The following is a 115,343-nucleotide window of genomic DNA, read 5'->3' on the forward strand; positions in this document are numbered from 1 at the left end:
GTTCTAAAAAATAAAACTGATTTTCTCTGGCGGCAGGCTTCCAGGCCAATTGCCGTTGCAAGATGAGATTTCCCGGTACCAGCGGCCCCATACAGAATTAAATTTTCGTTTTTTTCAATAAAGCTCCCTGTTTTTAGATCTTCAATTGATAGTGCAGAAGGTATTCTGATTTCATCAAACGAATAGCCTTCAAAGGTCTTAATAGTATAAAATTTAGCCTGTTTAATCAGTCTTTCTATCTTTTTGGCTTTACGGTATTCAACTTCATTTTGCAGTATTTTAAGTAGAAATTCATGTCGATTTTCAGCTTCAATACTTTCAAAATTATCAGCTATGTTCTGACTTAATTTGAGTGTTTTGCAGCAGGCTGCAATCTGCTCTTTAATCATTGGCTTCAACTCCATCTGCTACAGTATAGAAAGTATCATAAAAACTAATATCAGGTTTTAGTTCAGGTAATTCAGGTGCATTTTTAGCTGCTAAATGTCCATCAAGTTCCATAATCTTAGAGTTCTTTCTCTTAAATAGGACCTGGATGCTGTCAGTATCTCTTGCTCCATGAGAGATAGCATCTAAGAGAGCATCTACTGCTGCCTCAAAATTTGTTTCTTCTGTCAGTGTATTTAGAGTTTTGAGTGTTGCTTTTAAGTTCTCGTAATCTAAAGTATCAAAATAATCTTTAGCTGCTTGGGGAAAAAGATCATAGATTCCAGTATATTTTAAAGCTGTTGGCCTTTTGGATATCTGACCTAAATAAAGAATCCAGTTGATTGATTCCTGTTTTAAGTCACCATAAAGCCTGTCGTGAGTGACAACCTCTTTCAGATCCTGATCTAAGATTATCACTTTCTCAGCTGTAAGTTTAACAAAAACATTGCTTTTAGCAAGACTTGGTTTAGTAAAATATCTGTGTTTACCTTTATGAATAGTAATACAGGCATTAGCATCAGTTTTCTTGGAAACAACCAATGCTGGCTCAAATTCGACCTCAGGCAGCGGTAATAATGCTTTTAGATCAGCCTGAAATAATTCATGCTGAGTAGCATTTTTTCTGTAATGTTCGCGGTACTGATCATCATCAAGTTCAGTAAGTAATGATTTATTGAATTCATCTAAATTATCAAATTCTGGTGGTGGAACAAAATAGTTGCGTCTGTGATAGCCTACTTTACCCTCAATATTGCCTTTTTCATGTCCACTAGCCGGATTACAAAATACTGCTTCAAATCTAAAGTGATTCTTAAACATCATGAAGTGCTCAGTCAGCTTTCGATACTTGTTTTTACCAATATCTGAAATCATACTGGAAGCATTGTCAAATACTATTCTCGAGGGAACACCTCCAAGATGATTAAATATGTTTATCATACCCTGCTCTAAACACTGCAAATTTTCACCTTTAAAAAGCTGTGTATATCCAGTATTACTCTGGGGAAAGCTAAGATTTAGGTGACGTCCTTCATAAAAGGTTCCGTTTTCTCTGAAGTCAGTTCTCCCAAAATCAACCTGAGCTTCTCCAGGCAGGTGTTTTAGTGGTAAAAAGAATTTTGGTTCATCAGAAAATATTTCTTTCTTTTTGATCCGCACATATTCAGCTAACAGGCGATATGAGCAGTCATATTTACTGCCATAAACTTCTATTAATCTGTTATGTACTCTTTTTGCTGTATGACGCTGTTTTCTCCAGGCTTTTTTATCAGCCTCAAGCCACTTATCAATAGTTTTTTTAAATGGATCCAGTTTTGATCCCCGCTTTGATTTTTTAGGTGGTTCTAAAACTTCATTAAAATCTGTCATATCAAGGTATTTATTAACTGTTTTGCGATCATGACCTGTTTTTCTCATTATTTCAGCCACATTTAAACCTTTCTTAAAGTATAGTTTTTTGATATCATTAATATCAGTCATTGCTAATGTCATCTCCATTTTCCTCCCCTATATAAGTTGTGGTTGACTTAATATAAGGGTACGGTATTTTGGGGGTGACTGCAATGACTTTTTTATTCTGCAATAATAGGGAATTTTAGTTTGCAACTTTTGGGAATACTACTTTGCAATTCCCGGTAATTTTAGTATACAACAAATAGAGCAGGAAGAACAACATTTAACCTTTATGAAATGGGCTATAAAAATATCATAGGTTTAGATTTAACTCCGGAAATGATATCTGCAGCTAAAACAATAAATAAAGAAAAAAAGACTGATATTGAATTTATCGTTGGAGATGCAACTGACTTAAACTTTGAAGATAATTCTTTTGATCAAGCATTGTTCTCATTTAATGGATTGATGCAGATACCAGAGAGAAAAAATAGAATTAAAGCATTAAAAGAGACAAAAAGAGTCTTAAATGAAAATGGTATTTTTATTTTTACAACTCATGATCGCGAAACCAATAAAGAATATAAAGAGTTCTGGGAAAAAGAAGAAAAGATATGGAAAGCAGGTAAACAAGATAAAAGAACTTATGAATATGGAGATAAGATCCTGCCATCGGATAATGATGATAGAGATTTATTTATACATTTTCCGAATCGAGAAGAGATAATAGAATGTTTAGAAGAAACAGGCTGGAAGCTAATAGAAGATTTTTATAGAGAAGATCTATTTAAAGAAAATAAAGAAGTTAAAGAGTTTTCAACTGAATGCCGATTCTGGATAGTTAAAAAGTAAAGCTGTGCTACAGCTTATAACATGGGATTGGTGTCATACTTTCTGTCATAAAGCTTGCAGGCTAACCATCACGGATATGGAAAAGCAAGCTTTACGCCAGTTCCTGACGGAATCAGGCACGAGCGCAAATCCCAGTAACGTTATATGAAACCGTAGCTAATGCTTTAATAACTAAGAACTTATAGCATAAAAAAACAGTGCCGTAAAACTTTCAGCACTGTTAATTAAATCTAATTTCAAGTTTTTTACCAAGTGCATGAGCAACTTTATCAAGAAATTCAACACTCGGATTATAATCATCATTTTCTAGTCTGGAGATGGCAGACTGTTTAGTTCCTATTCTATCTGCTAATTCTTTCTGAGTTAAATCATTTTCTATTCTATACCTGATTATTTGTTTTTTTATTTCATACATAACATTCAGTTTTTCATATTCTTCTTTAACTTCTTTAGATTTAAAAAGTTCATTTTTAAAATCTTTATGATCTATAAATTCCATTTTGTTTCACCTCACTTGATAGAATTAAGTCTGTTAAGCGCAATATCTATTTCTCTCTGTGGAGCTTTATTAGATTTTCTCTTAAAGATATGAAAAAGAACAAAGATACCATCCTGATAATTTAAAAAGAAAATCCTAAATATATTAGAACTATTCTTTATTCGTAATTCCCAGAGATCATCATATCCCTTTAACTTTTTAAGATGTGGCATACCAAGGAATAGACCAAATTATTCTAGAAGTTCTATTTCTCTTAGAATCTTAGCTTTTTCTTTAGCTGACTGTTCTTTAATAAATTCAATTACTGGAGATTTGTTATTTTTTGCATAATACTTAATTTTATACATAATCTATTCACTCCAATTTCTAAATTTATTATATCACATATATGTTATAAAGGGGAGTGAAAATTTAAGATTAAGTTTATATAAAAACATTTACTGTATAAATGCAGGGATTTTTTTCTTTTGCATGAAGTAAGTTAATAATTGATAAATTAATAGATAAAGATACGGCATCATATAACATGTGATTGGCGTCATGACTTCTGTCACAAAACTTGCAATTTAAATAATTATTAATGCTGAAAAGCAAGTTTTTTGCTAGTTCCTGGAGGAAACAGGTACATCGCAAACCCCAGTACCGTTATGCGAAATGCCAAAAAGATTTAAAAGGGAGCTGATATTATGAATGATAAAAATAATTCAAATGAAAATCCTAAACTTTTTATATCATACAGTTGGTCTTCACCAGATCATGAAGAATGGGTTTTAAATCTTGCAGAAGAATTAGTTGCTGCAGGTGTAAATGTCATTTTAGATAAATGGGATTTGAAAGAAGGAAATGATGCATATGCCTTTATGGAGAAAATGGTGACTGATCCTGATATAAATAAAGTGATTTTAATATGTGATAAAGAATATGCAGAAAAAGCTGATGATAGAAGTGGAGGGGTTGGAACAGAAACTCAAATTATTTCACAAGAAATTTACGAAGAAGTAGATCAAAATAAATTTGTTGGAATTGTAAAAGAAAGAGATGAAGATGGTAAGGCTTATTTACCAACTTATTATAAATCAAGAATTTATATTGATTTAAGTGATGAAGAAGAATATGCTAAAAATTTTGAAAGGTTGGTGAGGTGGATATATGATAAACCACTGCACATTAAGCCTCCAATTGGTGAAAAACCTTATTTATGAGATAGTTTAGATGCAATTAAAAGTGATAAAGAATACATTTATAGAAAATGGTATCCACAAACGTTAGTATATAATCGTCATCAACGGAATTCATTTGAATTATTTGCTAGAGCGGAATCTAAACATTATTTTAATAGAATAAAAAATATATTTAATATCAATCAAACTAAAGATTTTAAATTATTATTTAAAGCTTTTGAAGAAAAAAAGTTAAAATTACCTAGTTGGGGTTATAAAACATTGCCATCTATTAGAAAATTAATGAATTATGATAAATTAGCTAGCAGATAATAAAAAAATTGGCACTTCGCATAACAGAGGGTTCCCGCTACGGCTAAAGATCAGCCTGCCTTCGGACATGCTCTTTGTCACAAAGTTTGCAATGAGTGAGATAAGTGGTTTGGAATGCAAACTTTGTGCCAGGCCTTACGGCATGAGCACGTCGGGAACCCTCGAGACGTTAGGCGAAATTAAATATTCATCTAAAAAGTGATAATTATTGGAAAAAGAGGAATAAAATAATAAAAGAATATTATTTAGATTTGAATCCGCAAAAACGTGTTTTAATACAGGAAATATTTTTAATTGCGCTAGGTATTTGTGGTAGATTTCTAAGGTGGGAAACAATACCTTTTTCACCGCTCACTAATATTATAGGAGTTTTTTTAATTGTTTTGGCATTTGTTTTACATGGATATTCTCAAAAAAACCTTAAGCAAGCTCATAATAGATCAAATGAAATTAAAAATATTGTAACTTCAGGAATATATTCAAAAGTTAGGCATCCAATATATTTGAGTTTAATTATTATGGAAATAGGAATTACATTTACGTTTGGAATAATGTGGATGTTTCTATTAGTAATACTATTTACTTATCTTCATATTTTGACATCAATTGAAGAAGAAAAACTACTAGTTAAAAAATTTAATAAAGAGTATATTAATTATATGAATAATGTTCCATGGAGAATACTACCTAAAATTTTTTAGAATTATGACAAGATAACGTCAAATAAAATATGATAGTTACCATAAAATGTAAGTAAATAGTAATAGAGCATCACTAATTTTAATTATAATAAAAATCTTAAGAATGTCAAAATCATAAGTTTGATTAGTTTCTATAATTTAGAATAACACAATAGGTAGGAAGACATATGAACGATTGGTTTACAATAGAACAAATTGACGAAGAAACTTATATTATTAGCGAATATCGCCATTGGGAGGAGACACATTGTTATCTTTTGAATGGGAATAAATACAGTTTGCTGATTGATACCGGGCTTGGAATTTGTAATATTCATGATGAAGTCATCAATCTGACTGACAATCCTATTATCGCTGTAGCAACACACATTCATTGGGATCATATTGGAGGACATAAATTTTTTCCTGATTTTTACGCTCATCAATATGAATTGAATTGGCTTAATGGAGAATTCCCTCTGACAATTAAGCAGATTAAGGATATGGTGGTTGATCGTTGTGACCTGCCAAAGGGTTATGACGTAAATGAATACAAGTTTTTTCAGTGAAATCCAACAAGAATCCTGAAGGATAATGATATAATAGATATAGGTGGTCGCTGTATTAGAGTTCAGCATACACCTGGTCATTCACCGGGACATATGTGTTTCTGGGAAAAGGATTGTGGTTATCTTTTTACCGGAGATTTAGTTTATAAAGACACGTTATTTGCTTATTATCCATCTACCGATCCAGAAGCATACCTCAACTCTCTTGAACGGATATTGGCACTACCGGTGAAGCGTGTGTTTCCAGCACATCATTCTCTAGATATTCAACCTGAGATCTTGAAGAAAATGCGTGACGCTTTTCGGCAGTTGCAAAATGATGGTAAATTGCACCATGGCAGTGGAACATTTGACTATGGTGATTGGGCTGTCTGGTTATAATCTGAAATACTAAATTAAAATACTTGTTCTTGTTGAAACTTCACGAAAAATTTATTTCCTTGGTTGAAAATATTTATGTAATATGATATTACATAAACTTCATCTAATAGCAAGATTTACGGTTCCGCTACGCTGCACCCAAGTCCATCAGACTAAGATGAGAGCTATCTAAATCTGATGGACTTTGTAAACCTGCGGGACGTTATGTGAAAGATTACCAAAATTTAAATCCTAAAGATGGAATGAGTATATCAAAGAATGTCAGATGTTCTATAGGAAAAATAAGTAGAGTTAATAATATAAAATAGTTAGAAGTAATATTTAATAAGAGAAACTAATAAGAGAAATTAAAAAAGATAGTTAAGAATTTATATTCAAGATTAACTTTAAGTAAAGTATGAAAATTATAAAACTAAAACATATAAGAGGTGAATGTAATGCTTAAAAAAATGTTATTTTTTATAATTTTTTTTGTGCTATTTGTATCAGTTAATACTTATGCAATTGGAAATGGATTAATAATTAAAGAAAAGAAAGTGGAAAATCCTAAAGGTGAATCCTTAATTTATTATCTAGGAATGAGAGAGGAAAATAGTTTAAGTAATACTTTGTTTATTGGAATTCAGGGATCACAACGTGACTCAAATAAACGATTTGATTTTTGGTCAGATTTTGCGCCTGAAAATGCTGATTTATTGTTGTTAGAAAAATATGCTTTTTACAATAAGAAGCTGTATAATAAAACGAATTGTCGACAAAGAAGAATTAAAGATATAGAATTTGTTGTAAAATATGTTTTAAATAATATTTACAATAATAACTTAAAAAATATTGTGTTGTTTGGTGGTAGTGAAGGAGGAGTAATTAGTCCTGAAATAGCAAGCAATTTAGAAGAAATAACACATATGGTTGTTATAGGAGCAGGTGGGTATTCTCAAGCGAGAGAATTAGATATTTTATTGAAACAAGAAATTAATAGTGAAGAAGAAAGACTACTCGAAAAAATAGGAATTAGAAACAAAGAAGATTTACAGAATAAATTTGATGAAATTAGAAATAATCCTTCACCTGATAAGTTTTGGTTCGGATGTACTTATAAAAAGTGGAATAGTTATCTTGACTATAGTCCAGAAGAATATATAACAGATTTAGACATTCCTTTATTATTTATAATAGGTAAAAAAGATAAAATGGTTCCTTATCAATCAGTAGAATATTTGGCTAAAAAATTAAGAGATAAAGTTAATTTTAGGTTTGAAATTCTTCCTGGACTTAATCATAGTTTTACTGACAAAGATGGAAATAATAAAATGAATTATATTATAGAACAGATAATTTTTCCTTGGTATCGTGAGAATGGGATTTAGGAATTGTTTATGCTATAAACTAAAGAAAGTGTTTAAGTATTTAGAAGATATTAATATATGAAATAAATATAGGGAACCAGGCAACCCTTCACATAGCAGTACTTTAGCGACATCTAGTTATGGGCAAGGGACATACACTGACTTATGAAATTCAAGAGGATAGGAAAAAGTAAAGGACCAACAATGATACGTCGAGAAGTTGCCGGACGTTATGCGAAATACCTAAATAGGGAGTAAGAAAAAATTTACAGACATATTTATAGTATTTTCTTAATCACAATTGTTAGAAGGACGCTTTATACTAGGAGGTATATTAAATGAGTGAAATTATAAGAAGTGATATAAATGAGAAATGGGCACATTCTGGTATTGTTGAAGCTGGTGACTTTGTTTTCATAAATTATTGTGTAGGAAACATTGGACAGTCTATTGAAAATCAAATAGATGGAGCATTTGATCATTTGAGTAGCCGATTAGAGTCAATTGGTTTGATATTAGAATCAGTAGTAAAGATTGATTGCATGTTTAGAGATATTTGGGATATACCTGTAATGGAAAAAGTAATAAAAGAAAAATTTCAAGGAAAATACCCAGCTAGAAAATCAATACAAACAGAGTTTGCTCACCGTGGTGGACAAGATGGGCTTTTATTTCAACTTGATGCTATCGCTTTTAAAGGATAAGTAATGAGTAATATCTAATTAAATAGAAAAGGTGCTAAATTATGGATAGTGAGTTTCTTAAAAAAATATTTTTAAATTAGAAAAATTTTGTTAAAATCTGAAGTACGTCTATCAGCAGAAAAGGTTGCGGAATTATTATCTGATGAATTTACTGAGTATTGTAGTTCAGGAAAAATATATAATTATAAAAAAGGTAATTTTATAGATAGTGAAGATAATAATAGTGTTCAGATTTGGGAGATTAAAGATTGTTCAATTGATATTTTAGCAGGAAATATAATTTTAGCAAAATATAAACCGATAAAACATAACAAGTTAAAAGATAAGAAAATATGTTCTATTCGTAGTTCAATATGGAAATATGTAAAAATAAATTGAAGAGAGAAAGGTATAAAAATGCATACAATTAAAAGTAATTACAGGGATAATTATATTGACTATTTGAGGTTAATTACAATTGTAGCAGTTGTTATTTTGCATACTGTTATGACATATAGTGGCATAGCTAACTGGCATTATATTGAGGAGCAAGCAATGGGTGACTTATCTAGGTTGATCTCAGCATTAGTTGTAACTTTTATAAATGGATATTCCATGGGTTTTTTGTTTCTTATTTCCGCTTATTATACAGCAAAATCATATGCTAAAAAAGGGAAAAAAGAGTATATTACTGGTAGATTATATCGATTAGGATTACCAGTCTTATTATTTGTCTTATTTATTTATCCATTAACAATGTATTTGTTATATATTGCGGGAGAGAAAAAAGTACCAAAAGATAATTTTTGGTTATATCTTAAAGAATATATAACTACGGGTGAGTTTTTAGATAGTTCTGGACCTTTGTGGTTTGCATTTGCATTGCTTATTTTTTCTATAATTTATGCTATAATGGGAAAAAAACGAGAAGTAAGTGCTAAGCATTTACCTAATACGAGTATAATAATTTTAACGATTATTTTAGTTGGAACAGGTAGTTATTTTGTTAGATTAGTCTTTCCAATAGGGTTTGAATTTTTAAATATGCCACTTAGTAACTTTGCGCAACATATTGCTTCATTCATAATTGGTATTAAGGCATATCAATATGGTTGGTTTAATCAAGTAAGATATAAAGTTGCAAAAAGATGGTTAATAGGAAGTATCGTAATAGGTATTATTAGTTGGCTAGCTCTTATTTTGATGGGTGGTGTAATTGAACATGGTGATCATATAATAAAGGGTAAACTAAATTGGCAGAGTTATGTATATGCTGTTTGGGAAAGTTTCATATGTTTCGGTATGTCTGTTGGATTAATAGGATTCTTCAGAAAGAAATTTAATACAAAAAGTAGGTTGCTGGTAATATTATCTAAAAATAGCTTTAGCGTTTATGTTTGGCACACGTTAGTTTTAGTAGCTGTGTCACTACTTATGAGAGATCTTGTTATATATCCTCTAGTGAAAATGATGCTAGTAGCTGTTACTACCTTATCATTATGTTTCTTTTTATCACACTATGTATTTAGAGCATTACCTATACTTAAGAAGATAATGTAGATTTGATTAAGGGAAATAAACTAGAAAATTCTATACATTTTTTATTATAAAGATTTAATTATTTTAATCTAAAATTTTCCGTATACCAACATCAGCTAACAAAATATTTCCGGCTCTGTTCCGGCGTTTCTGCACTCAAATCCAGAAACCTAAGTTAAGAGCTAACTAAAAGTTGCTGGAATTGGAAAATATGGATACCTTAGCTGAAATACTTTACTAGTGAATTGGAGTGATTTAAAATTATGACAAATTTTACATACAAAGTTATGGCATTTTCAGAAGATAGTAATGGTGGAAATCCTGCGGGAGTCGTTTTAAATGCAGATTCATTTATTGAGAATCAGATGTTAAGTATCGCAAAAGAAGTGGGCTTTTCAGAGACTGCTTTTGTGATGAATTCAGCCTTAGCGGATTTTAGAGTTAGGTTTTTTACGCCAGTTGATGAAGTAGATTTGTGTGGACATGCCACGGTCGCAACATTTAATTTGCTAAGAGATCTTGGGATAGTCACAACAGGTGAATATACTCAAGAAACAAAGGCAGGAATTCTTAAGCTCAAGATTTTTGAAAAACATATTTACATGGAACAGAATATGCCTAAGTTTTATGAGGTGATTGATAAGAATGAAATAGAGGGCTGCTTTGAAAGTCAGTTGTTAGGCTATATAAGTGATATGCCAATTCAAATTGCATCAACAGGTTTAAGAGACATAATATTGCCTGTAAAGGATTTGGAGACATTATTAGCACTTAATCCTAATAATGTATAGTTTTTGAAGACAACATTTCCGGAATTGTTGCTGCCAGAAAGGCAGGGATAAGAAGTATAGTTGTGTTGGTTTCTGCAGCAGAAAAATATCGCTATTTGAATCTGGCTGGAGTAGATGATGTCATTAGTAATTTTCAACAATTTAACCGTTTGCTGTTAAGAGTTTAAGCAGTTATAAGTAAAATCATAAAAAATAAATTGCAGCTTATTAATAAAGCTGAACCAAAAGTTTTTCATATGATAAAATAAAGATAATTAATCAACTGAAATCTGACTATATTTTATCAGATGCAAGCAGAGCTATGCCAAAGTTTTAATATAGCCAGAAGCCCTATTTTTATAGTGGATTTAAAAATGACTTTGGTTGTTTAATATGCGAAAGATAAAATATTATAGAAAGAGATGGGTGTTGTATTATATGAAAAGAAAAGGAATTATTTTTGATTTTAATGGAACCCTTTTATGGGATACTCAGCTACATAACAGAGCATGGGATAATTTTCTTAAGAATCATGGTTTTTCTTTGTCGGACGAAGAAAAGCATCAACGTATCCACGGTAGACTGAATAGCGATATATTGAAGGATTTATTTGAAAGCAAGTTGACCAGAGAGGAAATTGAACGTTATGCCCTTGAAAAAGAGTATGAATATCAGAGGCTGTGTAAGGAAATTGATGAATTTTCATTAGCTGAAGGTGTAATCGAATTGTTTAATAAGCTTAAGGAACAGGACATTCCCTTTGTGATTGCAACAGCATCTGGAATAGAGAATGTTGAATTTTACATCAGGGAACTTGAACTGAATAAGTGGTTTAAAAAAGAGCATATCGTGTATAATGATGGTTCCATGAGAGGTAAGCCTTTGCCGGATCTGTTTCTTAGAGCCATGGATATATTGGGAATAGAGGGAGAGGATACGATCATTTTTGAGGATTCTATTTCTGGAATAAGAGCAGCTGAAGCAGCTGGTGCGGGAAAGGTGATAATTGTAGATTCAAATAGTGGTGAGTATAATTCATGGGTAGACAAATATACAATAATTACGCATTTTCATCAAATTGACTACGAGTGGTTTAATAAATAGATAAAGGTCAGTTCAAAATAGTGACAGGGATTGATAATGGTGTGTCACCCTTTTACAGTATGGTGTTGGCAATATATATGTAGAATATTATTTAAGGATTTTCAATGGCAGATATATTAGAGGCTATAACTTTATGGGGTGCCCAATATTCGCTGACAATGTTTTCAATGCTTCAGACGTGTTCACGGGTCGTTTCTGCCCGGTCGTCAAACGCCGCTAAAGGGTTGACAATCCAAAAAGATAATTTGGTACAATCGCCTAAAATTTTTTTTGGTTTCGTTTTTTTAGTCGTTGCATCCAAATCAGTCAACCCAAAATAGTAGCTATCTAAGGGTGTCTGACTTCTGAAATAAGGATACGTCATATGAAAGCTATAAATTACTATTTGGCATAAAGATTATAAAATTGAGTTAAATAATAAGGAGATTGATCAGTATAACTGAATTTTGGAAAATAGACTTTAAAGAGAAGAGTGAAATGTGAGATTCAGAGCCCTGCTATTGATATTTCAGAACATTTTTCAAAAGATAAGTTACGCAATATTCTAATACCTGGCTTTGGTTATGGCAGAAGTGTAACGCCTTTTGATAAAGAAAAATACGATTGTATATTTTGTTATGCTTTGATTGAATTTGAAGAAATAAATGAGCCAGCAACATCTATAGAAGGCAAGCCTATTGAGAAGTTTTGGCAAATTGTGTGCAAAAAAGATAAATAGGAAAAATTCATCTTCTAGTTCTTTTATTTTTTGTTGTTCAGGTGTTAATTTATGCTTTTCATTACCAGGAAAGGCATATTCACCACTATCTCTATATTTTTTGCGCCAGCGGGTTAAATTACTGTAATTTATTCCAAGATCATCAGTAATTTCTTTAACAGATTTATCAGAGTTGAGACTGAGTTCAACAGCATCACTTTTGAATTCTTCAGTGTAATTTCTTCTTTTTTCCATTTTGGGCACCTCCTGAGTTTATTATATATCTTAACTCAGAGTCCTAGAAATGAGGGAATGTCATATAATATTTTTAACTTAAGGAGACTAAAATCATGGCAAAAAAAGATAAAATAATTTTAAAGGAAATAGAAGAATGGTACAATCAGGATATAATTGAAGAAAATTTATATATTCGTTTATCTTCAATGTATCAAAAAAATGAATGGGATCTTACTACTATCATAAAATGGACATTAGTAATTGGTGCTGTAATGGTCAGCCTGGGTTTGATTTCTTTTATTGCTTTAATAGTTCAATCTGAAATTTTTTCAGTAATAATTTTATCGGCTCTGTGTTTATCAGGTTATTATTATGGATTTAAATTAAAAAGAAGAGATTTCAAATATTATTTTCCCAAGACAGGAGATGCTTTAATTGCTATATCTTGTCTGATATTAGCAGCGGATATTTTTATGATAAATCAATTTATTTTTAATCAATTCATTCAAGGACCTACCATGATAGGTTTAATTTCTATCATATATTTATTTATTGCTTATTTTAAACAAAATAATTTAGTTTTAGTTTTTAGTTTATTAGGATTTGCAACATGGTTTGGTGCAGAAACTGGTTATATTTCTGGTTGGGGAGTATATTTTTTAGGGTTAAATTATCCAATGAGATTTGCTTTAATAAGCCCAATGATTATTTTAATTGGTTACTTTCATAAAAAGTTAAATTTTTCTATACCTGAATCATTTATAAGGATTTATTATTCTTTTGGATTATTATTTCTTAATTTATCGCTGTGGATCTTATCTATTTTTGGTAATCAAGGAAGCTTAGATAATTGGGGTAATAATACAGAACTATTATTTTTTAGTATCTTATGGGGTATAGTAAATGTAATTATATTTTTAATAGGTTCTAAATTTAAAGATAAAATGTTTGTTGGATATGCAATTACGTTTATAATATTAAATTTGTATACACGTTACTTTGAATATTTTTGGGATGAGATTTATAAATCCTTATTTTTTATAGTTCTAGGTGGTATGTCAATAATTATAGGATTATATTTTGAAAATAAATTAAGTGAGTAATTATGTAAAATATAGAAGGAACTGAAGAATTGATAGCAAAAATAAGTTTGGAAGTTTAATGTGCAGACAATTGAGGAAAGAGGGGTTTAACGAAGATAATCCTTCGCATTTATGTGAAGAAATAACTATAGATGCAGCGAAATTTACTGTTAATTATATTAAAAAAAATATGTAATTGATTTGAAAAAAGAGAGGAGTATTAAAAATGAAATATCTAAGATCATAAAAGAGAATAAAAATGAATTTTCACAGCATCTATTGCACATTTTATGCATGAAGATGAATTATTTCATAAGAATTTGCTTTATGGATTTATATTTTCAATACTGGGTGTCTTCTTGGTGATCTTTAATGGAAAGTATTTTTTAGACTTAAATCCTACAGGAGATATCTTAGCTTTCATTTGTGCAATAATATTTGCGATTTATTCTAATCTTTTGAAAAAAACTAATAATAAGTCAAAACAGTTATTTGTTATCAGAAAAATCTTCTTCTATGGTATCATAACAATGATATCAGCATATATATTTTTAGATGAAAAAATAAATATTTTTATGATTGTTGGAGGTATTTTAATATTATTTGGAGTATATTTAAGTGACAGACAAAAATTTTAATAATTTTTGAGAGGAGTATTGAGAATGAATAATATATTTTCAGATCGTATTTCAGATGTGCCTAAATCATTTATAAGAGAAATATTAAAAATAGCAGTAAATCCTGATATAATCTCATTTGCTGGAGGATTGCCCAATAAAAAGCTTTTTCCAGTTTCTGAACTTCAAGAGGTGACAAATTATGTATTTGAATCATCTGGTCAGGAGGCATTACAGTACAGCAACACAGAAGGATTTTTACCGTTAAGAAAAATTATTGCTGAAAGATACAAAGAGAAAAAAGGAATTAAGATACTTCCCAAAAATATTCTTATTACAAATGGTTCTCAACAGGGTTTAGATTTGCTTGGTAAAATATTTTTGAATAAGGGTGATGAAGTTATACTAGAAGAGCCGGGATATTTAGGAGCTATCCAAGCCTTTTCTGTATACAGACCTTTTTTTAAAACAGTTAAACTTTTAGATAGTGGTTTAAATATAAGTGAATTCAGCAAAGTATTAAGTTCTTCCAGACCTAAATTTATTTATACTGTTCCTAATTTCCAAAATCCATCAGGTATCTCATATTCTGATTCAAACAGGAAAAAGATATCTAATCTTATAAGAGAAAGAGAGTTGTTTTTAATTGAAGATGATCCATATGGTGATCTTAGATATACAGGTCAAGATAAGGTTTCATTTAAAAAGTTGATTCCAGAACAAACAATACTCTTAGGTTCTTTTTCAAAAATAGTGGCACCATCCTTTAGAATAGGTTGGGTTGTAGCATCAGATCAGATAATGGATAAACTTATCATAGCTAAACAGGCATCTGATTTACATACTAATTATATCAGTCAGAGGATATTATATCAGTATTTAATTGATAAAGATATTGAGCAACATATTAAAAAGATTAAAGATAAATATAACAGTCAACGTAAAGTTATGTTAAACAGTATTGAAAAATATTTTCCAGCTGAAGTAACCACTACAACACCAGAAGGAGGAATGTTCTTATGGGTAACTTTACCAGAAGAAATCTCAGCAATGGATCTTTTTAATATCGCAATTGAAAAAAAGGTTGCTTTTGTCCCTGGAGGCCCTTTTTATATAAATAAAGATGATATAAATACTTTAAGATTAAATTTTTCCTGCGTAGATGAAGAAAACATTGAAATTGGAATTAAAAGATTAAGTTCTGCAATAAAAATGGCAATGAATTAATTTGATAGATTACACAAGAGATAAAAAATAAAAATACAGTTGTCTAAACTTTAAAGTAAATGAGCGCTGATATTTTTTGGGATAAATATTAAAAATTTCTTGACAAAGAAAGTAGTTGTATTACACAATTTAATTGAGGTGAGAATAATATGCTAGAAGATAGAATTAAAGAAAAGGGAATAGATTGTTGTGTTAATGAAGTTGGAGTGATGATTCAAAATTTAGTTAGAACTTTAAGGATTTTTGAAAGAGAAGAGATTGTAAGTGAGGGTTTTACTATTTCTCAATGCTATATAATGATTTACTTACTAAAAAATAAATCTCTAACAATGAATGAAATAAGTGAAAAAATGAATTTAGATAAGAGTACTATCACTAGAATTGTAAGTAATTTAGTTAGAGATGGATATATTGAAAAGAAAACTTCACATGAAGACGGCAGAGTTATACTAGCCAGCTTAACAGCAGCAGGTAAACAAAAAGCTGTAGATTTACAGAGCAAAGTTAACAATTATTATAAACAAGTTATTGGACAAATTCCAGAGGGAGAAGTAATGGAAGTAGTAAGTTCAGTTAATTACTATGTAAAAAGCTGAAAGTGAATTTCTAGTTCACTAATTTTTTCAAAAAATATAATATTATTGCAGGAATTATTTTTTCTAGCTTTAAATTAACTATAATGACTTAAAAATAAAATTTTAATGGACATATAATATGAGTTTGATGATTTAGTTTTTGTTCCAATTAATTATCTTATTTTTATTATGATTAATTATATATTTGTATTTTATGAGGAGAGGAAAATATGACAGGAATTATTATTATTTTATCTTTAGTAGTAATTTTTGTTATATACTGGATTTTTACAGGAAATAGTTATAAGGTTGAGGGAAAACAGATAAAAGTTCGTAATGGACAAAGTAATTATGTGGTCAGTATTGATGATATAAATTATATTTATGATACTGATGTTGGAGGCCCTTCAAGATTAAATGATGGTAAACAGATTTTTTATCTTACATCAATAAATACACTTAGTTCTGAAATTATTTTCATAAAAACAGGAACTGATAAAAATTATGTGATATCATTTTCAAATCCAATTACAAAAGATAAAATTTTAGATAAAATACTTTCTATAAAACCAGATATTAAAGTTAATAAAGAACTATAATTTTATTACGAAGGTGAATACTATGTTTAATTTAAAAAAATAAAGGATAATGGAATTATTGCGGCCAGAGTTACCCTTTGCTGCAGGAGTATCAGTAATTATAGGAGAAATTATTTCGATTGGTAATTTGCCTTTTTTTCCAGTATTATAACTTTGCCGGGGCTGGCAGTGTCTTTTTTTATTAATAAAACAGCTTTTTTTTTATACATTTATAATAAAAAGTAGTATAAGATGGAATATATAATTAGAAAAATAAAAGCTGAAGATTGGGAAGGGGTAAGAGGGATTTATCTTGAAGGAATAAAAACAGGGAACTCAACTTTTCAGGTTCAGGCTCCAGATTGGAAAGAACGGGATGCTGGACATTACAGGCAGGTGTTTTTCCGAAAAATAATGCTAGTTTATTCTTACATAAAAAATATGCTTTTAGAGAAGTTGGGATAAGAGAAAAGATTGGAAAAACAAAAAATAGTAAGTGGCGGGATGTGGTTTTACTAGAAAGAAGGGGCAATAAAGTAGGAATTAAATAATAAATTTACATTTTATTACCTGAATATAGTTATACTATTAATCTTTGTTTCACTATGTGTTATACTAATATTGATATCTATTCTGTATCTTCTTAATGTTTTACAGTTATTAATGTGATAAAACATGCAGATATATATTTGCTTTTTATTATGCTGGGAATTAGGAGGGATTCAATATTGGATTTAACAGAAATTAGGGAGTTAATTCCTGAATGTTGTAATACTGCTGCAATAGATATTAATGAATTTTATGATCATAAAAAAGAACATCTGGAAGATTATCTTTCTTCTGTAAAGTCAATTATAGTTTTGGGTCATCACATTGAAAAATTCGAAGAATGGGTATGGAATCAGTTTAAATTTGAAACAGAAGCATGTATCGCTGATGTACATACTAAAGAGGTAATGAAAAAAATAAGTTCTTATATTGAATTGCAAGATCATAATTCTAAAATAATACCTTACTCAGGAGTTAGTGGGGTTCGATTTAAAAAAATAGCTGCAAAATCCAATCTGGGAGAAATAGGAGATAATCATTTATTTTTACACAGGGATTGGGGACCCTGGGTTCACCTGCGGGTTATAATAACTGATGCAGAGATAGAGAGCAGTCCCCAAAATAAGGTTGATCAAGTATGTATTCATTGTGATAATTGTATAGAAGCATGTCCGATAAATGCGATCAAAAGGAATGATTTTAATCGTCAGAGGTGTAAAGATAGACACGAAAAGTTAAATCTTTCTCACAGCTGTGAAATCTGTGCTAAAAATTGTCCTATTGGAGAAACACCTGAGAAAATTAATAAGTAATTTTGATTTATTAAAATTGGGAGGTAATTATGATGTCTAAATTAATGGCAGGTAAAAAAGGTATAATTATGGGAGTTGCTAATGAAAAATCATTGGCCTGGAAGATTGCAGAAAGGTTAAAAGAAGAGGGTGCAGAAACTGCATTTACATATCAAAATGAAAAAATTGGAGAAAAAGTGATCCCTTTATTTGAAGGAATAGGGGCAAAAAGTTATCATAAATTAGATATTACAGATGATCAGGAATTTGAAGCAGTTTTTAAGAAAATTGGAGAAGAGTTTGAAGGCGAATTTGATTTTATTGTTCATGCAATTGCGGGAGGACCCCGGAAAGAAGATTTAAAAGGTAAATTTGTAAATACTGCTCGAGATAGTTTTCTCCGCAGTATGGAAATAAGTGTTTATTCTTATGTTAAAGCTCTTCAGCTGGCCTACCCGTTTATGAAAAAGAGTGGTGGCTCAGCAGTTACTCTTACTTATTATGGAGGGGAGAAAGTCATTCCAAACTATAATATTATGGGGGTTGCTAAGGCTGCTCTTGAGTCTTCGGTTAAATATTTAGCTGCTGATCTTGGTCAGGATGGAATCAGAGTTAATGCTCTTTCACCCGGGCCAATTTTAACCAGAGCTGCCAGCGGTATTTCTGATTTCAGAGGTTTAATGAAGAGTTTTAAGGAGAAATCACCTTTAGGAAGATTGGTTAAACAGGAAGAAGTTGCTGCCAGTGCACTTTATTTACTCAGTGATCTTTCAACTATGGTTACCGGGGAGATTATCCATGTAGATGGTGGCTATCATGTAACAGGATAAGCTAATCTTTTTATTTTAAATAATAAGATAAATATTTTCTGTATAACATTAAAATAATCTTAGCTGCTAGAAAGCATTAAAAAATAAATATTTAGAGATAATAAAATTAAGAAGTAAATGACTATAATGATATTCTGGAGGTTTTAATATGGAAAATAAAAAGCGAGTTTTTTCTGGGGTTCAGCCCACTGGCCAAATGCATATTGGAAATTATGTAGGAGCCTTAAGTTTGTGGGTAGAAAACCAGAAAAAGTATGATAACATTTTTTGTATTGTTGATTTACACGCCCTGACAATTCCTGAGAGTATTAAGCCAGAATACCTGCGAAAAAAGGTAAAAGAAGTTGCTGCTTTGTATCTGGCCTGTGGAATTGATCCTGAAGAATCTACAATTTTCGTACAGTCTGATGTACCAGAGCACAGCGAATTGACCTGGCTTTTAAACTGTGTGACTCCTGTTGGCTGGTTAGAACGAATGACTCAGTTTAAGTCTAAATCAAAAAAGCTAGAATCAGTTGGGACAGGTTTATTTGATTATCCGGTCTTGATGGCATCAGATATTTTGTTGTATAACACAGATTTAGTGCCGGTAGGTGAAGATCAAAAACAGCATATAGAAATTACAAGAGATATTGCTCAACGCTTTAATCATTTATATGGAAATGTTCTAAAAGTTCCTGAAGAATTGATTAGAAAAAGCGGTGCCAGAATAATGGGCTTTGATGATCCGGAAGCTAAAATGAGTAAAAGCACTGGTGAAAGCAAAAAAAGACATGCTATTGGACTGCTTGATTCACCTGAGGTTATAAAAGAAACAATAATGAGTGCCACTACTGACTCCAATCGAGAAACAAGATTTGATTATGCCTCACCTGGAATTAAAAATATGTTAACTTTATATCAGGCTTTGACAAATCAAACTCAAGCAGAAATTGAAAATCATTTTTCGGATGGGAAGTATGGCAAATTAAAAAAAGAACTGGCAGAAGTGGTTATTGAAATACTAAAGCCTATCCAGCAAAAATACAAACGAATAATTAATGAAGAAACTTATTTGAATAACGTATTAAAAGAGGGAGAAGAAAAAGCAGGTGGAATTGCAGCAAAGACAATGGATGAAGTCAAAACAAGTATGGGTTTAAAATAACTAGTCTAAAGAAGTAAAAAATGGGTATCTTGTTTCAGCTTATTATTTTATTTTAATATTAAATGGTCTTCTGTTATTGTATTTATCAATAAATTTAGCAATAGAATTTCTATAGTGGGGCTATACTGAGATAATGTTTTTGATATACTTCAGCTCTTTTTAATGTACCGTGAAAGCTCTCAATATGAGGTTTTCTTCTGATGTATTTACCATTGTTCTTTCATGAGATATATCAAGTTCTCTAATCCTGGTCTGAAACTCTCGACTTCTAAATTGAACGCCATTATCAGTTCTGAGTATCCGATCATCAGTATTTCGGTTTTCTGCTGCTTTATTAAGTGCTTTAAGAGCTTCTTTTGTGCGGCAACTTAGGCCTTCGTGATGACTTATAATTTCTCTAGTGAAGACATATATCAAACATATATACCCACTGATCATTGTTACCTATATACATCTGGACCAGATCCATCTCCCAGAGCTGGTCAGGTCCAGTTAGTTCGTGTTTTTGTCTTAATTGATATTTTTTAGGTTTTGGAACTATTTTATCCTGCAGGAGATCTAAAGCCTCCATAATGCGGTAAATTCGCTTGTGATTAACTTTCAGATTTTCTGTATAGTTCAATCAGTTATCATTCTGTAGTCCAGATGCGGAGACTCATCACAGTAATCTTTAATCATTTGAACAATGTCTTCCTGGACTTTATGTTGGCCAATAATTTTTTTCATCTCTTTGAATTATTCGTCTCGGGAGGTAAATAAAATTAAAATATTAATGAAATTAGGTATCAGTTTATTATCTGGATTTTTAATAACTACATTAACTTTTGTCCCTATTATATCAATGATTGTAGGTTTAGTAGCTTTTCCAATTCTTAGTATACCTGGTTTTGAAAGTACCGGTAAACATGTTGAATATGGATTTATGTGGCTGACTTTAAAATCAGTTGAAAGTTGGATATTATTCATATTATATTTTTCAATTCTAAGTTTTATTGTTCTTTGGCTAGTAAGTTTTATTAAAAATTAAATAAGATAAATGGGGACAAAGCTAAATTATCTAAGATTTATTCGAATTTAGCTCACTTAATATGAAAGGAAGATTTAAATGAATAAATATAAAGTAATAAGAAAACCTCCAACAGTTGAAGATTATCTCAATATTAGAAATAATACTACGCTTGGTCCTCGAGATGAAGCAGGGGCTCGAAAGGGTGTTCAAAACTGTTGGTTCGGAGTGCATATTAAAGATAGTGAGAAGACAGTAGCAATGGGACGAATAATTGGAGATGGAGGATGCACGTTTCAAATTACAGATATTGCTGTATTACCTCAATGTCAAGGAAAAGGTTTAGGTAAGAAAATTATGGAAGTGCTTATGGAGTATTATCGAGAAAATGCACCAAAAGATGCATATTTGAGTTTAATAGCAGATGGAGAGGCTAAATTCTTATATCAAAAATTTGGATTTAAAGCTACAGCACCAGAATCAATCGGTATGCGCTATATTAAATAAAGTTTACTATTTCTGATAATTAAGTAATCATGGCCTATTATATAATTTGTTTATATTTTAAAGACCCAATGTTGACTTATCAGAAAATATGATCAAAAGAGCTATAAAAGAGAAGTCATCTCTTCTGTTTAAAGTAGTCTACACTACTATAAATGGGAATAATTTAAATAGATTAAAAACATGGTCTCCATTTTTAACTCCGGTAGCTGCTGGGAGAACAGTGCATATATTGCTTAAATACCTTTGAAAAATAGCTGGGGGTGTTAAAGCCTGTCCTGTAGCAAGTTTCTGTTACCGGAATACTTGTATCCTTCAGTAATCGAGCAGCAACAGAAAGTCATTATTTAAGTAGATAAACTACCAGTGAACTATTAATAGTATTTTTAAAACAGCGAAAACATTCTCGCTGACTGATACTGGCTGCTGCAGCAATTTGGTCTACCTTAACCTTGCTGGCATAATTATTGTGAATAAAATCCAGCATTTTTTTAATTCTCAGAGTATCAGTATTATTATTTTGTAACTCTTTGTCAATCACAGGCTGCATATTTTTAATTATTAGGTAAAAAGCTCGGGAAAGATTATCGCGTACTAGAAATTAAAAACCATAGGTTTGACTTTTATACTCCTGATAAGCATTTAGAATAGCCTTGATTATTTCCTACAATCTGTATAGAATGAAGTACGTTTGAATTAATAAAAGCGCCCTCACCTTTTTTTAGGGTAAATCCATTTTCTCCAAGATTAGTGTGGATCATCCCCTTAGACAAAAAATTCAGTATGGCAGTATAATTATATAATAAGGCAATTTAATTATTGTTTATCAATTTTATTGTCAATATAATTATATTCAACAGTTAAACTTCTGTCAATAAATAATTTACTCAGTTGATTGAAATTGCTGAGAATTTAACTGGTTTTTTCTCAGGGGAGTGTTATTATGAAAACTGTGATTTTTAAGTTTGAAGGGGTTTTATTTCAGAAGCAGAAAAACGGTGATTTTGCGCTTAGATGTGGAACTAGATTTTTATTAAAAGAGTTAAAAATAAGACAGATTCAGTCTTTGCTAATTCAGGAAACTAGAAGTTTAGATGTTGGTTTTTATCTTACTAAATTCAATTTAAATAATTATTTTAAATCTAAAAATATAGTTTGGGTTAAAAACCATGTTTCTGATAAAATAATTTCTAATTTTTATCAAAATATAATGGAACTGACCAAACTAGAACCAGAGAATTGTCTAGTTTTTGAAGATAATATTTCCGGGATTAGGGCGGCTAGAAAAGCTAAAATCGGTAATATAGTTGCTCTGGTTTCAGCGTCAGATAAATATAAGTATTTAAATCTAACAGAAGTTGATGATGTAATCAACAACTTTCACCAGTTTAATCGTCTACTTTTAAGAACTTGAATCTAAAAACATAAATTTTACAATCTGAATTTGTGTTTTAAAAAACCAGCCATTTTTTTACTTTAGATTATATTAAATGATAAAATGAACTATATTTAATTAATAGTTCGATAATTATCTAGAAGTAAAATAGAATTATAAAAAATAAGATACAATTACGTAAGGGCAAATACATATTGGAAATTATGTAGGAAATTTAAGTTTATGGGTAGAAAACCAGAAGAAGTATGATAACATTTTTTGTATTGTTGATTTACACGTTCTAACAATTCCTTAGAGTATTAAACCAGAATATCTGCGAAAAAGATAAAAGAAGTTGCTGCACTGTATCTGGCCTGTGGAATTGATCCTGAAGGATCTATAATTTTTGTATAGTCTGATGTAGCAGAGCACAGCGAGTTGATCTGGCTTTTAAACTGTGTGACTCCTGTTGGCTGGTTAGAGCGAATGACCCAGTTTAAGTCTAAATCAAAAAACTAGAACCTGTGGGAACCGGTTTATTTAATTATTCAGTTTGGTTTGCTTGAGGCCCCGGTGCTAATAAGAGAAACTATAATGAGTGCCACTACTGACTCCAATCGAGAAACAAGATTTGATTATGCCTCACCTGGAATTGCAGCAGAGACAATGGGTAAAGTTAAAACAAGCATGGGATTAAAATAACTAAGTTGAATTATAAAGTCGGTGATTAATATGAATAAAAAAATTAATATTGCAGTTAAAATAGTAATTATTATCTTATTAATTTATACCTGGAGATTAATTGAGGCTAATAGATCAGCTATAAACAAATTTTACATCTATCTATATTTAGTTCTAGTTAGCTGCAGTTTATTATCTGATAAATATTTTTATAAGGGACAAAAAACTGAAAATAGGAAGTCATACCTTGCAACAAGTCATTATTTATCATTAACCTGGTTTGTTGCATTAATAGTTCCGGTGATCGAATATCTGTATCTGCAGCGATATAATATTTTCTTTACAATACTTGGAAGTATATTAATTATTTCGGGGATAATAATTCGGGGGCTGGCAATTAAAAGACTGGGCAAGTTTTTTTCAAGAGATATAGAAAACTGGGAAGAACAGAAAATAATCAAATCTGGAATTTATAAATATATCAGGCACCCGGCTTATACAGGTAATATAATACAGATAACTGCCTTCCCTCTAGTTTTGAATTCATATTATAGTCTCCTTCTTTCATTAATAACGATAACTGGATTTTTATGGCGAATAAAAGTTGAAGAAAAATTTTTGGTTGATAAACTACCGGAGTATAAAGAATATATGGAGAAAACAAAAAGATTGATACCTAAAATCTGGTAGTAAAAACTTAAACGGGGTAGTTGAAGCGAAAGATCAATTACCTGAGGAAATAAGAGTATTTTTTATTAAATTCTAGTAATTTACTTATATTTTTAAATGTGGAATTATATTAGGTTTGATATATTTACAGGCATATCGTATACTATAATGGACTACTTTAGTTTTGCAGTAGTCTATTTTTTTGCAATTAAATGAGAATCGATTTCATTTTCAATTAGATTTAATTAGTATTTTATCAATCTGGGAGGTGCATTTTATTTTATTAAAAACTAAGGATTTAAATGTTGGCTATGATGATACCCTGGTGGTTAAAGGTTTGAATATAGAAATTTCTGAACATAAAATAACAGCAATTATTGGAGCCAACGGCAGTGGTAAATCAACTTTGCTCAAAGCTCTGACCAGAATAATACCCTATAATTCGGGTGAAATAATTTTAGATGGTCAAAATATAAACAGTACTGATACCAGAGAACTGGCAAAAAAAATATCAATTCTGCCCCAGACTCAGGAAATGGCTACTGGAATGACAGTAGGAGAATTAGTTTCCTATGGTCGTTTTCCTTATCAGAGTGGGTTAGGAAGATTAACTAAAAAGGATTATGAAGTGATCAACTGGGCGCTGGAGGTTACCGGAACAGATGAGTTTAAGTATCGTTCTGTAGATGCTCTTTCTGGAGGCCAGAGACAGCGGGTCTGGATTGCTATGGCCCTGGCCCAGGAGACTGACACCATATTTTTAGATGAACCTACTACCTATCTTGATCTGGCCCACCAATTAGAAGTACTAAAACTGCTGGATGATTTAAATAAAAGGCAGGGAAGAACAATTATTATGGTGCTGCATGATTTAAACCAGGCAGCTAGATTTGCAGATTATATTATTGCAATGAAAGATGGAAAAGTCGTTAAAGCTGGTGATCCGGAAGAAGTAATTTCTGCATCAGTATTAAAAGAAATATTCAATATTGATGCTTTGATTGGGAGAGATCCGATAACAGATAAACCAATGTGTGTAACCTATAATATTATAAATGGAGGAGACAAAGATGAAAAAAATTATAACAATTACGCTGATACTGCTTCTGGCTTTTAGTCTAAATTCTGCTGTGCTGGCAGAAAACAAGGGAGAAATGATTACATATCAATCAGAAAATGGACCCGTAGAAGTGCCTGCTAATCCGGAGCGGGTAATAGTACTTTCTTCTTTTACCGGTAATGTACTTGCTTTAGATGTTAATTTAGTGGGAGTAGATTCCTGGTCAAAAAGCAATCCCAATTATGATCTGGAAGCTGTTCCGGCAGTAACTGATGAGAATTTAGAAAAAATACTGGAGCTTAATCCTGATTTGATTATTGGTCTCTCTAATATCAAAAATTTAAGTAGATTAAATAAAATTGCGCCAACTGTAACTTTTACTTATGGTAAGCTTGATTATCTGGAACAGCATTTAGAGATTGCTAAACTGCTGAATAAAGAAGAAGAGGCTAGAGCCTGGATTCAAGACTTCAAAACAAGAGCTCAGGCAGCAGGAGAGGAAATTAAAGATAAGATCGGTGAAGATGCAACTGTGACTGTGATTGAGAATTTTGATAAGGAATTATATGTTTTTGGAGAAAACTGGGCCCGGGGAACAGAAATCTTATATCAGGAAATGGAACTGAAGATGCCTGAGAGAGTTAAGGAACTGGCACTGGAAGCTGGTTTTCATGCCCTTTCTTTTGAAGTGTTACCTGAAGTTGCCGGGGATTATCTAATCATTAGCAAAAATTCTGAGACAGATACATCATTCCAGGAAACAGAAACCTATAAAAATATTCCTGCAGTTGAAAATGGCAGAGTCTTTGAGGCAGATTCCAAAAAGTTTTATTTTAATGATCCAATTACTTTAGAATATCAACTGGAGTTTATAAAAGAGAGCTTTCTAAATAACTAATCTTGATAATAAAGAGGTTTTTTTATGAAATTTGATCTAAAGAAAAATAAAGTGAATAGCTTATCTTTTAGTTTTATTCTACTTGCCAGTCTGTTAATTTTAGTAGCTAGTTTTTTTCTGGCAGTAGTCTTTGGTGCAGCTGAGATTTCTGCAGCTCAGGTCTGGCAGGCCCTAACTGCTTCTGGAACTGGAGATGATATTTTAATAATTCAGGAAATCCGGCTGCCCCGGGCAGTAGCAGCTGTAGTTGTTGGAGCAGCTCTGGCAGTGGCTGGAGCCATCATGCAGGGAATGACCAGAAATCCCCTGGCTGATCCGGGTTTATTTGGACTGACTGCTGGGGCAAATGCCGCTCTGGCTCTGGCAATTGCACTTTTCCCTGCACTCAATTATTTTGGAAATATACTTGCCAGTTTTATCGGAGCTGCAGTGGGAGCTGGACTGGTATTTGGAATTTCTTCTCTGAATAAAAAAGGATTTTCTCCTTTTAGAATTGTACTTGCTGGTTCTGCAGTTTCTACATTTCTTTATGCTTTAGCAAAAGGGATTAGTCTCTATTTTCAGATTTCAAAAAATGTCTCAATGTGGACTGCAGGTGGACTGGTTGGTATCTCCTGGACACAGCTAAAACTGATAATTCCTTTTGTGTTGGTCGGTCTGGCAGCTACTTTTTTTCTGTCCAGACAGCTAACTATCCTCAGTTTAAAAGAGGAAATTGCGGTTGGTCTGGGACAAAACATCTTTAGAATTAAGGTATTTTTATTTATTATTATCATTGTTCTAACCGGAGCTTCGGTTGCCCTGGTTGGAAATATAGTCTTTTTAGGGTTAATGATTCCTCATATTGTGCGGGCAGCTGTGGGTAGAGATTACCGCTTTGTGCTGCCGCTTTCTGCACTCTCAGGTTCTGCTTTTATGCTGCTGGCTGATCTGCTGGCAAGAACCATCAATGCTCCCTATGAAACTCCAGTTGTAGCAGTTGTTGCCATGCTGGGACTTCCGTTCTTTTTAATAATTGTCAACAAAAGGAGAAGAGATTTTGCATGATCCATCCAGAGACTATTAAAAGACAACGTTTAATTATTTTTATACTAGTTTTTCTTATCCTGGCTACAGTTATCTTCAGCCTGGGACTGGGGACTTCTCAATTATCTTTCAGCAGAATAATTCCTGTTTTATTAGGCCAGGGAAACTTTAATGAAAATTTTGTCCTATTTTCTATTCGGCTGCCCCGGTTGGTTATAACTTTACTGGCGGGGATGGCACTTGCTCTTTCGGGCTCAATTCTGCAGGGATTAAGCAGAAATGATCTGGCTGATCCGGGCATTATTGGGATTAATTCTGGAGCTGGTTTTGCAGTGGCCCTATTTTTTCTTTACTTTCCCTTACAGGTAGGGTCCTTTATTTATCTGCTGCCACTGGTAGCATTTGCAGGAGCATTAATAACTGCTATCTTAATTTATTTTTTCTCCTATGATCGTAATTCTGGTTTGAAACCAATTAAATTGATTTTAGTTGGAGTTGGTTTTTCTACCGCTTTATCGGGAGCGATGATGGTTTTGATTTCATCTGCTGATCGTTCTAAAGTTGAATTTATCTCTCGCTGGCTGGCTGGTGATATCTGGGGAACAGATTGGCCTTTTGTCCTCGCACTTTTACCCTGGCTTTTAATACTGCTGCCGGCAGCCTTATATATGTCCAATCGCCTGAATATACTGGCTCTGGGCAATTCTATTGCTGTAGGAGTCGGTATGAGAGTAGAAAAAGAACAGGCGATTTTACTTGCTATTGCCGTTGGTCTGGCCGCTGCTTCTGTCTCTGTGACTGGGGGCATTGCCTTTGTCGGTTTAATGGCACCACATATAGCTAAAACTCTAATCGGGAAGAGACATCAGCTTTTTATGCCAATAGCTATCCTGATAGGTGGCTGGCTGCTGCTTCTGGCTGATACGATTGGGCGCAACATCTTTCAGCCTCAGGGTGTAGCAGCTGGAATAATGGTGGCTGTGATTGGTGCTCCTTATTTTATTTATTTGCTGACTCAGAATTAGAAATTATTATTTCACGTTGAATAAATTCAATAATAAAATATATTTCACATTATATTAATGCTCTTGGGCCAGTTTCTTCTGGTTTGAGAGTTTTTTTATTTTTCTATTGACAAAATCTAACAACATCATATACTTATATATAACCATACAAACTCAAATTATTTCAAAGGAGGATCAGAATAATGGCTGAAAATACTAAAGCAGTAGAAATTATTGATTTAGAAAAATCATATGGGTCTCTCAAAGCTGTTGCTGGAATATCATTTTACGTTAAAAAAGGCCAGATATTTACACTTTTAGGGCCAAATGGGGCTGGAAAAACTACTACAATAGAAATACTTGAAGGCCTAAAAGAAAAAGATGGTGGAGAAATAAAATTTTTTGGAGAAACAGTAGCTAAGATTTCGAAAAAAGAAAAAGAAGAGATTGGAGTTCTGCTGCAGAAAAATAACTATATAGAAAAAATAAAAGTGAAAGAGATTCTTAAAATGTTCAGTTCGTTTTACAAAAATTCACTTTCGACGAGTGATATTATCAAGAAAATTTCTCTTGAGGATAAAAAAGATTCTTTTGTAGAAAATCTTTCGGGTGGACAACAACAGCGCCTATCTATAGGACTTGCTTTAATCAATGATCCCAAAATTCTATATCTGGATGAACCAACAACCGGGCTTGACCCTCAGGCAAGACGAAAATTATGGGGTTTAATAAAAGATTTGAAAAAAGCTGGTAAAACAGTTTTTTTAACAACTCATTACATGGAGGAAGCAGAAAGACTATCAGATTATGTCTATATCATGGATCAGGGTAAAATCATTGCAGACGGCAGTCCGGAAAAATTGATTGAAGATCTGGGAAAAGAAAATGTAATCGTTTTTGCAAAAACTGGTTTTACAGATTCAGCAATTGAAGAGCTGCAGGAGACTTATCCAGAGCTAAAAATAACAGAGTCTGAAATTTCTATTTATGTTAAAGATCTTTCTTCTTCCTTGACTGAGTTGATTAAATGGGCAGGTGAAAAAGAAGTTGAAATTGATAATTTAAAAATTAGAAGACCAAATCTGGAAGATGTTTTTATTGAATTAACAGGAAAGGGGCTGCGTGACTGATGGGAGCCATAAAAAGTATTTTTTTGCAACATCTGCGGCAGCACTTACGAGATAAATATTCAATTTTTTGGAACCTGATTTTTCCATTGATTTTAATGACTATCCTGGTTCTTATTTTCGGAGGTCAGATTGAGGAAAATGTAACTTTTAGAATTAGTATAGTCAGTCCGGAAATCGAAGAAGGCATGGCTGATAATAGTTATCCAGTAATAATTAATACTGTATTTGATTCAATAGAAGATTCTGATGAAAGCCGATGGTTTAAATTTTATAGAAAAAAGAAAAATCAAAGCAGATCAAATTTTCTGCAGGAAGAAAGAAAAAAACTTGAGTCAGGTGAGAGAGAGTTAGTTTTAGTGGTTCCGGAAGTAGAATGGGGCGAAAAAGTTCAATTAGAAATTTATCGCCAGCCGGAAAGACAGCTTTCTCTTATTGCTGCCGATGTGATTACCAGTATTATTAATGAATTAAATAGAGAAATCAATATAGCAGAGGGGAATATCAGCAGAGATGAGCTGATAAATGTCAGCAGCAGAGAAATAGCGATAATGGAATCTGAAAGCAGAAGTAACTTTTCGTTTGCAGAATTTTTAGTACCCGGAATTATACTTTTTAGTTTTTTAATTTCAGGTCTTGAAATTTTTGTGGAAAAGATTTCGTCGATGAGGGCTAGAGGAATTCTTAAAAGGTATTTTGCAACTCCTTTAAGAGCAGTTGAATATTTTAGCGGGATACTTGGTTTTATTATTCTGCTTTCAAGTACCCAGGTCGTTTTAATTTATGGTTGGGCTAAAATATTTTTTGATATCAATCTGGCAATTTTCAGACCAGAATTTATATTTTATATGCTGTTTTCTCTGATTGTTTCTATTGCTCTCGGCTTTTTTCTTTTATCAATAGTTAAAAACAAGGAGTCAGTTGGTGTAGTAACTCAGGCTGTGATTTATCCGATGGCTTTTTTGGGTGGGATGTTCTTTGAAGTTTCTAATTTGTCAGGAGTTATATCTCTGGCAGCAAAAATAAATCCGATGTACTATTTGGTTAATGGAATGCGAGATGCACTGGGAATTTATCCAAGTCCAACTTCGCTTATACTTAATCTTTTTGTTCCGGCTATCTGGATGTTTGGCTCAATTATAATTTCAAGCTACAAATTCAGCTGGAATCCTGGAGGTGAATCATGATGTTAAAACAGTATTTAAATAATACCAAAATTTTAACACTGAGTTTTCTGCGCAATAAGGAGACTATATTTTTTGTGCTTTTATTACCACTTATATTTATGTTGATTTTTGGTTCGCTTTACAGTGGAGATGATCAGAGTCAGCCTGATAGATTACTTATCTATTATAGTGATCAGGCAACAATTGAACAGGATAAATTAGAAGAGGTAATAAATGAAAACCAGAGTTTAAGTTTTCAATATATTTCCAGTCTGGAAGCGGGAGAGGAGCTTTTAAGGAATTATGAAGCAGAAGCTCTACTAATTGTTGGTGATAACAGTCTGGAATTTGCCTTTAATCCTGCCAGAATTCAGGATAATCCAGCTCTGGAGCAGCAGGCTTATTCAATTGCCAGAGAAATTAATTTAAGAGAAAAAAATCTAAATGAATATTTAGAAACAGTAATTATTGATACAGAATCTTCAACTACAGCTCCGGCAGCAGGTTCAACTCAATTTTTATCATTATTTCCCGGCTTGATTGCTTTAGGACTTGCTTCTTCAGGATTATTTGTAATAGTCGAGGTTTTTATCTATTATAAAGAAAAGGGAGTTTTAAAACGGATGGCAGCAGCTCCCATCAACAAAAATGCTTTTGTTCTGGCTTTGATAACAAGCAGGATGCCGGCATCAATTTTGAGCATGTTTTTAATTTTGATCGCCAGCAGAATTGTTTTTGGAGTTAGTTTTGCTATCAACTGGCTGCTTTTTATCCCTTATATCTTTATTGGAACAGTTATCATGATGGGTTTTGGTGCTTTAATTACATTATTTTTCAAAAAAGCAGACAGTGCTTTTCAGGCTGCAAGTATATTGCTGACAATTATGATCTTTTTTTCCGGGATTTATTTTCCAATAGAATTCCTACCTTCCTATTTTCAGAGCTTAAGCCGTTTTCTGCCGCTAACCCACCTTGCCCGAGCTTTACAGCAGATTATGGGAGTCAGTCAATTAAAGCTATTCAATTTAGCTTTAGAAACCGGTGGATTATTGATCGTATCAATAATTTTGATTATTATAGTTGCAAAAAAGAGCAGCTGGACAGCTAAATGAAATCTGCTTTATATTCTCTCAAATATTTTTTAACTGCTTTGTGAGCTAAGATTCCAGAAAGAAGATAGGATAGAGCAAGAGCTCCAAAGATTCCTCCAATTCCGATTAAATTAGACCCCAGATAAGCAAGCGGTATATAAAGGATAAATGTCTGAGTAAAAATTAATAAAGCAGCATGTACAGGTTTATTTAGAACATTTAAGATGGTAGAATTAATTTTTAATATGCCCTGAAAACCATAAGTGAAAGATACAATTACTAAATATTTGACTACTGTATCTATTACCTCGGGATTAGAGTTAAAGATTCTGGCAACTGGTTCAGCAAAAACAACTAAAATTACTGTAATTGTGATACCGATCAGCAGTGAAAAAAGTTCTCCAAATTTAAAACCCTTATCTACTCTTTTAAATAATTTTGAACCAAGATTTTGACCGATAAAGGGACCCATAACTGAATTTAAGGCCATTATAAATGACATTGCAAAAAATTCAATTTTAGTTGCTACTCCAAAGCCTGCAACTATATTTACACCATAAGAAGCAAGTAACCTGGTTATAATGGCTGAACTGACCGGTAATGCCATTTGAATTAAAGCATTTGGCATACCAATGTAAAGTATTCCTTTCCACGATTCTATCGCTTTTTTAATTTCGAATTTCCCAAAATAAATTATGTTTTCTCTAAAATGTAGGACTCCAAGTGCGGTGATAGCGGTAATAGTTCTGGCAAAAACTGTTGCAATAGCAGCCCCGCTAATCCCAAGAGTAGGAAAAGGTCCATAGCCAAAAATAAGTATGGGATCAAGAATAATATTGACCGCTGCACTAATTCCCATAATTAGACCAGGCACCTTAGTATCCCCCAGAGCCCTGATTATATTATTTCCGATCATTGGTATTACCACCATAAAAGAGCCAAAATACCAGATAGACATATATTCTACAATATAATCTAAAATAATACCCTTTGCTCCCAGTAGTGAAAAGAGAGGTCGAATAGTTGATATTCCAATAAGGATAATTACAGTAGTCATTATAAGTCCCAGGGTTAAACTATCAGTGGCAGTTCTTCTAACTTTATTTTGTTCTTTACCTCCAATATATTTTGAGATAATCGAAGTAGTTCCAATTCCAATTCCTAGAATAAAACTATTAATAATTAAGACTATCGGAAAAGTAAAAGAAAGAGCTGCAAGTTGATCAGCTCCCAGCTGCCCTACAAAATATGTATCAGTTAAATTAAAAAGAACCATCCCCAGCATTCCAACAATCATCGGTAGTGTTAATTTAATTAATTGAGTTGTTATATTTCCTTCTGTTAATTTTGCTTCAGTTATTTTTTTCAAAATTATCATCTCCCTAACTAGTTTCATTTTTCAACTATTACTAATTATAACAGCTATAGTTTATAATTGCAACTATATAGTTTGTATTTGAAACTGTTTTTTAACTGTGCTAGAATTATACTATAATAAAAGAATATTTTACTAGAAGGAGGATTTAAATGAGGGAATCACTGGGTCGCTATATCACAACAATTTCAAAACATATAAAATATTATATTAATCAACGAGCAAATAAATTTAATTTAAATATTGATCAGGTTCACATTTTAAAAGTTTTGTACGATAACCAGGGTGTCAATCAGGAAGAACTGACCGAGATTTATAAATCCGATAAGGTAACTATTTCAAAACTGCTGGATAGATTGGTGGAAGAGGGATATATAGAAAAGAGAAGAAACAAAAATGATAGAAGGGTGAAGAATTTATATGTGACGGAAAAAGGAGAAGCTTTAAAGGGAGAAATAAAAGAAATTTTTAAAGATATTACAAGAGTACTGGCTTCAGACTTTAGTGAGGAAGAAGACATTATGGTCAGAAAATTATTAAGAAGAATGTCAGAAAATATTTATGAAGAAGTAAATAAAGAAAAATAATTTACTTAACAGTGTAAGAGATATCTAAAAAAATAAAGTTTAAGCTTTATTTTTGGCGAGGATTGTTCTAATAGTATAAATTAAAAAAGCCACCAATCACTATCAGTGAACGGTGGCTAGATATTTTATAGTATTTTAAGTTTTTATATTTTACCAACAAGGTTTAGCCCTGGCTTAAGAGTTCGACTTCCTTCTTTCCATTTGGCAGGACAAACTTCCTCTGGATTGTTCCTTACATATTGAGCAGCTTTAATTTTGCTGACAATGGAACTTGCATCTCGCCCGAGATTTCCAGCGTTGATTTCTATACCCTGAACTATTCCATCTGGGTCAATTATAAAGGTTGCGCGATCGGCAAGACCTTCTTCCTCAATTAAAACATCAAAGTTTTTGCAGAGGGTATGAGAGGGGTCTCCAACCATCACAAATTCAATTTCACCGATTGTTGGCGAATTATCATGCCAGGCTTTGTGAGTATAGTGGGTATCTGCAGAAACTGAATAAACTTCAGCACCCAGGTCTTTTAAAGTATCGTATTCCTCCTGTAAATCTGCTAATTCAGTCGGGCAGACAAAGGTAAAATCAGCCGGATAAAAAACAACCACACTCCACTGATCTTTAAAATCTTCCTCTGTAACTTCTAAAAATTCTCCATTTTGATATGCCTGTGCCTTAAAAGGCAGTACTTCTTTTCCTACTAATGACATCTTATGTACCTCCTATTATTTTGATTTATAATTTACTATTTGATATTGATAATTATTATCAATTAATATTATCGCATAAAATTATTTAGCTGTCAAGTTTATTTTGGGAGTGGTATAAATTAATATTATTTACAGTATATTAAGCAGGAATTAATTTTTTTTCAAAGAAATATCATAATAAGTTAATTGTTAAGGAAAATTTTTTGATTAATTAAACTAAGGAGGAAAGATTATGCAAAATAATCAAAAAAAGAATTTATGGTCGTTTAATTTCTCCACTATGGCACTGGTTTTGATACCTGTCAGTATCGGAATTAACTATGTGGGGAAATTATTTGCTCAGACTTTAAGATTACCACTCTGGCTGGACTCAATTGGTACAATCCTGGCTGGTATTCTTGCTGGACCCTGGGTGGGAGCTATTAGTGGTGGAATAAATAATGCGATTTATGGTTTGACAATCAGTCCTGTTTCTTTTGCCTATGGAATTACCAGCATTGCTATTGGTATTACTGCTGGGGTTATGGCCAGAATGGGATTTGTTAAAAGTATGAAAAGGGCTGTGATAATGGGACTTGTTATTGCAGGAATATCAACAGTTGTTTCTACGCCGATCAACATAATTTTTTGGGGAGGACAGACAGGAAATATTTGGGGAGATGCTCTCTTTGGAATTCTTCGTTCGGCAAATTGGCCAGTCTGGCTTGCTTCTGGACTGGATGAACTGGCAGTAGACTTACCTGATAAAATAGCAACTACTATTATTGCCTTTATTATTTATCAGGGTTTACCTAAGCGAATAACTGTACTTTTTGAAGAAAGCTAATAGAGGAGGACGGAAGCTTGAGATCTCTCAGTTTATATGTAAAAAGAGATAGTTTAATTCACAAGATTGATCCGTTTACAAAAATTATTTATGTTTTTGTTTCTGTAATTTCGCCATTTATTCTACCGACTTTAATTTTTTCGACAAGTTTAACTTTAATTAATTTATTATTTCTGCTGCTGGGCAGGGTAGTAAAAAAGGTGCTCCCTATAATTAGCTTTGTATTTATAATCATCCTTACTATTTTTATTATTCAGGGTATGTTTTATGATGCAAATCAGACAGAACTTTTTAGTTTATTTAATTTAAATTTTTATGTTGAAGGAATACTTTATGCGGCCAGAATTTCGGTAAGAGCAATTAATGTTTTGTTAGCTTTTTCTCTTCTAATCTTAACTACACCACCAACTGAGATGATAGAATCACTGGTGCGAAGAGGAATGCCGGCAAAACTGGGCTATATTATGCACTCAGTTCTGCAGATAATACCTATGATGTCCAGTAATGCTTCTATAATTATGGATGCCCAGAGAGCTCGCGGAATGGAAACAGAGGGTAGTCTCTGGGTTCGGATTAAAGCTTTTATACCACTGATTGGACCTCTGGTTATGAGTTCTCTGGTAAACACTCATGAGCGCTCAATAGCTCTGGAGGTTAGAGGGTTTTCTGCTGCTACTCAAAAAACATTCCTGCATCAGGAAAAAGTACCTGGAGGAATGAAACAGCTTAGAATTTTCTTCTTATTATTTTTAGCGGCAGTATTGGCCTGGAGGCTGGTTTTATGAAAAAAATTACTATTAATAATTTATCATATAAGTATTCACTTGCGGAAAATAAAGCCTTAAACAATATTTCTCTGGAAGTCGAAAAAGGTGACTTTATAGGAGTGGTTGGTCCTAATAAAGCAGGAAAATCGACTCTCTGTAAATCTCTTGTAGGACTGATTCCTCATTTCTACAAAGGAGAATTTGAAGGGGAGATCTTAATTGATAACCTGAATACTTTAAACAGCAGTATTGCTGAATTATCTTTAAAAGTTGGTCTGGTTTTTCAAAATCCCTTTAACCAGATTTCTGGGGCTAAACTGAGTGTTTATGATGAGCTGGCATTTGGTCTGGAAAATAATGGGCTAGGAAGAGAAGAAATGATCACCAGAATTGATAAATATCTTAATTTAATGGATTTAAATGAAGTAAAAGATAATAATCCCTTTGAATTATCAGGAGGTCAGATGCAGAAGCTGGCTATTGCAAGTATTATGGCTTTAAAACCAGATGTTTTCGTTTTAGATGAACCCACCTCACAGCTTGATCCACAGGGAACAGAAGAGGTTTTTAAAGCAGTTTCTCGCTTAAGAGAAGAGAATTTAACTGTTATTCTGGTCAGTCAGAAATTAAATAAGTTAGCTGACTATGCTAATAAGATTCTATTTTTAAATCAGGGAGAAATTGCAGCTTATGATAACACAGCAGCAGTTTTTTCTCGAAACGACCTGGAGCAGATGGGAATGGGAGCACCCATATATACTGAGATAGCCAGGGAATTAGGATTAAAAAATGAAAAGAATCAGTACCCTATTAGAAAATCAGAACTCAAAGAAATGTTGGTGGCCAAGTATGGCAAAAATATCGGTTAATAATCTTTCATTTCATTATAGTCAAGGAATACCAGTACTCAAAAATCTTAGTTTTTCTCTTGCTGAGAAATCTACAGCAATAATTGGTCAGAACGGGGCAGGTAAAACTACTTTAGTCAAACTGCTAAAAGGACTTTTAAAACCCCAAAAAGGGAATATTTTAATTAATGATAAGAATACAAAAGAACATACTGCTGCTGCTTTAGCCCGTGAGATTGGACTGGTTTTTCAAAATCCAAGTGACCAGATTTTTAAAAATAATGTTCTGGAAGAAGTAAAGTTTGGACCTTTAAATCTTGATATTGAAGAAAATAAAGCAGAGGAGAGGGCCAGAAAAGCTATTGAAAGACTTGGACTTTCGGAAATAGCTGCTGAAAACCCCTATGATTTAAGTCTTTCAGAACGAAAATTGGTTACTATTGCTTCTATTCTGGCCATGGAGCCTGAGATTATTATTTTTGATGAACCTGCTATCGGTCAGGACTATAGAAATATAGCTTTAATCAAAAAAATTATCAGAGAAGAGATTGAATCAGGTAAATTGGTGCTTACCATTAATCATGATATGGATTTTGTAGCAGAAGTTTTTGAAAGAATAATTGTGTTGAATCAGGGAAAGATTCTGGCTGACGGACCAACTGCTGAAGTTTTTGCCCAAAAGGAGATACTCAAAAAAGCTCATTTAGAGATACCTTCGGTTACTGCTTTAGCTCAAGAACTGGGGATTAAAAATCAAATCTTTTTAAATAAAAAAGAATTTATTCAGTATTTTAAAAATATTAATGATTAAATATTATTTTCGAGTTACATAATAAAGATTATGATACTTAGGGGTAGATACTAATGGCCTATTTAATATTTAAAACTATAATTTCAGCAGTAATAATCGTAGCTATCTCCGAAGTTTCTAAAAGGAGTTCTCTGTTAGGTGCGATTTTGGCCTCACTACCTTTAGTTTCGTACTTAGGAATTATCTGGCTTTATATAGATACTGGAAGTAAAGCTCAGGTAGCTCAGGTATCAAAGAGCATTTTCTGGATGGTTATCCCTTCCTTATCCTTTTTTATAACTTTACCAGTATTATTAAAAATGGAATTAAATTTTTATATCTCACTGGCTATTTCTACGATAGTCATGGTTACCGTATATTTTGGAATGATAGTTATACTGCAGAGATTTGGGATAAATATTTAGACGTTTTAAACTTGTAGTAATCAAAATAGCTGTGAAATATTGTGTAGCGCACGATGATATTAACCGGAGTTGAAGCTTATAAGCTGGAAAATCGAATATAATTAGCATCTCGATTGGAGATGATTTGCCTCAGAGAAACTTCATTTGTTCAGTAAATAATGGAGTTTATCTGGGGCTTTTTGTATAAGAAATAAGAAAAGCTGTTACCTTCGATTAATCCACTTTTTCAGTCTACTCCAAAAGTTTTAATAGACACATATTGGTCCACCTTATGTTGTAATTAAGAAGTAATTGTCTTCAGAGCCTGTTTAGGTAATTCATTACTGCTGCATTGATTCCCAAAATTAAGTCTAAATATTTATGTTTTTAAGAGCTTGGATGAACAGGAAAAAATTTATATAAAATAGATTTAAAAACTTATAAATTGTAGTCTAGATAACAATTCATGCTTTAAAACACTAAATAGAGAAAGTTTAGCGACTTAATCGGTTTTAATTCCTTCTGAAACGCTTACAAGTTCTATTTTTCACTTTGCACTTTTCTGCAATAACAGTTAAACTTTAATTGAGATTGATTTTCAATATCTATAAATAACATTTTGTGAAGGGGGGGTGAATTTTGAAATTAAGTCTTTTTAATAGTCGAAAGTTAAATATAATTTTGTTATTGAGTTTTATTTTAATTCTCGTGTCTAGTTTTTCAGTTAGTGCTGCTTCCAGCTGGATGGATGTAGTTGATGATATTGGAGAAAAAATTGATTTAGCCTTAGAACAATATGAAGCTGGAAATGCAAAAATTGCTAGAGAAAGTGTAACCAATGCTTATTTTGGTCCTTTTGAAGGGGAAGAAATGGAACAGGCCATTCAGCGAAATATAGGCAGTCAGGTTGCATTTAAGGTAGAATATGCATTTACTCAGATAAAAGAATTGATGAAAAATGGTGCTTCTCAAAGTGAAGTTGAAAAAAGGGCAGATAAATTGATACAGGATCTTGAACAATATGCAAATGAATTAGATGAATTAGCTCCTAGAGAAAATAACAGTCCTCTCAGTAAATTTATATATTCATTATTGATTATTGTTCGAGAAGGATTTGAAGCTATACTAGTGCTAAGTGCCATTATTGCTTATTTAATTAAATCAGGTAACCAGGATAAATTGAAGACAGTTTACAGCAGTACAGCTGTCGCAATTTTAGCCAGCATATTAACTGCTGTAGCTTTTAAATATTTATTTAATGTCAGTGCTTTTAGTCAGGAAATTCTGGAAGGCGTAACGATGCTGCTGGCAATGGTTGTACTGTTTTCCGTTAGTTTTTGGATGGTAAGTAAAATTGAAACTAAAAAATGGGAAAACTATATACAGGGAAAAGTAGAAAATTCTATATCTACTGGAACAAGTTTAACTCTAGCTTTAGCTGTTTTTCTTGCTGTATATCGTGAGGGTGCTGAAACTGTACTTTTTTATCAGGCTTTAATTATTGATACAGCAAAAAGTAATTATGGGATGATTGGATTAGGATTTTTAGTAGGTTCAATGCTGCTAGCTTTAATCTACATAGTTATTAGAAAGGGAAGTGACAAATTACCGTTAAAACCGTTCTTTGCTATCACCAGTCTTTTGATGTATTATCTGACAGTTGTCTTTGCAGGAAAAGGAATTAGAGAATTACAGGAAGCGGGAGTAGTTGGGACAAGTATAATAGAAGGATGGCCGACAGTTAATTTAATTGGCCTTTATCCAACCTGGCAGACAATTTCTCTGCAGGCGATTCTAATTATAGTCGCAGTAGCTGGTGGCTTATATTACTTTGTTGGTAGCAAGAAGAAAGAAGTTTAAGTGTTATAATTGTAGTATATTTTTAAACTTGGGATTTAAATTTAAATTATTGAATTTGCTCAAATCTAAAAGGAGGAAGTAATAAAATATGAAAAACTTTAGTAAAGTTACAGTGATCCTAGCAATGTTATTTTTTGTTTTAGCTGGAATTGGTGGTAATGCTCTAGCATTTACAGAATATCCAATTGGTGAAGAAAAAATTATTAAGCAGATGAAAATTGCAGCAGTATATTTTCAAGCTGTACCAATGAAGCCGGAAGAAAAAGCTGGGTTAAAAGCTGAAGAATCAGATCTGCATCTTGAGGCTGACATACATGCAGTTGCAAATAACCCTTATGGTTTTGGACTTGGAGCCTGGGTTCCCAATCTTACTGTAGATTATACATTAGAAAATATGGAAACAGGCGAAATTCAGGAAGGTAGTTTTATGCCAATGGCTGCCAGTGATGGTCCGCATTATGGTACTAATGTTCAAATGATGGGAATCGGAAATTACAAACTAACATATATTATTTATCCACCAACTAAGCAGGATTTTCTTCAGCATACTGATAAAGAAACTGGTGTAGAAAAAGTATTCTGGAAAAAACCTATTAAGGTAGAGTGGGATTTCAAATATACAGGAAAAGTTTAAATAAAAATTGGCAAATAACACAGCAACTAAATTCCTGAAAACCCAGGAATTTAGTTGTCTTATTAACAGGAGGTGTAAAATTTAAATGCTTAATACTTTTGTGCTCACTTTAAAAGATGGATTAGAAATGGTAATTCTCGCAGTATTTTTATTTTCATTCATTCTTAAAATGAAAAAAAGAGATTTAAATAAATATGTTTACTGGGGTTTAATAATTGCTTTACCATATAGTGCTCTACTTGTTTATTCTTTATTAAATTTAAAGATTGAAAAAGGTATAGAAAGTTTTATGGCTTTAATTGGGCTTCCGATTATAACAGTAGTTATTGTCTGGATCTGGTATCAATATTTCAATTTTAATAAAAGTAAAAACAGAAAAAGCACTTCTCTTTTTTCTAAATTAACTATTTTCCTGACATATCTATTTTTAGGTATTAACTTTGAAACAAAGCTGATGCTTTTCCCCAGCAAGATAGTTGTAGACAGTACTTTTGCTACCGGTTTAAATACTGAACTTTTACTTAAATATAGCGGTGGTTTGCTGGGGATCGTTTTTTCAATTATTTTCGCTGTTATACTACTTAAAGCCCAAAAAAAGATTTCTCTCAAACAGTGCCTTAGTATAACAACAGTTATTTATTTTGTTAACTTTTTGAAATATTCTATTTTAATTGTCTATGCTTTAATGATTTATGATCTTATACCAGTAACTACAACTTTCTTATCATTTTTTGCTCCTTTTTATAATAATCTAAAGATGATTCTATACATAATGTTTGGGATTACAGCAGTCTGGATAGTATTTGTAAATTTTAAGCCGCTTAAACTAAAGAAAGATGCCAGCTTAAATCCGGCTCAATTGAGAAAATTAAAAGCTAATATAAGAAGCAAACAGAGATGGGCTCGTTCTGCATTAATCGCAGTTATTATATTTACTTCAGTTTTTACTTTTAATTATGTTTATGCAGGTCAAACTATCACTGAAAAACCAGCAGTACCTCTACAGGTCAATAATGATAAGTTTGTTATTCAAAAAAATGAATTGAAAGATGAAAAATTACATCGTTATTCATTTACCACTGAAGATGAGTTTGTAATCGAATTTTTCTTAATTGAAAAAGCAGAAGGTGCTTATGGTGTTGTTTATGATGCCTGTAATGTCTGTGGAGATTCAGGTTATTATCAGGACAAAGATAAAATAATTTGTATTAGATGTGATGTAATAATGAATAAATTAACCCTTGGTTTTCCCGGTGGTTGTAATCCAATTCCTCTTAATTATAGTGAAAACGAAGATTCAATTGTAATTCAACTTGATGACTTACTGGCAGAAAAAGATGTGTTTGTCAACTAGGAGGTATAATAATGTTTTTTAGAATGATAAGGAGGCTTTTTAGCAGAGGGCTTAAATCAAAGCTGCTGGCTATTTTAGCGATAACTTTTGGTGCCTCTCTGATGACAGCTATGCTGAGTGTAACTCTTGATATAGGAGATAAGTTAAATAAGGAATTAAAATCTTTTGGTTCTAATATAGTTATAGTACCAGAGTCTAAATCTTTACCAGTCAAAATTGATGGAGTTGACTTTACTCCACTTGAAAAAAATAAAAAATATATTGATGAAAAAGATATAACAAATATTAAAATGATTTTTTGGAGACATAATATAGTTGATTTTGCGCCCTATCTGACTGCAACAGCAGAGATAAATAATAAGCAGGTTCCAATAGTTGGTACCTGGTTTAAAAATAATGTAAAGATACCAACAGGAGAAAGATTTGATTTTGGAGTAAAAAAATTAAAATCATGGTGGGAAGTAGAAGGTGACTGGATTACTAATGGTGGTTCAAAAGATGAAGCTTTAATTGGTTTGAAATTTGCAGAAAAGATGAATATAAAGCCTGGAGATCAGTTTGAAGTTACAATAAATAACAATGGTACATTGTTAAGCAAAAAATTAACAGCAAAGGGAATTCTAAAAACTGGTGATCAGGCAGAATCGAAAATTTATGTTCCGCTTGACACTCTACAATCAATTACCGGCCTTGAGAATAAGGTTGAAGAAATAGAAGTTAGTGCACTAACCACACCTGAAAACAAATTGGCCAGAAGAGCTAAGGCAGATCCTGATTCTCTGACTACTGCAGAATTTGATACCTGGTATTGTACTGCTTATGTTAGTTCTATTATCTATCAAATTGAGGAATCAATACCCGGTGTAGTTGGTAAAGAAGTTAGACAGATTACACAGGGAGAAGGCCAAATTTTAAATAAGATGAGTCTTTTAATGCTGCTTGTTACAATTACAGCTTTGATAAGTTCTGGTCTGGGAATTTCAAGTATAATGACTACCAGAGTTTTAGAAAGACAGCAAGAAATTGGACTACTTAAAGCAATTGGTGCAAGTAATCTGGCGGTCATTGCTTTATTTACTGTAGAAATTTCTTTAGTTGGCCTGATTGGTGGATTATTTGGCTATGGTCTGGGAAATATATTTGCCACTATTATCGGACAACAAGTATTTGGAACCGCAATTTCAGTTAAATTATTAGTTTTACCCTTAACGTTAGTGATGGCAATTATTGTAGCATTAGTCGGTAGTAGTTCTCCTTTGAGAATGGCTTTAAAATTAGATCCGGCTGAAGTTTTAAGAGGATAAGAGGTGAATTAAATGCAGAAATTAAAAATGTTTTTACGTTTAACACTTAAGTCATTTAAAGAAAGAAAATCACGAATAGCAATAGCATTTTTTGCTATAGTTGTTGGTATTGGAGTAATTACTTCACTCTTTAGTGTTTATTATGATATTAATTTAAAAATGAGTAAAGAAATGAGAGCCTATGGTGCCAATATGATATTAACACCTGATAGCTCAAATCAGCAGGATCAAAATAATAAAATGTTAAGTATGAATAAATTTAACCAGGTCGTGTCTAAATTTTCTGATCAAAATCTGATTGGAGTTCGGCCCAATCTTTATGGGATTATTGAATTGCAGCAGAATAGTGTTAAAGGGGTTTTTAGTAATATGCGCCCTGCCGTAATGGTTGGTACCTGGTTTGATCAGGTTGAGAAAGTGAACCCTTACTGGAAAATTGAAGGTGAGTTACCTGTTAATCGGGAAGTAGACGATGAGATAGTATTAGGTAAAACTGTTGCCGAAAAACTTGGTTATTCAGTTGGAGAAAAAATCAAGATGAAGTTATCGGATAGCTATCAAGTTAAGGAATTTATTGTAGCTGCAGTTATTGAAAGTGGATCTGATGCTGATAATCAGGTATTTGTTAATCTCAAAACAGCTCAGAAGTTATTAAATAAAGATAATAAAATAAGTGCTGCCTATTTAAGTGTTCTTAATTATGAAAATGATCCAGCGTTACTTAAGGGAATTGAAAATGACATTATTGGGATTAATTTAAATTCCATTAAAAAAATTGCTAGTTCCGAAAGTAAGATTCTGGATAAAATAAAATCACTGATGTATCTGGTTGTGATCATAATTCTATTATCTACTTTACTCTGTGTTTCAACGACAATGATGACAATTGTAACGGAAAGAAAAGAAGAAATTGGACTTAAAAAATCACTAGGAGCAGATAATAAAAATGTAATCATAGAGTTTTTAACTGAAGCTGCTATTTTAGGTGGTTTTGGAGGATTATTAGGTTATGGAATTGGTTATTTAGGCGCACAAATTATTGGCCAGAGTGTCTTTGGCTCTTTTATTTCTTTCAGATTACCTATTATCCCTTTTGCTTTCTTTCTCTCAGTTTTTGTTGCCTGCCTTGCTTCGATAATACCTGTAAGACTTGTAATAGATGTTGATCCGGCAGTTGTTCTTAAAGGAGAATAAAGCTAATAGATATTATTTGAGGAGGTTTATATAAAGATGGAATTAATTAAATTAGATAAAGTATCAAAGATTTATGGAGATGATCTGAGAGCTCTGGATAATGTGAGTTTTGCAATTGATAAAGGAGAATGGGCTTCAGTTATGGGTCCTTCAGGTTCTGGTAAGAGTACACTTTTAAATATGATAGGTTGTTTAGATACCCCAACTAAAGGAGAAGTTTCCATTGGTGGAATTAATATTTCCCAGTTAAATAAACAAGAACTGACAAAAGTGAGACGAGATAAAATTGGCCTGGTTTTCCAGAAATTTCACCTTGTTCCTTACCTCACAGCTATTGAAAATGTAATGGTGGCTCAGTATTATCACAGTATGGCCGATGAAGAAGAAGCTCAGCAAGCTTTAGAAAGAGTAGGCCTGGGAGAGCGCGCTAAACACCTTCCCAAAGAACTATCGGGAGGAGAACAACAACGCGTCTGTATTGCAAGGGCCCTAATAAATTATCCGGATTTAATACTTGCAGATGAACCAACTGGTAATTTAGATAAGGAAAATGAAGAGATGGTTCTTGATATTTTTAGGGAGCTCCATTCTCAGGGACATACTATTTTAATGGTAACTCATGATCCTACAGTTGGAGATTTAGCTGAGAAAATGCTTGAGTTAGAACATGGAAGATTAGTTGTTAATAGCAAAAATAGTTTAGTTTAAAATTAAGCTAATGTTTAAGTCAGGGGGAAGGATTTAATGATAAAGTTAAATAAAAATCAGAGAGGATTAATTATTTTAGTAATTATGATATTTTTCTTTTTTCCATTAAGTATTAACGCTGCAGATACTACATATCAGGATGGTCGATATTTAGGTTATACAGCAAGTAATGATGGAGATGTTTTAGTTGAATTAAATATTAATCGAGGAAAGATAGTGGATGTTAATCTTTTAAATCCATTTAAAATAGACTATAAATTTCCTCCCGGTAGAAAAATATTTTTAGAATGGCCGGCTAAAGTTTTGAAAAAACAATCAGCAGAAATTGATGTTGTTTCTGGAGCTACTGAAAGTTATAATAAATATCAAAAGGCAACCCAGATGGCCCTGGATATTGCCAGCGGGAAGTATCAAGAAAATGTTTATTATGGAGTAGCAAAAGATTATAAAGCAGGACATTTATTATTAGAAGTAACTATTGAAAATAATAAAATAACAGATTTAAGAATAATAAATGGAAACCCACAATTATTAATTAAACCAGATGGTAGAGAAAAATTGCTGCCTGCAGAGCCTGATAACTACCAGGAAGCAGAATTGAAATTTTTGAGAAATTTCCCTGCAAAAGCTATTGAAAATCAGGGAGAAGTAGAAGCTGCTCCCTCTACTAAGAAAGTGACCAAAATCTGCAATTCTGCCTTAAAAATGGCCCTTGAACAGGCTGGAATAGAGTAATATTATCTTTAAAAGGATTAAACTTGTAGTAGCTGTGTCAGTAAAATCAGTAAAATCAAAATAGAAGTCTGTAAATTTAGATCAAATATATAAATGCAACATTAGTAAAATAAAAAGAAGCAGAAACAAAGGAGCTTGGTATGAGCTATCAGGGTCGAACCTAAGCTCAAGGCTTCGGAGAGCTTTGTCGAAGATCCTTATATTAGTATTTTTCCGTATAATCCCTGTCATAACAGCAATTTATTGTTGAAAATATCCCATATAGTTGTAAAATGCTGTATATTTTACTGCGGTATTTAACGGTGGCTGAGGCTCACTGCGGTGAAATCACGGTGGAAATTAGAATAAAATTAGCATCTCATTTGGAGATGATTTACCCTCAGAGAAACTTCATTTTGTTCACTCAATGATGGAGCTTTTCTGGGGGTTTTATTTGTTAATAATATCTGTTATTGGACAATTATAACTGTCTTTTTCTTTAATACAATCAAAGACAAATGGAAGAAATATTAAGTCCACAATGCAGAACAAAGGGGAAAAAGTTAGTATAGTAACAATAAAAACTGATTGAAAAAGAAGTTGAAAGGAATAACTCTTCTCCAATCTGATATTATAAAGAAAATATTAATATTAATCCAAGTGTAATACAATAATAGGCAAAATAATGAAGTTTTTGTTCTTTTATCATTTTTAAGAAAAAGTTAATAGCAAGATAACCTGTGATCATTGATGATATAGCAGCTAAAAATAGATAGAAATAATTTAGGTCAGTTGTACCATTTAAAGTTAATTCTTTTAGTTTGAGAAGAGTTGCTCCTCCTATGACAGGTATAGAAAGAATAAACGAAAATTTGGTAGCAAGTTCTCTGTTTAAATTTTTATATAAGCCGGCAGCTATAGTAGATCCAAAGCGAGATAAACCGGGGAAAATTGCGAGTGCCTGAGCTAGTCCTATAAAAATTGAATCTAAAACCGACATATCTTTTATCTTCCGTTTATTGATTGTTATTTTATTAGTTAGCCAGAGTATTATACCGGTAATTATTAAAAAAACCCCGACAACAGTTAAAGAAGAATTCATTTTTTCAAAAAAATCTTCAAAAAATATCCCTACAACTGCAGCAGGAATTGAGCCGATTATGATATATAGATTAAAAGTCTTATATTCATCCTTAAAATAAATCATATTTAGTATATCCTGGTAATACACAAAAAATATTGCCAGTAAAGTTCCAAAATGCAAAAAGATGTCAATTGTCAGTCCAGCTTTAATATCTAAAAAATATTTAAAAAGCACAATATGCCCTGAACTGCTGATTGGTAAGAACTCAGTTATTCCCTGGATTATGCCTAAAACTAAGTACTTGATAATTTCCATAAATAACCTCCAATATATTTTTATTAAATTATTATAGCATATAGTTCTCATTTTAACAAATTGAGTTTTTACTCGATTGTGTCAAGTAGCTTTTGGAAATAATTTAAGACTCCCTTTAGATATTTTAAAATGCAAGAGATTTTATTGCTCTCTGTAAACCATTAACTTTGCCTTTGCGTAAGGCAGGAACTGTTTCTTTGGCAACAGGAAATAGTGTTTTCCTGTGGTCTATCATTTTTTCTGTTCTCATTTTGATTCTTTTCTCTTTTTCTTTATGCTCATATAGTTTGAATAGATCATCTTTTTTACCGCCATTATATTTAAATACTCTTAATCTTGCCATTCTATCTGCACCATCTTCTGACCAGGATAAAGGCCTTGAAGACATTCTTGAAGCCAGCACATGACTTACATGACCTTCAGCACTACACCCTTCTGTATTCGGATCATTTGCGTAATTTTCAATGCCTGCCCAGTTAGAATATATATAATTTCTTGCTTCTTTAATTCTTTCTTTTTGCTCCCCGTTTTCTGCTTTCTCAGAAATTGATTTAAAAGTTAATCTAACTAATTTGTAATCAGCTTGATTTAAACCTAACCAGAGATTGCTTCTTTTCTTTGGACAGTGTCCAGTTGCCATTATTACATACTTATTCAGATGGTATCTATCCAGTACATATTTTGTTTTCTGAATCTCTTTAAGACCGGTTTTAATCCAGTTTGCTCCATCTCCTGCTAAAAATATCGTCTCTATATAGTCCATATCATAAATATCATCTATATAGCTTAAAACCTCTTCCCAGAGATCTTCAGACTTATTGTAGATACCTGAAAAGAATTTAACGTTCTTTAGTTTATTCCTGGCTCCCTGACGCCCTTCATGCACATAGACCAGCTTTGTTACTTTATTCTCAGATTTATCTTTCTCATCTTCATCACGGTTTTTCTTCTGGATAGAGATATGATCTTCATCTGCTTCTATGTAGAGGTATTTAACTTTCTTTTTTTCTTCATCTTCAAGCTTTTTATCAGTAGCTCTATTGTCTATTTTACCCAGCTTTTTTATCTTGTTTAAAGTTGTCTGCTTACTTAAAGGAACAACCTTAGAAGCCATATCAGCTGCTTTCTGATAGGAATATTCTTCAGCTTTTTCTACCAGATCCAGCTCCAATCCTTTATCCAGCCTCTGGTATCTTTCAATACCAAAAATATCATCTACCAGATATGTGTAATCTGTATCTTCGGTGTTTTTGGAAGCATAATATGTTCTCTGATATTTTATCTCACCAAAATGGGTGATTAAAGTTTTATCCATATCATGCTGCATAATCTCAATTAGCTCTGAAATATCCTTTTTTTCACCCTCAAAAAGATTATCTACATATTTTTCGATATGACGGATGAAATTCTCTGCAAAATCCTGTATAATATTATCCATAAGAAGACTCCCCTTTCTTTGTTTTTTGTCCTAAAAATATTTTATCAAAAAGGGAGTCTTCTTTCTAATTTTTAGATAATTTCAAAATGAATCTCCAAAACTTATTTTACACTATGTTTTACTCCTGTTTCAATAATTTAATTAAGTCCGGTGAATAGTAGGGTGTAAGATTTTTTTGACGCTAGGGAAGAAATATAGTATAATATGTTTGAACATCTGCTCATACATTAAAAGTTTATTCTATTCTTTACTATTTTTATACAATACTAATGAAAACAGGGGGCAATCTGAAATATGAAAAAAAGATTTACAGCTATTCTTTTATTAATTGCATTTACAATAATTTACAAAAACTTTGTTCTGGGAGAGCGGCATTTGGAAAGCACAAGAGTTCCCAGAGGATCTATTTCTGTAAAAAAAGAACTTGATCTTAAGCGAAACTCAAAAGAAAATTCAGATTTTAGTTTGATTATAACGGAAAAGCGAAAAAATGCACTGGAGAGAAAGACCGATTTTGTTAAAATCCAAGAAGAATTTAACCTCTCAGAGAATTCAGAACTTAATTTTGCAGAAAATCAGTTAGAATTTAATAATAAGTTAGAATACATAGAAAAATTATATAAAGATAAAGACACAAAGTATAATATTGAAAGCTCCAGTCAGGGTTTTACTGAAGAATTAGTTAAAGAAAATAGTCGAAAGCCGGGCAGTAGAATTGGTTTAATTAATCAAATAAAAAAGCACAGAGTAGAAAACGGTGAAACTCTTTGGGATATTGCTCAAAAGCACAATGTGGATTTAGATACTTTAATTGGGGCAAACGATATTAATAATATTAATAAAATAAAACCCGGTCAAACGATAAAGGTTCTTCCAGTAAAAGGGATCTTATATAAAATAAGTCCGGGGGAGAATCTTTCATCTATTACTGATAAGTTTAATATAAGTTTAAACAAAATTATTGCCAGTAATTTAATTAATAATCCAAATAGGGTTCAACCTGGTGATACATTAATCTTACCTGGAGCAAAACCTGAATTTGGTTATCGTGATCGCCTTGAAAAAGTATTTACTAAACCAGTATATGCAAGAATCTCGTCTTATTTTGGTAGGAGATGGGGAAGAATGCATGAAGGTATTGATTATGCAGTTCCTTCAGGTTCGAAAGTGAAAGCATCAGGTGAAGGTAGAGTTGTATATAGTGGTTGGGCTAGAGGTTATGGTAAAACTATTATTATTGAACACCAAAAAGGAATGAGAACACTTTATGCACACAATTCTAAGTTGATAGTCAATACTGGAGATAGAGTTTCAAAAGGTGATTTAATAGCAAAATCCGGTAATACCGGTAATACAACAGGACCAAATGTGCATTTTGAGGTTCAGGTTAATGGAAGACCAGTTGATCCTTTATCATATATTTAAAAGATTTACCTAAAGGTAAATCTTTTTATTTAAACAATATATGAATAATTGCTCAATCATTGTTGACAAAAATCGAATTTAATTGTATACTATATATGAACAATTATTCAATTAATCATATATTAAATTATAACTAGGGAGGATTATTATGCCAGAAAAAGCAGAAAATAAGAAAAAGAAATTTGAACTAGAAGGTTTGGCCTGTACTAATTGTGCAGGTAAGATTGAGAAAGAAGTTAATAATTTAGAGGATATAGAAAAGGTGAGTTTGAATTTTGCTACCAGCACGATTACTGTTGAAGGAGAGGGTGCTGATAATTCATTTGAAAATGAATTGCAAGAAATTGCAGATAGAATAGAACCTGGCTTAACTGTTAAGGAGTCTAGAAATAGACGAAAAAGAGCTAATCAAAAGTCTGATCACAACCAGGTCCATGAACATAATCACGAGGACGGTCGTGTAAATGATCACGAAGAGAGTCACGGACATGATCGCGATCATGGGGTTGACGATGAAAATTCTTATCTTAAAAAACGATTCTGGCCGGGAACAATAATTTTTGCTCTGGCAATAATTCTATTCGAACTACCATTTTTGGAAGTAGAATTGGGAAGTTTATCAATATATCTGGAATGGCTACTTTTTGGTTCCAGTTACCTGCTTATCGGTGGACCAGTATTAATGGCAGCTTTCAAAAATATAAAGCGAGGCCAGGTCTTTGATGAGAACTTCTTAATGAGTATAGCAACAATTGGAGCTTTTTCTATTCAGGAGTTTCCTGAAGGTGTAGCAGTAATGCTTTTCTACATGGTTGGTGAGATTTTTCAGGAAAGAGCAGTTGACCGTTCCAGACGCTCAATTAAAAAATTAATGGATATAAGACCTGATTATGCTAATTTAAAACTTGAAGATACAACAAAAGAGGTTGACCCTGAAGATGTTCAAATAGGTGATATAATAATTATAAAACCTGGTGAAAAAGTACCACTTGATGGAGAAGTGCTTGAAGGAAGTTCTATGGTGGATACTTCAGCACTTACCGGGGAATCTGTTCCGCGTAAAGTTGAAACTGGTGATGAAATTTTGAGTGGAACAATTAACAAAGATGGTTTATTAACAGTAGAAGTGACAAAAGAATATGGTCAGTCAACAGTATCTAAGATTTTGGAACTTGTGGAAAATGCCAGTGGAAAAAAAGCACCAACTGAGAAGTTTATTACTAAATTTGCCCGTTATTATACACCGGTTGTAGTCTATTCGGCTCTGGCTATTGCGGTCTTACCGCCACTATTTTTACAGGGAGCAGCCTTTGCAGACTGGTTTTATCGAGCTCTTATCTTTTTAGTTATTTCCTGTCCCTGTGCACTTGTAGTATCCATTCCGTTAGGATTTTTTGGAGGAATAGGTCGAGCATCGCGACAGGGCGTTCTGGTTAAAGGTGGTAATTATCTGGAAGCACTGAACAATGTTAGTCAAATAGTATTTGATAAAACTGGAACTTTAACTAAAGGAGAATTTGCTGTTAGTAAGGTGGAATCATATAATGGCTTTAATAATGAGCAGATTTTAACTATGGCTGCTTATGCTGAAAGTCATTCCACCCACCCGATAGCAAAGTCAATTGTCGAAGCGTTTGACCAGAAAATTGATAATCAAAGAATAAAAGATTATCAGGAAATTTCTGGACACGGGATTAAAGCTGTGGTTGATGACAAAGAAATTCTGGCAGGTAATATCAAATTAATGAATAAAAATAACATTGAATATCAGGAAGTTGATGCAGATGGAACAATTGTTTATCTAGCGATTGAAAATAAATACGCAGGTTATATAACAATTACGGATGAATTAAAAGAGGATTCGATAAAGGCAATTAAGGGTTTAAAAGAATTAGGTATTAAGCAGTTAACTATGTTAACTGGTGATCGGGAGGCAGTTGCCGGGAGAGTAGCCCAGCGGCTTAGCTTAGATAATTATTATTCTGAACTTCTACCGGATCAGAAGGTAGATGAAATTGAAGAATTACTTGGCAGACAGAAAGAAAATGATAAACTTATCTTTGTAGGAGATGGAATCAATGATGCACCTGTTCTGGCTCGCTCTGATATAGGTGTTGCTATGGGAGGACTTGGTTCAGATGCAGCTATTGAGGCGGCAGATGTTGTCTTAATGACAGATGAGCCTTCAAAATTAATTACTGCTATTAATACTGCCCGGAGAACAAGAAAAATTGTCTGGCAGAACATTATTCTGGCCTTAGGTGTAAAAGGTATAGTACTTATAATGGGTGCTGTGGGTTTAGCAACCATGTGGGGAGCAGTCTTTGCCGATGTAGGTGTGGCATTAATTGCTGTCTTTAATGCTGTGAGAATTAGCCGTAATGTTTAATTAAGCAAGTAAAAAATCCCTCTGAAGCTTAAAAATAATTTCATCAGAAATATGTTTGGATAAAATCTTCAGGGGGAAATCATTTATAAGGCTGTGGGGGGATTATAATGAAATATTATGATATCTTTTCTTATCTATATGATCTACTAGCACCTGACTGGTATTATCACAAGCCGCGAAAATTTGCTATTGAAAAACTGGATTTTAAAAAAAACAGTAATATAATAGTTTTACCCTGTGGAACTGGACAAAGTTTTAAATATCTTAAAAATCAGTTGAAAAGTAATGGTTTAATAATTGGTATTGATTATTCTGAAGGAATGTTGACAAAAGCCAGAAAAAAAATTAGAAAAAAAGGTTGGGATAATATAATAACTTTACATGAAGATGCTGCTAGATTTAATAAATCTGATATTGCATCTATTTCAGAAGAAGAATTAAATATTGATGCTATCTATCTCGAATTGGGTTTATCAGCTATGCCTGAATGGCAAAAAGTTATTGATAAAAGTCTTTCGCTTGTAAGGGTTGGCGGTAAAATTGTTATTATGGATTGGTATATGGAAGAACTCAATTTATGGGGCCGTTTTATAGACTTAATTGGTAATGCTGATGTTACTAGACCAACCTGGGAGTATTTAAAAAGCAGAAAAGAAGTGAAAGATTTTAATTTAAATCACAGTTTTAAAAATGGCGGTGTCTTTGTTGCTTCAGGATATAAAGTTTAACCCCAATAATTGCTGCTGTATAATTTAGATTAAAGTAAATGCCTTTTATTAGAAATTAATCTATGTTAAAATAAATATAAGGTGCTAGTTTTGATTTGGGGGAGATGATTTAATGGCAAAAGACAAAAATTTTTGTGATATGTGTGAAGTGTTTGACCCGGATGAGCAGGTTGTAAATTTAATGAAAGACCGTAAACTTCAAGAAAATATTGTTTATCAGCTTTCAGAACTATTTAAGACCATAGGAGATCCAACACGGATAAATATTTTATATGCTTTAAAAGATAGGGAGTTATGTGTTTGTGATTTGTCTGAAATACTGGAAATGAGTTCTTCTGCAATATCTCATCAATTAAGAGTTCTTAGGAACAATAACCTAGTTAAATATCGAAAGGAAGGTAGGTCTGTTTATTACTCTCTGGATGATAATCATGTTTTATGTTTGTTTGGACAGGGTTTGAATCACGTTTTAGAGGATTAATATTTTTATCTTTAGATGTAGTTTATAAAAATTAAACTTACTGGATTTTTCAGAAACAATGCATTTTATTATTGAACTATAAATTTGGGTGCGATTATTCACCCTCAGAGAAACCTTCATTTTGTTCAGTTATTGATGGAGCTTTTCTGGGGGTTTTATTTTGTATAATATTTTCTTCAGGGGGACTTAATAATTAGATATTATTTCGAGTTTTATGTAATATAATAAATTTAGGCTCAATTAGTAAGTTGTAATATCAGGGAGGTGCTGAAAATGAAAGCTAAGAAAAAAGTAGCTAAGAAAAAACCTGTGAAGAAAGAAATTGAAAAGAAAGAAGAAAAGAAATAATTTCTTTCAATCAGTCAAAGTTAAATTGTTTATATTTTCCCCTGTAGACTAATAGTTACAGGGTATTTTTTGTTGAGCTATTTGATTGGTGCAGTTGATAAGTGTTAAAAACCTCCGCACATATCTATAAGTGCGGATAACTTTAACGGATTGAACAGTTTACATGTTTAGCTTAACTATAAATTATTATAATGTAAGGTGTAATCGAAATGAGTACACCTTGTTTAACATCGTAAAATTTAATATAGGTTTAGTCTGAACAACTATTAAGAGAATCAACTGATAGACTATTTTTTTTGTCCATAATCTATAATTTTTATCTAATATGATATTTTTTATATCGATTTTGCTGAAAATGTTGCTTTTTATTACTAATAGTTGTATAATTTAATCAATGGAGGTGATCAAATGAAGGAGAGAATGCTGCGTCTGCAGCAGGTACAATTGAATAATTTTAAGAATGTTAGGCAGGGGCTGATTGATTTTAACAGTTATAAAAGTGACGACTTTTTTTCCAAAACATCAGATGTGCTGGGAATATACGGCCAGAATGGTTCTGGTAAAACTGCTTTTATTGAAGCTTTGTGGATACTGAAACTGGTCCTGCTTGGAGAATCTCTGCCTGGAGATATTAAAGATTATATATACCAGGGTGAGAAAGAAGCTGCTATTAATTCTGTTTTTTCTATGTCTTTGGGAGAAGATAAATATCAACTCTTTTATGAAATGGTAATTGAAAGAAGAGAGAATGCTGCTCCAGTTATTATCAAGGAAGATCTATCATATAAGAAACTTGAAGAAGATGGCTGGACATATAAGAGGGGGATAATAACTCACAACCTTGATGAGAAGGAGCAGTTGTTAAGTCCCCAAAAGAATTACAATTTGCTTACAAAGAACAATAAAGATGCTAAAGTGGATCTTAAAGTGGCTAAGGAGCTTGCGAAAAAGGAACAAACATCCTTTATTTTTTCTAGTGAGATGGATCATATTTATAAGGGTAATAAAGCCTTTAACGAATTTGCTGATATTATAATGGAGATTAAACAGAATGCTCGTATGAACCTGTTTGTGATCAGAAATTCTCGTTCAGGTATGATCAATGCAAATCTAATTATACCTTTCTGTTTTCAGCTTAGTGATTCAGAGAGAATAGAAGGTGGAGATCTGGCAATAGCTCTGTCTGAGCCGACAACAGTTCCTGAGCGGGTCCTCTCTATTGTCAAAAATGTTATCGAGAACTTAAACATCGTCTTAAAAGAGATAATTCCAGAGCTAACAATTAAAATTAAAGAGTATGGAGAAGAATTGGATGAGAATGGTGATCCAGTTATTAAAATAGAGCTGCTGGCAGAAAGAGGAGAGATTAAGATTCCTCTGAGATATGAATCAGATGGAATTAAAAAGATTATATCTATCTTGAGTGCAATGATTGCTATGTATAATAAGCCCGGTATTTGTCTGGCTGTTGATGAGCTTGATACTGGTATATTTGAATATCTTTTAGGTGAAATTCTGGAGATCATTCAGGATAGAGCTAAGGGACAGTTGGTCTTTACTTCTCATAACCTAAGACCGCTGGAGAAACTTAATAAAGAGTCACTGATTTTTACAACAACTAATCCCGAGAATCGATACATTAGATTTACCAATGTTAAGGAAACAAATAATTTAAGAAGCTTTTATTATCGTGGAATTAAGTTAGGTGGACAGGACGAGGAAGTTTATGAGAGAACAAATGAATACAAAATAGCCAGAGCTTTTAGGGCTGCTGGTAGAGTTGATGCTGATGACTAGAAAATTAATTCTATTCTTAGTAGAAGGTATAACGGAGGAAATATCTTTTGGTCTTATTTTTTCTGAGATATTTGAGGATAAAGAGATTGAATTTCAAATTGCTCGTGGAGATATAACTACCAGGAATGGAGTTGATTCTCGTAATGTGATAGAAGTAATAAATGAAGAAGTATTATCTTTTTTGGACAAAGAACATTATAATAAAGGGGATATTTTAGCAATTATTCATTTATTGGATACTGACGGAGCATATATCAGTGAAGATTTGATCGAAAAACATGATAGGGATAAGAATTACTATTATGTTGATAAGTTATGTACCAGACATCCTGAAAACACAAAGAAAAGAAATGATAAAAAAAGTAGCATCATGGATAGACTGAGTAGGCATTCTAAAATAAATGGTATTCCATATAACGCTTACTACTTATCCTGTAATTTAGAGCATGTACTTCACAATGATGCAAATGTTGATGATAATCAAAAAGTAGATAAAGCTGAAGAATTTAGTGATAGCTATTTTGAAAGGGAATTAGAGTTTTTAGATTTTATTAGAAAGGATAGTTTTGCTGTCGAAGGTGAATATGAAGAAACTTGGGAGTTTATTAAGCAGGGAAATAACTCCTTAAACAGATATAGCAATTTGTACCTTGTTTTTGAAAATATCTAGCATTTTTAATGGCTTATTTTTCTATTAGCAATCTCAAAAATTGAACAAAATTTCTAGCGGGACCACGTCTTAATTATGAATTTCAGATCGACGTTCGACGCCCCACCCCCTAGAGCATAACTGAATACTTAAAGACATTGAGCTGTCTGGACAGTCTCTTAACTGAGGCTGTTCAGGCAGCTCTTTTTTTATGTCTAAATTTAAGGAGGTGAGAGTAGATAAGGGAGTGGTCTTAGTCCAAAATAATGAAAGGGAGGTGAATTAGATGGCTTCTAAAACACTTGTTATCCTACTGCTTGGTGCTTTAGCCTGGCAGAGTTTGTTCAGTGGAGATATTCTGCTGGCTTTGTTCTTTATTCTCTTTGATCTTTATCTAATTTCTGAGTAACTGCTGTTTAAGTTGAAAGTCAAAATAAGACTAAAATACGGAGGTAATAATTATGTTTAAAGAAGAAAATAATGTTGAGACTGTTCTAAGACTGAGAGAGATGCTGGTTAGAGCAATGATGGCGGAGAACGATGTTATGCAGGAGCTGGTCTTAAGTAAGCTGGAAGAGCTGGATCTCAAGAGAAAAGATGAGCTCAAATATGCTGAGAAGATTATTGATTCTAAGAGTGGTGACAATGCCTTTAAGAAGCTTGCTCAGACAGCTGAGAATGGCGTTAAAAAGGCAGCTGGACTTGCTTCTACTGGAACCAGGAATGTTGCTAAAGTCACCGGTGTGGCAGCTTCAAAGGTCGATAGAGCGGCTCTGAAGGCGATAGAGAAGTCAGTTATCGCTGCCAATTCAACCAGGCTTAAATCAGAAAGTGTTTTCTCAGAATTAAAGGAAGCGTTCATGAAAGGCTGGAATAATGCTTAGAATTAAACTCAGGGGACTGTCAGTGAGAGCTGATGGTCTCTTTTTTTATTTGGAGGTGAAAATTATGCCGGTTAATGGTGTGCCGAGTGATGATTGGAGAACAAAAAGAGCTTTAGGACCTTATGCTGAGCCAATGGATGAAGATGAGCTGGAAAGAGCAGCCAGACTGCTGCAGGAAAAGAAGAAAAGAGCTGCAGTTTTAAGCAGTGATGATCAGGAATTTAAGATGCCCTTTTAAATGAATACTAAAAACATAAAGGAGATGAGAGTAATGGTAAATATTCAGAAGTTTAGTCTAAGGATTGTTAAGGAATCAGGTGGAAGGTATGACATTGATAAGTATGTGAGGAATCCATTTCAGGCAAGAGATCTCTTTGTTGAGGTGGTTGAACTGGACCGGAGAGCAGAAGAAGTCTTTGCTATCGCTACCCTTGACGTTAAGAACAAGGTAACAGGGGTATTTGAGGTTTCTACAGGTACATTGACCTCAAGTCTTGTTACTCCAAGAGAGGTCTTTAAACGGGCAATACTGCAGAATGCAGCGGGTATAGTTTTAGCTCACAATCATCCTTCAGGTGTGGCTGATGCAAGCAGTGATGATATCTCTATCACCAAAAAGCTGCAGAAGGCCGGTAAGATAATGGGGATCAATGTTGTGGACCACATAATTATCGGCAGCAGAGATAATTTTATCAGTATGCAGGAAGAAAATCTAATGAAAGACTGAATCATCAAAAGTTAATAATAGTTAATTAACCTGGCCGGCGCCGGGATTTTTTTATGTCAAAAAAATAGAGAAAGGAGATGATCAAGATGTATGTAAAGCAATGTCCTGAGTGTAAGAAGAAGTCCTACAGCTCCTGTAAGAAGGGTGAATGGAACTGCCCCCACTGTGACCATGATCTAAGTGATGAAGAAGCTCAAAGACCAGAAGAAGACTAAATATAATTGGAGGCCTGGATTTAATCTGGGTCTCCTTAAATTAAGAGGAGGAATAAAAAATGAGTGCAAATAGCAAAGTTGTTGATATTAACAGAAAGAAAAAAGAACTAATTACTTTTACTGAAGAGGAGTTAGAAACCCTGAGACGAACTGTTGCCGGAGATGCAAGCAGTGATGAATTTAAAATGTTCATCTATCTGGCTAAAAACTATGGACTTGATCCTTTCAATAAGGAAATATTTTTCTGGAAGAAAGATGGTAAGCCAACAATTATGACTTCCAGGGATGGTTATCTAAAGATAGCTGATAGGCATCCCCAGTATGATGGGCTGGTTTCAGATGTAGTTAGAGAAAATGATAAGTTTAGACGAAAAGAAACTGGAATTAATCATCAATATGGGACCAACCGCCGACAGATTGTCGGTAGTTACGCTTTAGTTTATAGAAAGGACAGAAGCTATCCCGTTTATATCTTTGCTCCTTTTAATGAATATCAGGCTGATTCTAAGATCTGGGAGCAGTATCCTTCAGCTATGATCCTTAAAGTTGCTGAATCAATGGCCTTAAAGAGAGCTTTCAGTGTTTCTGGTCTTGTTTCCAGGGAAGAAATGGCTGTACAGCAGCAGAATGATTATAATTTTGATGAGATTCCATTCAGCCAGGTACAGGGCAAGAAGAATAAAGGTGAGACTCAGGAAGATAAATCTCTGAAAAACGATCAAGTTAACTCTCTAACTGAAAGAGAACTTGCTATTAAAGAAATAGTTGGGGATGATCCTAAGCTGAAAGAAGATCTCTATAATTACCTCAGACATGTAAAAAGAGAAAAAGGTATAGACAGCAGCAAAAAGATATCGATCAACAGCTTAAGTAAAGAGCAGTTTGAGCAGTTGAAGTCTATCTTAAATACATTCAGTAGGTTAAGTGCTCAGGAAAGGAAGGAAATCTCATGAATAAACTAACCGCAGCTTCTGTATTGATGGCAGTAATGTTTTTGACAGCTGCAATTCTAGCCCAGACAGGTCCAGATGATATTATTGACAGTTACAGCTGGAATGAAGTTTATGTGGTAAAGCAAGGTGATACACTCTGGGAGATAGCAGAAGAGATTAACTCTGACTTTGACCCGCGGCTGATGGTAGCAGCCATTAAAAAGGTCAATGAAATTGATACAATGATCAGAGTTAATCAGAAGATTGTACTTCCAGAAAAGTAGACTGAGAAAGGGTGAAGCTTTGAGAAATCTTTTCTGGTTTAAAACTATGATTTAATAATATCACTGGAGCGACTAATCTTCAAAAATAATCCTGCAGTCTTCATTGTGAATAAAGGTAAATCTGATGGAGACTGCTGATATTTTAATCCAGTCTATATGGCTTTAAATGCTTGTTTTGAGGGCGTTCATCTGTTAACATACAAATAGCCAGATAAGGTAAAAATAAGCGCATATGACTTTCTGAGACCCTTTAGGAGTGGCTATTCCAGTGTGCTGATATATGTGGAGAATAAAGTGAAAATAGTTGGTTATACCGCTCTTTTTCTACAATTTACGACAATAATAACTGCTGCAGCAATAAAGGAAAATTAAAGAATTTATTGAAGTATAAATAGTAATAGGTAAAATATTTTCTTGCTGGTGACAATACGGTGTCAGAGTAGTGAGCTACAATAAATTAAAGGGGATGAAAAATAATGAGAAGAAAACTGGGAATAAGTCTTGCTTTAATATTTGTGTTGGTCTTCACTTTTTCGATTCAGGCTGCTGGACCAGAAGATCTATTTCTTGATTCTGCAGCTGCTCAAGAGGTTATAAAGGAGCAGGCAACAGAAGACTGGGAAGATGATTTTGAAATGGTTAAATACCAGATTGATAACCAGACTGCAGCCTATAACTGGCTTATAAAAGTAGAGGATCATCTTGACTTATTGAAACTGGCTAAAGAAAAATGGGACACCGATTATGAAATGATTAAGTACGAATATGAAAACCAGGTAGCTGCCTATAACTGGGTTCAATCTCAAGATGAACATCCCGAAATCATGGCTGCTGCAAAAGAAAAATGGGGTCTTGACTATGAAATGGTCAAGTATGAATATGAAAATCAGGTAGAAGCTTATGAAAGCATTAATTAAACTTTATAATATATTAATAAGTGAGAACTTAACTATTCTAGGAGGAATTGTAAATGTCGAAGTTAACATTAGAAGAATTAGAATCACATCTCTGGGAATCAGCTAATATTTTAAGAGGTAGCATTGATTCCGCAGATTATAAGAACTACATATTTGGACTATTATTTCTAAAAAGAATGAATGATGTATTTATGGAGAACAGAGAGCACATTATTGAAGAATACGGTGAAGAAGTAGTAGATGATCCAGACTTTTACACTGAGTCAAAGGTGTTTATTCCTGAAAGAGCTCGCTGGTCTGCAATTAAAGAACAGACTGAAGATATTGGAGCAGCTATCAATAAAGCCTTTGTAGTTTTAGAACAGGAAAACTCTGTTTTAGAAGGAGTGCTGACTACAGTTGATTTCAATGACAAGGATAGATTACCTGACAGTGTGTTAGAAAAGTTAATCCAGCATTATACTGATTTAAAATTAGGTAATGAAAACTTAGAAGATGCTGATCTTCTGGGTAGAGCCTATGAGTACTTAATCAGACAGTTTGCTGATGATGCCGGTAAAAAAGGTGGAGAGTTCTATACTCCCCGTGAGGTGGTTCAGCTTTTAGTAAGAATTTTAGATCCTCAGTCCGGGGATCGTGTCTATGACCCGGCCTGCGGCTCTGGCGGGATGCTTATTTATTCTGCTGAACATATTAGAAAAGAAGATCAGGATAGAATGGAGAACATTTCTCTTTTTGGTCAGGAAAGAAACTTAAATACCTGGTCTATTGCTAAGATGAATATGTTTTTACATGATCTTTATGATGCACAGATTAAAAGAGGCGATACTTTTACAGAACCACTATTTTTAGAAGATGGTGGTAAGCTGCAGCAGTTTGACAGAGTGATTGCCAATCCAATGTGGAATCAGAGCTATGCCAAGGGTGATATTAAGGAGTCTCAGGCATATAATAGGTTCAATTATGGTTTCCCCCCTAAAAACTCTGCGGACTGGGCCTGGGTTCAGCATATGTTAGCAAGTGCCAATCGTGATGGTAAGGTTGGGGTAGTTTTAGATAATGGAGTGCTTTTCCGCAGCCGTTCTGAGGGTAAGATCAGAAAGAAAATCTTAAAAGAAGATTTAATTGAAGCTGTGATTGCTCTGCCATCTAATTTATTTTACAATACCTCTTCACCTGGCTGTATTTTAATGTTGAATAAGAATAAGCCTGCTGAAAGAAAAGACAAGGTTATTTTTATCTATGGTGAGGAAGATTATGAAGAAGGAAGCAACCAGAACTTCTTAAGAGAGAAAGACTTAGAAAAGATTTTAGATGCCTATCACAACTTTGATGATATAGAGAAATATTGTAGAGTTGCTGATATGGAGGAAATAGAGAGAAATGATTTCAATTTAAATGTACCTCGCTATGTTGATACCACAGAAGAGGAAGAGCCTGTAGATGTGGCAGAAGTTTTAACTGAGCTTGATCAGCTAGAAAAAGAAAGAGATGAGATAGAATCAGAGATGATTAGCTATCTTAAGGAGCTTGGTTATAATGGTTAAAGAGGGATACAGAAATACTTCCATTGGAGTTATTCCAAATGATTGGAAAGTTGAGCGTTTAAGTGATGTTGGTAAAGTAACTGGAGGTAATACTCCAAGAAGGAGTACAGATGAGTATTGGGGAGGAGATATTCCCTGGCTTACCCCTTCCCAATTGACTGGGAAATTGATTAATGAGATTAGTGAAACTGATGAATATATTACAGAAAAAGGATTTGAAAATAGTTCTGTTAAATTATTACCTCCTGGTACAGTAATTATGAGTAGCCGTGCCACTATAGGTGAAACAGTTATTAATAAGGTTCCCCTGACAACAAATCAGGGATTTGCTAATATAATTTGCGATGAAAATAAAGTTTATAATTACTACTTGTTATATTTGTTACGTTATATTACTCCACGTTTGGAGGCTCTAGCAGGAGGGAGTACTTTTTTAGAGATCAGTAGGACTAATGTTAGGAGTGTAAATATTCCTGTCCCACCTCTCTCTGAGCAGAAAAGAATAGCATCAATTCTATCATCAGTAGATAAGTCAATAGAAAAAACTGATGAAGTAATAGAAGAAACAAAAGAACTGAAAAAAGGATTGATGCAGGAGTTACTTACTAAAGGGATTGGGCATAGTGAGTTTAAGGATAGCCAGTTTGGTGAGATTCCTAAGAGTTGGGAAATAAAACAGGTAAAAAACACTGGAAAAGTAATTACAGGTTCTACTCCGAGAACTGCAGATGAAGAGAATTATGGAGGCTACAAACTATTAGTTGGACCAGGAGATCTTACTGATAATAAATATATATATAATTCTGAAAAAAAGCTATCTGAAATTGGTTTTGAAAAGACAAGAAAACTCCCTAAAGGGTCTATTTTAATAACTTGTATTGGAGCAACAATAGGAAAGATGGGAATTGCTGGAATAGAGTTAAGTACTAATCAACAAATCAATTCGATAATTTGCAATAATAAATATGACAATGAGTTTGTATATTATTGTTTGAATAAGAACTTTAGAATATATAAAAGTTATATTTCTAATCAAGCTGTACCGATAATGAATAAGACAACATTTTCTAATTTATCTTTACCAGTTCCTTCTCTAGAAGAACAAAAGAAAATAGCATCAATTCTATTAACAGTAGATACTAAGATAAAAAAAGAGAAAGAATACAAAGCTAAACTGGAGCGACTTAAAAAAGGTTTAATGCAGAAACTATTAACAGGAGAGATTAGAGTAAATACAGATATGGAGGTTTAGAAAATGACTGGAAATTGGGATGAGTATAATCAATCAGAAAAACCTGCTTTAGATTTATTGGATACTTTAGGCTATAAAGTCTATGATCAGCTGGACAAAGATTTTACAGAGCTGCCTCAAAGAGAATCAGAACACCAGGTGATTTTAATTGAGGAGCTTAAGAGTGCACTCAAAAGAATCAATCCCTGGATCAATGAGAATAACTTGAATAAGGCAGTTAATGAGATCAGGCCTGCTCGCCTAAAAGCTAATTCTTTAATGGCAGCCAATGAGATGATCTATGATAAACTGATTAATCACATCAGTTTACAGCAGGATATAGGTCATGGCAAGAAGAACCAGACTATTAAGTACATAGATTATGAGGACATTGATAACAACTCCTTTATAGCAATCAACCAATTTCGAGTCAAAGGAAAAGATCCGATTAAACCTGACATAACTCTGTTTGTTAACGGTTTACCTCTGGCTGTAATAGAATGCAAAAATAATACTACCTGTAATGAGCCAGAAGAAGAGGCAATAAATCAGCTGAGAAGATATCAAAATATAAGAAGTGATGATACTGAGGAAGGTGCAGAAGAACTATTTTACCCCAATCAACTGCTTGTTGCCGCCTGGGGTGACTCAGCTACCTCTGCTACAGTAGGTGCTCCAGCACAGGCATTTAAAGGCTGGAAAGATCCTTATCCCTATACTAAAGACTCTTTGGCAGAACTACTGGGGAAAGAGCCTACAGGACAGGATATACTTCTTTTCTCACTTTTCAAAAAGAATAGATTTTTAGATATTATCAGGAACTTTACTGTTTTTGAAGACAAGGGCAATGCTAAAGTTAAAATGGCCTGCCGCTACCAGCAGTACAGAGCTGTACAGAAAGCAGTAGAAAGAATAAAAAATGCTGAGTGTTTAGAAGACAGAAACGGAACTGTCTGGCATACTCAGGGTTCAGGTAAGTCTTTAACCATGCTCTTTTTAGCTCTTAAACTGAGAAGAATGAAAGATATCGGTAATCCAACGATGCTGATCGTAACAGATAGGGTTGACCTTGATGAACAGATCAGTGGTACTTTTAAAAAGTGTGGCTTTCCTAATCCAGAAAGAGCAGCCAGTGTAAAAGACTTAAAAGACCTATTATCTTCTGAAGCAGGCAGAACTATTATGACTACTATCCATAAGTTTCAGGAACATGAAGAAGAAAAATATCCTGTTTTAACTGAAAGAGAGAATGTATTTGTAATGGCTGACGAAGCCCACAGAACTCAGTTTAAAGATTTAGCTTCCAATATGAGAAGAGCTCTACCAAATGCAGCTTACATAGGTTTTACTGGAACACCAATTGACAAAGAATCAAGAAGCACCTTAAGAACCTTCGGTGACTATATTGATACTTACACGATAGAAGAATCAGTTGCCGACAATGCTACTCTGCCGATCAAATATGAGAGCAGGATGGCTGATTTACATGTGGAGGATAGAACTTTAGATGAAGTCTTTGATCAAACCTTCCACAGATATTCAGATGAAGAGAAACAGAAGATAAAAGAAAAATACGCTACTGAAAATGACATAGCTGAAGCAAGTTCCAGAATTAAAACTATTTCCCTAGATATTATTAAACATTATACGGAAAAGATCGCCCCTTTTAAGGCTCAAATTGTGGCCGTAAGCAGACAGGCAGCAGTCAGGTATAAAGAGGCGATTGATGAGTTAGATGGTCCAGAAGCAGCTGTATTAATCTCTGGCGGGCACAATGATGAGGGCTTGCTTAAAAAATACAGTGTTGATAATGATCAGAAGTCTAGAATAGTTGAAAGGTTTAAGAATCCTCGCTCTTCACTTAAAATAATCATCGTTTGTGATATGCTTCTGACTGGTTTTGATGCTCCAGTTGAGCAGGTTATGTATTTGGATAAGTCTCTGAAAGAACATAACTTGCTGCAGGCTATAGCCCGAGTTAACAGAGTTTATCCTGAGAAGAATTATGGTCTGGTAGTAGATTATTATGGAGTCTTTGATAATCTTAAAAAGGCACTGGCTATCTTTAATCCTTCTGATGTGGAAAATGCTGTAACTCCAATTGAAGATGAGAAGCCAAGACTGGAAGCTAATCATAGAGAGGTAATGAAATATTTTAGAAATACAGATATGAGTGACCTGGAAGCCTGTATTGAGCTCTTTGAAGACGAAGAGAAGAGAAATGACTTCAAAAATGACTTTAAGGACTTTGCTAAGAGTATGGATATCATTATGCCTCATCCAATAGCTGATCCTTACAGGGGTGATTTATATAAGCTGAGCAAAATCCAGACAGCCGTTAGAAATAGGTATCGTGATGACAGTATTGATATCAAAGGTGTGGGAGAAAAGGTTAAAAAGCTAATTGATGATCATATCAGAGCAAGCAGTGTCAGAGTCCTACATGAGCCAGTATCTATACTTGATGAGAAAGAGTTTGAAGAAACTCTAGATGACTTAAAATCTGATAAGGCTAAAGCCAGTGAGATGGAGCATGCGATAAAGAAAGAAATCAATGTACAGATGGATGAAAACCCTGTCTATTATAAAAAACTAAGTGAGCGACTGGAAGAGATCATCGAGAAGCGTAAAAATAATCAGATGAGTCTTTTAGAACAGATTGGTGAGATGAAGGATATTATTAATGATATGAGAACAGTCCAGTCGAAGGCAGAAAAACTGGGGTTAAACAAGAAAGAATTTGCCCTCTATGAACTTCTTTTAAATGAGAGAGATAAAGAAGAAAAGGGCAAAGTTGCAGAAGAGCCTGGTGAATATACTGCAGGTAAAGGGAGCAATGAGCCTTATGTAAACAAAACTGTCAAAGAAGTTACTCAGAATATCTTTAATGACTTAAGTGAGTACACTAAGATTGATCTCTGGCGTCAGAAGACTGAAGTTCTTCAGAAGATGCGAAAAACAACCAAGGTTCATCTGATCAAATATGACGAGTTTAAGCAGAAATACGAGAGTTTAACTAACAAGATAATTAAGCTCTCTCAGAATATATTTATGTTTTAAATAAAAAGCGAATATAATAGCAGTAAGATAAAAGTTGATAAAATTAAGCAGTTGTCCAGACTGTTAAATTCTAAATTTTAATGGGGGTTGAGTTAATGAACAAAAATAACTGGGTTGGTGAACTAAATTATATTGAGCCGAATTACGATTATCAAAAATTATTAGCGAATCTAACCAAAAAGGAACTAACAGAAACCAGAAAGCTTTGGGATTTTCATGGTATTAGTCAGCTTAATAAGGCTGCTCTTATTGAAGAGCTTATTAAAAGAATTAATGATAATCTGGAATCCTGGATCTTGCTCTTAGGTTCAGATCAGATTGAATTTTTAAAAGAAATAATATCCCGTTGTGAAAATTATTCTGCCGCTTATTTTGAACTTAATGAAATAGTTTATTATATTGCAGACTATTTTCAGGCGAGAGGGGTTGTGTTTTTTGGCCGTCATCAGGATACAGCTCTTTTTCTAATCCCTGAAGAATTAAGGTTCAAAATAAAATCTATCTTAAATAAAAAAAGTGTACAAAAACAGATTAAATTAAATGATAATTATATAAAATATGCGGTTGGTAGTGCGATTTATTATGGAGTTTTAACTCCTGATCTGCTATATGAATCATTAACAAGATATATGAAAATAGAGGAGAGAGTTGATCCTTTAGATGTTGTTTTAGAATATGCTCAGTCTTCCATGATTGCCTATAGTATCGGCCCGTTTTTTATTGTAACCGCTGTGGAAGATGCACGTGAAATTCTAATTGAAAGAGAAAGTAGAAGTGGCCTGGATTATTTTATCCCCTCCAAAAAAGCTGTAGAAAATGCCTATCAAAAAGGTCATCCAAGCTGGAATCTTGCCCAGCGGAGATTTAAAAAGAAACTGATAAAAACTTATAAGCTGTCAGCCGAGGATGCGGAAATGCTCATATTTAATTTTTCACTGCTGATAAAAAACAATATCAGTACAGGAGAAATAATACGAATTTTAGCTGAGAGTTTTGAAATTGATGTTTTTGAAAATAAAGATGAGCTTATTCAGCTGATTAATGATTTTCATAATAATACCAGACAGTGGGTTTTAAAAGGACATACTCCGGCAGAAGTGTACACTAAAAATAAGTAATCTGAGAGTCTAGGAAGAACTGAATTATTTTAAGTTGGGAGATTGAAATGGAAAAAATTAAACTTGCAAATCAAGTACTAAAATACAAAATAATACGTAGCAGTCGCAAAACAATGGGGATCATTGTTGATCATAAGAGGAATTTAATAGTTAGATCTCCAAAAAATACAGCAGAAACTAAAATAGAAGAGGTACTAAAGAAAAAAACTAACTGGATTCTTTCCAAATTAAAGGAAATGGACAAGATTAAGCCAGCACCAAAAGAAAAAGAATTTATGACCGGGGAGAAACTTCCTTATTTAGGCAGAAGATACAGACTGGAAGTATCACCAGCAGAAATATCAAAGGTAGAAGTTAAACTTTATCAGGGTAAGTTCATTATCAACTATCCTGAAAAGTTAAAAGAAAATGATGAGCAGAGAAGAGAAGAAATTAGAGATGTTTTAATAGAGTGGTATCGTGAACATGCAAAAGAAAAAATTAATGAGAGAGTAGAAAAATATAAGGATAAACTTGATGTGCAGCCCAATAATGTAGTTGTAAAAAAGCAGAAAAAAAGATGGGGCAGCTGTAGCAGTAAAGATAACCTGAACTTTAACTGGAAGATTATCATGGCACCAATGTCTATTGTGGATTATCTGGTGGTACATGAGCTTACGCACCTAATACATGACAACCATTCTAGGGATTTCTGGGCAACAGTAGCTGCTATAATTCCTGATATTAATGAAAAGAAGGAGTGGTTGAAGGTGAACGGGAGAAGATTAGACTTTTAACTAACTAAAGTTTTTTGTTATAGAATAATAAAATTGATATAATAGTATTAGCAGGTAGTTTACTCTAGAGTAGGAAGGAGTTAAAATATGGATAACAAAGATCTTAAGAAAAAGCTAAGAGATTTAAAGCCGATTTTAGAAAAGAATTATAAGGTTAAAAGTATCGGTCTTTTCGGATCATTTGCAAGAAATGAAGCTAATGAAGATAGCGATGTAGATATTCTAGTTCAGTTTTCTGAAGATATAGGCTGGGAATTTATAGATTTAAAGCAGTTTTTGGAAGAAAGTTTAGAGCGAGAGGTTGATTTAGTAACTGTAGAGGCTTTAAAGTCAGAATTAAAAGAAGAAATATTAAGAGATGTGATATACCAATGAGAAGAGATCTTTTGTTTTTAAAGGATATCATTAAGGCAATGAATAAAATATTTAATTATACTGAAAAGATGACAAAAGAAGATTTTAAAAAAGATGATAAAACTATTGATGCAGTTTTGAGAAATGTAGAAATTATAGGGGAAGCAGCAAATAAATTATCCGAAAGAATCTATGAAGAAAATAAAAGTGTTCCCTGGGGACGAATGATTGGGTTGAGAAACATTGTTATTCATGAGTATTTTGGTGTGGATTTGAATATTATTTGGCAGATTGTTACAGTTAATTTACCAGAAACTAAACCTGAAATTGAAGAAATATTAAAAGAGATATCTTGAATTAATTTATTTTTAGGCAGTAGGGGGCAAAAGCATTAAGATATTAACATGGAATTGCAATATGGCTTTAAGAAAGAAAAAGGAGTATGTTTTAGAGTTGGATCCTGATTTACTAATAGTTCAGGAGTGTGAAAATCCAGCTAAAAAAGGTTCCTGGCAGGAATTCTCTAACTATATTTGGATTGGAGATAACAACAATAAAGGGATAGGAGTATTTTCTAGAAATGATTATAATGGCAATGGCGGTCAAACTATTTGAACTCAAACGAATATCTTCAGGAATGGCGGCAGAAATGGTAGGTATGGATCGAGTTTCATTTCTTTTCGAGTTAAACCAGTATGGAGTAGAAATGATAAGTATGGAGCCAGAAGAATTAGCTTCTGATCTTGAAAATGCTTAACCTTATATAAACAAATGGTGCCCCCGGTAGGAGTCGAACCTACGCTCAAGGCTTCGGAGGCCTTTGCTCTATCCACTGAGCTACGGGGGCATTACCTAAATTATTTTAACAGAATGAGCCTTTAATGTCAATAAGCTGAGCTGTTTAAAATTTTTAATTTAAAATAAAAGAATAATATTAATTATTTAACAGCAGTCTATATTTTTTTAATGATATAATTATCTCTGGAAGATAAAAAATCCAGAAGGAGACTAAATTATGGAAAATAATTGTGATCAGAATGAGTGAACATAATCATGAACATTCAAATACTTCAAATATCAAACTGGCTTTTTTCTTAAATCTATCTTTTACCATTATTGAGATTATTGGCGGCTTTTTAACTAACAGTATGGCTATTTTGTCTGATGCCCTGCATGATTTAGGAGATTCGCTTTCCTTAGCAATGTCCTGGTATCTAGAAAATTATTCTCAAAAAGGATCAGATAAAGATTTTAGCTATGGCTATGCTCGCTTTTCGCTTTTAGGAGCCTTAATCAACAGTTTAGTCTTAATTTTAGGATCCGTTTTTATCTTAACAAAGGTTATTCCCAGAATCTTTGCTCCTCAGGCTTTACGTCCAGAAGGGATGCTGTACCTGGCCATTTTAGGGATAATAGTTAATGGGATTGCTGTTTTTAAATTAAGAGGTGGAGGCTCTTTAAATAAAGATGTTGTCAGCTGGCATCTTTTAGAAGATGTTTTAGGCTGGATTGCAGTTCTAATAGTTAGTATTGTTTTAATTTACAAAGATCTTCCAATCTTAGATCCACTGCTTTCATTAGCAATTAATATCTACATTTTATATAATGTAATTTCTAAGTTGAAAAAAATCTTAAATATTTTTTTGCAGAGAGTTCCACCTGGAATTGAGATCGGAGCACTGCAGCAGAAAATAGCAGCAGAGACCCAGGCGCTTGCAGTTCATCATACCCATATCTGGACCTTAGATGGAGAAAAGAATTTTCTCAGTACCCATGTAATTATTCCAGATCAATTTTCAAAAGAAGAAATAATAAAGCTTAAATCGAAAATTAAAGAATTACTCGCCGCAGAAGAAATAGATCATGTAACAGTAGAGATAGAATATCAAAATGAGGAATGTGAAAATGAAAATTGTAAGGCCTAGATAGGTCAAAAATTTGAGGAGGTTAATACAGTGCAGAAGAAAAAGACTCTCAGAGAAAAACTCAATTCAAAGATGCTGGAAAAATCAGATATTCCGGTAATTGTTTTTTTAACAGTTATCTTTAGTCTATTTTTTGTCTGGAGAATGCGGAAATACAGTCCGGATCTTTCTTTAAATCTTTTTTCAGAATTAATCGGGGTAGCCTTTACTCTCTTTATCATCGATACCCTGCTGGTTAGATCAAAAAATAAATTATGGGAGATTGTTCATGTCGATATTGACTATTTAATCAGCCGCAATATTAATCGTCTGCGGGATGGAATTGCTACCAGGGCTTTTAGCTTTGAAGCAGATGTTGATTTTAGCAGCCAGGATCATGACCAGAATGCGAAAGTTTTAAGTACAAAAAGAGCAGAGTTTTTAAATGAGCTGGAAAATTTATCAGAAGAAGAAGTGTTAAGCCGTTTAAATATAGAAGTGTTTTTTAATGAAGATAATTATGATTATTTTGATGAAAAAGCTGAGGATATCTGGGAAGTCATAAACATGAAATACTCTGAATATTTGGCTCCAGAGCTTGTTTCTCAGTTAATTGATCTCCATACCTCCCTTAAAGATCTCGGAAGTTCCATCAGACAGTATGAAAAGAGTGAATTTTTAAAAGCACACCGAGAATATTATCAAAATGCTGGTAAACAATCAGCAGCAGCTCATTTAATTGATCTAATTGAAATACTAAATGATTTAAAAGAAGCAGGTTATTCTGAGCTGGCCAGGGATTAAATTTCTTGACACAAATCTTTTAATATGGTAAAGTGATTAAAAATAGAATATTGTCTTATCAAGAGTGGTGGAGGGATCTGGCCCTGCGAAACCCGGCAACCAGCAGTTATATACTGCCCGGTGCTAAATCCAGCAGGTTGAGCCTGAAAGATAAGTAGTTGTGTACTCCACTTCTACTCAGGAAGTGGATTTTTGTTTTTATGATATTTTTCAACAACAAGTAGTGAGTAAAGAAAGCAATTATTAGCAGGAGCTATAACTAAATAATTTAAATAGCAGTAGAGCAGCTCGAGGAGGATAAAAATGAAGATTAAAAATATTTTTGAGGAAAAAGAAGTAGTATTTTCGCTGGAAGTTTTCCCACCCAGACCTGATGTTCCAATAGACAATATTTACCAAACCCTAGAAGAATTAAAGGATATTGACCCGGATTATATCAGTGTCACCTATGGAGCTGGTGGAGGGGTTAGAAAAAATAGAACCTGTGAGCTTTCTTCAATCATCAAAGAAAAATATGATGTAGAAGCTCTAGCCCATTTAACCTGTATCAATTCTGACCAGGAGACATTAAATAAAATTCTGGCCCGTCTGGAGAGTAAAAGCATAGAAAATATTCTGGCTTTAAGAGGAGATAAACAGGTAGATGGTGAGGCTATTGGTGATTATAATTATGCCTATCAGTTGATTGAACATATAAATAAAAATAATGACTTTGGAGTAGCTGCTGCCTGTTATCCGGAAGGACATTTAGAAACAGATAGTTTAGAACAGGATCTTGAATATTTAAAACAAAAGGTAGATTTTGGAGTTGATTATTTAATTTCACAGATGTTCTTTGATAACTCACTTTTTTATAAATTTCGCAATAAAGCAGAAAAAAAAGGAATAAATGTTCCCATTGAAGCAGGAATTATGCCGGTTATCAACAAAAAACAGGTAGGGAGAATTATAGAATTATCTGATGCATATTTTCCCGAAAAATTCCAGAAGATTTTAGATAAATATGAAGATAATCCGGAGGCTTTACGAGATGCGGGGATTGCCTATGCAGTTGAGCAGATAGTTGACTTGATTTCCAGTGAAGTTGATGGAATCCACCTTTATACAATGAACAACCCCTATGTTGCCCGTAGAATTAAAGAAGCAGTTGGATCTTTGATTACTCATATCAATGGAAAAAAGGCTGATTAAAATGGAATTAGAAATTGAAAGAACCGAAGTTTTAAGATATTTGCAGACTTCTAAGGATTTAGAAGATGACAATATTAACCGTTTAATTGCAGAAGCGACAGCTGAAATTAAAAATTTGATTAATTTTCGTTATCTGTATCAAAAATTCCCGATTGAACTGAATGAGAATGGGATAAAGGTAAAGGGTACAACTTTAACCCTCGAAGGGAAAAGCATAAAAAAACATTTAAAAAATTACGGAGAAATCTATATAATGGCTGCTACCCTGGGAGCTCAGGTTGATAAAAAAATTTCCTATTACGAAAAAGTTTCAGTTACAAAATCGATGATTTTTGATGCCTGTGCCACCACAGCTATCGAAGCAGGCTGTGATCAGGTCGAAGCTGAGATCAAAAAAGAAGTTCTGGCAGCTGGTAATGAGGATATTACCTTTCGTTATAGTCCTGGTTACGGAGATCTGGGAATTGAGATTCAAAAAGAAGTTTTAAGGATTTTAGAGGCACCAAAAAAAATTGGTTTAACTGCTTCCAAATATAATATGCTGATTCCGACTAAATCTGTAACTGCAATTATTGGAGTTATTGCAGAAAAAACTGAAGTTGATCAGCAGGCTGAAGAGCGCAAAGATATAGGCAGCGAAAGCGAAAATTCAAAAGATAGAGATTTAGAATTTGAGATAAGACACTGCAAAAATTGTATTTTATATCAAGACTGTGAGCTGAGAAGAAAGGGGATTTATTGTGGAGCTAAAGGATAAACTGGGGAAAAAAATAATATTATTTGATGGAGCTATGGGAACAGTGCTGCAGCAGCGGGGTTTGAAGGCCGGTGATGTTCCTGAAAAATTGAATATAGAAAAAAGGGAAGAGATTGTTGAGATTCATAAAAGTTATTTAAAGTCCGGAGCTGAGATTTTAACTACCAATACATTTGGAGCCAACGCTTTAAAAATGGAAGAAACAGATTATTCTGTAGAAGAAGTAATCTCTGCTGCTGTTCAGAACGCCCGGCAGGCAGTAATTGAATCTGGAATTGATGCAGCTGTAGCCCTTGATATGGGACCTCTGGGAGAACTTTTGGAACCAATGGGCAGCCTGAGTTTTGATGAAGCTTACAACCTTTATCAGCAGCAGGTACTTGTTGGAGTTGAGCATGGGGCTGACTTAATCCATATAGAAACAATAGCTGATCTCTATGAAGCTCGAGCAGCTGTACTGGCAGCAAAGGAAAATTCTAATCTGTCTATTTTCTGTACTTTAACTTTTGAAGAGGACGGTAGAACTTTTACCGGTGGCAGTATCCGCTCCATGATTTCTGTACTGGAAGGACTGGGAGTAGATGGAATTGGACTCAACTGCTCTCTGGGACCGGAAAAATTGGAACCTCTGGTTGAAGAGGTGCTTCAATATTCTAAACTTCCGGTTATTCTGCAGGCAAATGCTGGTTTGCCAGTAATGGAGAATGGAGAAACAGTATTTAAGATCTCTCCAGCGGAATATTATAAACCTTTAGCCCGACTTTACGAAAAAGGACTGGCGGTTATTGGAGGCTGTTGTGGAACAAATGAAGAGTTTATTTCTTTGATTGCTGAGAATTTAAAAAATAAAAAGGTTAAAGAGCGAGAAGTTGTAAAAGAAAGTCTTGCCTGTTCCCCTTCTCAGTATGTTAATCTGGCTGGAGTTAATGTGGTGGGAGAAAGAATTAATCCAACCGGAAAAGCTGCCTTTAAAGAAGCTTTAAGAAATGGTGATTTAGACTATATTCTAAAAGTGGCTGTAGAAGAAGTAGATGCTGGAGCAGATATTCTGGATGTTAATCTTGGGCTGCCGGAGATAGACGAAAAAAAAGTGATGGTTAAACTGATCACGGAACTGCAGGGGATTCTGGATATTCCCTTACAGATTGATTCCAGTAATCCAGAGGTTATAGATGAGGCCATAAGATATTATAATGGAACAGCAATTGTCAATTCAGTTAATGGAGAACTTGAAGTGCTGGAGAAAACTTTACCGGCTGTTAAAAAATATGGAGCAGCAGTTATTGGTTTGACTATGGATGATGATGGAATACCTACAACTGCTGAGGGACGTTTTGAAATTGCCGAAAGAATAGTCAGCAGAGCAGCTGAACATGGAATTAGCAGAGATAAGATTATTATTGACTGCCTGACACTTACTGCTTCTGCTCAGCAGGAGGGGGTCAGGGAAACTTTAAAAGCAGTAAAGATGGTTAAAGAAAAGTTGGGAGTTAAAACAACTCTCGGAGTCTCTAATGTTTCGTTTGGCTTACCGGCTCGACCTGTTTTGAATAGGACTTTTTTATCAATGGCCCTTTATCAGGGTTTAAATCTTCCAATTATTGATCCAAATGATGTTGAGATGATGGCGGCAGTTAAAGCAGCTGCTGTGTTAAATAATATTGATCAGGGTGCTGCTCAATATATTGAATATATGTCTGAACTTGAGAATAAATCTGAACCTGAAGCGGAAAAAGAAGATTTGAATGAAGAAAATGATTTACAGACCGTAATTATTAGAGGTTTAAAAAGTGAATCTGCTCGTTTGACTAAAGCCATTTTAAAAGAGAAAGAAGCTTTAGAAGTGGTAAATGAGTATCTGATACCTGCTCTTGATATGGTGGGTGAACGCTACGAAAAAGGAGATATCTTTTTGCCACAGCTGGTACAGTCAGCTGAGACTGTAAAAGAAGCTTTTTCCGTTTTAAAAGAAGAAATGGCGCGCACAGGTGGTAGAGATATTTCTAAAGGTAAAATTGTAATGGCTACTGTTAAAGGTGATGTTCATGATATTGGAAAAAATATAGTTAAAACTGTGCTCGAAAACTACGGTTATCAGATCATTGATCTGGGACGGAATGTGAATATCAGAGAAGTAGTTAAATCTGTTGTGGAAAATGAGGTTAAACTTTTAGGATTAAGTGCACTAATGACCACCACTGTTAAAAATATGGAAAAAACGATTAAAGCAGTTCGAGAGCAGTCTCCCGAGTGTCAGATCATGGTTGGTGGTGCTGTATTAACTACTGATTATGCGGAGATGATAGATGCAGATTTTTATGCCAGAGATGCAAAAGAAGCTGTAGAAATTGCAAAGGAAGTTTTTACAGAATAAGCTTATTTTTGTAATTGATTTCAATAAAAAAATAGTTTAAATTAAAACTGCCTCCAGTTTTTAGACTGGAGGCGTAATTAATGTTATTTGATTTCTTCAATGTCCTCCTGTCTGGCAGCAAGATCAGCGTAATGAACTGCATGTTGTTTTAATTCAATAATCTTTTCTTTGGTTATGCTGCGTATCACTTTAGCAGGGACTCCCAAAACCAGGCTTCCGGGAGGAATTTCAGCGTTTTCTGGTACTACTGCTCCGGCTCCGACAATTGAACCTTCACCAATCCAGGCACCACTTAGAATTGTAGCATTCATTCCAATTAGTGATTTGCTACCAATTTTACAGGCATGAATTACTGCATTATGGCCAATAGTTACATAATCACCAATTTCAACTCCCTGGTTCTGCTTAACATGAACAGTTGAGTTCTCCTGAACATTTGAGTATTCACCTATTTTAATTTCTGCCATATCAGCTCTGAGTACAGTATTATACCAGATGCTGCTGTGCTTCGCAATTTCTACATCTCCTATCACTCTGCTTCCGGGAGCAATAAAAGTATTTGCCGCAGTAGTGGGACTTTTCTTTTTAAATTTATAAAGCATTTTTAAAACCTCCATTTTTTCGCTTTCTAATTAATTATTTCTATTTAAAGTTTAAAACTCCTCTTTTAATGGTCATTTAACTTGCAAGGACTGTTAAAATAATTTATAATTAAAGATGTATAAAATTAGAGGTGAAAAATATGTCAAAAAAAAGAGTGGCTATTTTTGGTGGGACCTTTGATCCTCCACATTTAGGACATTTTATTATAGCGGAACAGATAAAAAATCGCTTCTCACTGGCCGAAATAATTTTTATGCCGGCTGGAAAGCCACCACATAAAAAAGATAAAGATATTTCACCTGATCAGGATAGATTTAAAATGCTTAAATTGGCTGTAGCTGGAAATCAATATTTTTCTATTTCTGACTGGGAGATTAAAAAAGATGGCTATTCTTATACTGCACAGACTTTATCTCAATTTGTACCTCAGCTTGATGCAGAAGAGGTCTTTTTTATTATAGGTGCCGATTCTTTAGCGGAGATTTTTAAATGGAAAGAACCGGAATTATTATTATCAGAAGCTAAATTTATTGTATATAATCGATCTGGTTATGATTTTGAAAAAATTTTAAGTCAGCAAAAATATCAGCCTTATTTAAATAATATTTTGACCTTTCAGGGTTTGAATATAGAAATATCTTCTTCTTTTATTAGAGAAGAAGTTAGAAAAGGGAATTCTATTCGCTATCTAACTCTGAATCAAATTAAAAAGTACATAAAAAAAAATAATCTTTACAGGTGATTAAATGTCATTAAAAAAAGAGAAACTAAATTCTGATCTTAATTTAGAAAAAATAAAAAAGATATTAGGTAGAGAAAGATTTCAGCATACGCTATCTGTACTTAAAGCAGCTTTGAAAATAGCAGAAATACAAAATCTTAACCTCAAAAAAGTAGAAACAGCTGCTTTATTGCACGATATTGCAAAAAGTAAAAGTTATACTGAATTAATAGATATTGTTAAAAATTCAAAATGGGAGCCTGATCAGCTGGAGTTAGAGATTGCTCCAGTGCTGCATGCACCAGCAGGAGCAGTGATGGCAGAGGATTTTTTTGGAATAACTGATTCGAAAATTTTAGAAGCAATTCGCTTTCATACCCTGGGCCATCCACAAATGGGGGAAATAGCCCAGGTTATTTATGCAGCAGATTTTATTTCTGAAGATAGAGAAATTGACGGTTTAGATGAAATTAGAATTGAAATCGAAAGAGATTTTGAATCTGGATTATATTCAATTACAACTCATATTCTTAAATATCAGCTTGAGCAGAATAATTTTATCCATCCTTATTCAAATGATTTCCGAAATAAATTATTAAAAAGAAGTGATTAATAAATGATAGAAAAATTAACTGACTGGAAATATATAGCTTTGGTTATATTTCTGGTAATTATCGGTGTTGCTATACCATTTTTGTGGAATGACGAGTTAAGTCAGATTTCTTCCAGTGGGCCTTTTAAAGAAAACAAGGTCAATATTCTTGCTGTAGGTTATGACTCAAATGTTAATGGTCCTTCTCGAGCAGATACTATTATTTTAATTAGTCTGGATGTAGAAAGTAATGAGGCGGGTCTTGTTTTTTTGCCGCGTGATACATATATAGATTCGGATAAAAGAAATTTTACTAAATTGAATTCTTCTCATGTTTATGGTGGAATAGAGTTAACCCAGGAAACAGTGGAAGAAATGCTGAAGATTGACATCGACTATTATCTAGAAACGGATTTTACCGGTTTTGAGAAAATTATTGATCGTCTGGGTGGAGTAAATATAAATGTAGCCCGGAATTTAAATTATGTTGATAAAGCAGGAGGTCTTTATATTAATATTCCGGCCGGTCAGCAGACTTTAAATGGGAAAGAAGCCCTGCAGTATGTTCGTTATCGTGATGCAAGAGGAGATATTGGTAGAATTGAAAGGCAGCAAAAGTTTATTGATGCTGTTTTGTCGAAACTGCTTTCTCCCTCTATAGTACCAAAAATACCAGGGATTATTAAAGAGGCAAATGAAGCAGTAAATACTAATATTCCTATCCAGGACATAACACCATTTTTAAATACTGCTAAAGAAATTGATTTAAGTCAGATAGAATCTAAGATGCTGCCGGGTACAGCAAGGTATATTAATGGAATCAGTTATTGGGTACCTGATATTGAAGAATCAGAGATAATGGTAGATAGTCTGGTTAGAAATAAATCATATATTAAAAATAAAGAATATCAGCTAAGAGTTTTAAATGGTGTTGGAAGAGCTGGTGCAGCTTCAAATACAGCAGAGTTGTTAGAAAAATATGGCTTTCAGATTGCTGATATAGGAAACGCTGATCGTTATGATTATCAAAGTTCAATTATTAAGTATTACACTCAGAAGGACAGGGAAACAGCTTCTCAAATTGCAGAGCTGCTGGGTGGTCAGGCCGAATTTGTTGAAGAAGCTGAAGAAGATTCAGCTAAAAAAATAGAAGTTATAGTTGGAGCAGGCTATGAAAAGTCTGTATAAGGAGGAATTATTAATGTCAGATTTAAGTATTAAAGATATAGCTTTACTGGCTGCAGATGCAGCTGATGATAAAAAAGCAGAGGATATAGATGTTTTAAATGTTCAGGGTTTAACGGTGATTGCAGATTATTTTGTGCTCTGCAGTGCTAATTCTGACCAGCAGGTGAGGGCTATAGCCAGAGCGATTGATGAAAAACTGTCTGAAAAAGGACTTGAACCTAAAAAAATTGCGGGTATGGATGATGCCAGGTGGGTCCTGATGGATTATGCTGATGTAATTGTGCATGTATTTCATAAAAGAGAAAGAGAATATTATGATCTGGAAAGACTCTGGTCAGATGCAGAAAAAATACTGCGTCAGGAAGATAAAGAAAACGAATAAACTAATGGGAGTATAATTTTAGTCAAATAAATAGATGAATTTTTAACTAAATGAGGAGAGTGAAGATCTTTGCAGGACTATTATCCATTTCAAGAAGTAGAGAAAAAATGGCTTAAAAATTGGGAAGACTCAGATTTACATAAAACTGGAGATGATCCGGATAAGGAGAATTATTATGTTTTAGAAATGTTTCCTTACCCCTCCGGCAATTTACATATGGGGCATGTAAGAGTGTATTCTATTGGTGATGTTATTGCCCGCTATAAGAGAATGCAGGGTTATAATGTATTACATCCAATGGGCTGGGATGCTTTTGGGCTGCCTGCAGAAAATGCAGCTATCAAACATGGAAATATTCACCCCAAAGAATGGACCTGGGATAATATTGCCCATATGAAAGAACAGATGAAGGCTATGGGTTTAAGTTATGACTGGGATCGTGAAGTAACTACAGCAGCAGAAGATTATTATAAGTGGACTCAGTGGTTTTTTACTCAGATGTTTAATGATGATTTAGCCTATAAAAAGGAATCAACTGTTAACTGGTGTCCAAGCTGTGAGACAGTGCTGGCCAATGAGCAGGTAGTAAATGAATCTTGCGAACGCTGTGGAACAGAGGTTGATCACCGTGACTTAGAACAGTGGTTCTTAAAAATCACTGATTATGCCGAAAGACTCTTAGATGACCATGAGCTTTTAGAAGGATGGCCGGAAAAAGTAAAAACTATGCAGAAAAACTGGATCGGCCGCAGTGAGGGAACTAGAGTTAATTTTGAGCTGCCCAAACTGAATAAGGAATTAGAAGTCTTTACAACCAGACCTGATACTCTATATGGAGCAACCTATATGGTTCTGGCACCCGAACATCCTTATGTTTCAGAATTAACCGCCGGAACTGAAAAAGAAGATGAGGTTAAAGAATTTGTTAAAAAGGTTAAAAAGCAGAAAGAACAGGAAAGAACTTCTGCTGAAACTGAAAAGCTGGGTATCTTTACCGGTGCTTATGCAGAAAACCCTGTTAATGGCGAAAAAATTCCTGTTTATATAGCAAATTATGTGCTGATGGGATATGGTACTGGTGCAATTATGGCAGTTCCAGCTCACGATCAGCGTGATTTTGATTTTGCCCGTAAATATAATATAGATATTAAAGCTGTAATTCAGCCAGAAGATCAGGAAGAAGAGCTGGTTGGTTCAGAAATGGAAGCAGCTTATGCCGGAGATGGTTATCTAATTAATTCCGGTAAATATAATGGTTTAAAGGTAGAAGAAGCTTTTGATAAAATGGCTGAAGATTTTTCAGAAGCAGGATTTGTTAAAGTAGAGACCAATTACCGCTTGCGGGACTGGTTAATCTCACGTCAGCGTTACTGGGGAGCTCCAATTCCCATTGTTTATTGTGACGACTGTGGAACTGTAGCAGTTCCTGAGCAAGATCTACCGGTTGAACTACCACATGATGTTGAGTTTTCTCCAACCGGAGAGTCACCACTGAAAAAAGTAGACAGCTTTGTTAATACTACCTGTCCTGAATGTGGCGGCCCGGCTAAAAGAGAAACTGATACTATGGATACCTTCGTTGATTCTTCCTGGTATTTTATGCGTTATGCAGATTCTAAAAATGATGAAATACCATTTACAAAAGAAAATTTAGATAACTGGTTCCCTGTTGATCAATATATCGGCGGAATTGAGCACGCAATTTTACATCTCTTATATGCTCGGTTCTTTACCAAGGTAGTTCATGATATGGATCTGACAGAACATGTTGAGCCTTTTACTAACTGGCTGGCTCAGGGAATGGTGCTTAAAGATGGGGCCAAGATGTCCAAATCAAAAGGTAATGTAGTTGACCCTAAAGACATTTTAGACGAATACGGTGCTGATACAGCTCGTCTATTTATACTTTTTGCTTCACCACCGGAGAAAGACTTAGAGTGGAGTGATAAGGGAGTTGAAGGTGCTGACCGTTTCTTAAATCGTGTCTGGCGCTTTGTCACAGAAAATCTTGAACTGATCAAAAATGAAGAAACTCAGGTTGATCCTGACAGCCTGGATAAAGATGCTAAAACACTTTATCGGACAATGCATGCCAGCATCAAAAAAGTAACTGAAGATGTAGGAGAAAGATTGAACTTTAATACAGCAATTAGCGCAATTATGGAGTTAACAAATGAAGTCTATTCTTATTTAAATGACCGCAGTGCTGAAGAAACTAATACTGCCTTAATTAAAGCTACTGCAGAAAATATTGTTCTTTTACTGGCACCATTTGCTCCGTTTATTACGGAAGAACTCTGGCAGTATCTTGGACATCAGGAAAATGTTCATGCAGATCAGTGGCCGGAATATAAAGAAGAAGCACTCAAAAAGGATGAGATTACAATTGTCATCCAGGTTAATGGTAAGGTAAGAGATAAGATTAATATTGCTGCTGATGCTTCCGAAGAAGAAGTTAAAGCACAGGTTATGGAAGAAGACAAAATCCAGTCTTATCTTGAGGATGGAAATTTAGTTAAAACTATTTATATTCCAAAGAAATTAGTGAATCTGGTAATTGAGTAAAACGTAGAGGTACTGTGTACCACCCGAATCGTGTCGAAATAGTACGAAAACATAATAAATAAAGTCTAGCTCCTGGGAACTGATCGGATATTCAGCTTCCAGGAGTTTGCTTATTAATAATAGTTGTTTATAAACTTGAGAAATTAGCTATTAATTAACGAAATCTGTTGACTTTGAAAATCGTTTTCAGTATAATGAAGTTAGAATATAAATTAATATACTATATTAATAATTAAAATAAAAATTCACAAAATGATTTTCAAAAAGCAGCAGGAGGGAAAAATTAATGACTCTAGTTGATATGACACATGGAAATAAATTTATTATAGATAAAATTGAGGATAAGGATACCCGTTTACAGGCTTTACGTTTTGGAATCAGTGAAGGTTCAGAAATTGAATGTGCAGGTTTGATGCCCGGTGGTCCTGTAATCTTAAAAAAGAACTTACAGGAAATTGCTATCGGTCGCAGAACTGCCGAAAAAATAAGTGTTAAGAAAAAAGGAATGATTTAATTGAGTCACTGCGGTCAAACAGAGATAGATACTGAACTGCAGGCTGATAAAAAGATAGTACTGGCTGGAAATCCTAATGTAGGTAAATCAATATTCTTTAATTACCTTACAGGTATTTATGTCAGTGTTTCTAATTATCCCGGGACTACCCTTGATATCAGCAGCGGCAAAATGGGTGATGCGGCTGTTTATGATACTCCAGGAGTTTATGGAGTCGGTTCCATAAATGATGAGGAAAGAGTAGCCAGGGATATTATTATGTCTGCAGATATTATAATTAATGTTGTAGATGCAAGTCATCTGGAACGCGATTTGTTTTTAACTCAACAGCTTATTGACCTGGATAAAAAAATAATTGTAGCGCTAAATATGATGGATGAGGTCGAAAAAAACAATATTTCTATTGACCTGGAGGCTCTGGAAAAAGAACTGGGAGTTCCAGTTATTCCAACAACAGCTGCCAAAAATCGAGGTTTAGATAAGCTTAAACATTCAATTGATCAAGCAACAAAAGGAAACAGTATTTTCACTAATAATCAGGAATTAGCAGAGGAAGTAAAAAATGTAGAGTCAGAGACTGGAAATAAGGCCGATGCTTTAATGATTTTGGAAGAAGATGAAAATATTCGCTCTCAGTATTCCAGCCTAAAAACTGTTCCAGCACTGAGAGAAGAAATATACACTGCTCGCCGTCAGCGGGTGGATCAGATCACCGATCAGGTCTTAAGTTATGATCAAAATACCAGTCAGCTGGCCAGAAAAATTGGGGCCTATATGTTAAAACCTGTAACAGCAATTCCGATGCTTTTAGTGCTTTTATACATAATTTATCAATTTATTGGAGTTTTTGTGGCCCAGACAGTTGTCGGAGTTACGGAAGAATTAATTTTTGTTGAAAATTATGAGCCTTTTGTGCGTAATATAATAGCAAATACTATTGGACTGGAAAACTTTTTTGGCCAGCTTCTGGCAGGTGAATACGGAATTTTAACTATGGCGGTAACCTATATCTTTGGATTACTTTTACCACTGGTAGCTGGTTTTTACTTTTTGCTTTCTATTCTGGAGGATTCCGGTTATTTACCAAGAATTGCAGTACTTATGGATCGCCTGCTGCAGAAAATTGGTCTTAATGGTCGGGCAATTATCCCGATGCTTTTAGGTTTTGGCTGTGTAACAATGGCCACCATTACCACCAGACTACTGGGAACAAAAAGAGAGAGGATTATTTCTATTTTTCTTCTGGGACTGGCAATTCCCTGTTCGGCCCAGCTTGGTGTTATAGCAGGCTTAATAGCACAACTTGATGTCTTTTACATCTTAGTTTATGTACTGACAATTTTTGCAGTTTACGTCCTGGCGGGAACTTTTTTGAATAAGGTCTTACCCGGAGAGTCAAGTGACTTATTAATTGATTTACCCCCAATCAGGCTGCCGGATCTAAAAAATGTTTTTAATAAAACTTATCAACAGACAGCAGCCTTTGTTAAAGAAGCGGGGCCAATCTTTGTTTTGGGTGCTGCATTGATTACTGTAATGCAGAAAACAGGTCTGCTGGCCCTGATTACCAGGGGAGCAGAACCAATAACAGTTAACTGGCTTGGACTACCTGCAGAAACAGCAACCGCCTTTGTGATGGGGATTATCCGGCGTGATTTTGGAGCAGCTGGCTTAACCTCAATTGCTCTAACACCAGCCCAGATAACTATTTCTTTAATTACTTTAACTTTATTTGTACCCTGTATTGCAGCAATGATGATTATGATTAAGGAACGAAACTTTAAAGAGTCAGTTTATATCTGGTTTGGAAGCTGGATTACTGCTTTTATTACAGGTGGACTTGTTAATTTACTGATTTTTTAATAATTTTGGACTGCCTGGATTTATATTGAAGTACCGATTGTAAGCTTATAATTAATTATTCTACTTTTAATTATTCTGGCAGTTTAAGAGGGAAGAAGGTGTTTTAGGATGGATAATTGTGATTTAAATATTCAACCAGAAGAGGATAAGAAAATTGTCTGTCCCACCTGTGGTTATAGAATGAAGGAATTTAAGAAAATTAAATGTCCCCGCTGTAATAGTTATTTATTAAAAAAATGTTCTGAATGTGATAAGTGTTCTTTATTTTAGCTTCAATTTTTGGTAAAATAGATTAACATTGTTTTGAATCAAAATTTTCTATAAGGAAAGAGTGGTTATAGATGAAAGAAAAAGCCAGAGTAATTAAAAAAGAAGATGGTCAAAGTCTGGTTCAAATTATAAGGACTTCTGCCTGCAGCCACTGTGACGAAAAGTGTATGCTGGCTGATGATTCACATGAGGTAGAGGAAATGGAAGTTTTAGTTAATGATCCAATTGGAGCAGAAGTTGGAAGTACAGTTGAACTGGAAATGGGTGCTCGCCCAATTTTATTTTCTGCCCTTGTTGTTTATTTACTTCCTTTAGTGGCGATTATAGCTGGTTATTTTGCCGGCAGCAGCTGGTTGACAGGTATCATTACTAATGCAGAAATAGCAGGAATTATTGGATCGGGATTAGGATTTTTACTGTCATTTGCCTCACTCAAATTTTTTGATAAAAAAGCGGGATCTAAAAGTTATTTCCATCCCGAGATAACAAGAGTTGTAACTCAGAATGGTTTTTATTTTGAAAGTTAATTATAAATAAATTTTGAAGGTGATCAGGTGGCAGCAGATAACAAAGCAATTATTAATGAAGATAGTTCAACTAAAAAGGTAATATTTAAGCTTGCCTGGCCTGTAATAGCCGAACATTCTCTGGCAACAATTACCCATATTGTTGATATGATGATGGTTGGTAGGCTGGGGGCTTCTGCTGTGGCTGCAATTGGTTTAACCATGCAGCCTGTATTTTATCGATTTAAAAAGGGAAATTGGAAGTTAATTGATTTTTAGATGTTGTCAGAATATTTTTACTTTTTAAAAAGACTTGCAATTTTTATGTTCCGACTATATAATAATAAAAAATAAGATTTATGATATAATAGTAGAAATCCATTGATTGAGAGAGTAAAAATAATTTTGCTTTAAAGCAAGTCGGAACAGCTGTGAGTCCGATAGGCAGGTTATTTTGAAGCGCACTCAGGAGGAGCTCTTCTGAAAACAGTAAGTAGAGCCGTTGAACGCGTTAAGTTTTAGAGTGGTCAGTTTTAACTGGCAACTAGAGTGGTAACACGGGTAATTCCTCGTCTCTTATTGGATAAGAGTGCGGGGATTTTTTAGTTTAAATTTTTTATGCAGCTGATAAGTTTTTTTAACTCTAAATTTTAGTAATTTAAATTATTAAAGTAAATTTGAGAAGTGAGTAGGGAAGAAAACATATTTTATGCCAGAAAGAATTCAAGGAGGAGATTATTATGGCTTATAACTTAAAGGGAAGAAATTTTTTAACACTAAAAGATTTTTCTAAAGCAGAAATTAATTATCTATTAACTTTATCAGAAGATTTAAAGGCCAAAAAAAGAGCAGGAATCAAAGGGGATAATCTGTCTGGAAAGAATATTGCTTTAATTTTTGAAAAACCATCTACAAGAACCAGATGTGCCTTTGCAGTTGCTGCAAAGGATGAAGGTGGAATGCCCGAATATCTTGGTAAAAATGATATTCAGCTGGGCAAAAAAGAAACTGTTGCTGATACAGCCAGGGTTTTAGGAAGAATGTTTGATGGAATCGAATTTAGAGGTTATGAACATCAAACTGTGGAAATTCTGGGAGAATATGCAGGAGTTCCTGTCTGGAATGGCTTGACTGATCTCTATCATCCAACTCAAATTCTGGCAGACTTTTTAACTCTAAAAGAAAATTTCGGTAAATTAGAAGGGTTGAATTTGGTTTATACCGGTGATGGCCGCAATAATATGGCTAATTCTCTAATGGTCGGTTCAGCAATTATGGGAGTTAATTATACTATTGTTGCTCCAGAAAAGCTCTGGCCTGAGGAAGATCTGGTTGCAGAATGTAAAGAACTTGCTGCAAAATCAGGTGCTGAGATTAAATTAACAGCTGATGTAAAAACAGGAGTAAAAGGAGCAGATGCAATTTATACTGATGTCTGGGTTTCGATGGGTGAGGAATCTGAATTCGAGAAAAGAATTGAACTATTAACTCCTTATCAGGTAAATATGGACATGATTAAAATGACAGAAAACCCGGATGTTATATTTTTACACTGTCTACCTGCCTACCATAATATTGAGACTGAAAATGGTCAAAAAATATATAAGGAATATGGTTTAAAAGAGATGGAAGTTACAGAAGAGGTATTTGAGAGTAAATATTCTAAGGTTTTTGATGAGGCAGAAAATAGAATGCATACAATAAAAGCTGTCATGACAGCTACATTATAGGAGTGATTTAGGTGATGACAGCAGTGGGCAGGCAGTGCAAGTATACATGTAGACAGGGGAGTTTAGCTGATGCAGAAGAAATTCATATTTTGATGCAGCAGGCTTTTGCAGATTATGCAAAGAAAAAAAATGATCACAATGACCAGGAAAAAGTTATTAATTCTGCCCTGCAGGAAGAAATGCAGGCTGTAAAAGCAGATTTAGAAAACAATATAGTTCTGGTGCTGAGTGATGGTGAGCAAATAATTGCTTCACTCAGGCTGGAAGAGATCAGTGAAAAGCGCTACCTTTTGAAAAGATTTGCCGTTTCTCCTGATTATCAAAATCGGGGACTGGGAACAATGCTTTTTGAACAGGCTGTTGAAAAACTAAAGGAGTTAAATGCTCATTACCTTCAGCTTTATTCTTCTTTAGAAAACGAAAAATTAATTTGTTTTTATCGGGGATTGGGTTTTAACTGTCTGGAAACAGACCACAGTAAAGGTTATGAGCGCGGCCTCTGGGTAAAGACAATTAAATAAATTTGTCGAAATTCCCTCGACAAACTTCATTTTAAATAATCAATAGTTATTTAAGAATGGAGAAGTGAAAAGCCCACTCTGTTTGCGAGCAGAGTGGGCTTTTCGTTATAATGTACTTTTTAAGAGGAATTTATTCTTTTTAAAAGAATAAATATTAATAGAAAGATTAAATCTGGGGGAAATAAAATGAATAAACAAAAATTATTGGCATCTATTCCGGCTATAAATGATTTTTTAGCAGCAAAAAAGGCAGAGAAAATTATAAAAAAATATTCGCGAGCCAGGTTTTTAAAAATTCTACGCAAAGAGCTTGAAGAAATACGAGAAATGATACTTACAGAAGGAGTAGAGATTGCACAAAAGAAATTGGAAGTTAGTGAAGTTTTAAATTCAGTTTTAAAAAAGCTGGAATCAGAAGAGGAAAAAGGAGTTAAAAAAGTGATCAATGCTGGAGGAGTCATACTCCATACCAACCTTGGTCGCTCGCTGCTGGCTGAAAACGCCTTAAAAAAAGTTGAAGAAGTTGCAGGGGGATATTCTACACTGGAATTTGATTTAGAGAGCGGCAGTAGAGGTTATAGATACAATAGAATTAAACAGCTGCTTAAGGATTTAACTGGAGCGGAATCTGCTGTGGTGGTCAACAATAATGCAGCGGCAGTAATGTTAGTTTTAAGTTCTATTTCAGAGGCAAAAGAAGTTATTATCGCCAGAGGTGAAATGGTGGAGATTGGTGGCTCATTTCGAGTTCCAGAAGTTATGGAGAGTAGTGGAGCGATTTTAAAAGAAGTTGGATCTACCAATAAGGTTTATTTAAAAGATTATCTGGATGCAGTTAGCGAAAAAACAGGAGCCCTGCTTAAAGTTCACACCAGTAATTATCGTATTCAGGGCTTTACTCATTCTGTCAGTGCAGAGGAAATGGTTGAAGCAGCACATCAGCATGACTTACCTGTAATTGAAGATCTGGGAAGTGGTATCTTATTTGACCTTTCCAAATATGGTCTCCCCGGGGAACCAACTGTTCAGGAAGGGATTGCAGCAGGCATTGATATACTAACCTTTAGTGGAGATAAATTACTGGGTGGACCACAATCTGGAATTATTGTTGGACGCGATAAATATATTTCTCAGATTGAGCAGCATCCTTTGATGCGGGCTCTACGGGTTGATAAGATGACACTGGCTGCTTTAGAGGAAACTTTAAAACTATATTATAATCTGGAAGAAGCTCTACAAAAAATTCCTACACTGAGGCTGCTTACAGAAAAAACCAAAAATGTTAGAAACAGAGCCGAAAAACTAAAATCCAAAATTGAAACACCAGCTGGAGTTAATCTTAAAATAATTGAATCAGAAGCAAAGGTCGGTGGAGGTGCTTATCCCTTGAGTACCTTTAAAAGTTATGCTCTGGCAGTTGATACAGGGAATCTGAGCACTGATAAATTTGTCTATAGACTCAGACAGTTAAAAACTCCTGTAATTGCTAGAATTCAAGCTGGAGAAGCAATTTTTGATTTAAAAACGATACCAGAGAAGCAGCTTGATCAGCTGGCTTTTTCAATAAATAAAATACTGGCAGAGGTGTTTTAAGTGCAGAAAAATATTATAATTGGGACCGCAGGCCATATTGATCATGGAAAAAGTACTTTGATTAAAGCACTGACTGGTGATGAGACCGACAGACTGGATCAGGAAAAAGCAAGGGGAATTTCGATAGAAAATGGTTTTTCCCATCTGGAAAACGAAAAAACTAGAGCAGAAAATTTGAAACTGGGAATTGTTGATGTACCAGGGCATGAAAAATTTGTCAATAAAATGCTTTCTGCTGCAGCCGGGGTTGACCTGGCACTGATAGTAGTGGCAGCAGATGAGGGGGTAATGCCGCAGACTAAGGAACATCTGGCTATACTGGATCTGATGGGAGTAAAAAAAGCAATTATTGTACTGACTAAAATTGATCTGGTGGACAGGGAGTGGCTGCAGTTAATAGAATTGGATTTAAGAGATCATTTTAAAAATAGCTTTGCAGAAACTGCAGAAGTTATCAGAGTATCTTCTACAAAAGAAGAAGGAATTAATGAACTTAAAGAATTAATTATCAAGACTGCCTTAAGAATGGATCAGCAGCAGAGATCAGAAATTATTTATTTTCCAATTGATCGAGTTTTCAGTCTCAAAGGTTTAGGAACAGTGGTGACTGGAACATTATTTAGTGGTCAGCTTAAGGCAGAAGATGAACTAAGTCTTTATCCAGCAGAAAAAAGATTAAAAATCAAAAGTTTAGAAAGTCACGGCCGAGAGGAACAGCAGGCCAATGCCGGCAGCAGAGTAGGAATTAATATCAGTGGAATAGATAAATCAGAAATTAAAAGAGGGGACATCATTGCTGAGCCAAATTCTCTTTTGAAAAGCAAATTTTTTGAGGGAGAACTCAGGCTAGTAGAAAATCTTAATTTTACAGTAAAAAATGGAGATCAGATTCATTTTCATACTGCAGCTTTAGAAACAAGAGGAAGAATATATTTATACAATAAAAAGAAAGCTTTTCCAGGAGAAAAAGTTTATATTACATTAATACTTGAAAAAGCAGCAGCTCTGGTTTTTAAGCAAAAATTTGTATTAAGACGTAATTCTCCTCTGACCACAATTGGTGGGGGAGAAATTTTAGAACTGGATCCTCCTCCCAGGCGGAAAATTGACGACAGCAGAATTGTAAATAAGTTAAAAGAACTAAAAAATGCTTCTCTAAAAAGAGTTGTAGAATTATTTATTGAAAATAATCAAAATGAACCGGTAGAAATAGAGTCATTAAAAAAGAAAACTACTTTAAAATATAAAAGTTTAAAAGAAATTTTAAACGAACTGACTGCTGAGGAAAAAATTTTGGAGTTGATTACTGAAAAAAGTTATATTCATCAAACTAAGCTAAAACATGTAGAAAGAAAAATATTGAAGATTGTCTCTGATTACAATCAGAAATACGGTTTAAAACCGGGTATAAAAAAAGAAGAACTTCGTTCCCGTCTGGATTTTAAATTAAAGAGAAAAGAATTAGATTCTTTACTTCAGTTATTATATAATAAAGAGCTTCTAAAAGAAAAAAACAATTTAATTGCTCACAGTAGTTTTCAAATAAAACTGAGTCCTGAAATGAAGGAGATTAAGGATAAAGTTATCAAAAAATATAAAAAGCATCTTTTTTCTCCACCTACCAGAACAGAGATAATTAATAATTATCAACTTGAAGAAGAATTATTTAATTATCTAGAAAATGAAGGGTTTTTAATTCGTCTTTCTTCAGAATTATATTTTCACATTAGTGTATTAGCTGAACTCAAAAAAATATTAAAAGATTATTTTAGAGAAAATGAAAGTCTTGCTCTAGCTGAATTCAGGGATTTAATTGGCAGCAGCAGGCGTTATGCTTTACCGCTGCTGGAAAAAATGGATCAAATTAAAGTTACTAAAAGAGTAGAAGATCATCGTTATTCAGGAGAAAATTTAGAGATTTGATTTTAAAAAAATTGGGTATCAAAATAGAGATCTTAATTTTACTCTAACTGCTTGAATAACTGGAAATATCATGTTAAAATTATAAGAGAAAATATTTGGGAGTGGCTGTGTCCATGGTGGACATCCTGGACTTCAAATCCAATGGCAGGCAGGCGGACCTGTCTGTGGTGGGTTCGATTCCCACACGTTCCCGCCATTTTGACTGCAGTCTGGAGACTGTAGTTTATTTTTATTTAAACTTTTATTTTCTATCATTGTTTTTATATTACAAAATATGGGAAGTGGGAGAATTATTATGTATGGACTGGTGCTGGAAGGTGGTGGAGCCAAAGGTGCTTATCATATCGGTGCTCTTAAGGCTCTCAACGAACTAAATATTGAAATAGACGCAGTTGCTGGCACTTCTATTGGAGCAATGAATGGAGCGATGTTTGTCCAGGACAAATTAAATATAGCCTATGATTACTGGTATAATATTTCTACTGCTAAAGTACTGGATATAGAAGATAAATATTTATCCGAACTTTTAAATTTGAGCATCAATCAGAATAATTTATCCTATTTTATCAATAAAGCCAAAGAAGTACTACAAAATCGTGGTCTTGATAATTCTTTTTTAAAAGAAATTCTGGAAGAAAATATTGATGAAGAAAGTTTAAGAAATTCTAAAATTGATTTTGCTATAGTTACCCTTTCTTTAAGTGATTTAAAACCACTTGAATTATTTATAGAAGATATTCCCAGAGGTAAAGTGGTAGATTATATTATGGCCAGTTCTTATTTGCCTGCATTTAAAATGCAGCGGATAGATGGTAAAATTTTAATAGATGGTGGCTTTTATGAAAATCTACCTCTTAAAACTCTTCAAAATAAGGGTTATAAAAAGATTATAGCAATTAGAACTTATGGGCTGGGAGATATAGAGAAACAGACTGACCAGGATAAAGAATTGATATTTATTAACCCCAGTCAGGAACTGGGGAGAATGCTTAATTTTGATCAGCAAAATGCACGCGAAAATATTAAAATGGGTTATTATGATACGATGAAGTACTTTAAAAATTTAAGTGGAAGTAAATATTATTTGAATATCGAAAAAGATGAAGAATATTTTATAAATTACTTATTGAATCTTGATCAAAATATTATCAGGCGGCTTTTAAAGCAGTTGTCTCTGGGAGAAGAACCATATCTTCGTTCTTTTTTTGAAAATTTGATTCCTAAATTGGTCAATTTATTAGAAATAAATTATCAGGCAAGTTATACTGTAATTGTAACCCGATTATTGGAGGAACTGGCAGCTTATTTAAAAATTGATAGATATCAGATTTATAGTTTTGAGGAATTATTGAAGAAAGTCAGAGAAAACTATCAACAAAATAATAAAAGATTTGCCAGAAAACTGCCTTCATTTATCAAAACCAGTACTTTGCTGCCCGGTCAATTAAAAGAGGATCTTCTTTTAGATGTTGCTGAGGAGTTATTTATTCAAAGAGGGAAAAGTAGATTTAATAAATGAAAAACTTAGAACATTAAGAAGTTGAAATTGAAGTTATGAGCGAAAATTTTAGTAATAATTAATATATTTATAAAGGGGCTAACTGAATGAGTGCACTATTAATTGGTATTGCAGGAGGAACTGCATCTGGCAAAACAACACTTGCAAGAATTTTAAAAAATTCTTTTCAAGATAAAGTTACTATCTTAAAACATGATTATTATTATCATGATCGAAGTCATTTTAAGGTTCCAGATCATAAAATCAACTTTGATCATCCTGATTCTTTTGAGACTGAACTGCTGATAGAGCAGCTGCAGGAGTTAAAGCAGGGTAGGGCAGTCGAAAGACCTGTCTATTCCTACAAAACAAATGAACGGTTGGAAAATAAGAAAAAAGTAGAATCAGCACCAATTGTCATAGTAGAAGGAATTCTAATCTTTCATTATGAGGATTTAAAGAATCTTTTTGATTTAAAAATTTATGTAGATACAGATGCTGATATTAGGTTGCTCAGAAGAATCAGCAGAGATATTAAGGAAAGAGATCGGACCTTTGAATCTGTTAAAAATCAGTATTTAAAAACCGTAAAACCGATGCATCAAAAATTTGTAGAGCCGAGCAAATATCAGGCAGATATAATTATTCCACATGGCGGTTTAAATGAGATAGCAAATGATTTAATCATCAAAAAAATAAAAGATCACTTGAGGCAGATTTGATTAATAGCAGCTTAGGCTGCTATATTTTTTTAGATAAAATGTAAAAAAATTACAGGAAATCTAAATTTTATCTCGAATAAGGTCTTAGGAGGTGTTTTTATGTTCAAAAATAAAAAAGTACTTTTTATTTCAGTTATTGGCTTGCTGCTGTTGTGTCTTCTTTATTATAATCAGAGTATTCAGCAGAGTTCAGCTTTAAATACTGAATCCAATTTAAATCTTTTAGAAACAGGAAATACAGCAGAAAAAACTGTAGAAAAAGAAAATGATATTCAAATAATTGTCCATTTAGCTGGAGCTGTAAAAGATGCAGGAGTTTATAAACTAAATAAAAACGACAGACTTGTTGATTTAATAAGAGCAGCTGGGGGTCTTAGGGGAAATGCTGATTTAAAACAAATAAATTTAGCTGAGAGATTATATGATGGACAAAAAATTAATATTCCCGAAATAGCAAACAATAATCAGCGTATAAGTAATCATATTCAGGGAAGTTCTGGTTTTTCAGATTCACGGAATAAAGAAAGTATTTTAATAAACAAATATTCTAGCTCCAGTGATAGTGATTTAATAAATATTAATCAGGCTGATCAGAGTCAGTTAGAAAACTTAAGTGGGATAGGTCCTTCCAAAGCGGCAGCAATCGTTAAGTATAGAGAGCAGAATAGTTATTTTTCTCAAAAAGAAGATCTGTTAAAAATCAGCGGAATTGGAGAGAAAACACTGGAAAATATAGAAGATGAGATTGTTTTACAATGAAAATCATTAGAAGACCGGCTTTCTATCTGGCTGCATCTTTAACAGCGGGAATTTTCAGCAGTTATTTTTTATTAAAACATAATTTAATTTTTAGTTTAAAAATATTCTTGATTATTGAAACTGCTTACTTATGTTTTTATACAGTTTTTAAATTAAATATGTCAAAAAAATCAATCTATACCTGGCTTACAATTTTATTTTTGCTTCTGGGCAGTCTTTTATTTAGCTATCAGGAATACCAGTATTGGAGTAAGTATTCTCTCTATAATTTTGCTGAATCTGGATTAAGTCAGATGCTGGCAGAAGTTAAAATAGATCCTGGAGATTTAGAAGGTGCTAAAGTTTATCTGAAAGCATATTCGGTTAATGGAAAAAAAGTAAAATATGGCAGTGTTATACTTAATTCAGAAGAATTAAAGAGATTCAATGATGGAGATTTGATTAATTTGGATCTAGAATTAACAGAACCTGCTCCTGCCCTGAATCCCGGCTCATTTTCTTATCTAGAATACTTAAAAAAGAAAGGGGTTTATCTCCAGGGTTGGAATCCTAGAAATATAAGCCTAATCAGGAAAAATAAATCTTTAAAAAATATGATTATTAAAGGCAAAAAATCTCTTCTGAATAATATTAACCAGTTATTTACTGAGGCTAATGCTGCTTTTATAAAAGCAATTTTACTAGGCGAAAAGGAATATTTAAGTTATGAACAGGAATCGTTACTCAGAAATTCAGGGGCCAGCCATCTGCTGGCTATTTCAGGGCTGCATATGGGAATTCTGATTTTAACATTTTCCTTTATTCTATTTAAGATCTGTTCAGAGAAGAGAAATGCTCTTCATTTACTGTCTTTTTTGACTATTGTTTATATTATTCTGGTGGGGGCTGCTGTTTCAATTATTAGAGCAGCTCTACTGGCCCTTCTGTTCTTATGGTCTGATGAATTTAATCGGGAAGGAGATTTTCTGAATATAATTTCTCTGACTTTGTTTATTAATCTGTTGGTGAATCCCCAGGCCTTATTTACGGTTTCCTTACAGCTTTCATATATTCTGGTTCTGGCGTTGTTTTATTTAACTCCTGTTCTAAACCAATGGCTTCCTGGCCTTTTAGCAGTATCTATCGCAGCCCAACTGGCTTCCCTGGCAATTACTGCTTATTATTTTAATGAATATGCCTTTATTGCTTTAGTTACAAATCTCTGGGCAATTCCTTTTATTACAGTTTTACTGCCCATAATTTTTGTTTTACTATTGCTTTCCTTACTCAGTTTAAATTTTTTTAGTCCTCTGGCAATTTTGATTGAATCGGGATTGAAACTATTATTTTATGGTTTTAAAGTAATGACTTTAATTCAGGGAAGGCCTCTGGTTATTGCAAGGCCGAAATTAATTACTCTCTTTTTTTACTATTTGTGTTTATTTGCCATTCCTTTTATTTATCGTAAAAGATATATTTATCTTAAAGCTAGAAAATATAAATTCTGGCAGAAAGCAGCCCCGATATCTTTGCTATTAATAATTGCATTTTTATTTTATAATCCTGCCTCCGATAATTTAGAAATAAATTTTTTAGCGGTTGGTCAGGGAGATGGTATTTTTATTCAGTTTCCAGGTGGGAAAAATATGTTAATTGATACTGGTCCTCCCGGTAGTGATGGTAGAAATATTGAATACAGTATTATTTCATATTTAAACTATCTTGGAATTAGCAGTCTGGACTACTTAATGATCAGTCATTTTGATGCCGATCATGCAGGTGGTCTTCCCCATCTGCTGCAGCGAAAAAAAGTTAAAAATATTCTTATTCCACCCTATAATCAGAAAACTAAACTGCATCAGCAGCTGGCAGCAGGTCTTAGTGAGAGTAATTCTAAATTATATTTCTTAACTGCTGGTACCAATTTTAAAATTGCTGGCTGCAGTCTTGAAATTTTAAATCCTGAGTCAGAGAAAATAAAAGAAGATAGGAATAAAAATTCTATTGTTTTTCTGCTTAGATATCGAAAAAATAAATTTTTATTTACAGGTGATTTATCTAAAGCGGGAGAAGCCCGAATAGTAAAGGACTATAATTTAACTAAAATTGATGTTCTCAAAGCCGGTCACCACGGTAGTAAGACTTCAAGTGGTGAGATACTGCTTGATGCAGTCAGACCTGAACTGGCAGTTATTTCGGTTGGCAGAAACAACTTTGGACATCCGTCAGCAGAAGTTATTAAGAGATTTAAGCGCAAATCAATTAACTATCTTCGTACTGATCAAAAGGGAATGATAAAGCTGATTTCTGATGGACAGAATATTTATCTTAAGTGCTTTAGATAGGAAAGTCTCTTCTATTTAAGAGTTTAAAACTGGAGAGAAAAGTTTAGATATGTTAAAATAGAGAAGGAAGAAAAATTGCTAAAGACTATTGGGGTGTAATTAAATGGAGCCAGAAGATTTTATTAAAAATGAAAAAGAAGCAAAAAAATTATACTATATTTATGCAGAGAATTCTTATCTTAGAAACAAATTTAAAGAGGAGTTTATTGAAAAATTTGTGCCGGAGGCAGTTAGAGACTTCAATCTTTCTTATGTTAATCCCGGTGATGAATATTTAAAACGACTCTCAAATGCTGTTCAGACTCCTCCAATGGGGGCAGAAAAGAGATTTATAATTTCTCATTTTACCGAGGATGATTCTATAAATCAGAGTGAGCAGGATAGACTTTTAAAAATCTTTAAAAACATTGATCAAAGTGCCAGTCTGCTTTTCTTAACAGCCAATAAAGTGGATAAACGAAAAAAGTTTTATCTGAGTTTAAAGAAAATTGCAGAATATCAGGAATTTGAAACTCCCCGTTATCGAGATTTAGATCAGTGGATTTTTGCCCGTTTTAGGGAAAATAATAAAAAAATTGATAGCCGTAGTGTAAAGATGCTGGAAAATATGTTCAGCAATAAACTGGAAATATTGAATAGTGAAATTGAAAAGGTAGTAACCCGTTATCCGGATAAGGAAAAGATTTCTTATTATGATCTAAAAAATATAATCAGTAGGGAAAAATTTTTAGAAGATGAAGAAATATTTCACTTTCTTGATTTAATTGGTGATAAAAAAACTGATCAGGCTCTTTTAACCTTAAAGGAAATGCTAAACAAAGGAGTTTATCCTTTATATTTACTGACTATGCTTAAAAATCAGATTGAGCTTTTAATGCAGGTTAAATTTTACAGTCAGTACACACAGGATAATTATAAGATTGCTAAAAAAATAGGTAAACATCCCTATCCGGTAAAAAAGTCACTGCAGCGGTGTAGAAACTTTACTCAAAATGAATTAGAAAAAATACTGGAAGAGATATTAAGAGCTAACTACCATTTTTTAACAGGGTACTATCCGGATCAGAATACAGCTCTGGAAATGATTATAATTAAGTCAATTGCTTATTAAACCCAAAAAAAGTTCAGCCTGTTTGTTAAGGCTGAACTTTTTATTATAGATAAATGAAAACTCACCCAACTGGATGAGTTTAATAATTTAAAAGATAGCTATCTTTTAGATATATTTTAATAAGGACCTGTGTCCTAAATGTAAAATTCAAATTACATATTATTATACATCTTTGTGAGGCGGGATTTTTTGCGGGCTGCGTTGTTCTTATGAAGAATATTTCTTGTTACAGCCTTATCGATGACCTTTTTAGTCTCTTTTAACTGTTCTGCAGCAGCTTCTTTGTCCCCTGCTTCAACTGCCTTTTCCATATCTTTAATCGCATTTTTTAATCTATTTTTCCATTCGCGATTTTGAGCAGTTTTCTTTTCTGTTATCTTAACTCTTTTCTTAGCAGATTTAATAATAGGCATCTAACTTCACCCCCTCTTAAAAGTAAGTATTTATAGTCTCAGACTTAATTTGCAACATTTCAATTTTAACATGTTGTTAGTTAAAATGCAAGAGCTAAATTTGAAAAACAGGTCTATTTTGGAGGAGATTAATAAATTATAACTTAAACTGCAGCAAAAAAGAAAATTGATTAATCAGCCTAAGTATAATATAATTAAAGTGCTGTGGATAGTATTCTTAGCCCGGCAAAAAGATTTAGTATAAAAGGAGGAAGTTTTTTTGCAGACTGACAAGATTAGAAACTTTTGCATAATTGCTCATATTGATCACGGGAAATCAACTCTTGCTGATCGTATGTTAGAATATACAGGTACAATTACAGATCGCAAAATGCAGGAACAGGTTTTAGATAAAATGGATTTAGAGAGAGAAAGAGGAATAACTATTAAAGCTCAGGCAGTGACAATTGAGCACCAGGGTTATGAGCTGAATTTAATTGATACTCCTGGCCATGTAGATTTTGCTTATGAGGTATCCAGGAGTCTGGCTGCCTGTGAAGGAGCTCTTTTAGTCATTGATGCTGCTCAGGGTGTTGAAGCCCAGACAATGGCTAATATTTATCTGGCTTTAGAGCATGATTTAGAAATTATTCCAGTTATTAATAAAATTGATTTACCCTCAGCTAATCCTCAGAGGGTTAAAGAACAGCTTTTAGATATTGGTATTGATCCTGATGAGGCAATTTTAGCCAGTGCTAAAGAAGGAACAAATATTGATCAAATTCTGGAGGCAATTATTAAGCGGGTCCCAGAGCCCTATAATGGAATCAATCAACCTTTAAAGGCATTAATTTTCGATACTCTCTATGATTCCTATCAGGGTGTAATTGCTTATGTTAGAGTTATGGAAGGCTCTGTTAAAAAGGGAGATAAGATTTTGTTGATGTCTAACCAAAAAAGTTATGAAGTAGATGAAGTTGGCTTTTTTGACCCTGCCATGCAGAAAAAAGAGGAACTGAGTTCTGGAGAAGTTGGTTATATTATTTCTGGAATTAAAGATGTCCGTAACTGTCGGGTTGGTGATACAATTACTTTAAAAAATAACCCTGCCGAAAAAGCGCTTCCGGGTTATCAGAAAGTACAGCCAATGGTATTTAGTGGTCTTTATCCTACCGATAATGCTGATTATGAAATTTTAAAAGAAGCATTAGAAAAACTTCAGTTAAATGATGCTTCTTTTACCTTTGAGCCCGAAACCTCTGAAGCATTAGGTTTTGGTTTTCGCTGTGGATTTCTAGGTTTACTGCACATGGAGGTTATACAGGAAAGACTGGAAAGAGAATATGATCTTGATCTGGTAATTACTGCCCCCAGTGTAGAATATCAGATCATCAAAAAGAATGGGGAAGAACTGAAAATAGAAAATCCAGCTGCTTTCCCGGACCAAAGTGAAATTGATAAAATAAAAGAACCTTTTGTTACTGCAGAAATACATCTGCCAGAAGAATATGTTGGACAGGCAATGGAGCTCTGCCAGGATAACCGGGGTGATTTTAAAGATATGCAGTATATAGATCAGGATCGGGTGACTTTAAAATATGAAATGCCCTTAAGTGAAATTATTACAGAATTTTTTAATCAGCTAAAATCAAAGACTAGAGGCTATGCAACCTTAGATTATGAATTAGAAGGATACAAGGAATCTAAACTGGTTAAACTCGATATACTGGTTAATAAAGAGGTTGTAGATGCTCTATCTATAATTGTTCATGATGAAGATTCTTATCAGCGGGGAAATGCTCTTGTTAGAAGATTAAAAGAGGTAATCCCAAGACATATGTTTAAAGTTCCAATCCAAGCTTCAGTTGGAGGGAAAATCATAGCCAGAGTCAATATTCCAGCTGTGCGCAAAGATGTTCTGCAGAAATGTTATGGTGGAGATGTCAGCCGAAAGCGTAAACTACTTGAAAAACAAAAAGAAGGTAAAAAGCGGATGAAACAGGTTGGAAGTGTAGAAATTCCTCAGGAAGCATTTATGACAGTTCTAGAAAGGAATGAAAATGCCTGATTTAAAATTTGAAAATGCAAACGCATTATATATTCACCTTCCATTCTGCAGCAGTAAATGTCCTTACTGTGATTTTTATTCAGTAAAATATACAAAACAAAGGGTGGACCTCTACTGGGCTGCCCTTTTTATGGAATTAGAGGAATTAACTCAGAAAGTAAATAATGATTTACTGCAGACTATCTATCTGGGAGGAGGTACTCCCTCTCTGGTAGATCCTTTTTTTATAGGAGAATTGATTAAAAAGATTAAAAACAGCTTTCGAGTTATTCCAGCGGCCGAAATTACGATGGAAATTAATCCGGCTTCTATTACGGAAGAAAAAATCACTGCTTTAAAAAGAGCGGGAATTAACCGTTTAAGTGTTGGTATCCAGAGTTTTAATGATCAGCATTTGAAATTTTTAGGGCGCAGAAGCAGCAGTGAGAATAATAAAAGAATATTAACTTTAGTTGATCAGTACTTTGATAGTTATAGTGCTGATCTAATTTTTGCTCTGCCTGAACAGAGTTTAAACGAGTTTGAAATTGATATAGAAGAGCTGCTTAAATTTAATCCTCCTCATATTTCGTTATATAATCTTGAAATACATGAGAATACTCCCTTTTATCAGCGCTATAATCAGGGGGAGCTTAAACTGCCGACAGAAGAACTAGATGCAGAAATGTATGAACTGGCTTTAGAAAAATTAAAGACTGCCGGTTATCAGCATTATGAAATTTCAAATTTTGCCCGCAGAGGATATAGAGCACGCCACAATTATATTTACTGGCTCTATCAGCCCTATCTAGCCTTAGGACCGGGAGCAGCAGCTTTTGATGGTAACTGCCGCTCACAAAATTTGGCTGATTTGAATCTGTATCTCAGGTATTATAATCCGAAAAATTCAACTTTTGTAGAATTTATGGATAATGCAGGTGGCAAAAATAGCGAGTTAGAAGGGAGAGCAATGAAAAACCCAAAAACTAAGGCCACAAAAATTAGAGAACTGAACTGTTTGAGCAAGAAAGAAAGGATGGCCGAATACTCATTTCTCGCTTTAAGAACAGCAAAAGGTTTATTTTATCATAAATTTTACCAACAATTTAATGTCGATTTTAAATCTCTATATAAAGAAGAGATCGCAGAATTAAAAGAGAATAAATTAATTAAAGAAGGAAATGAGCGTATCTATCTGACAAATCGGGGTAAAGAAGTAGCCAACAAAGTTTTTTTAAAATTTTTATTGGATTAATTCCAATAATTATTTGACAAAAAAATATCAATGTGTTATTTTATTATTAGCTGTTAGCACTCTCCTTAATCGAGTGCTAAAAAAAGAGGTGAGAAATGATGGTTGAGGAATTAGATTCGAGAAAAAAGCGAATACTGCAGGCCATCATTCAGGAACATATAATTTCTGCATCTCCAATTGGCTCAAGGACACTTGCAAAAAAATATAATCTGGATGTAAGTCCTGCAACTATCAGAAACGAAATGGCTGATCTGGAAGACTTAGGTTATCTGGAACAGCCCCATACATCTGCAGGAAGAATACCTTCTGATAAAGGTTATCGTTATTATGTTGATCAGCTTATCAGCAGGAAAAAAAATGAAGTTCCTGGAATAATCGAAAATGTAGAAAATTTATACCAGGACCTTCAGGATGTACAGGATATTATTTCTGGTATGGCAAAAATGCTTTCTAATATGACTCATTATACGGCGATGGTTAGTGAGCCCAAAAGTCAGGTCAGCCGCTTAAAAAAAGTTGAAATAATGCAGCTCGCAGATAATTCTCTGCTTTTAGTTCTGGTTACAGATACAGGAATGGTTAATAATAAAATTATTAATCTTGATCAGAGTTTATCTACAGCTAAAATTTCCTATCTCAATAAATTTTTAAGCGAAAAGTTGGAAAACAAATTACTTGCTAATTTAGATTCTAGTTATTTAAAAGAAGTAGAAAAAGAGCTTCTGGCAAGAGTTGATCTATCTGTTGATTTATTTAAACAGTTTTATAATGAGTTTGAAGGTGCATTTGAACCTGGTGGAGTTAAAGTTTATCTGGGAGGTACTTCCTATATTTTAGAACAGCCAGAGTTTAATGATCTGGAAAAAGTCAAGAAGATGCTCAAATTACTTGATCAGGAAGAAATGCTGAATAAAATTATTAATAGTATTTCTGGTTCTGATCTTGAAATTAAAATTGGTCAGGAAAATGAAGTTGAAGATATTAAAAACTGCTCACTTGTTGTTGCAACCTATTATATTTCGGAGCGAGCAGTTGGAAAAATTGGAGTTATTGGTCCCACCCGAATGGAATATCCACGTGTTATTTCTTCGGTGGATGTTATTTCTGATATTTTGAGTAAATTAATTTCTAAAGCTAGTGGGTGATAATTATGGACAATAAAAAAGAAAATAATAATTTTGAAGAAGAAAAAGAAGAAAAAGTTGAGAATTTCGAAAATAATGAGGCTGCAGAAAACAATGATGCTGCAGCAGAGGCAGAAAATGTTGATTCAGGGTTAAATGAAGAAGAACTAACTGGTATCCAAATGGAGCTTTCTCGGGAAGAATTAATTGAGGAAGTTAAGGAAAAAAATGAAAAGATTGAAGAAATGGATGCCGAAATAGATGATTTATTAAGCAGACTGCAGCGCTTACAGGCTGATTTTGTTAATTACCGCAAAAGAAGTCAGCGCGAAAAGGCTGAGATGACAACCCAGGGTAAAGTAGAACTTTGTGCCAGTTTGCTGCCGGTAATTGACAATTTTGAGCGGGCTTTAAAGGCGGAGGACAAAGTAGATGATTTTTACCAGGGGGTAGAGATGATCTATAAACAGCTTTTAAAGACTCTTAAAGAACAGGATATTGAAGAGATTTTGGCAGAAGGTGAAGAATTTAATCCGGAATATCATGAGGCAATTATGAGAGTTGAAAGTGAAGGATTTGAAGAAGGAACTGTAGTTGAGGTTGTCCAAAAAGGTTTCAGCCTAAATGATAGGGTAATTAGACCGGCGATGGTTAAAGTAGCCGGATAAAATAAAGTTTTAAGGTTTCAATAATTTTATGATAAATTCTAGTTTATTATTAATTTGGTTTTTGTGTAGTATTTTGATAACAATTTTCTAAGGAGGAATATAAAATGGGTAAAGTAATTGGTATTGACTTAGGTACAACTAATTCCTGTGTGGCAGTAATGGAAGGTGGAGAACCTACTGTTATTCCTAATAAAGAAGGTGCTAGAACTACTCCTTCTGTAGTAGCATATTCTAAAAAGGGAGAAAGAATTGTCGGTGAACATGCAAAACGTCAGGCAGTAACTAATCCTGATCAGACAATTTCTTCAATTAAAAGAGAAATGGGTACAGATTTTACAGCAACACTTAATGGAGAAGAATATACTCCACAGCAAATTTCGGCTATGATTTTACAGAAATTAAAAAGAGATGCAGAAGAGTATTTAGGTGAAGATGTTGAGGAAGCTGTTATTACAGTTCCTGCATACTTTAGTGATGCTCAGCGTCAGGCAACAAAAGATGCCGGTAAAATTGCAGGTTTAAAAGTAGAAAGAATTATCAATGAGCCAACAGCTGCTTCTTTAGCTTATGGTCTTGATGATAAAGGTGAAGAAACTATTTTAGTTTATGACCTTGGTGGAGGTACTTTTGATGTTTCCATTCTTGATATTGGAGATGGAGTCTTCGAAGTTATCGCAACTAATGGTAACAATCACCTTGGTGGAGATGATTTTGATCAGAGAATCATCGACCATTTAGCAGAAGAGTTTAAGAATAGAACTGGAATTGATCTAAAGAAAGATAAAATGGCACTGCAGCGCTTAAAAGATGCTGCTGAGAAGGCCAAGATAGAACTTTCCAGTGTTAAGCAGACAAATATTAATCTGCCGTTTATTACTCAAACTGATGAAGGACCTGAGCACTTAGATATTGATTTAACAAGAGCTAAGTTTGAAAGTCTAATCAGTGATTTAGTTGAACAGACAATGGATCCAGCCCGCAAAGCACTCGAAGATGCAGGGATGGATAAATCGGATATAGATGAAGTTATTCTTGTTGGTGGCTCTACCAGAATTCCTGCTGTACAGGAAGCAGTGAAAAACTTGATCGGGAAAGATGCACATAAAGGTATTAATCCGGATGAAGTTGTAGCAGTCGGTGCTGCAATTCAGGCTGGTGTTTTGGCTGGAGATGTAGATGATGTTGTACTACTTGATGTTACACCATTATCTTTAGGTATCGAAACACTTGGTGGTAAGTTCACTAAATTAATTGACAGAAATACAACAATACCTACTTCAAAGAGCAAGATATTCTCTACAGCTACTGACAATCAGACAAGTGTAGATATCCATGTACTGCAGGGTGAAAGAGAATTGGCACAGCATAATAAAACACTGGGTCGTTTCCAATTAACTGATATTCCACCTGCACCACGTGGAGTACCTCAGATTGAAGTAGAATTTGATATTGATAAAAATGGTATTGTTCATGTATCTGCTAAAGATAAAGGTACAGGTAATGAACAGAAGATCACTATAAAATCTACAAGTGGTTTATCTGATGAAGAAATAGAAGAAATGGTAAAAGATGCTGAAGAACATGCTGAAGAAGATAAAAAGCGGGTAGAAAAAATTGAAACTCGTAATGAAGCAGATGCTTTAGTTCATCAAACAGAGAAAACTCTAGAGGAAGCAGGAGAAAAAGTTGATTCTGCAATTAAAGATAAGGTTGAAGCAGCTAAAGAAGAGTTAAAAGAAGTTCTGAAAAATGAAGATGCTGAGACTGAAGAAATTAAAGAGAAAATGGAAGCTTTAACTGATGAATTAACAGAGTTAAGTTCCGAATTATATTCTCAAGCTGAAGGAGCTCAGCCTGGTGCTGGTGCAGCTGGAGCACAGCCAGGAGCCGGACAAGCAGGTCCACAGCCGGGAGCTGAAGCCGGTCAGGCTAATGCAGATGATGATACAGTTGATGTAGACTTTGAAGAAGTAGATGACGAAGACGAGAAAAAATAAAGCAGCAATTAACTAATAAATAAGAAAAAGAATAGGTCAGTTTAGGGAGAGTCTGACTCTCCCTATAACTGTTTTCTCTTTCTTTTTTAGAGAGGTGATTTTAAGATGGCAAAAAAGGATTATTACGAACTGCTCGGTGTTGACCGGGATGCGGATCAAAAAGAAATTAAGCGGGCTTATCGTAAGCTGGCCAAGGAATATCACCCTGATACTAATCAGGAGAAGGACACCTCAGAGAAGTTTAAAGAGATTTCTGAGGCTTATGAGATACTTAGTGATCCGGATAAAAGAGCACGTTATGATCAGTATGGACATTCAGGTATAAATGATCAGGACTTCAACTTTGATGATTTTGCTCAGGGTGGCTTCGGTGGTCTTGATGATTTATTTAATATGTTCGGTTTTGGCGGTGGTGGCCGCAGAAGAAGTGGACCCCGCCGTGGAGCCGATCTCCAGTATAGATTGGAAATTTCTTTTGAAGAAGCTGCCTTTGGTGGTAAAAAAGAAATTAGAATTCCCAGGGAAGAAGAATGTGACCGCTGTCAGGGTAATGGAGCTGAACCAGGAACTGATGTAAAAACCTGTCCCGAATGTAATGGACAGGGTCAGGTTCGCAGCAGTCAGCAGACTCCATTTGGACAGTTTACTCAGAGTAGAGTCTGCCCTAAATGTGGTGGGGATGGTAAAATTGTAGAAGAAGCATGTCACAAATGTAATGGCTCTGGTAAGGTAAGAAAACAGAGAAAATTAACTGTTAATATTCCGGCTGGTGTGGATACTGGAACCAGACTCCGGATGTCCGGAGAAGGTCAGGCTGGAGAAAAAGGTGGCCCAGCAGGAGATTTATATATAGTAATTGATGTTCAGGATCACGAAATCTTTGACCGCAAAGGTGATGATGTCTACTGTGAGGTGCCAATTAGCTTTGTTCAGGCAACATTAGGTGATAAGATTAAAGTACCTACCCTGGAAGGTAAGGTTCAGTTTGATATTCCTGAGGGGACTCAACCGGGTACAACCTTTAGATTAAAGAACAAAGGTATTACTCATCTAAACGGTTATGGTCGTGGAGATCAGTATATAAAGGCTAAGGTTATGATTCCTAAAGATCTTGATAACAAACAGAAAGAACTGCTGGCAGAATTTGCAGATATTAGTGGTGAAGAAATAAATCCAGAGCACAAAAGCTTTTTAAAAAAAATAAAAGACGCAATTAATATTTGAATTCAAAATAATAATTCAGATATTACTAAAATTACTAAGAAGCAACTCTAAACAATGGAGTGAAAATAATGCATAGATTTTTTATAGATCAGAGTACTGAAGTTGAAGCAACTGTAATTATTTCTGGAAATGACTATAACCATCTTAAAAATTCCCTGCGCCTAAATATAGGTGACAGGGTTATTCTTTCTGATGGTGATGGTTTTGATATGGAAGCAGAAATATTAAAGTTTCATGATCAAGGTGCAGAACTGAAAATTTTAAGCAGAGAAAAATCAAAAGTTGAGGCAGAGACAAAGGTTTGGCTGGCTCAGGGCCTGCCTAAAAAAAGCAAAATGGATTTAATAGTCGAAAAGGCTACCGAAATTGGTTTTGCAGGTTTAATCCCTTTAGAAAGCAAAAGAACTATTGTTAAGTATGATCATAAAAAGAAGAATAAAAAGCAGAGTCGCTGGCAGAGAGTGGCCGAAGCCGCTGCCAAACAGTCAGGTAGAGCGGTTATCCCGGAAATTAAAGATTTTTACAGTAGTGATAATCTAAAAGCTTTGAAAGAAGAATTTGATTATGTCTTACTTTTATGGGAAGATGAAAAAGAATATTCAATAAAAGAGTTTTTTAAAGAAAATAATATTGCTGCTGAAGCCAGAATTTTATTAATTATCGGTCCTGAAGGTGGATTTTCTGCGACAGAGGTAAGTGAATTCAAAAAAGACCTTAATGCCCGGATCATTACACTTGGGCCCAGAATTTTAAGAACAGAGACTGCAGGAATTACAGCTTTAACAGCAATTTTATATGAGAAAGGTGAACTTGGTGATTAAGATGATTAAAAAAGCAGCTTTTTATACCTTAGGATGTAAGGTAAATCAGTATGAGACTGAAGCTGTAATTGATATTTTTATAGACCACGGCTATCAGATTGTTGATTTTTCAGATAAAGCAGATGTCTATATAGTTAATAGCTGTACGGTGACCAATGAAGCAGCGCGTAAAACAAGACAGATTGCCCGCAGAGCTAAAAGAAGTTCTCCGGAGAGTATAGTTGCAATTGTTGGCTGCTATACTCAGGCTTTTCCGGATGAGGTAAGTGAGATAGAAGAAATTGACTTTGTTATGGGCAGTAATAATAAGGCTGAAATTTTAAAGAAAGCTGAGGAAATGCTGGCTGGTAAGACTATCAAAAATGAAGTTAAAGAATACAGCCAGTTAAGTGAATATGAGGATTTAGAATTAAAGCGTCTTTCTAATACTACCAGAGCCAATGTTAAAATTGAAGATGGCTGTAATCAATTTTGCAGTTACTGTATCATTCCCTATGCCAGAGGTCCGGTTCGCAGCCGCAGAGAAAAAGATGTAGTTGCTGAGATTAGGAGATTGAGTCAGCAGGGAGTTAAAGAAATTATCTTAACTGGAACCCATCTGGGAGCCTATGGTAGTGAACAGGGAAACAGTGAAGCCTTAACTCGTTTAATGAAGAGTTTAACGGAGATAGAGGAGCTAAAGAGAGTACGTTTGAGTTCAATTGAAGGTACAGAAATTGATCAGGGAATGCTGGAATTGATTGCTGAAGAAGATATTTTCTGTCCTCATCTACATTTGCCTTTACAGAGTGGCAGTGATCAGATATTGAAGGCCATGCAGCGACCTTATTCTGTGGCTGAATTTAAAGATACTGTTGCAGAACTAAGAGAAAAAATACCTGATCTGGCAATCACTACAGATGTAATTGTTGGTTTTCCAGGAGAAACAGAAGCAACTTTTGAGCAGACATTAGAGGTAGTTAAAGAGATTGGCTTTGCAAAAGTTCATGTTTTTCCTTATTCGGCCCGGGAGGGTACACCGGCAGCAGAAATGGAGCAGCTGAATGGAAATTTGGTTAAGGAATACAGTAAAAAGCTGCGCCTGGTCAATGAAGCTTTGATGCTTGACTATCAGAAAAAATTCATCGGTCAGGAAAAAGAGGTTTTGATAGAAGAGGTTAGAGATCATAAAACTGATTTATTAACTGGTTATACTGATAACTATCTTAAAGTTCTGCTGTCAGGTTCAGATAAGTTAAAAAATCAGCTGGTTAATGTTAAACTGGAAAAGTCTGTTGATCCCTATCATTTAAAAGGAAAAATTGTAAATTAGCAGGAATTGTCTTCTTTTAAGAGAATATAGTTAATAGTCATAGCAAAAAGTTAATCTTGGCTTTAAATCACTTTATATAATTTTTTGAAGGAGGGATTTTCTTGGAAGATTGTTTATTTTGTAAGATATCAGCTGGTGAGACGGATACAGATTTTGTTTATCAGGATGACCAGGTTGTTGTTTTTGAGGATATTAATCCTCAGGCGCCTGTCCATTTGTTGATTGTGCCTAAAAAACATATTGCTGATTTAAATAATCTGCAGCCAGCAGATAATGAATTAATCGGAAATATATATCAGGTAGCCAAAAAAATGGCAGCTGAGTATGATATTGCTGAATCAGGTTACAGACTTGTCAGCAACTGTGGTGATGATGGTTGTCAGTCAGTTTATCATATTCATTTTCATCTTTTGGGTGGAAGACAACTGCAGTGGCCGCCGGGTTAATAATTAGCTTAAAAAGATTGGAGTTGTAAAAATGAGTGAATTAAAAAAACAGTTAATGGAAGATATGAAAAAGGCTATGAAAGAAAAAGATAAAGAGCGTCTCGCTGTAATTAGAATGACCAGATCAGAAATAAAAAATAAAGAAATTGAAACCGGTGAAGAACTGGATGATCAGCAGGTAACTGCTGTAATTGCGAAACAGGTAAAACAGATTAAAGATTCTCTCCCTGATTTTGAAAAATCGGGTAAAGAAGAGGTAATGAGAAAATTAGAGCAGGAAATTGAAATTCTACAGGAGTATCTGCCAGAACAGATGTCAGAAGCGGAAGTAGAAGAGTTGATTGACCAGGTAATAGAAGAAACTGGAGCAGAAAATATGTCTGATATGGGACAGGTAATGGGGAAAATAATGCCCAAAATTAAAGGCCGGGCTGATGGTTCTATGGTTAGTTCTAAAGTTAAAGAAAAGTTAAGTAGTTAAATATCAATTTATTACAAATCTACAAAGAAGGGGGATCCCCCTTCTTTATTCCTCTTAACTGGAGGTATAAATATGAAGAGAAAAATTTTAATTTTTTTACTTTTTTTATTGGTTTTTAGTTTTTATAAACCGGGAACTGTTGAGGCAGAAGTTATGCATCTGCAGTTAGATGGTGAAATTAATAATGCAGAATTTGCTTTTATCGACCGTAATTTAATCGAGGCAGAGACAAATGGATACGATTTTGTAATTATAGAGATTAATTCTCTTGGGGGTTATGTTGACCCAGCTTTGAAAATAAGAGACAGCATTTTAGAATCAGAAGTGGAAGTTATTACCTTTGTTAGTGGTAGAGCCTGGTCAGCAGCAGCTTTAATTGCCCTGGCTGGAGAAGAATTATATATTTCTCCTTCGGCCAGCATCGGTGCTGCAGAAACAAGACCTAATGAAGAAAAATATATTTCTGCTTTAAGAACAGAATTTGCTGCTACAGCAGAAAGCAGGAACAAAAATCCGCAAATTGCAGAGGCGATGGTTGATGCTTCCCTGGAGATTGAAGGAATTATTGAAACAGATAGACTGCTAACTTTAACTGCAGCTGAAGCTTTAGAATATCAGATAGCTGATTACAGTGCTTCCTCGCTGGCGGATGTTGCAGCAGCCAGAGATATTAGTCTAAATCAAATAGTTACGATTGAAAAGAGTAATTTAGAAAAAATAATGGGGATTATCAGCAGCCCCTATATAAGTTCCTTAGTTTTGATAATTGCATTTTCAGCGCTAATCTTTGAAGCCCTGACTCCAGGCTTTGCTCTGGGAGGAACAGTTGGTATAATTGCTTTGTCGATTTTTTTTGCCAGTCATATTTTTACCGGTGCAATTGGAACTGGAATTGTGGTACTTTTTATAGTTGGAGTTATTTTAATTCTGGCAGAGGTTTTTGTTATTCCAGGTTTTGGAATTGCTGGAGTTAGTGGAATTACAGCTGTTTTAGTAAGTCTATTTTTTATTTTTCCAAATACCTCGATTGCAATCAATGTCCTGCTGGCAGTTGTTTTAATAACTTTAATGATTGCAGTATTTATGATTAAAAAAGTTGGCAGCAGCCGCTTCTGGAGGCGAATTTCTTTAGAAAGTAATTCTAAAAATTATTTTTCTTCAGCTTCTAAAAAGGATTATTTAAATAGAGAAGCGGAAACAATGTCTAAATTGCGACCTGCAGGAACAATTAGGATTGATGGTAAAAGAGTTGATGCAGTCAGTGAAGGTGGTTTTATAGAAAAGGGTAAAAAAGTTAAAGTTATTTCAGTATCAGGTTCCAGAATTGTTGTTCGAGAAATTTCAGAGGAGGAATAAATAATGGAAATATTTTCAATTTTAATTTTAGTTGCTTTAATATTATTTTTTGTTTTGTTTTTCTATTTCATCCCACTTGGTTTGTGGATTTCGGCAACTGCTGCGGGAGTTAAGGTTGGCTTTTTTAATCTGATTGGAATGCGTTTAAGAAGAGTAGTACCTTCTTCAATTGTAGGACCAATGATTAAATCTCATAAGGCAGGTAAAGGTTTAAGCAGTGATCAGCTGGAAGCACATTATCTGGCTGGAGGAAATGTTGATCGGGTTGTTGATGCCTTAATTGCTGCTCAGAGAGCAGAAATTGATCTAACTTTTGAAAGAGCTGCTGCTATTGATTTAGCAGGTAGAGATGTACTGGAAGCAGTAAAAATGAGCGTTAACCCAAAAGTGATCCAGACTCCGGTTGTTACAGCGGTAGCGATGGATGGTATTCAGGTTATGGCAACTGCCAGGGTCACAGTTAGAGCTAATATTGAGCGTCTGGTAGGTGGAGCTGGAGAAGAAACTGTACTGGCAAGAGTTGGAGAGGGTATTGTTACTACAGTTGGTTCTGCAGAATCACACAAAAAAGTACTGGAAAACCCTGATTCTATTTCCAAAACAGTTTTAGACAAAGGGCTTGACTCTGGTACAGCTTTTGAGATTTTATCCATTGACATTGCGGATGTTGATGTTGGTAAAAATATTGGTGCTCAACTGCAGACTGATCAGGCAGAAGCAGATAAAGAAATTGCTCAGGCTAAGGCTGAAGAACGGAGAGCAATGGCTGTAGCAGAAGAACAGGAAATGAAAGCTAGAGTTCAGGAAATGCGGGCCAAGGTTGTTGAAGCTGAGGCAGAAGTACCACTTGCGATGTCTGAAGCTCTAAAAAAGGGAAATATGGGAGTGATGGATTATATGAAGCTTAAAAATGTAGAATCCGACACTAAAATGAGAACCAGTATTTCTGAAGCTTCAGAAAATGAAAAAGAACAACCGAATGAAAATTAATTTTCTAAAGTCAACCATTTCTGCTGGAGGTGAATCATGGAAGATCTAATTTTTGCACTTCCTACCTTTATTATTTTTTTCGTTATTCTATTTCAGATTTTTTCTCTCTTTAAAAAGGGATTTGATTTTATTGGGAAAAGATTTGATCTGACCATTGAGCAGGCCGGTGAAGAAGAAAAAGTAAAAACCAGTAAAATGAATACTGACTATGATCAGGATGAGGTAAAAAAAAGAATTGCTGAAGCTGAAAGAGAAACTGTAGCTGAAAGTAAAGAAAGAATTTTAAATCAGAATTCAAAATCTGAGGATGAAATAGAAGCGTCCAAAAAGAAGAATAAAGAAAAAACAAAAAAAGGTAATTCAAACCAGAAAAAAAAGAGAAATAAAAATAGTTCTCTGGGAGAAATATTTGCCCAGTATAATGAGGTAGAAAAAGCCGTAATTTATAACGAGATTTTATCTAAACCAAAAGCCCTAAAGAGGGATTAAAACTAAATCTTCTTCAAAACTGCGGCCTCCCTCCGGCTGCAGTTTTTTGGCGAAATTTGTTTAAAGAAATAAATATGATATAATAAATAAGTAAAAGTATTAAGGAGGAGTTATAACTTGAGTCAAAATGAGAGAAAAATTGAGATTAACGATTATCAACTTGCACAAAATTTTTTTGGTCACAATGACCGCAATTTGAAGCTTTTAGAAGATATACTTTCCTTAAAATTGAGCGGTAGAGGTAATCAAATTAAAATTGAGGGTGAGCGTGACCTTGAAGAATCTGAAAAGATAATTAAAAAATTACTTTCTTTAACAGATAAAAAAGAGGAACTGTCACCCAGAAAATTAAAATATGCGGCTGAACTTTTAAAAAGAAATCCGGAGATTAAGTTAAATAGAATTTATGATGAAGTGATATTGGAAAATTATAAAGGCCGAAAAATAAAAGCTAAAACCATGGGCCAGAAACTTTATTTAGAATCAATCAAAAATAGAGATATTGTTTTCTCTATTGGTCCTGCAGGTACAGGTAAAACTTATCTGGCGATGGTTATGGCAGTTAAAAGCCTTTTAAATAATGAAATTAATAGAATTGTTCTAACCAGACCTGCAATTGAAGCGGGAGAAAATTTAGGTTTTTTACCCGGAGATATGCAGGAAAAAGTTGATCCTTATTTGAGACCATTATATGATGCGCTTTATGATATTCTGGGACCGGAGAAGGCTAAATTATATCAGGAAAAAGATATTATTGAGGTGGCACCACTGGCTTATATGAGGGGAAGAACTCTTGATGATTCTTTTGTAATTTTAGATGAGGCACAAAATACTACTTTAGAACAGATGAAAATGTTTTTAACCAGGATTGGATTCAATTCTAAAGCAGTGATTACCGGTGATATAACTCAGATTGATCTACCAAGTAAAAAACGTTCCGGTCTGGCTACAGTTCAGAAAATATTAAAGGGAATTAAAGGAATAGATTTTGTCTATTTAAGCAGACATGATGTTGTCAGACATGACCTGGTTAAAGAGATTATTAAAGCATATGAAAGTTATGAAAGTGGGAGCTAAAAATGAAATTTATGAAAAAATTGAGAGTCAGACTCCGTAACTGGAGAAAAGAATATCTTGATTTTTCAACAAATACTTATAAAGTTATCTGGGCTGTCATTTTCTTTGTTTTGATTGCTCTGATTTTAAGTTTAGATTTGATTCCTAATCAAGTTGATTTAAGAGCAGGTCAGGTAAGTCAAAGTGATATTACTGCTCCCAGAACAATTACTTTTATTGATGAGAGCAGAACTTCTGAGTTGAGGCAGCGGGCTGCAGACACAGCTCCAAGAGTTTATGAAGAAGATAGTACTGTAGAAGAAGAAGTGATAAATAAGGTTAATAATTTATTTGAAGCTGTAAGTGAGAAAAGATCCTTTTTCTACAATAATAAAATCTCTCTGTCAGCAGAGTCTGAACAGGAATCGGAGCAAAATATTCAGGAAACAGAGAATCCTGAAGTTCAGGAGACTGATGGGACTGATAATGTTTTAACAACAGCTGAAATCGAAAACTTTGACCAGGATGAAATTAATGAAATCATAGGTCTGGTGAGGGAAGAAATAGATTTTGAAATTAGCAGTGATAGTTTATCAACTTTAATTACTTTAAATAGTGATGAGTTAACTGAGCTGCAGGAGAGGGCACATAACCTTCTGCAGAATAAATTAGGGAGTAGAATTTTACCTTCCGATCTACCTGAAGCTCGAGAAGAACTTCGCCAGAGTGCAATGGAAATGGATATTTCTCGAAGTAAGAGATTGGTTCTGGCAGAAATAGCTGAAACAGTTATTGCTGCGAATATGTTTTTGAATCAGGAAGCAACTACCAGCAGGAGACAGGAAGCTATTTCTGAAGTTGAAGCTGTAGAACAAACTGTCAGACAGGGCGAGATAATTGTTCGTAAGGGTGATGTCGTTACTGAATCAGATATAGATATTTTAGAAAGACTTGGACTGCAAAAAAGTGGAATTAATTATTATAATATTACAGGTAGAAACTTGATCAGTTTAATTCTTGTTTTACTGCTTGGATTTTATTTTTATAAATATCAGAAGTCAGTCTGGCAGGATAACAGCAAGCTGCTTTTAATTGAACTACTAATTTTAACTGTGGTTTTCTTTGCTAAAATATTAACCCTTTTCCAGAATCCATTTGTTGACTTTATGGTACCCACTGCTATGGCGTCAATACTTTTAACAGTTTTAATTGGCAGTGACACAGCCCTGATTACTACATTATTTATTAGTTTATTAATTGCACCCGTTTATGATATGAATTTCAATATAGTCTTAACCTCTTTTCTGGCTGGTTTAATAGGGATCTTTAGTGTAACTAAAGTTAAGGAGAGAGGAGATATTATAAGGGCTGGTTTAAATGTTAGTTTTATTTTAGTGTTTTTAATTGGCGGTCTTTCTTTAATGCAGCAAAATCAAGATTGGACATATTTAATCTGGTCAATTGGAGGCGGAATCGTTAATGGTCTTTTAGTAGGAGTGCTGGCCAATGGTCTGCTTCCATATCTGGAAGATTTATTTGATATGACAAGTTCTGTAAAGTTATTAGAGCTATCTAACCCCAGTCAACCGATTTTAAAAAGAATGCTGGTTGAAGCCCCGGGGACCTATCACCATAGTGTGATTGTTGGTAATTTGGCTGAAACAGCTGCCGAAGATGTAGGAGCTGATTCATTACTGGCAAGGGCTGCTGCTTATTATCATGATATAGGTAAATTAAAAAGACCTTACTTTTTTTCTGATAATCAGTTTGGAGGCGAAAACCCTCATGATAAGACTTCTCCAAATTTAAGTGCACTCATAATTAAATCACATGTTAAAGATGGGGTAGAAATGGCAGAAGAAAATGGACTGCCCTCAAAAATTATTGATATTATAAAACAGCATCATGGCACAAATCTAATTTCCTATTTTTATCAGCAGGCGCTGCAGAATAATAAACATGATGATATTGAAAAAAAAGATTTTCGCTATGATGGGCCTAAGCCTCAGAGTAGAGAAGCGGCTATTATTATGCTGGCTGACATTACAGAAGCAGCCCTGAGGTCCAAAAATTTCAATAAAAATAATCATGACCGAATTGAAGGCTTTGTTAGAGGTCTGGTTAAAGATAAGTTAATTGAAAATCAGCTTGATCAGTCAAACTTAACTTTAAGTGATTTAGATACAATAGTTAAAAGTTTTGTTAAAGTTTTAACCGGCATTTATCATCAACGAGTAGAATATCCGGAAAAATTGCTGAAAGAAATGAAAGGCGGGAATAATAGTGATTAATGTAGATTTTAATAATCAGCAGAGTGAAGTGGAAATCAGTCAGGAAATGTTTTCACTTCTGGAAAAAGTAGTTGAGACTGCTGCTGAACTTGAAGGATACAGTGGGGGAGAAGTGAGCGTTGCCTTTGTTAGTAATCTCCAGATTAAAGAACTGAACCAAAAATATCGAGAAAAAAATGAAGCAACAGATGTACTTTCTTTTCCCATTGATGAAGAGATGCTTGGTGATATAATAATTTCTGCCCAGAGAGCTGCTGTGCAGGCCGAGGAATATGGACATTCCTTAAAAAGAGAACTTGCTTATTTGACAGTTCACGGGATGCTGCATTTGTTTGGCTATGATCATCACAGCCAGGAAGAAAAAGATGAAATGCGGCAAAAAGAGGAAAGAGTTTTAACTGAACTCGATATCAGCAGAGATTAGGTGTAATCAATGTGGATTTTAAAAACTATAAATAGTTTTAATCATGCAATTGCTGGTTTTATACATGCCATCAGGACTCAAAGAAATATGCAGCTCCATCTTATTGCTGC

General features: G+C 33.8%; 115 protein-coding genes, 2 tRNA genes, 6 pseudogenes, 1 riboswitch and 1 other annotated feature (1 of these 125 running past the window's edge). Of the genes and pseudogenes, 107 read left to right on the plus strand and 16 right to left on the minus strand.

Annotation, left to right across the window (positions count from 1 at the left end):
* Together C7958_RS04795 and istA are read right to left on the minus strand one after the other, a co-directional pair.
* Positions 1 to 389: ATP-binding protein (locus tag C7958_RS04795; RefSeq protein WP_166668543.1), on the minus strand; the 389-nt coding region annotated here is incomplete at its 3' end.
* On the minus strand, positions 382 to 1,908 hold the full coding sequence (gene istA / locus C7958_RS04800) for an IS21 family transposase (RefSeq protein ID WP_375669756.1): 1,527 nt from the start codon (positions 1,906 to 1,908) through the stop codon (positions 382 to 384). The genes C7958_RS04795 and istA, both read right to left, overlap by 8 nt.
* A 195-nt stretch (positions 1,909 to 2,103) precedes the next feature.
* Between istA and C7958_RS04805 the strand changes: the two are divergent.
* Positions 2,104 to 2,673: pseudogene (locus C7958_RS04805) on the plus strand (class I SAM-dependent methyltransferase); the annotation flags it as partial.
* Between the two features lie 220 nt (positions 2,674 to 2,893).
* On the opposite strand, the gene C7958_RS04810 reads toward C7958_RS04805, so the two are convergent.
* Together C7958_RS04810 and C7958_RS16085 are read right to left on the minus strand one after the other, a co-directional pair.
* Positions 2,894 to 3,172 (minus strand): helix-turn-helix transcriptional regulator, encoded by a 279-nt coding sequence (locus tag C7958_RS04810; RefSeq protein WP_111571542.1) that lies wholly within the window; start codon positions 3,170 to 3,172, stop codon positions 2,894 to 2,896.
* 11 nt (positions 3,173 to 3,183) lie between these two features.
* Positions 3,184 to 3,384: a type II toxin-antitoxin system RelE/ParE family toxin gene (locus C7958_RS16085; protein ID WP_208320771.1), complete on the minus strand. Its 201-nt coding sequence runs from the start codon at positions 3,382 to 3,384 to the stop codon at positions 3,184 to 3,186.
* Positions 3,385 to 3,858: 474 nt separating this feature from the next.
* Between C7958_RS16085 and C7958_RS04820 the strand changes: the two are divergent.
* From C7958_RS04820 to C7958_RS04860, 9 genes and pseudogenes are all read left to right on the plus strand, one after another.
* Positions 3,859 to 4,365, plus strand: a pseudogene (locus C7958_RS04820) (SEFIR domain-containing protein); the annotation flags it as partial.
* Positions 4,366 to 4,916: 551 nt separating this feature from the next.
* A complete protein-coding gene (locus tag C7958_RS04825; RefSeq protein ID WP_166668545.1) occupies positions 4,917 to 5,366 on the plus strand; it encodes a methyltransferase family protein in 450 nt (149 codons plus the stop codon).
* Positions 5,367 to 5,533: 167 nt separating this feature from the next.
* Positions 5,534 to 6,295: pseudogene (locus C7958_RS16090) on the plus strand (MBL fold metallo-hydrolase).
* Between the two features lie 437 nt (positions 6,296 to 6,732).
* Entirely contained in the window at positions 6,733 to 7,662 is a 930-nt protein-coding gene (locus C7958_RS04835) for an alpha/beta hydrolase family protein (RefSeq protein WP_111571545.1), read from the plus strand.
* 317 nt (positions 7,663 to 7,979) lie between these two features.
* On the plus strand, positions 7,980 to 8,345 hold the full coding sequence (locus C7958_RS04840; protein ID WP_111571546.1) for a RidA family protein: 366 nt from the start codon (positions 7,980 to 7,982) through the stop codon (positions 8,343 to 8,345).
* A gap of 87 nt (positions 8,346 to 8,432) precedes the next feature.
* Complete coding sequence (locus C7958_RS04845) at positions 8,433 to 8,723, plus strand: hypothetical protein (RefSeq protein ID WP_208320773.1); 291 nt, start codon at positions 8,433 to 8,435, stop codon at positions 8,721 to 8,723.
* 18 nt (positions 8,724 to 8,741) lie between these two features.
* On the plus strand, positions 8,742 to 9,884 hold the full coding sequence (locus C7958_RS04850) for an acyltransferase family protein (RefSeq protein ID WP_111571548.1): 1,143 nt from the start codon (positions 8,742 to 8,744) through the stop codon (positions 9,882 to 9,884).
* Positions 9,885 to 10,126: 242 nt separating this feature from the next.
* Positions 10,127 to 10,654 (plus strand): PhzF family phenazine biosynthesis protein, encoded by a 528-nt coding sequence (locus tag C7958_RS04855; RefSeq protein WP_111571549.1) that lies wholly within the window; start codon positions 10,127 to 10,129, stop codon positions 10,652 to 10,654.
* Between the two features lie 417 nt (positions 10,655 to 11,071).
* Positions 11,072 to 11,737: an HAD family hydrolase gene (locus C7958_RS04860; RefSeq protein WP_166668546.1), complete on the plus strand. Its 666-nt coding sequence runs from the start codon at positions 11,072 to 11,074 to the stop codon at positions 11,735 to 11,737.
* 724 nt (positions 11,738 to 12,461) lie between these two features.
* Here the strand turns inward: C7958_RS04860 and C7958_RS16200 are convergent.
* Positions 12,462 to 12,689: pseudogene (locus C7958_RS16200) on the minus strand (transposase); the annotation flags it as partial.
* A 95-nt stretch (positions 12,690 to 12,784) separates the two neighbouring features.
* On the opposite strand from C7958_RS16200, the gene C7958_RS04880 reads away from it, so the two are divergent.
* From C7958_RS04880 to trpS, 9 genes and pseudogenes are all read left to right on the plus strand, one after another.
* Positions 12,785 to 13,774 (plus strand): DUF2157 domain-containing protein, encoded by a 990-nt coding sequence (locus C7958_RS04880; protein WP_111571553.1) that lies wholly within the window; start codon positions 12,785 to 12,787, stop codon positions 13,772 to 13,774.
* Positions 13,775 to 14,115: 341 nt separating this feature from the next.
* Positions 14,116 to 14,391 carry a hypothetical protein gene (locus tag C7958_RS04885; protein ID WP_111571554.1) on the plus strand — a complete coding sequence of 92 codons (276 nt, stop codon included), beginning with the start codon at positions 14,116 to 14,118 and terminating at the stop codon, positions 14,389 to 14,391.
* A gap of 24 nt (positions 14,392 to 14,415) precedes the next feature.
* Complete coding sequence (locus C7958_RS04890) at positions 14,416 to 15,597, plus strand: aminotransferase-like domain-containing protein (RefSeq protein WP_111571555.1); 1,182 nt, start codon at positions 14,416 to 14,418, stop codon at positions 15,595 to 15,597.
* 149 nt (positions 15,598 to 15,746) lie between these two features.
* Positions 15,747 to 16,193, plus strand: a complete 447-nt coding sequence (locus C7958_RS04895) for a MarR family winged helix-turn-helix transcriptional regulator (RefSeq protein WP_208320774.1) — start codon at positions 15,747 to 15,749, stop codon at positions 16,191 to 16,193.
* Positions 16,194 to 16,402: 209 nt separating this feature from the next.
* A complete protein-coding gene (locus tag C7958_RS04900; RefSeq protein ID WP_111571556.1) occupies positions 16,403 to 16,771 on the plus strand; it encodes a hypothetical protein in 369 nt (122 codons plus the stop codon).
* A 231-nt stretch (positions 16,772 to 17,002) separates the two neighbouring features.
* Positions 17,003 to 17,301 (plus strand): annotated as a pseudogene (locus C7958_RS04905) (N-acetyltransferase family protein).
* Positions 17,302 to 17,478: 177 nt separating this feature from the next.
* Entirely contained in the window at positions 17,479 to 18,111 is a 633-nt protein-coding gene (locus C7958_RS04910) for a 4Fe-4S binding protein (protein WP_111571557.1), read from the plus strand.
* Positions 18,112 to 18,140: 29 nt separating this feature from the next.
* On the plus strand, positions 18,141 to 18,920 hold the full coding sequence (locus C7958_RS04915; protein ID WP_166668547.1) for an enoyl-ACP reductase FabI: 780 nt from the start codon (positions 18,141 to 18,143) through the stop codon (positions 18,918 to 18,920).
* Between the two features lie 148 nt (positions 18,921 to 19,068).
* Entirely contained in the window at positions 19,069 to 20,067 is a 999-nt protein-coding gene (gene trpS / locus C7958_RS04920) for a tryptophan--tRNA ligase (RefSeq protein ID WP_111571559.1), read from the plus strand.
* Between the two features lie 159 nt (positions 20,068 to 20,226).
* Here trpS and C7958_RS16095 read toward each other — a convergent pair whose 3' ends face one another.
* A complete protein-coding gene (locus tag C7958_RS16095) occupies positions 20,227 to 20,505 on the minus strand; it encodes a DDE-type integrase/transposase/recombinase (protein ID WP_166668548.1) in 279 nt (92 codons plus the stop codon).
* Positions 20,465 to 20,689: a hypothetical protein gene (locus C7958_RS15590; protein ID WP_166668549.1), complete on the minus strand. Its 225-nt coding sequence runs from the start codon at positions 20,687 to 20,689 to the stop codon at positions 20,465 to 20,467. The genes C7958_RS16095 and C7958_RS15590 overlap by 41 nt, the downstream gene beginning before the upstream one ends.
* 483 nt (positions 20,690 to 21,172) lie before the next feature.
* Here C7958_RS15590 and C7958_RS04935 point away from each other — a divergent pair, with 483 nt between their 5' ends.
* Positions 21,173 to 21,580 (plus strand): GNAT family N-acetyltransferase, encoded by a 408-nt coding sequence (locus C7958_RS04935; protein WP_111571561.1) that lies wholly within the window; start codon positions 21,173 to 21,175, stop codon positions 21,578 to 21,580.
* Between the two features lie 193 nt (positions 21,581 to 21,773).
* Here the strand turns inward: C7958_RS04935 and C7958_RS16100 are convergent.
* Both C7958_RS16100 and C7958_RS15595 read right to left on the minus strand, forming a co-directional pair.
* A pseudogene (locus C7958_RS16100) lies at positions 21,774 to 21,902 on the minus strand (helix-turn-helix domain-containing protein); the annotation flags it as partial.
* Positions 21,903 to 21,920: 18 nt separating this feature from the next.
* Positions 21,921 to 22,064 (minus strand): hypothetical protein, encoded by a 144-nt coding sequence (locus C7958_RS15595; RefSeq protein WP_166668720.1) that lies wholly within the window; start codon positions 22,062 to 22,064, stop codon positions 21,921 to 21,923.
* A gap of 456 nt (positions 22,065 to 22,520) precedes the next feature.
* Between C7958_RS15595 and C7958_RS04950 the strand changes: the two genes are divergently transcribed.
* From C7958_RS04950 to C7958_RS05000, 11 genes are all read left to right on the plus strand, one after another.
* Positions 22,521 to 22,991, plus strand: coding sequence for an HAD hydrolase-like protein (locus tag C7958_RS04950; RefSeq protein WP_111571563.1), 471 nt, complete (start codon positions 22,521 to 22,523; stop codon positions 22,989 to 22,991).
* A 175-nt stretch (positions 22,992 to 23,166) separates the two neighbouring features.
* Positions 23,167 to 23,268 (plus strand): hypothetical protein, encoded by a 102-nt coding sequence (locus C7958_RS16105; RefSeq protein ID WP_375669757.1) that lies wholly within the window; start codon positions 23,167 to 23,169, stop codon positions 23,266 to 23,268.
* A 143-nt stretch (positions 23,269 to 23,411) separates the two neighbouring features.
* Entirely contained in the window at positions 23,412 to 23,471 is a 60-nt protein-coding gene (locus C7958_RS16110; RefSeq protein WP_375669758.1) for a hypothetical protein, read from the plus strand.
* A 213-nt stretch (positions 23,472 to 23,684) separates the two neighbouring features.
* Entirely contained in the window at positions 23,685 to 24,323 is a 639-nt protein-coding gene (locus C7958_RS04965; protein WP_111571565.1) for a methyltransferase family protein, read from the plus strand.
* A gap of 256 nt (positions 24,324 to 24,579) precedes the next feature.
* Positions 24,580 to 25,419: an ATP-binding cassette domain-containing protein gene (locus C7958_RS04970; protein ID WP_111571685.1), complete on the plus strand. Its 840-nt coding sequence runs from the start codon at positions 24,580 to 24,582 to the stop codon at positions 25,417 to 25,419.
* Entirely contained in the window at positions 25,373 to 26,260 is an 888-nt protein-coding gene (locus C7958_RS04975) for an iron-hydroxamate ABC transporter substrate-binding protein (RefSeq protein ID WP_111571566.1), read from the plus strand. Before C7958_RS04970 ends, C7958_RS04975 begins: the two co-directional genes overlap by 47 nt.
* A gap of 24 nt (positions 26,261 to 26,284) precedes the next feature.
* On the plus strand, positions 26,285 to 27,307 hold the full coding sequence (locus C7958_RS04980) for a FecCD family ABC transporter permease (RefSeq protein ID WP_111571567.1): 1,023 nt from the start codon (positions 26,285 to 26,287) through the stop codon (positions 27,305 to 27,307).
* Positions 27,304 to 28,311, plus strand: coding sequence for a FecCD family ABC transporter permease (locus C7958_RS04985; RefSeq protein ID WP_111571568.1), 1,008 nt, complete (start codon positions 27,304 to 27,306; stop codon positions 28,309 to 28,311). The genes C7958_RS04980 and C7958_RS04985 overlap by 4 nt, the downstream gene beginning before the upstream one ends.
* Positions 28,312 to 28,493: 182 nt before the next feature.
* Positions 28,494 to 29,420, plus strand: a complete 927-nt coding sequence (locus C7958_RS04990) for an ABC transporter ATP-binding protein (RefSeq protein ID WP_111571569.1) — start codon at positions 28,494 to 28,496, stop codon at positions 29,418 to 29,420.
* The gene (locus tag C7958_RS04995; protein ID WP_111571570.1) at positions 29,420 to 30,604 is read left to right on the plus strand and encodes an ABC transporter permease; all 1,185 of its coding nucleotides are present in this window, start codon (positions 29,420 to 29,422) and stop codon (positions 30,602 to 30,604) included. Before C7958_RS04990 ends, C7958_RS04995 begins: the two co-directional genes overlap by 1 nt.
* Positions 30,604 to 31,695 carry an ABC transporter permease gene (locus C7958_RS05000; protein WP_166668550.1) on the plus strand — a complete coding sequence of 364 codons (1,092 nt, stop codon included), beginning with the start codon at positions 30,604 to 30,606 and terminating at the stop codon, positions 31,693 to 31,695. Before C7958_RS04995 ends, C7958_RS05000 begins: the two co-directional genes overlap by 1 nt.
* Here the strand turns inward: C7958_RS05000 and C7958_RS05005 are convergent.
* On the minus strand, positions 31,688 to 33,043 hold the full coding sequence (locus C7958_RS05005) for an MATE family efflux transporter (protein WP_111571572.1): 1,356 nt from the start codon (positions 33,041 to 33,043) through the stop codon (positions 31,688 to 31,690). The genes C7958_RS05000 and C7958_RS05005 overlap by 8 nt on opposite strands.
* A 158-nt stretch (positions 33,044 to 33,201) precedes the next feature.
* On the opposite strand from C7958_RS05005, the gene C7958_RS05010 reads away from it, so the two are divergent.
* Positions 33,202 to 33,636: a MarR family winged helix-turn-helix transcriptional regulator gene (locus C7958_RS05010; RefSeq protein WP_111571573.1), complete on the plus strand. Its 435-nt coding sequence runs from the start codon at positions 33,202 to 33,204 to the stop codon at positions 33,634 to 33,636.
* Positions 33,637 to 33,779: 143 nt separating this feature from the next.
* Here the strand turns inward: C7958_RS05010 and ahpC are convergent, their stop codons facing one another.
* A complete protein-coding gene (gene ahpC, locus C7958_RS05015) occupies positions 33,780 to 34,343 on the minus strand; it encodes an alkyl hydroperoxide reductase subunit C (protein WP_111571574.1) in 564 nt (187 codons plus the stop codon).
* A gap of 232 nt (positions 34,344 to 34,575) precedes the next feature.
* Between ahpC and C7958_RS05020 the strand changes: the two genes are divergently transcribed.
* The 12 genes from C7958_RS05020 to C7958_RS05075 all read left to right on the plus strand — a co-directional run bounded on the left by C7958_RS05020 (position 34,576) and on the right by C7958_RS05075 (position 45,767).
* A complete protein-coding gene (locus tag C7958_RS05020; protein WP_111571575.1) occupies positions 34,576 to 35,169 on the plus strand; it encodes an ECF transporter S component in 594 nt (197 codons plus the stop codon).
* A 17-nt stretch (positions 35,170 to 35,186) separates the two neighbouring features.
* The gene (locus tag C7958_RS05025; protein WP_166668551.1) at positions 35,187 to 35,954 is read left to right on the plus strand and encodes an energy-coupling factor transporter transmembrane component T family protein; all 768 of its coding nucleotides are present in this window, start codon (positions 35,187 to 35,189) and stop codon (positions 35,952 to 35,954) included.
* Positions 35,951 to 36,805 carry an energy-coupling factor ABC transporter ATP-binding protein gene (locus C7958_RS05030; RefSeq protein ID WP_111571577.1) on the plus strand — a complete coding sequence of 285 codons (855 nt, stop codon included), beginning with the start codon at positions 35,951 to 35,953 and terminating at the stop codon, positions 36,803 to 36,805. The genes C7958_RS05025 and C7958_RS05030 overlap by 4 nt, the downstream gene beginning before the upstream one ends.
* A complete protein-coding gene (locus C7958_RS05035; protein WP_111571578.1) occupies positions 36,786 to 37,595 on the plus strand; it encodes an energy-coupling factor ABC transporter ATP-binding protein in 810 nt (269 codons plus the stop codon). Before C7958_RS05030 ends, C7958_RS05035 begins: the two co-directional genes overlap by 20 nt.
* 53 nt (positions 37,596 to 37,648) lie before the next feature.
* Positions 37,649 to 37,999 (plus strand): DUF3147 family protein, encoded by a 351-nt coding sequence (locus C7958_RS05040; RefSeq protein WP_111571579.1) that lies wholly within the window; start codon positions 37,649 to 37,651, stop codon positions 37,997 to 37,999.
* A 618-nt stretch (positions 38,000 to 38,617) separates the two neighbouring features.
* Positions 38,618 to 39,838: an FTR1 family iron permease gene (locus tag C7958_RS05045; RefSeq protein WP_243834356.1), complete on the plus strand. Its 1,221-nt coding sequence runs from the start codon at positions 38,618 to 38,620 to the stop codon at positions 39,836 to 39,838.
* 88 nt (positions 39,839 to 39,926) lie between these two features.
* The gene (locus C7958_RS05050; protein ID WP_208320775.1) at positions 39,927 to 40,472 is read left to right on the plus strand and encodes an iron transporter; all 546 of its coding nucleotides are present in this window, start codon (positions 39,927 to 39,929) and stop codon (positions 40,470 to 40,472) included.
* 85 nt (positions 40,473 to 40,557) lie between these two features.
* Entirely contained in the window at positions 40,558 to 41,826 is a 1,269-nt protein-coding gene (locus C7958_RS05055) for a Fe-S-containing protein (RefSeq protein ID WP_111571580.1), read from the plus strand.
* 11 nt (positions 41,827 to 41,837) lie between these two features.
* The gene (locus tag C7958_RS05060) at positions 41,838 to 43,130 is read left to right on the plus strand and encodes an ABC transporter permease (RefSeq protein ID WP_111571581.1); all 1,293 of its coding nucleotides are present in this window, start codon (positions 41,838 to 41,840) and stop codon (positions 43,128 to 43,130) included.
* A gap of 12 nt (positions 43,131 to 43,142) precedes the next feature.
* Entirely contained in the window at positions 43,143 to 44,324 is a 1,182-nt protein-coding gene (locus C7958_RS05065) for an ABC transporter permease (protein WP_111571582.1), read from the plus strand.
* A 36-nt stretch (positions 44,325 to 44,360) separates the two neighbouring features.
* Positions 44,361 to 45,032: an ABC transporter ATP-binding protein gene (locus tag C7958_RS05070; RefSeq protein WP_111571583.1), complete on the plus strand. Its 672-nt coding sequence runs from the start codon at positions 44,361 to 44,363 to the stop codon at positions 45,030 to 45,032.
* Between the two features lie 36 nt (positions 45,033 to 45,068).
* Positions 45,069 to 45,767 carry an FMN-binding protein gene (locus tag C7958_RS05075; protein WP_111571584.1) on the plus strand — a complete coding sequence of 233 codons (699 nt, stop codon included), beginning with the start codon at positions 45,069 to 45,071 and terminating at the stop codon, positions 45,765 to 45,767.
* A 610-nt stretch (positions 45,768 to 46,377) separates the two neighbouring features.
* Here C7958_RS05075 and C7958_RS05080 read toward each other — a convergent pair.
* Together C7958_RS05080 and C7958_RS05085 are read right to left on the minus strand one after the other, a co-directional pair.
* Complete coding sequence (locus C7958_RS05080; RefSeq protein ID WP_111571585.1) at positions 46,378 to 47,145, minus strand: undecaprenyl-diphosphate phosphatase; 768 nt, start codon at positions 47,143 to 47,145, stop codon at positions 46,378 to 46,380.
* Between the two features lie 124 nt (positions 47,146 to 47,269).
* Positions 47,270 to 48,583 (minus strand): ISLre2 family transposase, encoded by a 1,314-nt coding sequence (locus C7958_RS05085; protein WP_111571586.1) that lies wholly within the window; start codon positions 48,581 to 48,583, stop codon positions 47,270 to 47,272.
* A gap of 294 nt (positions 48,584 to 48,877) precedes the next feature.
* On the opposite strand from C7958_RS05085, the gene C7958_RS05090 reads away from it, so the two are divergent.
* From C7958_RS05090 to C7958_RS05190, 21 genes are all read left to right on the plus strand, one after another.
* Positions 48,878 to 50,008, plus strand: coding sequence for a LysM peptidoglycan-binding domain-containing M23 family metallopeptidase (locus C7958_RS05090; protein WP_073158302.1), 1,131 nt, complete (start codon positions 48,878 to 48,880; stop codon positions 50,006 to 50,008).
* 148 nt (positions 50,009 to 50,156) lie between these two features.
* Positions 50,157 to 52,397, plus strand: a complete 2,241-nt coding sequence (locus tag C7958_RS05095) for a heavy metal translocating P-type ATPase (RefSeq protein ID WP_111571587.1) — start codon at positions 50,157 to 50,159, stop codon at positions 52,395 to 52,397.
* A gap of 107 nt (positions 52,398 to 52,504) precedes the next feature.
* Complete coding sequence (locus tag C7958_RS05100; RefSeq protein WP_111571588.1) at positions 52,505 to 53,125, plus strand: class I SAM-dependent methyltransferase; 621 nt, start codon at positions 52,505 to 52,507, stop codon at positions 53,123 to 53,125.
* A gap of 112 nt (positions 53,126 to 53,237) precedes the next feature.
* A complete protein-coding gene (locus C7958_RS05105) occupies positions 53,238 to 53,606 on the plus strand; it encodes an ArsR/SmtB family transcription factor (RefSeq protein WP_089655555.1) in 369 nt (122 codons plus the stop codon).
* A gap of 756 nt (positions 53,607 to 54,362) precedes the next feature.
* Positions 54,363 to 55,751, plus strand: a complete 1,389-nt coding sequence (locus tag C7958_RS05110; RefSeq protein WP_111571589.1) for an AAA family ATPase — start codon at positions 54,363 to 54,365, stop codon at positions 55,749 to 55,751.
* Entirely contained in the window at positions 55,744 to 56,421 is a 678-nt protein-coding gene (locus C7958_RS05115; protein ID WP_111571590.1) for a hypothetical protein, read from the plus strand. Before C7958_RS05110 ends, C7958_RS05115 begins: the two co-directional genes overlap by 8 nt.
* 265 nt (positions 56,422 to 56,686) lie before the next feature.
* Positions 56,687 to 56,809: a hypothetical protein gene (locus tag C7958_RS15890; protein ID WP_258394132.1), complete on the plus strand. Its 123-nt coding sequence runs from the start codon at positions 56,687 to 56,689 to the stop codon at positions 56,807 to 56,809.
* 52 nt (positions 56,810 to 56,861) lie between these two features.
* Positions 56,862 to 57,284, plus strand: coding sequence for a hypothetical protein (locus tag C7958_RS05120; protein WP_111571591.1), 423 nt, complete (start codon positions 56,862 to 56,864; stop codon positions 57,282 to 57,284).
* A 64-nt stretch (positions 57,285 to 57,348) separates the two neighbouring features.
* Positions 57,349 to 57,522: a hypothetical protein gene (locus C7958_RS15600; protein ID WP_166668493.1), complete on the plus strand. Its 174-nt coding sequence runs from the start codon at positions 57,349 to 57,351 to the stop codon at positions 57,520 to 57,522.
* A 33-nt stretch (positions 57,523 to 57,555) separates the two neighbouring features.
* Positions 57,556 to 58,011, plus strand: coding sequence for a JAB domain-containing protein (locus tag C7958_RS05130; RefSeq protein WP_089722898.1), 456 nt, complete (start codon positions 57,556 to 57,558; stop codon positions 58,009 to 58,011).
* Between the two features lie 274 nt (positions 58,012 to 58,285).
* Positions 58,286 to 59,179, plus strand: a complete 894-nt coding sequence (bet, locus tag C7958_RS05135) for a phage recombination protein Bet (RefSeq protein WP_111571593.1) — start codon at positions 58,286 to 58,288, stop codon at positions 59,177 to 59,179.
* Positions 59,176 to 59,442, plus strand: a complete 267-nt coding sequence (locus C7958_RS05140) for a LysM peptidoglycan-binding domain-containing protein (RefSeq protein ID WP_111571594.1) — start codon at positions 59,176 to 59,178, stop codon at positions 59,440 to 59,442. Before bet ends, C7958_RS05140 begins: the two co-directional genes overlap by 4 nt.
* A 476-nt stretch (positions 59,443 to 59,918) precedes the next feature.
* Positions 59,919 to 60,359, plus strand: a complete 441-nt coding sequence (locus C7958_RS05145) for a hypothetical protein (protein ID WP_111571595.1) — start codon at positions 59,919 to 59,921, stop codon at positions 60,357 to 60,359.
* A 53-nt stretch (positions 60,360 to 60,412) separates the two neighbouring features.
* Positions 60,413 to 61,906 (plus strand): type I restriction-modification system subunit M, encoded by a 1,494-nt coding sequence (locus C7958_RS05150; RefSeq protein ID WP_111571596.1) that lies wholly within the window; start codon positions 60,413 to 60,415, stop codon positions 61,904 to 61,906.
* Positions 61,899 to 63,158 carry a restriction endonuclease subunit S gene (locus C7958_RS05155; RefSeq protein WP_111571597.1) on the plus strand — a complete coding sequence of 420 codons (1,260 nt, stop codon included), beginning with the start codon at positions 61,899 to 61,901 and terminating at the stop codon, positions 63,156 to 63,158. Before C7958_RS05150 ends, C7958_RS05155 begins: the two co-directional genes overlap by 8 nt.
* A gap of 3 nt (positions 63,159 to 63,161) precedes the next feature.
* Complete coding sequence (locus C7958_RS05160) at positions 63,162 to 66,197, plus strand: type I restriction endonuclease subunit R (protein WP_111571598.1); 3,036 nt, start codon at positions 63,162 to 63,164, stop codon at positions 66,195 to 66,197.
* A gap of 95 nt (positions 66,198 to 66,292) precedes the next feature.
* Positions 66,293 to 67,315: a hypothetical protein gene (locus C7958_RS05165; protein WP_111571599.1), complete on the plus strand. Its 1,023-nt coding sequence runs from the start codon at positions 66,293 to 66,295 to the stop codon at positions 67,313 to 67,315.
* A 47-nt stretch (positions 67,316 to 67,362) separates the two neighbouring features.
* Positions 67,363 to 68,091 (plus strand): M48 family metallopeptidase, encoded by a 729-nt coding sequence (locus C7958_RS05170; protein WP_111571600.1) that lies wholly within the window; start codon positions 67,363 to 67,365, stop codon positions 68,089 to 68,091.
* Between the two features lie 87 nt (positions 68,092 to 68,178).
* Positions 68,179 to 68,466 carry a nucleotidyltransferase family protein gene (locus tag C7958_RS05175; RefSeq protein WP_111571601.1) on the plus strand — a complete coding sequence of 96 codons (288 nt, stop codon included), beginning with the start codon at positions 68,179 to 68,181 and terminating at the stop codon, positions 68,464 to 68,466.
* On the plus strand, positions 68,463 to 68,801 hold the full coding sequence (locus tag C7958_RS05180) for a HepT-like ribonuclease domain-containing protein (RefSeq protein WP_111571602.1): 339 nt from the start codon (positions 68,463 to 68,465) through the stop codon (positions 68,799 to 68,801). The genes C7958_RS05175 and C7958_RS05180 overlap by 4 nt, the downstream gene beginning before the upstream one ends.
* A gap of 224 nt (positions 68,802 to 69,025) precedes the next feature.
* Complete coding sequence (locus tag C7958_RS05190) at positions 69,026 to 69,202, plus strand: UPF0175 family protein (RefSeq protein ID WP_111571604.1); 177 nt, start codon at positions 69,026 to 69,028, stop codon at positions 69,200 to 69,202.
* Between the two features lie 15 nt (positions 69,203 to 69,217).
* On the opposite strand, the gene C7958_RS05195 is transcribed toward C7958_RS05190, so the two are convergent.
* Positions 69,218 to 69,292, minus strand: a tRNA-Arg gene (locus C7958_RS05195).
* 190 nt (positions 69,293 to 69,482) lie between these two features.
* Between C7958_RS05195 and C7958_RS05200 the strand changes: the two genes are divergently transcribed.
* From C7958_RS05200 to C7958_RS05220, 5 genes are all read left to right on the plus strand, one after another.
* The gene (locus C7958_RS05200; protein ID WP_111571605.1) at positions 69,483 to 70,370 is read left to right on the plus strand and encodes a cation diffusion facilitator family transporter; all 888 of its coding nucleotides are present in this window, start codon (positions 69,483 to 69,485) and stop codon (positions 70,368 to 70,370) included.
* Positions 70,371 to 70,400: 30 nt separating this feature from the next.
* A complete protein-coding gene (locus C7958_RS05205) occupies positions 70,401 to 71,153 on the plus strand; it encodes a hypothetical protein (protein ID WP_111571606.1) in 753 nt (250 codons plus the stop codon).
* A 52-nt stretch (positions 71,154 to 71,205) separates the two neighbouring features.
* Positions 71,206 to 71,310: riboswitch (SAM riboswitch) on the plus strand.
* Positions 71,311 to 71,456: 146 nt separating this feature from the next.
* The gene (gene metF / locus C7958_RS05210; RefSeq protein ID WP_111571607.1) at positions 71,457 to 72,344 is read left to right on the plus strand and encodes a methylenetetrahydrofolate reductase [NAD(P)H]; all 888 of its coding nucleotides are present in this window, start codon (positions 71,457 to 71,459) and stop codon (positions 72,342 to 72,344) included.
* A gap of 1 nt (position 72,345) precedes the next feature.
* Complete coding sequence (locus tag C7958_RS05215) at positions 72,346 to 73,101, plus strand: Vitamin B12 dependent methionine synthase activation subunit (RefSeq protein ID WP_181453809.1); 756 nt, start codon at positions 72,346 to 72,348, stop codon at positions 73,099 to 73,101.
* Positions 73,085 to 75,475 carry a homocysteine S-methyltransferase family protein gene (locus tag C7958_RS05220; protein WP_111571608.1) on the plus strand — a complete coding sequence of 797 codons (2,391 nt, stop codon included), beginning with the start codon at positions 73,085 to 73,087 and terminating at the stop codon, positions 75,473 to 75,475. Before C7958_RS05215 ends, C7958_RS05220 begins: the two co-directional genes overlap by 17 nt.
* Before the next feature lie 83 nt (positions 75,476 to 75,558).
* On the opposite strand, the gene C7958_RS05225 is transcribed toward C7958_RS05220, so the two are convergent.
* A complete protein-coding gene (locus C7958_RS05225) occupies positions 75,559 to 76,077 on the minus strand; it encodes a gamma carbonic anhydrase family protein (RefSeq protein WP_111571609.1) in 519 nt (172 codons plus the stop codon).
* Between the two features lie 140 nt (positions 76,078 to 76,217).
* Between C7958_RS05225 and nadD the strand changes: the two genes are divergently transcribed.
* The 20 genes from nadD (at position 76,218) to holA (ending at position 96,860) form a co-directional block, all read left to right on the plus strand.
* The gene (nadD, locus tag C7958_RS05230) at positions 76,218 to 76,820 is read left to right on the plus strand and encodes a nicotinate-nucleotide adenylyltransferase (protein WP_111571610.1); all 603 of its coding nucleotides are present in this window, start codon (positions 76,218 to 76,220) and stop codon (positions 76,818 to 76,820) included.
* Between the two features lie 4 nt (positions 76,821 to 76,824).
* On the plus strand, positions 76,825 to 77,412 hold the full coding sequence (yqeK, locus tag C7958_RS05235; protein WP_111571611.1) for a bis(5'-nucleosyl)-tetraphosphatase (symmetrical) YqeK: 588 nt from the start codon (positions 76,825 to 76,827) through the stop codon (positions 77,410 to 77,412).
* Positions 77,413 to 77,415: 3 nt separating this feature from the next.
* Entirely contained in the window at positions 77,416 to 78,579 is a 1,164-nt protein-coding gene (locus C7958_RS05240; RefSeq protein WP_111571612.1) for an LCP family protein, read from the plus strand.
* Positions 78,580 to 78,592: 13 nt separating this feature from the next.
* Positions 78,593 to 78,961, plus strand: a complete 369-nt coding sequence (gene rsfS / locus C7958_RS05245) for a ribosome silencing factor (RefSeq protein ID WP_111571613.1) — start codon at positions 78,593 to 78,595, stop codon at positions 78,959 to 78,961.
* Between the two features lie 69 nt (positions 78,962 to 79,030).
* Complete coding sequence (gene leuS / locus C7958_RS05250) at positions 79,031 to 81,526, plus strand: leucine--tRNA ligase (RefSeq protein ID WP_111571614.1); 2,496 nt, start codon at positions 79,031 to 79,033, stop codon at positions 81,524 to 81,526.
* A 286-nt stretch (positions 81,527 to 81,812) separates the two neighbouring features.
* A complete protein-coding gene (locus tag C7958_RS05255; RefSeq protein WP_111571615.1) occupies positions 81,813 to 82,040 on the plus strand; it encodes a FeoA family protein in 228 nt (75 codons plus the stop codon).
* Positions 82,041 to 83,903, plus strand: a complete 1,863-nt coding sequence (gene feoB, locus C7958_RS05260) for a ferrous iron transport protein B (protein ID WP_111571616.1) — start codon at positions 82,041 to 82,043, stop codon at positions 83,901 to 83,903.
* A 108-nt stretch (positions 83,904 to 84,011) separates the two neighbouring features.
* Positions 84,012 to 84,173 (plus strand): hypothetical protein, encoded by a 162-nt coding sequence (locus C7958_RS15605; RefSeq protein WP_166668494.1) that lies wholly within the window; start codon positions 84,012 to 84,014, stop codon positions 84,171 to 84,173.
* Positions 84,174 to 84,244: 71 nt separating this feature from the next.
* Positions 84,245 to 84,700, plus strand: coding sequence for a SoxR reducing system RseC family protein (locus C7958_RS05265; protein WP_111571617.1), 456 nt, complete (start codon positions 84,245 to 84,247; stop codon positions 84,698 to 84,700).
* Positions 84,701 to 84,727: 27 nt separating this feature from the next.
* On the plus strand, positions 84,728 to 84,958 hold the full coding sequence (locus tag C7958_RS05270; protein WP_243834295.1) for a hypothetical protein: 231 nt from the start codon (positions 84,728 to 84,730) through the stop codon (positions 84,956 to 84,958).
* Between the two features lie 93 nt (positions 84,959 to 85,051).
* Positions 85,052 to 85,259 (plus strand) — a binding site (T-box leader).
* A 160-nt stretch (positions 85,260 to 85,419) separates the two neighbouring features.
* Complete coding sequence (gene argF / locus C7958_RS05275; protein ID WP_111571618.1) at positions 85,420 to 86,409, plus strand: ornithine carbamoyltransferase; 990 nt, start codon at positions 85,420 to 85,422, stop codon at positions 86,407 to 86,409.
* A gap of 14 nt (positions 86,410 to 86,423) precedes the next feature.
* On the plus strand, positions 86,424 to 86,930 hold the full coding sequence (locus tag C7958_RS05280; RefSeq protein WP_111571689.1) for a GNAT family N-acetyltransferase: 507 nt from the start codon (positions 86,424 to 86,426) through the stop codon (positions 86,928 to 86,930).
* Between the two features lie 186 nt (positions 86,931 to 87,116).
* Complete coding sequence (selA, locus tag C7958_RS05285) at positions 87,117 to 88,523, plus strand: L-seryl-tRNA(Sec) selenium transferase (RefSeq protein ID WP_111571619.1); 1,407 nt, start codon at positions 87,117 to 87,119, stop codon at positions 88,521 to 88,523.
* Complete coding sequence (gene selB, locus C7958_RS05290; RefSeq protein WP_111571620.1) at positions 88,524 to 90,446, plus strand: selenocysteine-specific translation elongation factor; 1,923 nt, start codon at positions 88,524 to 88,526, stop codon at positions 90,444 to 90,446.
* A gap of 97 nt (positions 90,447 to 90,543) precedes the next feature.
* Positions 90,544 to 90,642, plus strand: a tRNA-Sec gene (locus C7958_RS15610).
* 99 nt (positions 90,643 to 90,741) lie between these two features.
* Positions 90,742 to 91,965, plus strand: coding sequence for a patatin-like phospholipase family protein (locus C7958_RS05295; RefSeq protein WP_111571621.1), 1,224 nt, complete (start codon positions 90,742 to 90,744; stop codon positions 91,963 to 91,965).
* A gap of 86 nt (positions 91,966 to 92,051) precedes the next feature.
* Positions 92,052 to 92,666 (plus strand): uridine kinase, encoded by a 615-nt coding sequence (udk, locus tag C7958_RS05300; protein ID WP_111571622.1) that lies wholly within the window; start codon positions 92,052 to 92,054, stop codon positions 92,664 to 92,666.
* 99 nt (positions 92,667 to 92,765) lie between these two features.
* On the plus strand, positions 92,766 to 93,425 hold the full coding sequence (locus tag C7958_RS05305) for a helix-hairpin-helix domain-containing protein (RefSeq protein WP_111571623.1): 660 nt from the start codon (positions 92,766 to 92,768) through the stop codon (positions 93,423 to 93,425).
* Complete coding sequence (locus C7958_RS05310; protein ID WP_111571624.1) at positions 93,422 to 95,749, plus strand: DNA internalization-related competence protein ComEC/Rec2; 2,328 nt, start codon at positions 93,422 to 93,424, stop codon at positions 95,747 to 95,749. The genes C7958_RS05305 and C7958_RS05310 overlap by 4 nt, the downstream gene beginning before the upstream one ends.
* A gap of 103 nt (positions 95,750 to 95,852) precedes the next feature.
* The gene (gene holA / locus C7958_RS05315; RefSeq protein ID WP_111571625.1) at positions 95,853 to 96,860 is read left to right on the plus strand and encodes a DNA polymerase III subunit delta; all 1,008 of its coding nucleotides are present in this window, start codon (positions 95,853 to 95,855) and stop codon (positions 96,858 to 96,860) included.
* Between the two features lie 152 nt (positions 96,861 to 97,012).
* Here holA and rpsT read toward each other — a convergent pair whose 3' ends face one another.
* Complete coding sequence (rpsT, locus tag C7958_RS05320) at positions 97,013 to 97,273, minus strand: 30S ribosomal protein S20 (RefSeq protein WP_111571626.1); 261 nt, start codon at positions 97,271 to 97,273, stop codon at positions 97,013 to 97,015.
* Positions 97,274 to 97,532: 259 nt separating this feature from the next.
* On the opposite strand from rpsT, the gene lepA reads away from it, so the two are divergent.
* The 17 genes from lepA to C7958_RS05405 form a co-directional block, all read left to right on the plus strand.
* Positions 97,533 to 99,320 carry a translation elongation factor 4 gene (gene lepA, locus C7958_RS05325; protein ID WP_111571627.1) on the plus strand — a complete coding sequence of 596 codons (1,788 nt, stop codon included), beginning with the start codon at positions 97,533 to 97,535 and terminating at the stop codon, positions 99,318 to 99,320.
* Complete coding sequence (hemW, locus tag C7958_RS05330) at positions 99,313 to 100,554, plus strand: radical SAM family heme chaperone HemW (protein WP_111571690.1); 1,242 nt, start codon at positions 99,313 to 99,315, stop codon at positions 100,552 to 100,554. The genes lepA and hemW overlap by 8 nt, the downstream gene beginning before the upstream one ends.
* 95 nt (positions 100,555 to 100,649) lie before the next feature.
* Positions 100,650 to 101,699: a heat-inducible transcriptional repressor HrcA gene (hrcA, locus tag C7958_RS05335; protein WP_243834296.1), complete on the plus strand. Its 1,050-nt coding sequence runs from the start codon at positions 100,650 to 100,652 to the stop codon at positions 101,697 to 101,699.
* Between the two features lie 5 nt (positions 101,700 to 101,704).
* The gene (gene grpE / locus C7958_RS05340) at positions 101,705 to 102,346 is read left to right on the plus strand and encodes a nucleotide exchange factor GrpE (protein WP_111571628.1); all 642 of its coding nucleotides are present in this window, start codon (positions 101,705 to 101,707) and stop codon (positions 102,344 to 102,346) included.
* Between the two features lie 104 nt (positions 102,347 to 102,450).
* Positions 102,451 to 104,343, plus strand: a complete 1,893-nt coding sequence (gene dnaK / locus C7958_RS05345; RefSeq protein ID WP_111571629.1) for a molecular chaperone DnaK — start codon at positions 102,451 to 102,453, stop codon at positions 104,341 to 104,343.
* 105 nt (positions 104,344 to 104,448) lie between these two features.
* Positions 104,449 to 105,567 carry a molecular chaperone DnaJ gene (dnaJ, locus tag C7958_RS05350; protein ID WP_111571630.1) on the plus strand — a complete coding sequence of 373 codons (1,119 nt, stop codon included), beginning with the start codon at positions 104,449 to 104,451 and terminating at the stop codon, positions 105,565 to 105,567.
* A gap of 68 nt (positions 105,568 to 105,635) precedes the next feature.
* Positions 105,636 to 106,388 (plus strand): 16S rRNA (uracil(1498)-N(3))-methyltransferase, encoded by a 753-nt coding sequence (locus C7958_RS05355; protein ID WP_111571631.1) that lies wholly within the window; start codon positions 105,636 to 105,638, stop codon positions 106,386 to 106,388.
* Position 106,389: 1 nt separating this feature from the next.
* Positions 106,390 to 107,700: a tRNA (N(6)-L-threonylcarbamoyladenosine(37)-C(2))-methylthiotransferase MtaB gene (gene mtaB, locus C7958_RS05360; RefSeq protein WP_111571692.1), complete on the plus strand. Its 1,311-nt coding sequence runs from the start codon at positions 106,390 to 106,392 to the stop codon at positions 107,698 to 107,700.
* A 101-nt stretch (positions 107,701 to 107,801) separates the two neighbouring features.
* Complete coding sequence (locus C7958_RS05365; protein WP_111571632.1) at positions 107,802 to 108,146, plus strand: histidine triad nucleotide-binding protein; 345 nt, start codon at positions 107,802 to 107,804, stop codon at positions 108,144 to 108,146.
* 31 nt (positions 108,147 to 108,177) lie between these two features.
* A complete protein-coding gene (locus tag C7958_RS05370; RefSeq protein ID WP_111571633.1) occupies positions 108,178 to 108,627 on the plus strand; it encodes a GatB/YqeY domain-containing protein in 450 nt (149 codons plus the stop codon).
* A gap of 72 nt (positions 108,628 to 108,699) precedes the next feature.
* The gene (locus tag C7958_RS05375; protein WP_111571634.1) at positions 108,700 to 109,983 is read left to right on the plus strand and encodes an NfeD family protein; all 1,284 of its coding nucleotides are present in this window, start codon (positions 108,700 to 108,702) and stop codon (positions 109,981 to 109,983) included.
* A 3-nt stretch (positions 109,984 to 109,986) separates the two neighbouring features.
* A complete protein-coding gene (gene floA, locus C7958_RS05380; RefSeq protein ID WP_111571635.1) occupies positions 109,987 to 110,973 on the plus strand; it encodes a flotillin-like protein FloA in 987 nt (328 codons plus the stop codon).
* A 36-nt stretch (positions 110,974 to 111,009) separates the two neighbouring features.
* Complete coding sequence (locus tag C7958_RS05385; protein WP_111571636.1) at positions 111,010 to 111,462, plus strand: hypothetical protein; 453 nt, start codon at positions 111,010 to 111,012, stop codon at positions 111,460 to 111,462.
* 117 nt (positions 111,463 to 111,579) lie between these two features.
* Positions 111,580 to 112,539: a PhoH family protein gene (locus C7958_RS05390; protein ID WP_111571637.1), complete on the plus strand. Its 960-nt coding sequence runs from the start codon at positions 111,580 to 111,582 to the stop codon at positions 112,537 to 112,539.
* A 2-nt stretch (positions 112,540 to 112,541) separates the two neighbouring features.
* Entirely contained in the window at positions 112,542 to 114,809 is a 2,268-nt protein-coding gene (locus C7958_RS05395) for an HD family phosphohydrolase (RefSeq protein ID WP_111571638.1), read from the plus strand.
* Positions 114,802 to 115,233, plus strand: coding sequence for an rRNA maturation RNase YbeY (ybeY, locus tag C7958_RS05400; RefSeq protein ID WP_111571639.1), 432 nt, complete (start codon positions 114,802 to 114,804; stop codon positions 115,231 to 115,233). Before C7958_RS05395 ends, ybeY begins: the two co-directional genes overlap by 8 nt.
* 9 nt (positions 115,234 to 115,242) lie before the next feature.
* Positions 115,243 to 115,343, plus strand: partial view of a diacylglycerol kinase gene (locus tag C7958_RS05405; protein WP_111571640.1) — the 5' portion only. 601 nt of this gene lie beyond the right edge of the window; only the first 101 of its 702 coding nucleotides appear in the window; its start codon is at positions 115,243 to 115,245; its stop codon lies off the right edge, out of view.

It is taken from the genome of Halanaerobium saccharolyticum, from assembly GCF_003259895.1.
GTDB classification, from domain to species: Bacteria; Bacillota; Halanaerobiia; order Halanaerobiales; family Halanaerobiaceae; genus Halanaerobium; species Halanaerobium saccharolyticum_A.

Bases quoted from the DNA above. Each gene is read 5' to 3' on its own strand.
- C7958_RS04855 (WP_111571549.1), top strand. From the start codon at position 10,127: ATGACAAATTTTACATACAAAGTTATGGCATTTTCAGAAGATAGTAAT.
- C7958_RS04900 (WP_111571556.1), top strand. From the start codon at position 16,403: ATGACAGGAATTATTATTATTTTATCTTTAGTAGTAATTTTTGTTATA.
- C7958_RS05280 (WP_111571689.1), top strand. From the start codon at position 86,424: ATGACAGCAGTGGGCAGGCAGTGCAAGTATACATGTAGACAGGGGAGT.
- C7958_RS05395 (WP_111571638.1), top strand. From the start codon at position 112,542: ATGAAATTTATGAAAAAATTGAGAGTCAGACTCCGTAACTGGAGAAAA.
- C7958_RS05180 (WP_111571602.1), top strand. From the start codon at position 68,463: ATGAGAAGAGATCTTTTGTTTTTAAAGGATATCATTAAGGCAATGAAT.
- ahpC (WP_111571574.1), bottom strand. From the start codon at position 34,343: ATGTCATTAGTAGGAAAAGAAGTACTGCCTTTTAAGGCACAGGCATAT.
- C7958_RS16095 (WP_166668548.1), bottom strand. From the start codon at position 20,505: ATGATCAGTGGGTATATATGTTTGATATATGTCTTCACTAGAGAAATT.
- nadD (WP_111571610.1), top strand. From the start codon at position 76,218: ATGTCAAAAAAAAGAGTGGCTATTTTTGGTGGGACCTTTGATCCTCCA.
- C7958_RS05000 (WP_166668550.1), top strand. From the start codon at position 30,604: ATGTTAAAACAGTATTTAAATAATACCAAAATTTTAACACTGAGTTTT.
- C7958_RS05110 (WP_111571589.1), top strand. From the start codon at position 54,363: ATGAAGGAGAGAATGCTGCGTCTGCAGCAGGTACAATTGAATAATTTT.
- C7958_RS16085 (WP_208320771.1), bottom strand. From the start codon at position 3,384: ATGCCACATCTTAAAAAGTTAAAGGGATATGATGATCTCTGGGAATTA.
- C7958_RS04835 (WP_111571545.1), top strand. From the start codon at position 6,733: ATGCTTAAAAAAATGTTATTTTTTATAATTTTTTTTGTGCTATTTGTA.
- C7958_RS05370 (WP_111571633.1), top strand. From the start codon at position 108,178: ATGAGTGAATTAAAAAAACAGTTAATGGAAGATATGAAAAAGGCTATG.
- C7958_RS05375 (WP_111571634.1), top strand. From the start codon at position 108,700: ATGAAGAGAAAAATTTTAATTTTTTTACTTTTTTTATTGGTTTTTAGT.
- udk (WP_111571622.1), top strand. From the start codon at position 92,052: ATGAGTGCACTATTAATTGGTATTGCAGGAGGAACTGCATCTGGCAAA.
- C7958_RS05020 (WP_111571575.1), top strand. From the start codon at position 34,576: ATGCAAAATAATCAAAAAAAGAATTTATGGTCGTTTAATTTCTCCACT.
- C7958_RS05130 (WP_089722898.1), top strand. From the start codon at position 57,556: ATGGTAAATATTCAGAAGTTTAGTCTAAGGATTGTTAAGGAATCAGGT.
- C7958_RS05160 (WP_111571598.1), top strand. From the start codon at position 63,162: ATGACTGGAAATTGGGATGAGTATAATCAATCAGAAAAACCTGCTTTA.
- mtaB (WP_111571692.1), top strand. From the start codon at position 106,390: ATGATTAAAAAAGCAGCTTTTTATACCTTAGGATGTAAGGTAAATCAG.
- C7958_RS15890 (WP_258394132.1), top strand. From the start codon at position 56,687: ATGGCTTCTAAAACACTTGTTATCCTACTGCTTGGTGCTTTAGCCTGG.
- C7958_RS05120 (WP_111571591.1), top strand. From the start codon at position 56,862: ATGTTTAAAGAAGAAAATAATGTTGAGACTGTTCTAAGACTGAGAGAG.
- C7958_RS05040 (WP_111571579.1), top strand. From the start codon at position 37,649: ATGGCCTATTTAATATTTAAAACTATAATTTCAGCAGTAATAATCGTA.
- holA (WP_111571625.1), top strand. From the start codon at position 95,853: ATGGAGCCAGAAGATTTTATTAAAAATGAAAAAGAAGCAAAAAAATTA.
- rsfS (WP_111571613.1), top strand. From the start codon at position 78,593: ATGTCAGATTTAAGTATTAAAGATATAGCTTTACTGGCTGCAGATGCA.
- C7958_RS04895 (WP_208320774.1), top strand. From the start codon at position 15,747: ATGCTAGAAGATAGAATTAAAGAAAAGGGAATAGATTGTTGTGTTAAT.
- dnaJ (WP_111571630.1), top strand. From the start codon at position 104,449: ATGGCAAAAAAGGATTATTACGAACTGCTCGGTGTTGACCGGGATGCG.
- C7958_RS15605 (WP_166668494.1), top strand. From the start codon at position 84,012: ATGGATAATTGTGATTTAAATATTCAACCAGAAGAGGATAAGAAAATT.
- C7958_RS05265 (WP_111571617.1), top strand. From the start codon at position 84,245: ATGAAAGAAAAAGCCAGAGTAATTAAAAAAGAAGATGGTCAAAGTCTG.
- istA (WP_375669756.1), bottom strand. From the start codon at position 1,908: ATGACTGATATTAATGATATCAAAAAACTATACTTTAAGAAAGGTTTA.
- C7958_RS05080 (WP_111571585.1), bottom strand. From the start codon at position 47,145: ATGGAAATTATCAAGTACTTAGTTTTAGGCATAATCCAGGGAATAACT.
- C7958_RS04810 (WP_111571542.1), bottom strand. From the start codon at position 3,172: ATGGAATTTATAGATCATAAAGATTTTAAAAATGAACTTTTTAAATCT.
- C7958_RS05030 (WP_111571577.1), top strand. From the start codon at position 35,951: ATGAAAAAAATTACTATTAATAATTTATCATATAAGTATTCACTTGCG.
- hemW (WP_111571690.1), top strand. From the start codon at position 99,313: ATGCCTGATTTAAAATTTGAAAATGCAAACGCATTATATATTCACCTT.
- C7958_RS05055 (WP_111571580.1), top strand. From the start codon at position 40,558: ATGCTTAATACTTTTGTGCTCACTTTAAAAGATGGATTAGAAATGGTA.
- C7958_RS05175 (WP_111571601.1), top strand. From the start codon at position 68,179: ATGGATAACAAAGATCTTAAGAAAAAGCTAAGAGATTTAAAGCCGATT.
- C7958_RS05115 (WP_111571590.1), top strand. From the start codon at position 55,744: ATGACTAGAAAATTAATTCTATTCTTAGTAGAAGGTATAACGGAGGAA.
- C7958_RS04840 (WP_111571546.1), top strand. From the start codon at position 7,980: ATGAGTGAAATTATAAGAAGTGATATAAATGAGAAATGGGCACATTCT.
- C7958_RS05190 (WP_111571604.1), top strand. From the start codon at position 69,026: ATGATTATAATGGCAATGGCGGTCAAACTATTTGAACTCAAACGAATA.
- C7958_RS04850 (WP_111571548.1), top strand. From the start codon at position 8,742: ATGCATACAATTAAAAGTAATTACAGGGATAATTATATTGACTATTTG.
- C7958_RS05155 (WP_111571597.1), top strand. From the start codon at position 61,899: ATGGTTAAAGAGGGATACAGAAATACTTCCATTGGAGTTATTCCAAAT.
- yqeK (WP_111571611.1), top strand. From the start codon at position 76,825: ATGTCATTAAAAAAAGAGAAACTAAATTCTGATCTTAATTTAGAAAAA.
- C7958_RS05090 (WP_073158302.1), top strand. From the start codon at position 48,878: ATGAAAAAAAGATTTACAGCTATTCTTTTATTAATTGCATTTACAATA.
- C7958_RS05105 (WP_089655555.1), top strand. From the start codon at position 53,238: ATGGCAAAAGACAAAAATTTTTGTGATATGTGTGAAGTGTTTGACCCG.
- C7958_RS05060 (WP_111571581.1), top strand. From the start codon at position 41,838: ATGTTTTTTAGAATGATAAGGAGGCTTTTTAGCAGAGGGCTTAAATCA.
- C7958_RS04915 (WP_166668547.1), top strand. From the start codon at position 18,141: ATGATGTCTAAATTAATGGCAGGTAAAAAAGGTATAATTATGGGAGTT.
- trpS (WP_111571559.1), top strand. From the start codon at position 19,069: ATGGAAAATAAAAAGCGAGTTTTTTCTGGGGTTCAGCCCACTGGCCAA.
- hrcA (WP_243834296.1), top strand. From the start codon at position 100,650: ATGATGGTTGAGGAATTAGATTCGAGAAAAAAGCGAATACTGCAGGCC.
- C7958_RS05085 (WP_111571586.1), bottom strand. From the start codon at position 48,583: ATGGATAATATTATACAGGATTTTGCAGAGAATTTCATCCGTCATATC.
- C7958_RS05140 (WP_111571594.1), top strand. From the start codon at position 59,176: ATGAATAAACTAACCGCAGCTTCTGTATTGATGGCAGTAATGTTTTTG.
- C7958_RS04950 (WP_111571563.1), top strand. From the start codon at position 22,521: ATGAAAACTGTGATTTTTAAGTTTGAAGGGGTTTTATTTCAGAAGCAG.
- C7958_RS05150 (WP_111571596.1), top strand. From the start codon at position 60,413: ATGTCGAAGTTAACATTAGAAGAATTAGAATCACATCTCTGGGAATCA.
- C7958_RS05095 (WP_111571587.1), top strand. From the start codon at position 50,157: ATGCCAGAAAAAGCAGAAAATAAGAAAAAGAAATTTGAACTAGAAGGT.
- C7958_RS15600 (WP_166668493.1), top strand. From the start codon at position 57,349: ATGCCGGTTAATGGTGTGCCGAGTGATGATTGGAGAACAAAAAGAGCT.
- C7958_RS05215 (WP_181453809.1), top strand. From the start codon at position 72,346: ATGGAATTAGAAATTGAAAGAACCGAAGTTTTAAGATATTTGCAGACT.
- C7958_RS04935 (WP_111571561.1), top strand. From the start codon at position 21,173: ATGAATAAATATAAAGTAATAAGAAAACCTCCAACAGTTGAAGATTAT.
- C7958_RS05165 (WP_111571599.1), top strand. From the start codon at position 66,293: ATGAACAAAAATAACTGGGTTGGTGAACTAAATTATATTGAGCCGAAT.
- C7958_RS04890 (WP_111571555.1), top strand. From the start codon at position 14,416: ATGAATAATATATTTTCAGATCGTATTTCAGATGTGCCTAAATCATTT.
- C7958_RS04980 (WP_111571567.1), top strand. From the start codon at position 26,285: ATGAAATTTGATCTAAAGAAAAATAAAGTGAATAGCTTATCTTTTAGT.
- grpE (WP_111571628.1), top strand. From the start codon at position 101,705: ATGGACAATAAAAAAGAAAATAATAATTTTGAAGAAGAAAAAGAAGAA.
- C7958_RS04990 (WP_111571569.1), top strand. From the start codon at position 28,494: ATGGCTGAAAATACTAAAGCAGTAGAAATTATTGATTTAGAAAAATCA.
- selA (WP_111571619.1), top strand. From the start codon at position 87,117: ATGAATAAACAAAAATTATTGGCATCTATTCCGGCTATAAATGATTTT.
- C7958_RS15595 (WP_166668720.1), bottom strand. From the start codon at position 22,064: ATGCTGGATTTTATTCACAATAATTATGCCAGCAAGGTTAAGGTAGAC.
- C7958_RS04860 (WP_166668546.1), top strand. From the start codon at position 11,072: ATGAAAAGAAAAGGAATTATTTTTGATTTTAATGGAACCCTTTTATGG.
- C7958_RS05035 (WP_111571578.1), top strand. From the start codon at position 36,786: ATGGCAAAAATATCGGTTAATAATCTTTCATTTCATTATAGTCAAGGA.
- metF (WP_111571607.1), top strand. From the start codon at position 71,457: ATGAAGATTAAAAATATTTTTGAGGAAAAAGAAGTAGTATTTTCGCTG.
- C7958_RS05385 (WP_111571636.1), top strand. From the start codon at position 111,010: ATGGAAGATCTAATTTTTGCACTTCCTACCTTTATTATTTTTTTCGTT.
- C7958_RS05070 (WP_111571583.1), top strand. From the start codon at position 44,361: ATGGAATTAATTAAATTAGATAAAGTATCAAAGATTTATGGAGATGAT.
- C7958_RS05200 (WP_111571605.1), top strand. From the start codon at position 69,483: ATGAGTGAACATAATCATGAACATTCAAATACTTCAAATATCAAACTG.
- C7958_RS05075 (WP_111571584.1), top strand. From the start codon at position 45,069: ATGATAAAGTTAAATAAAAATCAGAGAGGATTAATTATTTTAGTAATT.
- C7958_RS05065 (WP_111571582.1), top strand. From the start codon at position 43,143: ATGCAGAAATTAAAAATGTTTTTACGTTTAACACTTAAGTCATTTAAA.
- C7958_RS04995 (WP_111571570.1), top strand. From the start codon at position 29,420: ATGGGAGCCATAAAAAGTATTTTTTTGCAACATCTGCGGCAGCACTTA.
- C7958_RS05225 (WP_111571609.1), bottom strand. From the start codon at position 76,077: ATGCTTTATAAATTTAAAAAGAAAAGTCCCACTACTGCGGCAAATACT.
- C7958_RS04985 (WP_111571568.1), top strand. From the start codon at position 27,304: ATGATCCATCCAGAGACTATTAAAAGACAACGTTTAATTATTTTTATA.
- floA (WP_111571635.1), top strand. From the start codon at position 109,987: ATGGAAATATTTTCAATTTTAATTTTAGTTGCTTTAATATTATTTTTT.
- argF (WP_111571618.1), top strand. From the start codon at position 85,420: ATGGCTTATAACTTAAAGGGAAGAAATTTTTTAACACTAAAAGATTTT.
- C7958_RS05145 (WP_111571595.1), top strand. From the start codon at position 59,919: ATGAGAAGAAAACTGGGAATAAGTCTTGCTTTAATATTTGTGTTGGTC.
- C7958_RS04975 (WP_111571566.1), top strand. From the start codon at position 25,373: ATGAAAAAAATTATAACAATTACGCTGATACTGCTTCTGGCTTTTAGT.
- C7958_RS04880 (WP_111571553.1), top strand. From the start codon at position 12,785: ATGGCAAAAAAAGATAAAATAATTTTAAAGGAAATAGAAGAATGGTAC.
- C7958_RS05100 (WP_111571588.1), top strand. From the start codon at position 52,505: ATGAAATATTATGATATCTTTTCTTATCTATATGATCTACTAGCACCT.
- C7958_RS05050 (WP_208320775.1), top strand. From the start codon at position 39,927: ATGAAAAACTTTAGTAAAGTTACAGTGATCCTAGCAATGTTATTTTTT.
- rpsT (WP_111571626.1), bottom strand. From the start codon at position 97,273: ATGCCTATTATTAAATCTGCTAAGAAAAGAGTTAAGATAACAGAAAAG.
- C7958_RS05240 (WP_111571612.1), top strand. From the start codon at position 77,416: ATGATAGAAAAATTAACTGACTGGAAATATATAGCTTTGGTTATATTT.
- C7958_RS04965 (WP_111571565.1), top strand. From the start codon at position 23,685: ATGAATAAAAAAATTAATATTGCAGTTAAAATAGTAATTATTATCTTA.
- C7958_RS05170 (WP_111571600.1), top strand. From the start codon at position 67,363: ATGGAAAAAATTAAACTTGCAAATCAAGTACTAAAATACAAAATAATA.
- C7958_RS05310 (WP_111571624.1), top strand. From the start codon at position 93,422: ATGAAAATCATTAGAAGACCGGCTTTCTATCTGGCTGCATCTTTAACA.
- dnaK (WP_111571629.1), top strand. From the start codon at position 102,451: ATGGGTAAAGTAATTGGTATTGACTTAGGTACAACTAATTCCTGTGTG.
- C7958_RS05355 (WP_111571631.1), top strand. From the start codon at position 105,636: ATGCATAGATTTTTTATAGATCAGAGTACTGAAGTTGAAGCAACTGTA.
- bet (WP_111571593.1), top strand. From the start codon at position 58,286: ATGAGTGCAAATAGCAAAGTTGTTGATATTAACAGAAAGAAAAAAGAA.
- C7958_RS05295 (WP_111571621.1), top strand. From the start codon at position 90,742: ATGTATGGACTGGTGCTGGAAGGTGGTGGAGCCAAAGGTGCTTATCAT.
- C7958_RS05255 (WP_111571615.1), top strand. From the start codon at position 81,813: ATGACTCTAGTTGATATGACACATGGAAATAAATTTATTATAGATAAA.
- C7958_RS05305 (WP_111571623.1), top strand. From the start codon at position 92,766: ATGTTCAAAAATAAAAAAGTACTTTTTATTTCAGTTATTGGCTTGCTG.
- C7958_RS05010 (WP_111571573.1), top strand. From the start codon at position 33,202: ATGAGGGAATCACTGGGTCGCTATATCACAACAATTTCAAAACATATA.